The 90,847-nt window shown below is 68.2% G+C and carries 80 protein-coding genes and 11 pseudogenes (1 of these 91 running past the window's edge); 34 read left to right on the top strand and 57 right to left on the bottom strand.

Annotated features, from left to right (window positions below; translation table 11 throughout):
• Window positions 1-876 (bottom strand): nuclear transport factor 2 family protein (locus tag BLW82_RS42635; RefSeq protein ID WP_177233248.1); only part of this gene is annotated, 876 nt, incomplete at its 3' end.
• A gap of 454 nt (window positions 877-1,330) precedes the next feature.
• Here BLW82_RS42635 and BLW82_RS42630 point away from each other — a divergent pair.
• Window positions 1,331-1,712: pseudogene (locus BLW82_RS42630) on the top strand (MFS transporter); the annotation flags it as partial.
• Window positions 1,713-2,241: 529 nt separating this feature from the next.
• Here BLW82_RS42630 and BLW82_RS46465 read toward each other — a convergent pair.
• The 3 genes and pseudogenes from BLW82_RS46465 to BLW82_RS46460 all read right to left on the bottom strand — a co-directional run.
• Window positions 2,242-2,322, bottom strand: a pseudogene (locus BLW82_RS46465) (ATPase); the annotation flags it as partial.
• A gap of 370 nt (window positions 2,323-2,692) precedes the next feature.
• Window positions 2,693-3,274, bottom strand: coding sequence for a TetR/AcrR family transcriptional regulator (locus tag BLW82_RS42625; protein WP_093507750.1), 582 nt, complete (start codon window positions 3,272-3,274; stop codon window positions 2,693-2,695).
• Window positions 3,275-3,906: 632 nt separating this feature from the next.
• On the bottom strand, window positions 3,907-4,089 hold the full coding sequence (locus tag BLW82_RS46460) for a hypothetical protein (RefSeq protein WP_371131465.1): 183 nt from the start codon (window positions 4,087-4,089) through the stop codon (window positions 3,907-3,909).
• Between the two features lie 190 nt (window positions 4,090-4,279).
• On the opposite strand from BLW82_RS46460, the gene BLW82_RS46455 reads away from it, so the two are divergent.
• The 3 genes from BLW82_RS46455 (at window position 4,280) to BLW82_RS42610 (ending at window position 5,938) form a co-directional block, all read left to right on the top strand.
• Window positions 4,280-4,645 (top strand): DinB/UmuC family translesion DNA polymerase, encoded by a 366-nt coding sequence (locus tag BLW82_RS46455; RefSeq protein WP_371131464.1) that lies wholly within the window; start codon window positions 4,280-4,282, stop codon window positions 4,643-4,645.
• A 410-nt stretch (window positions 4,646-5,055) separates the two neighbouring features.
• Window positions 5,056-5,526, top strand: coding sequence for a hypothetical protein (locus tag BLW82_RS42615; RefSeq protein WP_093507752.1), 471 nt, complete (start codon window positions 5,056-5,058; stop codon window positions 5,524-5,526).
• A 157-nt stretch (window positions 5,527-5,683) separates the two neighbouring features.
• A complete protein-coding gene (locus tag BLW82_RS42610) occupies window positions 5,684-5,938 on the top strand; it encodes a hypothetical protein (RefSeq protein WP_093496885.1) in 255 nt (84 codons plus the stop codon).
• 363 nt (window positions 5,939-6,301) lie between these two features.
• Here BLW82_RS42610 and BLW82_RS42600 read toward each other — a convergent pair whose 3' ends face one another.
• Window positions 6,302-6,772, bottom strand: coding sequence for a VOC family protein (locus BLW82_RS42600; protein WP_093496886.1), 471 nt, complete (start codon window positions 6,770-6,772; stop codon window positions 6,302-6,304).
• A gap of 572 nt (window positions 6,773-7,344) precedes the next feature.
• Here BLW82_RS42600 and BLW82_RS44115 point away from each other — a divergent pair.
• Window positions 7,345-7,629 (top strand): DUF6233 domain-containing protein, encoded by a 285-nt coding sequence (locus BLW82_RS44115; protein ID WP_143063611.1) that lies wholly within the window; start codon window positions 7,345-7,347, stop codon window positions 7,627-7,629.
• A gap of 364 nt (window positions 7,630-7,993) precedes the next feature.
• Window positions 7,994-8,308: a hypothetical protein gene (locus BLW82_RS44110; protein ID WP_143063612.1), complete on the top strand. Its 315-nt coding sequence runs from the start codon at window positions 7,994-7,996 to the stop codon at window positions 8,306-8,308.
• Here the strand turns inward: BLW82_RS44110 and BLW82_RS42590 are convergent.
• Window positions 8,302-8,955: an SDR family NAD(P)-dependent oxidoreductase gene (locus tag BLW82_RS42590; RefSeq protein WP_093496888.1), complete on the bottom strand. Its 654-nt coding sequence runs from the start codon at window positions 8,953-8,955 to the stop codon at window positions 8,302-8,304. The two genes, BLW82_RS44110 and BLW82_RS42590, sit on opposite strands and share 7 nt — an antisense overlap.
• A gap of 251 nt (window positions 8,956-9,206) precedes the next feature.
• On the opposite strand from BLW82_RS42590, the gene BLW82_RS42585 reads away from it, so the two are divergent.
• Window positions 9,207-10,124, top strand: a complete 918-nt coding sequence (locus BLW82_RS42585) for a helix-turn-helix domain-containing protein (RefSeq protein ID WP_093496889.1) — start codon at window positions 9,207-9,209, stop codon at window positions 10,122-10,124.
• A gap of 307 nt (window positions 10,125-10,431) precedes the next feature.
• Here BLW82_RS42585 and BLW82_RS42580 read toward each other — a convergent pair whose 3' ends face one another.
• Both BLW82_RS42580 and BLW82_RS42575 read right to left on the bottom strand, forming a co-directional pair.
• On the bottom strand, window positions 10,432-11,613 hold the full coding sequence (locus BLW82_RS42580; protein WP_093507746.1) for an IS110 family RNA-guided transposase: 1,182 nt from the start codon (window positions 11,611-11,613) through the stop codon (window positions 10,432-10,434).
• On the bottom strand, window positions 11,610-12,461 hold the full coding sequence (locus BLW82_RS42575) for an IS5 family transposase (protein ID WP_093507745.1): 852 nt from the start codon (window positions 12,459-12,461) through the stop codon (window positions 11,610-11,612). The genes BLW82_RS42580 and BLW82_RS42575 overlap by 4 nt, the downstream gene beginning before the upstream one ends.
• A gap of 189 nt (window positions 12,462-12,650) precedes the next feature.
• Between BLW82_RS42575 and BLW82_RS42570 the strand changes: the two genes are divergently transcribed.
• Window positions 12,651-13,402, top strand: a protein-coding gene (locus tag BLW82_RS42570) for an IS5 family transposase (protein ID WP_371131269.1) whose coding sequence is annotated in 2 segments (ribosomal slippage) — window positions 12,651-12,939 and window positions 12,939-13,402 — 753 coding nt in all. Because the reading frame shifts where the segments join, the coding sequence is not laid out codon by codon here.
• Here BLW82_RS42570 and BLW82_RS44105 read toward each other — a convergent pair.
• Window positions 13,399-13,923 (bottom strand): hypothetical protein, encoded by a 525-nt coding sequence (locus tag BLW82_RS44105; protein WP_143063620.1) that lies wholly within the window; start codon window positions 13,921-13,923, stop codon window positions 13,399-13,401. The two genes, BLW82_RS42570 and BLW82_RS44105, sit on opposite strands and share 4 nt — an antisense overlap.
• Before the next feature lie 181 nt (window positions 13,924-14,104).
• Between BLW82_RS44105 and BLW82_RS42560 the strand changes: the two genes are divergently transcribed.
• Together BLW82_RS42560 and BLW82_RS44100 are read left to right on the top strand one after the other, a co-directional pair.
• Complete coding sequence (locus tag BLW82_RS42560; protein WP_256215588.1) at window positions 14,105-15,277, top strand: IS4 family transposase; 1,173 nt, start codon at window positions 14,105-14,107, stop codon at window positions 15,275-15,277.
• A 341-nt stretch (window positions 15,278-15,618) separates the two neighbouring features.
• The gene (locus BLW82_RS44100) at window positions 15,619-16,143 is read left to right on the top strand and encodes a hypothetical protein (protein WP_143063620.1); all 525 of its coding nucleotides are present in this window, start codon (window positions 15,619-15,621) and stop codon (window positions 16,141-16,143) included.
• Here BLW82_RS44100 and BLW82_RS42550 read toward each other — a convergent pair.
• From BLW82_RS42550 to BLW82_RS42500, 12 genes and pseudogenes are all read right to left on the bottom strand, one after another.
• Window positions 16,140-16,891, bottom strand: a protein-coding gene (locus tag BLW82_RS42550; RefSeq protein WP_371131269.1) for an IS5 family transposase whose coding sequence is annotated in 2 segments (ribosomal slippage) — window positions 16,140-16,603 and window positions 16,603-16,891 — 753 coding nt in all. Because the reading frame shifts where the segments join, the coding sequence is not laid out codon by codon here. The genes BLW82_RS44100 and BLW82_RS42550 overlap by 4 nt on opposite strands.
• Window positions 16,892-17,077: 186 nt before the next feature.
• On the bottom strand, window positions 17,078-19,060 hold the full coding sequence (locus tag BLW82_RS42545) for an alpha-L-fucosidase (RefSeq protein ID WP_093507744.1): 1,983 nt from the start codon (window positions 19,058-19,060) through the stop codon (window positions 17,078-17,080).
• 52 nt (window positions 19,061-19,112) lie between these two features.
• Window positions 19,113-21,521 carry a ricin-type beta-trefoil lectin domain protein gene (locus tag BLW82_RS42540; protein WP_093507743.1) on the bottom strand — a complete coding sequence of 803 codons (2,409 nt, stop codon included), beginning with the start codon at window positions 21,519-21,521 and terminating at the stop codon, window positions 19,113-19,115.
• Window positions 21,522-21,567: 46 nt separating this feature from the next.
• On the bottom strand, window positions 21,568-23,400 hold the full coding sequence (locus BLW82_RS42535; RefSeq protein ID WP_093507742.1) for an RICIN domain-containing protein: 1,833 nt from the start codon (window positions 23,398-23,400) through the stop codon (window positions 21,568-21,570).
• A 69-nt stretch (window positions 23,401-23,469) separates the two neighbouring features.
• A complete protein-coding gene (locus BLW82_RS42530) occupies window positions 23,470-25,050 on the bottom strand; it encodes an arabinofuranosidase catalytic domain-containing protein (RefSeq protein WP_256216162.1) in 1,581 nt (526 codons plus the stop codon).
• Between the two features lie 38 nt (window positions 25,051-25,088).
• On the bottom strand, window positions 25,089-26,720 hold the full coding sequence (locus tag BLW82_RS42525; RefSeq protein WP_177233247.1) for a glycoside hydrolase family 27 protein: 1,632 nt from the start codon (window positions 26,718-26,720) through the stop codon (window positions 25,089-25,091).
• A 43-nt stretch (window positions 26,721-26,763) separates the two neighbouring features.
• A pseudogene (locus BLW82_RS42520) lies at window positions 26,764-27,741 on the bottom strand (arabinofuranosidase catalytic domain-containing protein); the annotation flags it as partial.
• Between the two features lie 467 nt (window positions 27,742-28,208).
• A complete protein-coding gene (locus BLW82_RS42515) occupies window positions 28,209-29,447 on the bottom strand; it encodes a glycoside hydrolase family 10 protein (RefSeq protein WP_371131462.1) in 1,239 nt (412 codons plus the stop codon).
• Window positions 29,444-29,677, bottom strand: coding sequence for a hypothetical protein (locus BLW82_RS46450; protein ID WP_371131461.1), 234 nt, complete (start codon window positions 29,675-29,677; stop codon window positions 29,444-29,446). Before BLW82_RS46450 ends, BLW82_RS42515 begins: the two co-directional genes overlap by 4 nt.
• Before the next feature lie 67 nt (window positions 29,678-29,744).
• On the bottom strand, window positions 29,745-30,893 hold the full coding sequence (locus BLW82_RS42510; protein WP_093507740.1) for an SGNH/GDSL hydrolase family protein: 1,149 nt from the start codon (window positions 30,891-30,893) through the stop codon (window positions 29,745-29,747).
• Between the two features lie 420 nt (window positions 30,894-31,313).
• Entirely contained in the window at window positions 31,314-32,912 is a 1,599-nt protein-coding gene (locus BLW82_RS42505; protein ID WP_371131460.1) for an arabinofuranosidase catalytic domain-containing protein, read from the bottom strand.
• Between the two features lie 667 nt (window positions 32,913-33,579).
• A complete protein-coding gene (locus tag BLW82_RS42500; protein WP_371131528.1) occupies window positions 33,580-33,828 on the bottom strand; it encodes a L,D-transpeptidase family protein in 249 nt (82 codons plus the stop codon).
• Here BLW82_RS42500 and BLW82_RS45985 point away from each other — a divergent pair.
• Window positions 33,793-33,969: a hypothetical protein gene (locus tag BLW82_RS45985; protein WP_256216161.1), complete on the top strand. Its 177-nt coding sequence runs from the start codon at window positions 33,793-33,795 to the stop codon at window positions 33,967-33,969. The genes BLW82_RS42500 and BLW82_RS45985 overlap by 36 nt on opposite strands.
• 379 nt (window positions 33,970-34,348) lie before the next feature.
• On the opposite strand, the pseudogene BLW82_RS42495 reads toward BLW82_RS45985, so the two are convergent.
• The 6 genes and pseudogenes from BLW82_RS42495 to BLW82_RS42470 form a co-directional block, all read right to left on the bottom strand.
• Window positions 34,349-34,759 (bottom strand): annotated as a pseudogene (locus BLW82_RS42495) (hypothetical protein); the annotation flags it as partial.
• A 155-nt stretch (window positions 34,760-34,914) separates the two neighbouring features.
• On the bottom strand, window positions 34,915-35,202 hold the full coding sequence (locus BLW82_RS42490; RefSeq protein WP_371131459.1) for an RraA family protein: 288 nt from the start codon (window positions 35,200-35,202) through the stop codon (window positions 34,915-34,917).
• A 529-nt stretch (window positions 35,203-35,731) separates the two neighbouring features.
• Complete coding sequence (locus BLW82_RS46445) at window positions 35,732-36,040, bottom strand: molybdenum cofactor biosysynthesis protein (RefSeq protein ID WP_371131527.1); 309 nt, start codon at window positions 36,038-36,040, stop codon at window positions 35,732-35,734.
• 680 nt (window positions 36,041-36,720) lie between these two features.
• Window positions 36,721-36,959 (bottom strand): annotated as a pseudogene (locus BLW82_RS45980) (hypothetical protein); the annotation flags it as partial.
• Window positions 36,960-37,179: 220 nt separating this feature from the next.
• Entirely contained in the window at window positions 37,180-38,064 is an 885-nt protein-coding gene (locus BLW82_RS42475; RefSeq protein WP_093507737.1) for an MBL fold metallo-hydrolase, read from the bottom strand.
• 395 nt (window positions 38,065-38,459) lie between these two features.
• The gene (locus BLW82_RS42470) at window positions 38,460-39,002 is read right to left on the bottom strand and encodes a carboxymuconolactone decarboxylase family protein (RefSeq protein WP_093507736.1); all 543 of its coding nucleotides are present in this window, start codon (window positions 39,000-39,002) and stop codon (window positions 38,460-38,462) included.
• 453 nt (window positions 39,003-39,455) lie between these two features.
• Here BLW82_RS42470 and BLW82_RS42465 point away from each other — a divergent pair, with 453 nt between their 5' ends.
• Window positions 39,456-40,400 (top strand): AraC family transcriptional regulator, encoded by a 945-nt coding sequence (locus BLW82_RS42465; protein ID WP_093507735.1) that lies wholly within the window; start codon window positions 39,456-39,458, stop codon window positions 40,398-40,400.
• A 538-nt stretch (window positions 40,401-40,938) separates the two neighbouring features.
• Here BLW82_RS42465 and BLW82_RS42460 read toward each other — a convergent pair.
• Complete coding sequence (locus BLW82_RS42460; RefSeq protein WP_218162401.1) at window positions 40,939-41,256, bottom strand: EthD family reductase; 318 nt, start codon at window positions 41,254-41,256, stop codon at window positions 40,939-40,941.
• Complete coding sequence (locus BLW82_RS42455) at window positions 41,253-41,816, bottom strand: dihydrofolate reductase family protein (RefSeq protein WP_093507734.1); 564 nt, start codon at window positions 41,814-41,816, stop codon at window positions 41,253-41,255. The genes BLW82_RS42460 and BLW82_RS42455 overlap by 4 nt, the downstream gene beginning before the upstream one ends.
• Before the next feature lie 1,473 nt (window positions 41,817-43,289).
• Between BLW82_RS42455 and BLW82_RS42440 the strand changes: the two are divergent.
• Window positions 43,290-44,050 (top strand): annotated as a pseudogene (locus BLW82_RS42440) (IS110 family transposase); the annotation flags it as partial.
• A gap of 701 nt (window positions 44,051-44,751) precedes the next feature.
• On the opposite strand, the gene BLW82_RS42435 reads toward BLW82_RS42440, so the two are convergent.
• Together BLW82_RS42435 and BLW82_RS42430 are read right to left on the bottom strand one after the other, a co-directional pair.
• Complete coding sequence (locus tag BLW82_RS42435; RefSeq protein WP_093507732.1) at window positions 44,752-45,243, bottom strand: hypothetical protein; 492 nt, start codon at window positions 45,241-45,243, stop codon at window positions 44,752-44,754.
• A complete protein-coding gene (locus BLW82_RS42430) occupies window positions 45,213-45,779 on the bottom strand; it encodes a hypothetical protein (protein WP_093507731.1) in 567 nt (188 codons plus the stop codon). Before BLW82_RS42430 ends, BLW82_RS42435 begins: the two co-directional genes overlap by 31 nt.
• On the opposite strand from BLW82_RS42430, the gene BLW82_RS46440 reads away from it, so the two are divergent.
• Complete coding sequence (locus BLW82_RS46440) at window positions 45,754-46,374, top strand: 8-oxoguanine DNA glycosylase OGG fold protein (protein ID WP_371131458.1); 621 nt, start codon at window positions 45,754-45,756, stop codon at window positions 46,372-46,374. The two genes, BLW82_RS42430 and BLW82_RS46440, sit on opposite strands and share 26 nt — an antisense overlap.
• A 1,798-nt stretch (window positions 46,375-48,172) precedes the next feature.
• The gene (locus BLW82_RS42420; RefSeq protein WP_093507730.1) at window positions 48,173-48,472 is read left to right on the top strand and encodes a muconolactone Delta-isomerase family protein; all 300 of its coding nucleotides are present in this window, start codon (window positions 48,173-48,175) and stop codon (window positions 48,470-48,472) included.
• Window positions 48,473-48,947: 475 nt separating this feature from the next.
• Here the strand turns inward: BLW82_RS42420 and BLW82_RS42415 are convergent, their stop codons facing one another.
• Window positions 48,948-49,409: a transposase gene (locus BLW82_RS42415; protein WP_371131457.1), complete on the bottom strand. Its 462-nt coding sequence runs from the start codon at window positions 49,407-49,409 to the stop codon at window positions 48,948-48,950.
• Between the two features lie 101 nt (window positions 49,410-49,510).
• Here BLW82_RS42415 and BLW82_RS42410 point away from each other — a divergent pair, with 101 nt between their 5' ends.
• Complete coding sequence (locus BLW82_RS42410) at window positions 49,511-49,831, top strand: hypothetical protein (protein WP_093507729.1); 321 nt, start codon at window positions 49,511-49,513, stop codon at window positions 49,829-49,831.
• A 315-nt stretch (window positions 49,832-50,146) separates the two neighbouring features.
• Here BLW82_RS42410 and BLW82_RS42405 read toward each other — a convergent pair whose 3' ends face one another.
• The 5 genes from BLW82_RS42405 to BLW82_RS42385 all read right to left on the bottom strand — a co-directional run bounded on the left by BLW82_RS42405 (window position 50,147) and on the right by BLW82_RS42385 (window position 55,826).
• Window positions 50,147-51,094 (bottom strand): DUF6924 domain-containing protein, encoded by a 948-nt coding sequence (locus tag BLW82_RS42405; protein ID WP_093507728.1) that lies wholly within the window; start codon window positions 51,092-51,094, stop codon window positions 50,147-50,149.
• An 18-nt stretch (window positions 51,095-51,112) separates the two neighbouring features.
• Window positions 51,113-53,200 (bottom strand): NAD-dependent DNA ligase LigA, encoded by a 2,088-nt coding sequence (gene ligA / locus BLW82_RS42400; RefSeq protein ID WP_177233245.1) that lies wholly within the window; start codon window positions 53,198-53,200, stop codon window positions 51,113-51,115.
• Window positions 53,201-53,547: 347 nt separating this feature from the next.
• Window positions 53,548-53,742 (bottom strand): hypothetical protein, encoded by a 195-nt coding sequence (locus tag BLW82_RS45975; RefSeq protein WP_256216160.1) that lies wholly within the window; start codon window positions 53,740-53,742, stop codon window positions 53,548-53,550.
• A 687-nt stretch (window positions 53,743-54,429) separates the two neighbouring features.
• On the bottom strand, window positions 54,430-54,831 hold the full coding sequence (locus BLW82_RS42390) for a nuclear transport factor 2 family protein (protein ID WP_093507726.1): 402 nt from the start codon (window positions 54,829-54,831) through the stop codon (window positions 54,430-54,432).
• Window positions 54,828-55,826 (bottom strand): NADP-dependent oxidoreductase, encoded by a 999-nt coding sequence (locus BLW82_RS42385; RefSeq protein WP_093507725.1) that lies wholly within the window; start codon window positions 55,824-55,826, stop codon window positions 54,828-54,830. The genes BLW82_RS42390 and BLW82_RS42385 overlap by 4 nt, the downstream gene beginning before the upstream one ends.
• A 121-nt stretch (window positions 55,827-55,947) precedes the next feature.
• Between BLW82_RS42385 and BLW82_RS42380 the strand changes: the two genes are divergently transcribed.
• Complete coding sequence (locus BLW82_RS42380) at window positions 55,948-56,823, top strand: LysR family transcriptional regulator (protein WP_093507724.1); 876 nt, start codon at window positions 55,948-55,950, stop codon at window positions 56,821-56,823.
• 500 nt (window positions 56,824-57,323) lie between these two features.
• Here the strand turns inward: BLW82_RS42380 and BLW82_RS42375 are convergent, their stop codons facing one another.
• Window positions 57,324-57,725, bottom strand: coding sequence for an alpha/beta hydrolase (locus tag BLW82_RS42375; protein WP_177233244.1), 402 nt, complete (start codon window positions 57,723-57,725; stop codon window positions 57,324-57,326).
• Window positions 57,726-57,934: 209 nt separating this feature from the next.
• Here BLW82_RS42375 and BLW82_RS42370 point away from each other — a divergent pair, with 209 nt between their 5' ends.
• Window positions 57,935-58,486, top strand: coding sequence for a GNAT family N-acetyltransferase (locus tag BLW82_RS42370; protein ID WP_093507722.1), 552 nt, complete (start codon window positions 57,935-57,937; stop codon window positions 58,484-58,486).
• A 173-nt stretch (window positions 58,487-58,659) separates the two neighbouring features.
• On the opposite strand, the gene BLW82_RS42365 is transcribed toward BLW82_RS42370, so the two are convergent.
• The 4 genes from BLW82_RS42365 to BLW82_RS42350 all read right to left on the bottom strand — a co-directional run bounded on the left by BLW82_RS42365 (window position 58,660) and on the right by BLW82_RS42350 (window position 62,641).
• The gene (locus BLW82_RS42365; RefSeq protein ID WP_093507720.1) at window positions 58,660-59,277 is read right to left on the bottom strand and encodes an NADPH-dependent F420 reductase; all 618 of its coding nucleotides are present in this window, start codon (window positions 59,275-59,277) and stop codon (window positions 58,660-58,662) included.
• A 100-nt stretch (window positions 59,278-59,377) separates the two neighbouring features.
• Window positions 59,378-60,232 carry an LLM class flavin-dependent oxidoreductase gene (locus BLW82_RS42360; RefSeq protein ID WP_256216159.1) on the bottom strand — a complete coding sequence of 285 codons (855 nt, stop codon included), beginning with the start codon at window positions 60,230-60,232 and terminating at the stop codon, window positions 59,378-59,380.
• 63 nt (window positions 60,233-60,295) lie between these two features.
• The gene (locus BLW82_RS42355; RefSeq protein WP_093507716.1) at window positions 60,296-61,837 is read right to left on the bottom strand and encodes an MFS transporter; all 1,542 of its coding nucleotides are present in this window, start codon (window positions 61,835-61,837) and stop codon (window positions 60,296-60,298) included.
• A gap of 69 nt (window positions 61,838-61,906) precedes the next feature.
• Window positions 61,907-62,641 (bottom strand): SDR family oxidoreductase, encoded by a 735-nt coding sequence (locus BLW82_RS42350; protein WP_093507714.1) that lies wholly within the window; start codon window positions 62,639-62,641, stop codon window positions 61,907-61,909.
• A gap of 202 nt (window positions 62,642-62,843) precedes the next feature.
• Between BLW82_RS42350 and BLW82_RS42345 the strand changes: the two genes are divergently transcribed.
• The gene (locus tag BLW82_RS42345; RefSeq protein WP_256216158.1) at window positions 62,844-63,311 is read left to right on the top strand and encodes a MarR family winged helix-turn-helix transcriptional regulator; all 468 of its coding nucleotides are present in this window, start codon (window positions 62,844-62,846) and stop codon (window positions 63,309-63,311) included.
• Window positions 63,312-63,602: 291 nt separating this feature from the next.
• On the opposite strand, the pseudogene BLW82_RS42340 reads toward BLW82_RS42345, so the two are convergent.
• Window positions 63,603-64,662: pseudogene (locus tag BLW82_RS42340) on the bottom strand (IS3 family transposase).
• Window positions 64,663-64,741: 79 nt separating this feature from the next.
• Here BLW82_RS42340 and BLW82_RS43730 point away from each other — a divergent pair.
• Window positions 64,742-64,909, top strand: a pseudogene (locus tag BLW82_RS43730) (IS5/IS1182 family transposase); the annotation flags it as partial.
• A 613-nt stretch (window positions 64,910-65,522) separates the two neighbouring features.
• Here the strand turns inward: BLW82_RS43730 and BLW82_RS42335 are convergent.
• Window positions 65,523-67,703 (bottom strand): right-handed parallel beta-helix repeat-containing protein, encoded by a 2,181-nt coding sequence (locus BLW82_RS42335; protein WP_218162400.1) that lies wholly within the window; start codon window positions 67,701-67,703, stop codon window positions 65,523-65,525.
• Between the two features lie 150 nt (window positions 67,704-67,853).
• On the opposite strand from BLW82_RS42335, the gene BLW82_RS44885 reads away from it, so the two are divergent.
• Complete coding sequence (locus BLW82_RS44885) at window positions 67,854-67,997, top strand: hypothetical protein (RefSeq protein ID WP_218162399.1); 144 nt, start codon at window positions 67,854-67,856, stop codon at window positions 67,995-67,997.
• Between the two features lie 292 nt (window positions 67,998-68,289).
• Here BLW82_RS44885 and BLW82_RS42330 read toward each other — a convergent pair whose 3' ends face one another.
• Window positions 68,290-69,273, bottom strand: coding sequence for an aldo/keto reductase (locus BLW82_RS42330; protein ID WP_256216266.1), 984 nt, complete (start codon window positions 69,271-69,273; stop codon window positions 68,290-68,292).
• 154 nt (window positions 69,274-69,427) lie between these two features.
• Here BLW82_RS42330 and BLW82_RS42325 point away from each other — a divergent pair.
• The 8 genes and pseudogenes from BLW82_RS42325 (at window position 69,428) to BLW82_RS42285 (ending at window position 78,033) form a co-directional block, all read left to right on the top strand.
• A pseudogene (locus BLW82_RS42325) lies at window positions 69,428-70,446 on the top strand (zinc-binding dehydrogenase).
• Window positions 70,443-71,204 (top strand): SDR family oxidoreductase, encoded by a 762-nt coding sequence (locus BLW82_RS42320; RefSeq protein ID WP_093507706.1) that lies wholly within the window; start codon window positions 70,443-70,445, stop codon window positions 71,202-71,204. The pseudogene BLW82_RS42325 and the gene BLW82_RS42320 overlap by 4 nt, the downstream one beginning before the upstream one ends.
• A gap of 1,217 nt (window positions 71,205-72,421) precedes the next feature.
• Complete coding sequence (locus tag BLW82_RS42310; protein WP_093507702.1) at window positions 72,422-73,792, top strand: ABC transporter substrate-binding protein; 1,371 nt, start codon at window positions 72,422-72,424, stop codon at window positions 73,790-73,792.
• Window position 73,793: 1 nt separating this feature from the next.
• Entirely contained in the window at window positions 73,794-74,747 is a 954-nt protein-coding gene (locus BLW82_RS42305) for a carbohydrate ABC transporter permease (RefSeq protein ID WP_093507700.1), read from the top strand.
• A 2-nt stretch (window positions 74,748-74,749) separates the two neighbouring features.
• Window positions 74,750-75,652, top strand: coding sequence for a carbohydrate ABC transporter permease (locus BLW82_RS42300; RefSeq protein WP_218162398.1), 903 nt, complete (start codon window positions 74,750-74,752; stop codon window positions 75,650-75,652).
• Between the two features lie 31 nt (window positions 75,653-75,683).
• Window positions 75,684-76,865 carry a mandelate racemase/muconate lactonizing enzyme family protein gene (locus tag BLW82_RS42295; RefSeq protein ID WP_093507696.1) on the top strand — a complete coding sequence of 394 codons (1,182 nt, stop codon included), beginning with the start codon at window positions 75,684-75,686 and terminating at the stop codon, window positions 76,863-76,865.
• Window positions 76,862-77,200 carry an L-rhamnose mutarotase gene (locus tag BLW82_RS42290; RefSeq protein ID WP_093507694.1) on the top strand — a complete coding sequence of 113 codons (339 nt, stop codon included), beginning with the start codon at window positions 76,862-76,864 and terminating at the stop codon, window positions 77,198-77,200. Before BLW82_RS42295 ends, BLW82_RS42290 begins: the two co-directional genes overlap by 4 nt.
• Complete coding sequence (locus tag BLW82_RS42285) at window positions 77,197-78,033, top strand: amidohydrolase family protein (RefSeq protein ID WP_177233243.1); 837 nt, start codon at window positions 77,197-77,199, stop codon at window positions 78,031-78,033. The genes BLW82_RS42290 and BLW82_RS42285 overlap by 4 nt, the downstream gene beginning before the upstream one ends.
• Here BLW82_RS42285 and BLW82_RS42280 read toward each other — a convergent pair.
• Window positions 78,018-78,800: a FadR/GntR family transcriptional regulator gene (locus BLW82_RS42280; RefSeq protein ID WP_093508582.1), complete on the bottom strand. Its 783-nt coding sequence runs from the start codon at window positions 78,798-78,800 to the stop codon at window positions 78,018-78,020. The two genes, BLW82_RS42285 and BLW82_RS42280, sit on opposite strands and share 16 nt — an antisense overlap.
• A 10-nt stretch (window positions 78,801-78,810) precedes the next feature.
• Complete coding sequence (locus tag BLW82_RS44785) at window positions 78,811-78,963, bottom strand: hypothetical protein (protein ID WP_177233242.1); 153 nt, start codon at window positions 78,961-78,963, stop codon at window positions 78,811-78,813.
• Window positions 78,964-79,954: 991 nt separating this feature from the next.
• On the opposite strand from BLW82_RS44785, the gene BLW82_RS42275 reads away from it, so the two are divergent.
• Entirely contained in the window at window positions 79,955-81,367 is a 1,413-nt protein-coding gene (locus BLW82_RS42275) for a S8/S53 family peptidase (RefSeq protein WP_143063756.1), read from the top strand.
• Window positions 81,368-81,428: 61 nt separating this feature from the next.
• Complete coding sequence (locus BLW82_RS42270; protein WP_093507688.1) at window positions 81,429-81,953, top strand: hypothetical protein; 525 nt, start codon at window positions 81,429-81,431, stop codon at window positions 81,951-81,953.
• Between the two features lie 258 nt (window positions 81,954-82,211).
• On the opposite strand, the pseudogene BLW82_RS42265 reads toward BLW82_RS42270, so the two are convergent.
• Both BLW82_RS42265 and BLW82_RS42260 read right to left on the bottom strand, forming a co-directional pair.
• Window positions 82,212-82,487 (bottom strand): annotated as a pseudogene (locus tag BLW82_RS42265) (leucine zipper domain-containing protein); the annotation flags it as partial.
• A gap of 128 nt (window positions 82,488-82,615) precedes the next feature.
• Complete coding sequence (locus tag BLW82_RS42260; protein WP_093507686.1) at window positions 82,616-83,098, bottom strand: SRPBCC family protein; 483 nt, start codon at window positions 83,096-83,098, stop codon at window positions 82,616-82,618.
• Between the two features lie 100 nt (window positions 83,099-83,198).
• On the opposite strand from BLW82_RS42260, the gene BLW82_RS42255 reads away from it, so the two are divergent.
• Both BLW82_RS42255 and BLW82_RS42250 read left to right on the top strand, forming a co-directional pair.
• Window positions 83,199-83,942 carry a TetR family transcriptional regulator gene (locus tag BLW82_RS42255; RefSeq protein WP_256216157.1) on the top strand — a complete coding sequence of 248 codons (744 nt, stop codon included), beginning with the start codon at window positions 83,199-83,201 and terminating at the stop codon, window positions 83,940-83,942.
• Window positions 83,943-84,086: 144 nt separating this feature from the next.
• On the top strand, window positions 84,087-84,482 hold the full coding sequence (locus BLW82_RS42250) for a hypothetical protein (RefSeq protein WP_256216156.1): 396 nt from the start codon (window positions 84,087-84,089) through the stop codon (window positions 84,480-84,482).
• On the opposite strand, the pseudogene BLW82_RS42245 reads toward BLW82_RS42250, so the two are convergent.
• Together BLW82_RS42245 and BLW82_RS42240 are read right to left on the bottom strand one after the other, a co-directional pair.
• Window positions 84,439-84,774 (bottom strand): annotated as a pseudogene (locus tag BLW82_RS42245) (IS5/IS1182 family transposase); the annotation flags it as partial. The gene BLW82_RS42250 and the pseudogene BLW82_RS42245 overlap by 44 nt on opposite strands.
• A gap of 173 nt (window positions 84,775-84,947) precedes the next feature.
• The gene (locus tag BLW82_RS42240; protein WP_177233241.1) at window positions 84,948-86,213 is read right to left on the bottom strand and encodes an MFS transporter; all 1,266 of its coding nucleotides are present in this window, start codon (window positions 86,211-86,213) and stop codon (window positions 84,948-84,950) included.
• Between the two features lie 260 nt (window positions 86,214-86,473).
• Here BLW82_RS42240 and BLW82_RS44095 point away from each other — a divergent pair, with 260 nt between their 5' ends.
• Window positions 86,474-86,734 (top strand): hypothetical protein, encoded by a 261-nt coding sequence (locus tag BLW82_RS44095; protein WP_143063755.1) that lies wholly within the window; start codon window positions 86,474-86,476, stop codon window positions 86,732-86,734.
• Between the two features lie 250 nt (window positions 86,735-86,984).
• On the opposite strand, the gene BLW82_RS43725 is transcribed toward BLW82_RS44095, so the two are convergent.
• From BLW82_RS43725 to BLW82_RS42210, 6 genes are all read right to left on the bottom strand, one after another.
• Window positions 86,985-87,113, bottom strand: a complete 129-nt coding sequence (locus BLW82_RS43725; RefSeq protein ID WP_256216155.1) for a hypothetical protein — start codon at window positions 87,111-87,113, stop codon at window positions 86,985-86,987.
• An 8-nt stretch (window positions 87,114-87,121) separates the two neighbouring features.
• A complete protein-coding gene (locus tag BLW82_RS42230) occupies window positions 87,122-87,580 on the bottom strand; it encodes a carboxymuconolactone decarboxylase family protein (RefSeq protein WP_093507682.1) in 459 nt (152 codons plus the stop codon).
• 122 nt (window positions 87,581-87,702) lie between these two features.
• Window positions 87,703-88,176 carry a cupin domain-containing protein gene (locus tag BLW82_RS42225; protein WP_093507680.1) on the bottom strand — a complete coding sequence of 158 codons (474 nt, stop codon included), beginning with the start codon at window positions 88,174-88,176 and terminating at the stop codon, window positions 87,703-87,705.
• Between the two features lie 24 nt (window positions 88,177-88,200).
• On the bottom strand, window positions 88,201-89,121 hold the full coding sequence (locus tag BLW82_RS42220) for an NADP-dependent oxidoreductase (RefSeq protein ID WP_177232878.1): 921 nt from the start codon (window positions 89,119-89,121) through the stop codon (window positions 88,201-88,203).
• Between the two features lie 181 nt (window positions 89,122-89,302).
• Window positions 89,303-90,193: an RNA polymerase sigma factor SigJ gene (gene sigJ / locus BLW82_RS42215; protein ID WP_093507678.1), complete on the bottom strand. Its 891-nt coding sequence runs from the start codon at window positions 90,191-90,193 to the stop codon at window positions 89,303-89,305.
• A 165-nt stretch (window positions 90,194-90,358) separates the two neighbouring features.
• Window positions 90,359-90,847: the end of an MFS transporter gene (locus tag BLW82_RS42210; protein WP_256216154.1), read on the bottom strand. Its footprint extends 783 nt past the window's final position; 489 of the gene's 1,272 nt are visible here — the last part of the coding sequence; its start codon lies beyond the right edge, outside the window — the gene reads right to left on this strand; its stop codon occupies window positions 90,359-90,361.

Here is a 90,847-nt window from a genome sequence, read left to right as displayed (position 1 = left end):
GAGCGGCATGGTCATGACCGTCACCCGGTCACCGACGCGCAGGCCGGTCACCGACTCTGGACCGATCTCGTCCAGTACGCCGGCCGTCTCCATGCCGGGGATGTAAGGCGGTCCCGGCGCCAGGTGGCGACCGCTCCGTTGCGCAGGTAGCGGTCCCCCGGGTTGACGGTCGCGGCGTGGACCCGAATGCGGACCTGGCCGGGACCGGCGTGCGGCTCGGGAATCTCGAAGATCTCCAAGGCTTCCGGTCCTCCGAAGCGGGACACTCCGACGGCTTTCATGGTTCTCCTTCCCGGGGTGCGGCAGCGCCCCAGAGGTCTGGCAGCGGGTCAGTCGGTCTTCTGCGGGGCCTGGTAGGGGCCCGTGTCGGGGAGGGTGTCCATGCGGTACCGCTCCAGCACCGATCCAGTGATGTACCCAACGTCCGTCGATGCGCTGGTAGGTGTCGTGGTACTGGCCGTAGCCGTGGAACCCGCCGCCTGCCTTCAGGTTGACGTAGTCCTCCATGACCCAGGTGCCGGTTGCCGTGTCCCCCTTGACCGTGATGTTCGGAAGGAGGCCCTGGTGTGCGGTGGGGGCGTCGGCGATCAGGGTCTTGGTGGCCTTGACCAGTTCCGCCGGGCTGTTGAATTCCTGGCCGGTGTTGATGTGCGCGTCGGGCGTGAACAGCGCCTGGAGATCGGCCCACTGCTTGGTGTCGATGTCCTGGAAGTAGCGGGCCTTCAGCTTCTCGATGTCCTGGATGTCCGCGAGGGTGCGGACGGTCGAGGCGGTGGAAGCGCTGCTGGCCTTGTCGTCGTGCGAGTGGTGCGAACTGGCCGTCGCGGTACCGGTCGCCACTCCTCCGGCCAGGAGAAGGGCGGCGGCCGTCACCATGCCCGCCCGCTTGGAGAACCGTCGGCCGGAGGGAGTCTTGCTGCGGTCGGAAGTCATTGCTGTCCCTTTCTGGTGCGGCTTGCAAGTGCCGCGTTCGGGTAGCGCCCGTTCGGCGGCCCCCAAGGTCAATGCGATGTAGAGGTCCCGGCGTTCGCCGCTGACTCCGTCCCTGGACAGGGGGCCAGGTCGGCAGGTTCACAACGTGCCCGGTTGAACAGACTCTACAGATACTGGAACGTTCGGTCAACTTAAATGGAGTGGCGATCACCGATCGGCCGTCACACGTCACCGCGACAGCGACGACGCCCTCACCAGCGGAATGGCGCGTCCTTCGACACAGAAGTGGGCCTCGACGCAGACCGGGACATCGGACCGCATCCTCATTTTCTGGGACTCTCATTCCATAACTTCCGACGTTCCGGAGAGCGCCGATCTTCACGGCGTCGCGCAGGTGATGGTCTTCCTGGACGCGGCGATCATGAACATCGCCCTGCCGTCCGCGCCCTACGACCTGGGCTTCTCTGACGGCGGCCGGCAGAGGGTCATCACCGCCTACGGCCTCGCCCACGGCCTCGCCCTCGGCAACCTGCTCGTCCTCGGCGGACAACCGGCGGACCTGCGGGGCACAAGAAGATCTCCGTCGTCGGCCTTGTCGGGTCCGCGGCGGCCTCGGCCGCCAGCGGGCTGTCGCCCAACCTCCCCACGCTGCTGACGGCACACGCGCTCCGGGGCGTTTTCGGCGCGCTGCTCGCCCCGCCGCACTCGCGCTGATCTCACTGGGATTCACCGACGCGAAGGAACGGGCCAAGGCGCTCGGCATCTGCGGAGCCATCGCCACGGTGGCTATGACGACTTCTTTGGGAGTCGTTTGTCGAGGAGTTCGGGAGGCGTGTGACCCGGGCTGCAGTGATCGACATTCGACAAGTTTTGATGGCGATAGCGTGTGCGATCACAGGCTGCGTGGTCTGCTTCATAATCCAGCTGTGGACATATCCGATGAGGGACAGTCGCTCGATCCCGTCTGGCTTAAGATCAACAACAACGTGTGTGGTGGCCTGGCAGGAGCCCCGGGTGCATCGTGGGTGGCCGAGCGGTTCATCGGAGCCGGCTGGAGTTCCAGATCAGGCTCGTCGTGGGAGTCGTATGAGGTCGAGACCAGCTGGTGCCGCATCGAGGTCGACCCGACCGACGGGAACACGCTCCTGAACGGTGTTGTCGATCCTCAACGGTTCGAGGATCTGGCTGCGCTGCTGACCCGGTTCGGTCTGCGGTTCGGTCTTGAGCTCTATGACGATGACGGAAAACTGCTGCGGGAGATCGAAGCTGGAACCCCGTCAGCGTCTCATGACGCGGCTCCGCGGTCTCTCAGCCGGCTGCTCGCTCCGCTTGGGCTCGGGGCGACGCGAGCCGGTAGGAGTCGGTGCCGGTCTCGATGATGGTGCCGTTGGCCTGCCTTCGGCTTGGGCGTCCACGGCGTCGAAACCCGCGACGCCGGCGTCGCCTCCGCCGTGACCGGCGGCCCAGCAGACCGACGGCTCCATGAGCACCGCGCTGCGCAACACCATCGCCGCCCGAGCGACGGCCGACTACCTCGCCACCCGCCACAGCGACGGTTCCGTGGACCAGGCTGCACCGGTCGCCGCAGCCGCGTTCATCGCCTTCTTCGCGGTCAACGCAGGCAAACCCTCCACTCAGAAAGCAGTGGCGGCCGACGACCCCGCCGCGCTTGGCCTGCGCCCCGCCCACCAGACACCGGACAGGCGTGGCACCCCGCGGCTGAGCCGCGGGGTGCCACGCCTGTCCGGTACGGGCAATGTCAGCCGAGAGCGTCGAGGGCGACCTCGGCGACCGCGGCAAGCGCGGCCCGGTCGGGGTTGATGGCACCCAGCACCCGCAGCCCATGGAGCGTCGCGACGAGATACCGCGCGAGGTCGCGGGGGCTGCGACCAGCGGGCAGTTCGCCCTTCGACCGGGCCTCCACGATGACCTCGTACAGCGCGTCCTCGATTGAGGTGGTCGTGACGCGCACATGGGCGGCGACCCTGGGATCATGGGCGATGCGCTCCATCGCGGCACCCACGATGAGGCAGGCCCTGCGGTTGCCGTCCTCCACGATCGTGTCGACGGTGCCGAGCAGGACCTCACGGATCAGCTCGCGCGCCGGGGCACCGGCGCGCAGGACGTCGACCAGGGGCACGGCGTACATCTCGCGGTAGCGATCCATGGCGGCGAGATACAGCCCCTCCTTGCTGCCGAAGGCGGCATAGAGCGACCCCCGCCCCACTCCGGTGGCCGCCACCAGGTCCTGCACGGACGTGCCCTCGTAGCCCCTGGCGCGAAAGGCGTCCATCGCCGCCTCCACCGCCAAGTCGGTGTCGAACTCTCTGATCCTGGCCATGTTGACCATGATATCCCAATCAGGAATGATCAGTCAATTAATACTGCGAACCGCCTACCACCGCCTCGCACATCAGGCGATCAGCCACCCACTCGGCCCCGACTGCATCTTTATTGACTCTTCATTCCAGATAATATCCACTGGGGAACCGCGGCCAAGGAGACAGCAGCAGTCCGGTCACCGGCCGCCCCCTTACCCAGGGCACTCGCCCGCCCGGACGTCGGTGAGCGGTCTGGAGCCGGTCCAGGTCGTCCGGAGATCCCGCGAGTTACGAACACATTTTCATTCTAGGCACGCCAGCACACCTTCACCTCGCGTGTTCGATTATTTGTTCGATAGCGTGGTGGGGAGGTGAGCGCCGGGTGGGTGCGGAGTCGATGGAGCGTCGGCCGGGTGTGGTGATGCATGTGCGCTGCCCGGACCGGCTGCCGGAGGAGACCTACCGGCAGGTCCTGGAGCAGCTGCATGAGCTGTCGCCGGTGGTGGAGGCCCGGCCGCCCACGGCGGCTCTGGTCGATCTGCGGGGCGCGCTGCGCTACCACGGGGCTGCCGCGCGCATCTCGGGGAGGTCCTGCGGTTGCGGACGGTCTCCCGGTACGGCGTCGACATCCGTGTCGGTATCGGCCCGACCGTCACCGTTGCCCGCGACCGCCTCGGCGCAGGTAGAGCGGCCGGGCGGTGTGCTGGCCGTCGAGGCCGCCGACGCTGCCGACTGGCTCGCCCTGCTCCCCGTGGAGGATCTGCACGGCATCGGTCCCCGCCAGGCCGCCGTCCTGAAGCGCTACGGCGTCGGACCGGGTCGGCCTGCTCGCCACGCTGCCGGCCGCGACCGTGCAGCGCCTGCTCGGCAAAGCGGGCCGGACGGCCCGTCGACCGGGCCCCGCGGCATCGACCCCCGCACCGTCACCCCGCGCCGCCTGCCGACTTCCGTCGGCGTCCGGCACCGCCTCCCCCACGACGTGCTTGACGGCGCCGCCGTACGTTCGGCCCTCCTGGGCCTGGGTCGTGCAACTCGGTGCGGAGCTGCGCCGCCGCGGGCAGGCCGCGCACGCTCTCACGCTCACGCTGACGTTCGCCGGCGGACCGGCATGGGAGAAGACCCGCCGCCTGCCCGAACCGTCCGGGCACGAGGACGACCTGCGCCGGCTCACCTACCAGCTCATGGACTCCGCAGGCCTCCAGCGCGGCCGTCTGACCGCACTCGCGCTGCGCGCCGAGGACCTCGCCGACGCCGACCAGGCCGCCGAGCAGCTCAGCCTCGATGCCGCCCGCCAGGCCCGCCTCACCGCCGAGCAGGCGGCCGACCGAATCCGGGAGAAGTTCGGGCCCGGCGCGATCGGCCCGGCCGCCACCTACCGGCCCGCCTCCTGACCACCACGCTCACACCCGCTCGAGACACCCCGGCCGGCACCTCCCCCCGGACACGAACCGAAGCGACGCTGAGTTCATGACTGAACTGCCCCAGCCGACGGAAGCCACCCTGGAGATCGGCGAGACCCGGTTACCCGGGCGGAAGAACGTGGCGTCGGTGCAGGGATGGACGACCGTCCATGTCCCGCCGCCTGCACCTACGACGACGCCAACGACTCGGCGGCATCCTCCAGGAGCACCAGTGGTGCGTGACCTGGGTGGATGATCATTCCGGCAGAGGCAAGGTTGAATGACCAGCCCATCGGAACGTGTTCGCCGGTGACACAACGCAACTTACGGTGGCGGGCGAACTGGCTCTGGCGTTGACTGGCCCGAGGCGCACTGCACGCCAGAGGACCGAGGGATACACGATGACCAGACCCGTCACCGGACTGCTGTACGGCGCCGCTGCCGGTGCCGCCGGTACCACTGCTCTCAACACCGTCGGCTATCTGGACATGGCATGGCGGGCGCGGCCCGCGAGTGGCACTCCGCGAGCCACCGTCGAGAAGCTGTCGCAGGCGATGCACCTGACCATTCCCGGTGACGGCGCTGAGAAGGAAAATCGAATCGCGGGCCTCGCGCCACTGACCGGCATCGCTGCGGGGATCGGTCTGGGTGCCCTTCTGGGCCTGGCGCGGGCCAAGGGCTGGCGTCCGACCAGGTTGATCGCTTACGCGACCACTGGATTCGGCGCCCGTCTGGGCACCGACGCCCCCATGACCGTGCTCAAAGTGACCGACCCGCGCACGTGGTCCGCCAAGGACCGGATTGCCGACATCGTGCCCCATCTGGCTTACGGGGTGGTGACCGCCGCAGTTTTGGAAAGACTCGACCCTTGAGTCGATGGGCCCGACCGGCACTCCGCGCGCCTTCGGCGGGCCTGAATGGCGGATGGCACTCGCGCGGCCGATGCCTGGCAGGAATATCTCCAGGGCATGAGCTAAATATGGTTTGCCCGTCACCTGGCCCAGAGACCACTAATCAAGAGGACGACTCATGGCGGAATCAACCGCGGCACCCGGATTCGCGCACGACATCCTCCCCCTGTTCCGGTCTATCGACATCGAGCACATGGCGAAGGGCGGTGTCCAGCTGGACCAGTATGTGTACATGTCGGTCCGGGAGAACGCCGAGCGCGTCTACAACACAGTTGCGACGAAGCGTATGCCGCCGCCGGATGAGAACGCGACGTGGTCCGAGGAGCAGGTCGCCCTGCTTCGCGCGTGGATCGACGGGGGAATGCTTCCGTGACGCGCGTGCGTGGGTGAGGCGCTCGCGGGAGCTGAGAGCCCGAGCGGGTGGGCTATGTGCGGGGCCGCGCAGCGCGAACGGGCGCGATCTCGAGCGCGAGCGCCACGGCGAACCGACGTAACGGGGCGCTGGCGGCAGAAGCGATGCCGAGGCCCGGGACGACGCGCCGCTCGGCGTCGCCCATGAACAGCAGCGTGCCACCCAGCCGTGTCGCCAGCCTGCCGTTTCCCCGCGTCCTCCAGATTGATCACCTAGGAGGACCGGCCCGCTCCGGCCGATCGAGACGGCGCAGAGTTCACCGCCCGCTCTGCGCCAGGCGCAAGGGTCTGTTGTCCAGTAGTGCTCTCGTGCGCCGAGCCAGGCTCACTCGGAATCACCGGTGCGGGAACTCGGGGGCCAGTGAGCCGGTGTCCAGTCTCCCTCCGGGTCGGTGGTCTGGCCGACTTCGATCAGATGGCCGTCAGGGTCGCGGATGTAGCAGCGGATCTCGTACTCGTGTTGTTTTGGCGGCGTCAGGAACTGGGCACCTCGGGCGCTCCACTCCTCGTACAAGGGGTAGATGTCCTTGACGCGGATATTGAGGAAACTGCTGACCCGGCTGGAATCGCGCGGCGCCTCCAGGGTGACCGAGGGCTTGTCGTCCGTCGGGCCTCCGCCGCCGTTGATGATGATCCAGCTGTTGGCCAGTGCGACATAGGTCAGGCCTCCAGGGCCGGAGTAGGCCAGCCGGCCGCCGAGCACTTCGGTGTAGAAGCGTCGAGAACGTTCGACATCGTCCGAGACGATGAAATGGGCCAGGACAATTCCCTCTGGCGGTGGCGGGAGATCGGCCATCTGGTGCCTCCACTTGTCAGTCTCATGCTCCGTTGATGAACTGCATTTGACGGTAGGTTCCCCCTTCGAAGTCGCCGGAAATTTCACCGGCTCGCCCTCCATGGAAGATTCGCGGGCAGCTGTACACGGATGGCTCGCCGCTTTAAGCCCATTGGAGTAACGCAGAGGTGTGCGCATAAGCACCGACAGGCACACCTCAGCGGCAGCGGCACGGATGTTCGTGCCCCCCCTGTCCTGACGTACAGCACACAGACGCTGTGCTGCGCCGTGCGAGGCGATAGACATGCAAATCGCGCCCAACGACATCAACGACACCCGCCTGCAACTCAGGCGGCTGGCCGAGCGCGGCATCCCGGTCGAGACCGTGCAGGGATTGTTCACCCAACCACGGCCGCAGCCGCCCCGCGGACCCCGACCAGCCCACCCATCCCAACTGACTGGGCAATAAGGACATCAACTCCCGAAGTCGGCGCCAGGCCGTCACCCGGAACAGCCGACCTGGGCACGCTGCGAGACGAGCCCGCACCCCTCGACTTCCGCGCACCGCGATCGAGGGCGAGGCGTACGACCAAGTGCCCACCGAGCGCGTCGGCGTCGCCCCGGCATGGAAGATCGAGGAATGGGTCTACTTCACCGACGACGTCGGCGCCGCCCGCTTCGTGCACCGCGTCCACTGCCACGCCAACCGCGACCACACCCGACCTGTCACCACCGAACAAGCCCGCGCCGTCCCCGAGCGCGCCGAGGCCGCGGCGTGCCAGGTGTGCGGCCGGACCGGCCGCTGCGCAGCGCGGCATAGCCTCGCCAGAGGTTGCTTCTGGGGTTGCTTCTCGGGTTGTCCCTGGGGTTGCCTCTGAGGTTGCCTCAGCACCTTCGTCGACGGGCGCGCACCCGTCGCCTGACCTGCGGCGGAGTCGGCTCGGCAAGGAGGGTGGCGAACGCCGACAACTCCTATATGGACCTACTCAGCCCATACGAAGACTCCTGACGGTCCCGAAGGCTGTCAGCAAGCTCGCGAACCCCGGCTCGCCGGGTTAGCGGCGCGGCCGGTCGCCGGGCCGGTGCGGCGGAGTGTTCGCGGTCCCGCTGCGGCGCTTCTTCGCTTTCGCCTTGGCTGCTCCGGATTCACCAGCTCTTGTCCGGCCAACCGGCCTGCGTGTTACGAGAGTTGTAGGCCATAAGGTGATCTCCCACCTTTCCCAGCTCAGCCTGGAGGAGCGCATGCCCACACGTCGTGGCCTGTCCGCCTGGCCCGGATCAGCCGGTGAGGCCACTGGCGCTCCCCACTTCCGCTCCGGCGAAGAAACGGGACGCATCAGGGCCTGGTACCGGCGGGTGCGCCTGGTCTCCGACACCACTCTGGAGATCGCCGATCGCGCCGCCGGGCGCGTGGCCACGGACGGACACCCGGAGTCGTTGCGCAAGGTCGGGTTGGAGCCAGGTACGCCGTTCCCGGTCTCGCCGGCGTTCGGGTGCGACATCATCCTGACCGGACAACTCGACCTCGCCGTCGCGGGGCTTGGGACGGCTCAGTAGACCAGTTCGTGCTGCCATTCGCTCTCGGGCTGCTTGGTCAGCGCGAGATAGGCCTGTGCCAGCGTCGCCGGCTCAAAGCGCGGTTCGCTGCCGATCGTCTTCGTGATCGTGATACTGGTTGCGTGCACGCCCGTCCCGGCCAGCTCCTCATGGAGCAACTGCACGTACGCGCGCAGCGCGGCCTTACCAACGGACAAGGACGAATACTTCTTCGAGGGATGCAGAGCGTACCCGCCGCCCGCGAACAGCAGGGTGCCGCGGCCGTCGCGCAGTTCCGGCAGCACGGCGTCGGCCGCGACCCTGGCGCCCAGGACATCGATGGCCATATTGGCGACCCACTTCTGGTCGTCACCGCCGAGGGGCGAGTCGCTGTCGAGCACCGCCACGCTGTAGATGAGCACGTCGGGCGCACCCAAGTCCGTGATCGCGGAGTGGATCGCGGAGCGCAGGTTGCCGGCGTCCGCGACATCCGTGGCGTAGCCGCGAACGTCCTGGCCGGTGGAGGCAAGCTCGGCAGCGTAGGTGTCCATCTTCGTCTTGTTGCGGGCGAGCATGGCGACCGGGTGTCCGGCATTGGCGAATGCCCGGGTCAGCTCAAGGCCGATGCCTGGACCTACGCCGACGATCACTGCGGTTCCGAGGGTCATGACAATCCTTTCCTAGGTGGGGTCGGAGGCCTGCCACCGCACTCAGCGGTCCTGGGCGTCGACTCTCTTTGACGCGTCGCGCGAGTTAGCTGCGAAATCGGTGCCCAGGAGCTCGATGTCGTCAGGGGCTGCGGTGGTCTGCCGATCACTGCTTCGAGGTTGCCGCCGCCGACGCCGTTGCGGGAGGACCTGCCATAGGGGGTACTGACAAACCCTCCCTATCCGCATTACTCGTACCTATTGTCGAGTGCATGGACCATCGCCGTGACATTCAGGAGTTCCTGGTCTCCCGCCGGGCACGGATCAGCCCCAGGTCAGTCGGCCTGCCCGTCACCGGAAGGAAGCGGCGGGTACCCGGGCTGCGCCGCGAGGAGGTCGCCGCCTTGGCCGGGCTCAGCATCGACTACTACATCCGCCTGGAGCGCGGCGCGCTCACCCGTGCCTCCGACAGCGTCCTACAGGCCATCGCCCGCGCGCTGCGTCTGGATGCCGCCGAGCAGGCCCATCTCATCGACCTGGCACGCGCCGGCCGGCCGTCCCCCGCACCCCGTTCCCGTCGCACCACGCCTGCAGCGATCGCCCCGCAGCTGCAGACCGTCCTCGACTCCCTCGTCGGCGTCGCAGCGCTGGTGCGCAGTCCCACCCTCGATGTGATCGCCACCAACCCCCTCGGCCGGGCTCTGTACAGCGTGCTCCACACCGACGCGCGCCAGGCGCCGAACATCGCCCGGTTCACGTTCCTCAACCCTCAGGCCCGCCAGTTCTGGCGCGACTGGGACGAGGTCGCCGACGACTTCATCGCCCACTTGCGCGCCGCCGCCGGCCCCACTCCGCATGAACAGCCGCTCACCCATCTCGTGGGCGAGCTGTCCACCCGCAGCGACGCCTTCCGCCAGCTGTGGGCCCGACACGACGTGCGTGCCTGCGTCAGAGGCACGAAAAGGTTCCAGCACCCGGTCGTGGGCATGCTCGACCTGCGCTACGACCTCCTCCAACCGAACGCCGAACCCGGCCTCACCATGATCACCTACACCGCCGAGCCGGGAACGGTCTCCCACGACAACCTGACCCTGCTCGCCTCCTGGGCCGCCAGCCAGGACAACGACACCGAGCACGATCCGGCTGCCCCGACGACCCGGACCACAAGGCCGCCCTCACGGCGCGACTGATGCCTGATTGCCTGGACAGCACCGGTGCCGACCGGCCCGGCTTGCCGCGACCGGGCAACACCGACGCCCACACCGACACCGACACATCGCGTCCTCGGCCACGCCCCGCCGCCGGTCTGGGAGCCCGACCCCTCCGTACTGGTCTGCCCGGCGACCGCGTCGGTTTGTGCGCCGGATGCCGGCGCAGGACGCACTGTTACGGAAGCGGCGGCAGTCCGCTGTGTCAGTGTTACATGGCAGGCGTAGAGCCAGGATGGGGCCCGGCCGTCCGATACATCCGCACCCGCCCGTGACCGCCGCGCAGCACCTACGCGCTGCGGCGTGGTTTGCGGGCGGCCGCCTTCTTGGCGGTCGTCTTCTTCGCGACCGTCTTCTTCGCCGGGGCCTTCGCCGCGGGTTTCTTCGCGGGAATCTCGTGGACCTGCGCCTCGGTGTCCGTGTCCTCGCCGCGCGAGGCCTTCGCCTTCTCCACGGACTCCTGCAAGGCCGCCATCAAGTCGAGAACCTTGCCCGGCGGCTTCTCCGGCTCCGGCGCCTCCGGCAGCTCGCGGTCCTCCCGCTTGGCCTCGATCACTTTCTCCAGCGCCTCGGTGTAGTGGTCGACGAAATCCGGGCCCTCCAGACGATCGACGGCCATCCGCTCGATCAGCTCTACGGCCTCGTCGACTTCCGCGTCCGAGACGTCCGTCGCCGGCGGGTACAGCTCTGACGGGTCGCGGACTTCGTCCGGCCAGCGCATCGCGTGCAGGACGATCACGCTCTCTCGCACGCGCAGCAGCCCGGCAGCAGCATCTCCAAGGGCACCCTTCAGCCAGACGTTGCCGTGCGTCGTGGCGCCTGAGTAACTCCGCCCCGCTGACCGGTTGTTTCCAGGAGCCACGCCACTCCAGCTCGCCAGAGCGGCCGCAGTGGAGAAGCGTGTCATGTCGGCGCCCGTCTCGGCGATCACTACCTGTGCGAGGCGGGTTGAGACGCCGGGGATGGTGACCAGGAGATCGCGCTGTCGGCGCAGAGGCGCGGTCTCGGCATCGATGCGCTGATCGAACGCGGCGATCTGCGCATCGATGGCGTCGATGTGGGCCAGGGCCTGGGACGTCAAGAAGGCGTGGTGGTCTTCGAAGCGGCCGGTCAGGGCCTCGCGGAGATCCGTCATCTTCGACCGGGCCTTCCCGACGGCCAGATCGGCCAGCACCACCGGGTCACGCTCACCGGCAATGAGTGCTTCGAACATGGCGCGGGACGACATACTCAGCGTCTTGGTCAGCACGAGCGAGGTCTTGATGCCGGCGTCCTCGAGCACTTTCTCCAGCCGATTCAGCGCGCGAGAACGCTCTCGGACCAGGCTGGTGCGCTGCCGGGTGAGGTCACGAAGACGGCGAATGCGCGGTGGCGGCACGAACGACGGCGAGACCAGCCCGTGTTGGGCCACCTGCGCGATCCAACGGGCGTCGGAGACGTCGGTCTTAGAGGGCATCTGATCAATGTTCACGACGTTGTGAGTGTGATGTCCGTTTCGATTCGCCAGGTTGGTGCGGATTCTCCGGTCAGCTCGCGCGACATTTTGTTAGCCATCGCCCAGTGGATCATTGTTCGGGACCTCTGCGGTAGGGCTTCGTAGTCCCGGGCAAGGCGGCGGTGCTGCATCAGCCAGCCAAACGTCCTCTCGATCACCCACCGCTTCGGCAGCGGCTCGAAACCCTTGGCCCGTGGCCGCTGCACAACCTCCACGTCGATACCGAGTCCGGCACCGTGATTGAAGATGCTGCTCTGGTAGCCGCCGTCCGCCCAGACTTTGGAGACACTGGGATGTGCCACGGCCAGGTCGTCGAGGAGCAACTTGCCGCCGGTGGTGTCGTGCACGGAGGCGGCGGTGACGAGTACGGCGAGGACCAGGCCGAGTGTGTCTGTGATGAGGTGCCGCTTGCGCCCTTTGATCTTCTTGCCGGCGTCGATGCCCTGGCTGGTCTCGGCGACGTTTGCCGAGGTCTTCACGCTTTGAGCGTCGACAACGGCCGCGGTCGGCTGTGGGCTGCGGCCGTGGGCTCGGCGGGTCTTGTCGCGTAACAGGTCGTGGACCTGTTGCGTGGTGCCGTCGGCTTCCCACTTGGCGTAGTAGTCGTAGACGGTCTTGTAGGGCGGGAAGTCGTGAGGCAGGTATTCCCACGGGATGCCGGTGCGGTTGACATAGAGGATCGCGTTGACGATCTCCCGCAGGTCGTGCACCCGGGCTGCCGTTCCGGGCCCAGTCCGTCTCGCCCGCCAGGCGGTGAAGACTGGCTCGATCAGGGCCCAGCGGGCATCGGACACATCACTGCGGTACGGACGACGATCACTCACACACCGTGCAACGACCACCAATGCCAGCAGTCACAAAAACATCCGTAACTACCAAGTACCTAGATCAGATGCCCTCTAAGACACCGTTTCCTTTGGTGCTGCTGGGTCGTTGGGTGATTTGTGACAGACCTGGTTGAGCGGCTGGTTCCGGATGACTTGTGGGTGCTGTTCCGGCGAGTGGTGCCACCCATGGAGATCAAGCGTCCGCAGGGCGGTGGACGGCGTCGGGCGGGTGACCGCGAAACGCTGGCCGCCATCATCTTCGTAGCCAATTCAGGCTGTACGTGGCGGCAACTGCCGCCGGTCTTCGGCCCTGCATGGCCTACCGTCTACCGTCGCTTTGCCCAATGGAGTCGGGGGCGCGTCTGGGCCCGACTGCATCGCGTCCTCCTCGACGAGCTCGGTGCCCGAGGCGACCTGGACTGGTCGCGGTGCGCGATCGACTCCGTCAGCCTGAGGGCGTCAAAAGGGGGCTACTGACTGGACCGAATCCGACCGACCGTGGCAAGAGCGGATCGAAAATCCACCTGATCACCGACCGCAACGGCCTGCCCCTGTCGCTGGGCATCTCCGCCGCCAACACCCACGACAGCCTTGGACTCAAGCCGCTCGTGTGTGGCATCCCGCCGATTCGCTCCCGGCGCGGACCACGTCGACGACGGCCGGCGAAACTGCATGCCGACAAGGGATACGACTACGACCACCTGCGCAAATGGCTCCGACAGCGGGGCATTCGTCACCGCATCGCCCGCAAAGGGATTGAGTCCTCACACAGGCTCGGTCGACACCGCTGGGTGGTCGAGCGCACGGTGTCCTGGCTGGCCGGATGCCGCCGCCTACACCGTCGCTACGAGCGCAAGGCCGAGCACTTCCTGGCCTTCGTAGGCATCGCCGCTGCCTTGATCAGCCACCGCAGGCTGGCACGCTCGCCGGCCGCCTAGGCGAGGGCTCTGGCCAGACGGCGATAGCCCAGCTCCTGCGCGCCCAGAACCTGACGAAGCCTATCAAGGCCGCCAGCCTCCAACTCTCGCTGAGCGTCGATCTGACAGGCCCGTTCGTAGGACATCAGGCTGCCGCCAGGGTCAATCTCAAGGCCGATCGAACCCGGCCACAGGGCTGCGGTGCTTCGAGCAAGGGAGTGGATCTCTGGCAAACCGTAATGCTCATCAGGTTGCTCAAGCGCCTGCAAGATTCGCCCCATCAGCATGAAGCCGGCCTGGGTGAATGGTGCGGCACGGTCCACCGAGTAGCTGCTCTGAGCAGCATCCAGGCCGGACCGAGCATGTTGCAGTACATCCTGATCGAGCGTCCGACCTGGTGCGCCCCGCAGACCGGCCCGTAGACCTGCATCGGCAAGGTAGTACGGGTCAGCGAGTCCAGCCCGCTCAGCGAGGATGTACAGGGCCCCTCCGATCCGCAGTCCAGTCGAGCATGCCAGCGCCCGCGCCGACGTGCTGTCCAAGTCTCCGTGCATGATCGGACCAACCTCGCAGACATAGTGGATCAGGGCGGCCCCACCGTACTGCCACCATGAACCCGCACCCTGGCGTGACTACGGCCAAAGGAAACGGTGTCTAAGAGCAATGCCGTTGCGTTAGCTCGTGGGCGTACGCTGTTGTGCAGTGTTCCCGGGGGTGGTTCGGGTGTCTGCGGATGTCGGCGAGTTATCAGGCTTGGGTTTGCTGACCTGGGTGTACCCGTCCGGTCTGGTGGATCGTGCAGTGGCCGCGTGCGGTCGTGCGGAACAGCGCAGGCGCCTGCTGCCGGCCCGGCTGATGGTGTATTTCGTGCTCGGGCTGGCCCTGTTCTCGCCGGCGCCGTATCTGGACGTGATGAGGCATCTGGTCGAGGGCCTGCGTGGCCAGGGCCTGCTGGGTGACTGGCGCATTCCGGCGAAATCGTCACTGTTCCGGGCCCGTCAGCGGCTGGGTCCCGAGCCGCTGCGGGTCCTGTTCACCACGACCGCGAAACCGATGGGCACCGAGGGAACTCCGGGGGCGTTCTGGCGGGGGCTGCGGCTACTGGCAGTGGACGGGACCTGCTGGGACGTTGCCGACAGCGCGGCCAACGAGGCTGCCTTCGGCCGCCCCGGAAACAGCCGCGGCCACGACAAGAGTTCCTTTCCCCAAGTACGGATGGCCTGCTTGATCGAGGTGGGCACGCACCTCGTGCTGGACGCCGAGCTGGCCGGCTGCCGCACTGGGGAAGTCACCCTCGTAAGCCGCCTGCCCCGCTCCTGCGGGCCGGGACAACTCGTGCTGGCCGACAGGGAGTTCCTCGGTGTGCCGTTGTGGCGGGCCTTCACCGCTACCGGCGCCGACCTGTTATGGAGGGTGCCGGCCAACCGGGTCCTGCCCGTTGACCGGATCCTGCGGGACGGATCCTGGCTCTCCCGCATCCACGCTCACACCGATCCCGCGCACACCGACCCGGTCACGGTGCGGGTGCTGGCCTACCAGCTGAACGGCACCGGCCACGCGGGCGAGGACTACCGGCTGGTGACCAGCCTGCTCGATGCCCGCCGCCATCCCGCCCGCCAGCTGGCCGCGCTGTATCAGGAGCGCTGGGAGGCGGAAGCCGTTTTCGCCGAGCTCAAGACGCATCAACGCGGAGCCCGCGTGGTGATCAGCAGCAAAACACCAGAAGGTGTCCTGCAGCAGATCTGGGCACATCTGCTGGTCCACCACGCGCTACGCGAGCTGATGGTGAGAACCGCCGCCACCCGGAGTCTGGATCCCGACCAGGTCTCCTTCACTGAGACCTTGCGCTCTGCCCGGCGCAGCGTGACCGTCACGCCGGGCAGTTTTTCCCCCTGACCTGCTGGTGAGAGCGCTCGTCCTGCTCCAGCATGACCTGCTGGAACGACTCCTGCCGCACAGACGCCTGCGCAGCCAGCCTCGCGTCGTCAAACGCAAGATGTCCAACTACCGCCTCAAACGGGCCGAACACCACACCTGGCCCCAGCCCACCCGCACCGGAACCCGAGCAGTGCGCATCAAACGACCCAAACCCGCCGACCCATAAAGCAACGGCATTGCCTCTAAGACACCGTTTCCTTTGGCCGTAGTCACGCCAGGGTGCGGGTTCATGGTGGCAGTACGGTGGGGCCGCCCTGATCCACTATGTCTGCGAGGTTGGTCCGATCATGCACGGAGACTTGGACAGCACGTCGGCGCGGGCGCTGGCATGCTCGACTGGACTGCGGATCGGAGGGGCCCTGTACATCCTCGCTGAGCGGGCTGGACTCGCTGACCCGTACTACCTTGCCGATGCAGGTCTACGGGCCGGTCTGCGGGGCGCACCAGGTCGGACGCTCGATCAGGATGTACTGCAACATGCTCGGTCCGGCCTGGATGCTGCTCAGAGCAGCTACTCGGTGGACCGTGCCGCACCATTCACCCAGGCCGGCTTCATGCTGATGGGGCGAATCTTGCAGGCGCTTGAGCAACCTGATGAGCATTACGGTTTGCCAGAGATCCACTCCCTTGCTCGAAGCACCGCAGCCCTGTGGCCGGGTTCGATCGGCCTTGAGATTGACCCTGGCGGCAGCCTGATGTCCTACGAACGGGCCTGTCAGATCGACGCTCAGCGAGAGTTGGAGGCTGGCGGCCTTGATAGGCTTCGTCAGGTTCTGGGCGCGCAGGAGCTGGGCTATCGCCGTCTGGCCAGAGCCCTCGCCTAGGCGGCCGGCGAGCGTGCCAGCCTGCGGTGGCTGATCAAGGCAGCGGCGATGCCTACGAAGGCCAGGAAGTGCTCGGCCTTGCGCTCGTAGCGACGGTGTAGGCGGCGGCATCCGGCCAGCCAGGACACCGTGCGCTCGACCACCCAGCGGTGTCGACCGAGCCTGTGTGAGGACTCAATCCCTTTGCGGGCGATGCGGTGACGAATGCCCCGCTGTCGGAGCCATTTGCGCAGGTGGTCGTAGTCGTATCCCTTGTCGGCATGCAGTTTCGCCGGCCGTCGTCGACGTGGTCCGCGCCGGGAGCGAATCGGCGGGATGCCACACACGAGCGGCTTGAGTCCAAGGCTGTCGTGGGTGTTGGCGGCGGAGATGCCCAGCGACAGGGGCAGGCCGTTGCGGTCGGTGATCAGGTGGATTTTCGATCCGCTCTTGCCACGGTCGGTCGGATTCGGTCCAGTCAGTAGCCCCCTTTTGACGCCCTCAGGCTGACGGAGTCGATCGCGCACCGCGACCAGTCCAGGTCGCCTCGGGCACCGAGCTCGTCGAGGAGGACGCGATGCAGTCGGGCCCAGACGCGCCCCCGACTCCATTGGGCAAAGCGACGGTAGACGGTAGGCCATGCAGGGCCGAAGACCGGCGGCAGTTGCCGCCACGTACAGCCTGAATTGGCTACGAAGATGATGGCGGCCAGCGTTTCGCGGTCACCCGCCCGACGCCGTCCACCGCCCTGCGGACGCTTGATCTCCATGGGTGGCACCACTCGCCGGAACAGCACCCACAAGTCATCCGGAACCAGCCGCTCAACCAGGTCTGTCACAAATCACCCAACGACCCAGCAGCACCAAAGGAAACGGTGTCTAAGAGCGGTTTGTGTTTCATGCACTCCTTCTTCCGGTCTCGAGGGATGACTGTGCGCGTGGGTTCTCGGCGTGGTTCACACGCCGGTGACCGTCCACTGGTTGTTGGTGCTGGAGTTCGGCGCCCACAGCACCGTGGTGGACCCCACCGCGGTGCTGCCGCTGCCGTCCAGGGCGGTGCCGGTGCCACGGTTGATGATCTGGTAGCGGCTGCCGCCGAGGCTGTTCAGCGACCACTGCTGGTTGTTGCCGCCGTTCCACGCCTCCTGCCGGGCGGGTGCACCGTTGGCGGCGTTGCCCCAGCTGTCGGCGGCCAGGCCGTTGGCGCGGTTCATGATCCGGCAGTAGCCGTTCCCGAGGTCGATCAGCTGCCACTGCAGATTGGCGCTTCCGTCGTAGTCCCACTGCTTGAGGCCGGAGCCTGAGGCGACGTTGCCCCCGCTGTCGAGCACCAGTCCGCTGGTCACGTTGGCGATCTTCACCCAGGTCGTGGAACCGCCCGGTGCGCCGAGGACGGGGATGTCACCGGAGAAGGTGAGCTTGACCGTGTACGCCAGGGCGGTGAACGGCGGGTTCGTCGAGGGCATGGTCAGGTGCAGGCCGGAGGCGTCCTGGGTCGGTGCGGGCAGGTTGACGTAGGTGCCGGCGGAGTTGTTCAGCAGCTGCGCGCCGGTCAGGGTGCTGAGGTTGATCTGGTTGGAGTTCAGCGTGGCGACGGTCATGGTGGCGCCCTGCCAGCCCAGCGCGGTGGCGTAGAGGACCTTGTTGTCCTGACTGCGGGTGAAGCGGACGTCCTGCGGTTTGCCTGCCACCGGTCCGCTGAAGGAGCCTCCGCCCATCTTGGTGGGGCCCTCGCCGTAGGCGGACCAGGAGCGGGTGCCGTAGACCGCCTCTCCGAAGCGGCCGAGCCAGTCCCCCATGGCGAGCAGGATCGACTGCTGTGCGGAGGGGACGGTGCCGTCGGCCGTCGGAGCGATGTTCAGCAGCATGGTGCCGCCCTTGCTGACCCGGTCGATCAGCGAGTGCAGCAGCGCCTGCGTCGTGTAGTAGCCGATGCCCACCGTGTAGCACCAACTGGACGAGGAAATACTGTCGTCGGTCAGCCAGTAGGGCGTGAGGAGATCTGCCGGGCCGCCGCGCTCGAAGTCGAAGACCTCGCCCTTGTTGTCGAGGCCGTCCTTGTAGGTCGCGACCACGTCCTTGTTCCAGGCGACAGCCTGGTTGTAGTAGTGCGCGAGGAACTGCAGCCGGTAGGACTCCTGCACCAGGTTCAGATCGAAGTCCTGCCAGAGCAGGTCGGGCTGGTAACCGTCGATGACCTCGACCAGCTTGTCGTACCAGAGCTTGTTCTCGGCCGCCGTTCCCTGTTGGCCGTAGAGGATGCGCAGGGCCGGGTCGGACTGGGACGGCACGTGGTCGTAGTAGCCGTTGAAGTGGTAGGCGTGGTGGAGGGAGGCCATGAATTTCAGGCCCTGGGCGCGGATGGCCTGGGCGTGCAGGGCGACCAGGTCGAGCCGGGGGCCGTGCTGGACGGAGTTCCACGGGTTGGCCCGGCTGTTCCACATCGAGAAGCCGTCGTGGTGTTCGGCGACCGGGCCGGCGAACCTGGCGCCCGCGGACTTGAACAGCCGGGCCCAGGCGTCCGGGTCCCAACTGCCGCCCTGGGAGGCCAGTCTGGGCGCGAACTGCACGTAGTTGCCGGCCTTGTCGCGGGCGCCGTCGATGAAGTTGTGGTACGGCCACACTTGGGGGTCGCCGTAGGTGGCGATGTGGTGCTGGTTCTCGCTCGAGCCGCCGACGTACATGTTGCGCGGATACCACTCGTTGCCGTACGCGGGGACGCTGAAGGCGCCCCAGTGGTAGTGGATACCGAACTTGGCGTCCTTGAACCAGGCAGGTGCCGGGGGGTGCTGGTCCACGGAGGACCAGGTCGCGGTGTAGCTCGCGGGGCCGTCGGTCGCGGCGGCCTGAGGTGCGAAACGCAGCAGTCCGACGGCCGCGGCCGCGCCGCTCGCCGCGAGCAGGCGGCGTCGGCTGATCGGGCGGGGGGAGGCGGTCATGAGGGGGTCCTTCAGGGTCAGGTGACGAGGTGGGCGGTCTCGGCCGGCACCGTCACTCGCGTGTCCACTTCTGATTGCCGGCGCCGGTGCAGGTCCACAGCTCCAGGAGGGTGCCGTTGGCCGTGGCCGCGCCGGTGGCGTCCAGGCACAGGCCGGACTGGGCGCCCGTGATGGTGCCGTCGGCGTTGAGCGTCCACTTCTGGTTGCTGCCGCCGGTGCAGCCCGAGATGTCGACCTTGGTGCCGGGGCTGGTGCCACTGCCCGCCGAGTCCAGGCAGGCGTTGCCGTAGACCCGCAGTTCACCGGCCGGTGTGCTGGTCCACTGCTGGTTGCTGCCGCCGTTGCAGTCCCACAGCTCCACCTGGGTTCCGGAGGTCTGCGACTGGTTGGGCACGTCCACGCACCGGCCGGAGGCGGACCCGACGATGGCGCCGGTCGTGCCGCCTCCTCCGCCGCCGCTTCCGGGGGTGAGGGAGAGGTTGTCGAACTGTGCCGTCTCGCCCTGGCTGGTCGCGTAGCCGACCTGTCCGCCGGCCCAGGTGCGGTCGGCGGCGGAGCCGACCGTGGAACCGTCGATGACGGCGCTGATGGTGGTCCCGGAGAAGGTGAGCGCGAGAGTGTGCCACCGGTTGGTGCCCAGTGCCGTGGTCGTGCCGTGGGCGAGGGTGGAGACGGTGCCGCTGGTGCTGGAGTTCAGGATCGACCAGGCACCGGTGTCGCTCACCCGCAGGTGGTAGCCGTTGAGTCCGCCGGTGCTGCTGTAGTCCTGGCCGTTCGCGCGGCCGATCAGCTCCGCGTATCCCGGCTGTTCGAGCAGCACGTCGGAGGAGACGGTGTAGTTGCTCCAGCCCACGTCGCCGAGCAGGGCGTGCGGATCGGACAGCGCGTCCCAGGTGATCGGTTTCTGGGGACTCATCTGGCGCACGCACTTGCCGCCGCGGCCGCCGCCGCAGGCCGTCACCTCGAAGGCGCCCTGCCAGTCCATGAGGTACTTCGCCTCGGTGCCGGTGGTGTAGCCGTCGAAGGTGTCTTGGTACGGCAGGCTCATGGCGCCCTGGGCGGGGCCGGTGGCGGTGCCCTTGCCCTGCCCGGTCGTGGTGGTCAGGGTGTAGACGCGATGGGGTTGCACGGTCAGGCTGAAGCCTCCGCCGGAGGGGGTGACGTCGGCGGTGTGCACGAAGTAGTCGGCCGGGTTGGAGGAGTTGACGTCGGTCGACCAGACGTGGACGGTTCCGCCGGACAGGCCACCGGTGACGTCGAAGTTCAGGGTCTGGGCGCTGCCCGCGTCCATCGTCTCGATGACGGTGGAGTAGTCGGCGCCGTTCGGGGATTTCAGCGAGACGTAGCTGCCGTTGTTCCGGTTGCCGCCGATGTAGCCGCTGGAGGAGTCGAGGTACTTCCAGCCCGGGGCGGTGAACTGGCTGGTGTGCGCCATGACCCAGGTGTTCTTGCCGATCGCGTAGTGGCCGGACCAGGGCTGGGAGGCCAGGGCGAGGCCCATGGTGGGGTACGGCAGGTTCGGCGTGATCGCTGCGACCACCGGCCAGTTGAGGTACGCGGTCATCCGGCCGTCGATGTATCCGCGGTTGATGCCGCGGGCCATGGCGGGTGCTCCCCCGTTGTAGTCGTCCGAGCCGTTCTCGCTGGCCCACAGGGGCTTGCCGGAGGACGTGGCGGCCGACGGCACGGAGCAGTTGGCCTGGGAGGAGCGGTAACCGCAGGGGTAGTGCGTGCCGATGACGCTCACCGCCGCGGCGAAGGCCGCGTTGGAGTTGACGTCGTTGGCGACGGTCCAGTCCGAGTCGGCCGCGACGATCTTGACGCTGCCGTAGCCGTCGGAGTTGAGCGCGGTGCGCAGTTGCTCGTACCAGGAGACGTTGTAGCCTCGCTCGTTCCAGCCGCCGAGGTAGTCGATGGCGAGGCCGTGCTGTCTGGCGCAGCCCAGCCACGAGACCAGGTAGTCGACCATGTCGGTGGACCAGAAGTTCCCGCCGCCGATCCAGCCCGGCGCGCCCCAGGCGAGGCCGTAGAGCTTGATGTCCGGATTGCGGGCCTTGGCCTGCTCCATGAGCCACCATTCGTAGCCCCGGTCGCAGTTCAGGTCGGAACGGGTGTGCTGGTGGCTCGGCTCGGCACCGGAGGTGGAGTTGGTGTCCCCGCCGATCTCGGTCTTGAGAATCTGCAGGGAGGCCCCGTAGCCGGGCTTGAAGAGGTAGTCGAGGATCTGGCCGCGCTGGGGTTCGGGGTAGTCGGTCAGGAGTCTGCTGTTGCCGCCGCCCCCGCTGATCGCGCCGACTCCGTCGAAGGTCCGTCCGCCGGACGCTCCGTCGACGGTGATCGAGGTGGCGGCGTGCGCCGGGGCGGCGACGGCGCCGACAAGGCCGCCGACGGCCAGGAGGAGGCCCGTGAGCACGGCGGTCGAGGCGCGCAGGCGCCGCAGTAGCCGTCTGATTGCTGACACGGTGAGTTCCTTTCGCAGGTCGGTGGGGTCCGCGTCGGGTGCGGTCTCAGCGGACGACGAAGTCCTGGTTGGTGCCCGGTGCGTTCTTGCACTGCCACTGGTCCAGCTGCTGTCCCGGAGTGCTGCCGGCGCCGTAGACGTCCAGGCACAGGCCGCTGTTGCGGTTCTGGAAGGCGTAGGACCCGTCGGACTGGCGCACGGGCAGCCAGAGGGCGTTGGCGGCGGGGCCGGGAGCCTGCTGCACGATGTCCGGTGTGCCGGCCGTCGTGGAACTGCCCGCGACCGCCACGTCCTGGCCGGAGTGCTGGGGGCGCAGTTCGCCGTAGCCGTCGGCGGCCGGCACGAACAGGAACCGCTGGTTGTCCTGCCCGTTGCAGGTCCACTGGTCGATCACGGCGTCCGCGGCGGTGGAGTGGCCGTAGACGTCCAAGCACAGGTTGTCGTCGGCGACGACGAGTTGGTGGTGGCCGTCCGGGAAGCCCGTGCCGCCGGAGGAAGCCGGGGTCAGATAGACGGCGAACGCGTCGTGCGAGCCCTGGAAGGTGAACGGCACGGTGATCGAGCCGCCGGAGGCACTCACAGTCTGGTCGTACACGGTCTGCGGCGCACTCAGCGGGGCCTGGTCCGGGATGCGGTGCACGGTGACGTGGACGTTGCCCGCGTTCGCCAGCCAGGGCACCGAGGACAGTCCGTCGAAGGTCACGGACGCGGCGCCGGTGTACCCGTTGGCGTCGCCGATGAGCGCCACGGCGCGTTCGGCGGCGGAGTCCTCGGAGGCGGCTACGGCCGTGGAGCCGGTCTGGCCGGAGGTGTCGACCAGGGTTCCCGTCATGTCGGCGTAGTCCCGAAGGGCCCACCAGTTGCCGGTCGGCTGCCAGGTGCCTCCGCTCTGGGTGAGCACTCCCGTCAGGTTCGGCGTGGTGCAGCACACCCAGTTGCCGCGCATGGCGTTGGTGTATCCGGACTGCGCGAACCGGGCCAGGTACCAGGCCGTCACACCGGCGGTCTGCCGGTCGGCGGGCTGGTACTCGTTCGAGGACAGAGGCAGCGGGCCGATGCCGGCCGAGCTCAGGGCGTTGCGCAGACTCTGGGCGACGGTGACGGGGTCGTCGACGTCACCCTCGTTGTGGTTGCTGATCATGTCGGGGACGGTGCCGGCTGCCTTCACGTGTGCGAGCCAGGTCTGCCACTCCCCCGGGTTGCGCTGCGGGGTGAAGGCGAGGGACGGCCCGACGATCCGCGCCCCGGGGGCGATGCGGCGGATCTCCCGGTAGGCGGTGTCCCACATCTGGAAGTACTGGGCGCTGTTGACACCCCGGGTCCAGAACACGGAGATGTCCGGCTCGTTCCAGATGTCGTAGGCGAACGTGAGCCCCGACGCCTGCAGGGCCCCCACCGTGGCGTCGATGAAGCCGATCCAGTTCGAGCAGTCGCCGTTGTCGCACGGATATTTGGTGTCCGAGGGCTGGCCGCCGTTGGCGCCGTAGATGTCGCTGACCAGCACCTGGTACTGGGCGTGGTAGGGCGGCCGGGTGAGCCGCCGGGCCTGCGCGGTGATCGAGTCGAGGTCGGCCCGGGTCGCCGACCCGTACTGGTAGCCGTCCCTGATCCAACCGCCGGAGAACCATCCGCCGCCGCGGAACGCGTTGATCCCGAGCGGCTGCAGGAACTGGTCGGCGGGCTGGGTGCCGTCCTGGCTGATGCCGTAGAGGAACCCCTCCCCCACGCCGGTCGACGGTCCCCGGGTCGAGGCCAGGTGGACGCTCAGCGACGTGCCCGAGGCGGCCTGGCTCGGGGCGGTCGTGACCAGCGCCAGCAACAGTGTCATGACGATGCCGGTCACCAGGGCCGCGATGCCGGGTCTCGCTGTCATCCTCATCCGATCCTCCTGAGTCGGGGCGGAGGCGGGATGCCCCCGCCCCGGAGTCGGGCGCGTTCGCTCACCGGGTCAGCTCAGCGTCCATTTCTGGTTGGACTGGCCGTTGCAGGTCCACAGCTGTACGAGGGTTCCGTTGGCGGTGGCGGCGCCCGACACGTCCAGGCAGAGCCCGGACTGGGCGCTGGTGACGGTGCCGTTGGTGTTGAGCGTCCATTGCTGGTTGCTCTGGCCGTTGCAGGTCCAGGTGATGACCTTCGTGCCGGGGCTGGTGCCCTGCCCGGAGGCGTCCAGGCACAGGCGGCTGCCTGCCAGTGAGACGCTCAGCTCACCGGAGGCGGTCTGCGACCAGGTCTGGTTGGCCCCGCCGGAGCAGTCCCGGATCTGCGTCTGGGTGCCCGGTGTCGTCGAACTGCCCGGTACCTCCAGGCACTTGCCCGCGCCCACCGCGCGCAGCGCACCGGTGGTGCCGCCCCCGCCGCCCGACGTCCCGTACCCGGCGGCGGTGATGCCGGCCTGGACGGCGTTCTCGGTGGCGTCGGAGGGGTAACCCGCCGTCATCGCGCCCTCGAAGAACTCGCCCTGTCCCGAGACGCTGTTGTCGCCGCCGGTGCCGAGGAGGACGGAGTTGTCGACCTTCATCGGTGAGTAGCCGTTGGGGAGGGGGCCGGAGAAGGTGGTGGTCAGTCCACCGCCTGCACCGTCGCCGTACTTGAGGGTGAAGTTGCTGGTGCCGTTGTTCTTCAGCCACGCGCTGACGAACGGGTGGTGCACGCCCTGGTTGTTCGGGTCCTTGTTGGAGCCGGTGCTGGTGTGGAACATGCCGTTCTCCAGGTCGGCCTCCACCCACGGGCCGCTTCCGGTGCAGCCGCCGAACCAGCAGGCGTTGCCCCAGTAGACGGCGTTCATGGTGGCGTTGCCGGTGTCGGTGTGGGAGTTCTCGCCGCTGCCGTAGTCGAAGCAGCACCACTGGTTGGTGAAGTTCGACGAGGTCACCATGTAGATGCCTTCGGGCTGGGAGCCGGTGGCGACGCCGCTGGCGTGGTCGATGCGGTATCCGACACCGGGGGTGACCTTGACGCCGAAGACCTGGTGGCCGCCCGCGGTCACCGGCAGGGCCATGGCGTCGGCTCCCACGTCCGATCCGCTCGGACCGGGCCCTTTCCAGTAGCCACCCCAGGAGATCGGCAGGTCGTTGTGGCGGGTGGTCTGGTCGTAGATCTTCGTGATCGTGCACGACGTGCCGGCGCAGAAGGACACCTGGGAGGCGGCGTCGGCGTACCCGCCCGGGGCGAGCAGCCCGATGTCGCGGTAGGCGTGGTCGGAGGACCGCTGGATCTGGTAGAGCGGTCCGTCGTACGCCGTGAAGAGCGCCCTGGTCGTGGAGTGGGCTGTCACGCACGGCGTTCCGCCGGCGGCATAGATGTCGCACGGCAGCGACGCGGCGGCCGCGGGGCCGGGGGCCGAGTCGTGGACGGCGATGGTGGTGCCGGTCTGCGGGGACGTGGCGAAGGCCGGAGTGCCCCACGCGGCCAGGGCCATCGCCAGGGCGATCAGGAACGAGGTGATCGGGAGCCGGGCGATCGGGAGCCGGGCGATCGGTAACGGGGCCGGAAAGCGCCTTCGCCGGTGGTCGGCTGTTGATCCGGGCAAGGAGTCCTCCTCCGTGGCGGTGCGAGGGGCAGGGGGAGTCAGCCCAGCGTCCACTGCTGGCCGCTGCTCCCGTTGCAGGTCCACAGCTCGGCGAGGGTTCCGTCGGCCGTGGCCCCACCGGTGACGTCCAGGCACAGGCCGGACTGGAGGCCGGTGATGGTGCCGTCGGAGTTCAGCGTCCACTGCTGGTTGCTCTGGCCGTTGCACTGCCAGATCTCCACCTTCGTGCCCGGCGTGGTCTGGTTGTTGTAGGCGTCCAGGCACATCTGCCCGGTGCCGGAGTAGACGGTGAGCAGGTCGGATGCGGTGTGTGTCCAGGTCTGGTTGGCGCCGCCGTTGCAGGTCCAGATCTCCACCTGGGTACCTGCGGTGGTGGTGGAGTTGGGCACGTCCAGGCACTTGCCCGCGCCGACCGCGTGCAGTTCCCCTGTCACGCCGGTGCCTCCGCCGCTGCTGGTGCCGCCCGCGACCCGGTACATGACCGTGCCGTGGGCCGGTACCGAGGCGCTGATGGTGCCTGAGGTGGTCGAGGACCCGCCCGACCACAGATCGGTGAGGGTGTAGGCGGACGCTCCGGTCTTCCCGATCGCGGCCGCGGTGGTGGTGATGGTCGCCGTGGAGCCCGTCTCGTTGAACAGCGCGACCGACACGTCCCCGTTCGCGAGCGGCTTGGCCAGCACGTCCAGGCCGCCGGCGGACGACACCATGGTGCCCTGCTTGCCGAGGGTGTCCTGGTCGACCGCGATCACCCGGGAGTTGGTCAGCGTGGACAGGGTGGAGGCGCTCGCCTGGGGGATGTTGGTGCCGGCGATGAGCGGCGCGGCCATCTCCGCCCAGAGGCTGAACTCGCTGCGGTTCTCGGTGGCCGTCATCGAGCCGTTGCCGACCTCCAGCATGTCCGGGTCGTTCCAGTGGCCGGGTCCGGCGTAGGAGGCCAGCGCCACGTTGCTGTGGAAGATCGACAGCATGCTGGAGAAGGTCGAGGTGATGTCTCCCGTGGTGCGCCAGCTGTTGCCCACGTCGGCGCCCCAGGTCCACACGTTCTCCTGGCCCCAGTTGCACAGGCTGTACAGGATCGGTCGGCCGGTGGCCGCGAGCGCGTCCCGCATCGCGGTGTACCGGGTCCGGGCCGGCACGCCGGTGTTGTTGCAGTTGTCGTACTTCAGGTAGTCCACGCCCCACGACGCGAACGACTGCGCGTCCGTGCTCTCGTGGCCGAGGCTGCCCGGGTATCCCGCGCAGGTGGCGGTGCCCGCGTCCTCGTAGATACCCAGCTTCAGGCCCAGCGAGTGGACGTAGTCGGCGGTGCCCTTGATGCCGTCGGGGAACTTCGCCGGATCCGGCACCAGGCGACCGCCCGAGTCGCGGCTGTGGGTCATCCAGCAGTCGTCGATGTTGACGTACGAATAGCCCGCCGCCTGCATGCCGTTGGTGTGCATCGCCTGGGCAGTGGACTTGATCAGCGCCTCGGAGACGTCGCAGCCGTAGGCGTTCCAGTCGTTGAAGCCCATCTGCGGAGTCGGCGCGAGTCCATTGCCGAGAGCGACGGCGGGTGGTGCGGTGGCGAGGGCGATCAGGGGTGCGGCCACGGCGAGCAGCACGGCCGAGAGGATGAGCGCCAGGGTTCTGCGCAGGGACAGCAGTGAGGGCAGCGGAGTGGTCGTGGGCATGGGGCATCTGCTCCTGAACCGGGTCGGGGAAACTGACGGGCGTTCAGCGATAGTTGGCGGCGGTGACGTTGGCCTGCACCGCGTTGTCGGTCGCGTCGGAGGGATAGCCTGCGACGACGGCTCCCTCGTAGAAGGTGCCGGCGCTCAGGTTGGCGCCGCCGCCGGGCTTGCAGCAGTCGCCGCCGCTGCCCAGGACGATGGCCCCTTGTTTCCTCATGGGGCTGTATCCGCCGGGCAGCGCGCCGTCCCACAGGGTGGTCAGGCCGCCCGACTGGGCGTTGCCGCCCTTGAGGGCGAACCTGGACGTGCCGTTGTTCTTCAGCATCGCCGTGACGAACTTGGAGGCGAACGCCCGCTGGTTGGGGTTCCAGGACGTGCTGCCGCCTGGGTACAGCCCCCATTCGAGATCGGCCTGCACCCAGGGACCGCTTCCAGAACAGCCGCCGAACCAGCACTCGGTGCCGAAGTTGATCGCGTCCATCGCTCCGGCCGCGTCGGCCTTCCTGCTCGTCTCGCTGTTGCCGTAGTCGAAGCAGCAGCCGCCGTTGACGTGGGTGCCGCTGGTCACCATGTACGCCCCCTCGGGGGCCGCACCGGTCGGCACGCCCGTCAGGTGGCCGTCCCGCCAGTAGCTGTTCCCGGGGTTGATGTACAGCGAGTACGCCTTGGTGCCCCCGGCGGTCAGCGACTCGGACGTCGCCTTCGCGGGGCTGCTCTGGCTCGATCCCGGGACCTGGGCCGAGCCCTGGTACCACAGGTCGTTGCCGTGTCCTGACTGGTCGCGGACGACCGTGATCACGCAACTGGTGCCCGCGCAGAAGGCGTCCTGGGCCGCGGCGTCGGCGAAGCCGCCCGGCGCCAGCACGCCGATGTCCCGGGTCGCACTGTCCGAGGCGCGCCTGACTTGGTACAGCGGGCCGTTGTACGAGCCGTAGAGGGCGCGCACCGTGCTGTGCGCGGCGACGCACGGGGTACCGCCCGCGGCGTAGATGTCGCACGGGCCGGACCCCCTGGGCGCCGGACTCACCGCAGGTGCCGCCGACGCCGGCGCGGACCATGTCGGCCCGGTCGCCGGCAGCACGGCCGGCAGTCCCATCACGATTACGGCGGCCGCCGCGGACAAGCGCGACGCACGAGCGGTGGGGCGACAGGGCGGAGCGGATGGAGGCTGCATTCTGTGTCCTCGCGTGGGCGGGGGGAAGGGACGGAGAGTGCCGTGCCTGTCCGAGAAGGAGCGCGCGGGGTGTCGACCGCTCCCGTCAGCGTGCCCGAGAGCACTCACAGGGAACGCTCATACATCCCATGTCGCATAGTGATCCCACAGGCCCAACACCCTGTCAATAGAAGCCTCTTGGCAATTCAGCGCTTGATACATCCCATGTATGGGTCATGATGAGGCCGTGTGAGGGCATGGCTGAACCGCGCCCGGCGACCGCTGCGGTACCGAGCGCGGGTTGTCGCTTTCCGGCCTACCTCGCGCCGATCACCTCACCCGAGATTCCAGTGCTGATGGGCGCCGCCGTCGGAGTCCCACACCTGGACGGGACTTCCGTCGGCGGTCTGCCCTGCGGGCACTTCCAGCGCCCTGCCGGAGGCGACGTCGGTCAGGGTGTACGAACCGTCGCCGTTCCGGCTCGCCCGCCAGTGCTGGTTGGCACCGCCGTTGGCGTCCCAGATCTCCATCCGCGTGCCGTTGCCCGTCCGGCCACCCGGCTCGTCGAGAACCCGCCCGCTGCCGACATTCGTCAGCGTGTACGAACCATCGCTGTTCTGGCTCGCCCGCCACTGCTGGTTCGCGGCGCTGTTGGCGTCCCAGACCTGCAGGGACGTGCCGTTGGCCGTCTGCCCGCCCGGCACGTCCAGCGCCCGGCCCGCGGCGACGTCTGTCAAGGAGTACACCGTCCCCGGGACGATGCCGCCCGGGTTGCCGCCCCCACCGCCGCCCAGGGCGCTCAGGACCGAGCCGTAGGCGGGCTTCTTGTTGCCTCCGCCGTCGAACAGCAGGGGGTTGTCCCCGCTCCGCCAGGAGTCGCTGTCCCGGATGCCCCAGACGGTGATGCCGGCCCAGCGGGCCACGTTCATACAGGCTTTGACGGTGTTCGCGTACGCCGTGGCCGGTGCCTGCGCGATGTCCAGTTCGGTGATCTGTACGTCCACGCCGAGCGCGGCGAAGTTCGACAGGGTGGTCTGGAAGCTCGACGGCGGGCCGCCGGTGCCGAAGTGGGACTGGAAGCCGACGCAGCCGGTGGGCACGCCACGGGACTTGAAGTCGCGCACCATGGCGTAGACGCCCTGGGTCTTGGCGTCCGACCAGTTCTCGATGTTGTAGTCGTTGTAGCAGAGCCTGGCCGACGGGTCGGCGGCCCGGGCGGTGCGGAAGGCCTCTTCGATGAACCCGTTGCCCAGCACGTTCTGGAACACCGAGCTGCGGTGCTGGCTGCTGCCGTCCGCGAACGCCTCGTTGACCACGTCCCAGGCGTAGATCTTGTTCTTGAAGTGGGTCATCTCGGTGGTGATGTGGTTGTCCATCACACTGCGCAGGGTGTTCGCGTCGGTGATGGAACTGACCCAGTTGGGCAGTTGAGAGTGCCAAACGAGCGTATGCCCGCGCATCCTCTGCCCGTGTGCGGTGGCGTGGCTGACGATCTGGTCGCCGGGCCCGAAGTTGAAGGTGCCGCGAGAGGGTTCGGTGGTGTCCCACTTCATCTCGTTCTCGGGCGTGATCATGTTGAACTCGCGGTCCAGGATCCCCGAGTAGGTCGCGTCACCGAGCTTCCCGGCGCCACGGCCGTGCCGAAGTAGCGGCCGGTGTCGGCCGCTGCCGCGCCCAGTGTGCCGGCGGCCGCGTGGGCGGCGGGGTTGGCAGGGCCGGTCAGAGCCAGTGCCGTGGCGGCTGTCAGTACGGCTGCCAGGGCCAGGATCTTGCGCGGACGGGGCTCTTCGTTGAGCCAGGACATGAGGGATCGGTCTCCTTGTGTGGGGGGATGGCTCCGGCCGGGAGTCGGGCCCCGGGCCCGGGCGGGGTCACTGGGCCTGGATGACCGGCAGCTCGGTCCACTTCTGGTTGGCGCCGCCGTTGCAGTCCCACGGGACCAGTTGCGTTCCGTCGGCGGTGGACGAGCCGGAGTCGTCGAGGCAGCGGCCGGAGGCAGGGTTGCGGTAGCCGCCGTTGTACGCCTGCCATTGCTGGTTGCCGCCGCCGTTGCAGTCCCAGATCTCGATCCTCGCGCCGTTGGCGGTACCGCGGCCCGTTGCGTCGAGGCACTTGCCGAGCGCCCGCAGGGTGCCGTCGGAGAGGGCGGACCGCTGCTGTCCGACGGAGCCGTTGCATGGCGCGATGTCCGCGGCGGTTCCGTTGACGGTGCTGCCGTTGTTGACGTCGAGGCACTTCCCCGCGATTCCGGCGCGCACCTCACCACCCGCCGATGCCGGCGGCTTGATCCAGCCGGCCGCGTCCGCGGCCTGGACCCCGGCGTTGAAGGCGTCCGCCATCTTGCGGAAGCCGTTGTCGTTGGGGTGCAGGGCGTCGGAGAGATCCGCACTGGTCAGAGCGCTCATGTCCACCAGCCGTACATGTTTGCCGGCGGCCTGCTCGGCTTGCACGATTCCGGGGAGCCTGGCGTTGAACTCGGGACGGACGGCCTCCTCGGTGCCGCTGGTGGAGACGATCACGGTGCCGACGAGGACGGTCGCGTCGGGGGCATCGCGGGTGATCTGGTCGATGAGCGCGCGGAGCCGGTCGGGGGCGGTCGGGACCTGGTAATTGCCGTTCAGGTCATTGGTGCCGATCTCCAGAGTGACCACGTTGGGGCGGTAACCAGCCAGCACGGAGTCGGCGATGCCGGCGGTCTGGTCGATCCGCCAGCCGGAGTGGCCTTCGTTGTCCGGGTCGGACATGGTGCCGTTGCGGCCCGAGCCGACGAAGTCCAGAGCATGCCCCTCGGCCGACAGCTGGTTCCCCAGGAAACCGCGGTAGCTGTTCCCGGACGGGCTGCCGACGCCCCAGGTGATCGAGTCACCCAGCGGCATCAGCCGCAGGGGGGCGGGCGCGGTGGCGGCACCTTCGGCGGAGTGCAACGCCCCGGTGGCGGTGGCGGACGCCGCGGGTGGTGCCGCGCCGATGGCGAGTGCGGCCGTCAGCGCGGCGGCAAGGGACACCGAGCACTTCTTCATGAGCGTTCCTCACTGGTGCGGGACAGTGGGTGGGGAGAACGAGCACACGAATCGAACGGTCGGGTGGGGCTGACGTCCTGGTGAGTGCCGGCTGCGTTCTCGCAGGGCCCTCGGTGCGGTTTCCGGCCGGGGCTGCGGGCACCGCCGTGGACGTCCAGGCGCAGGCCGCCGTGCTGTTCCCGGAAGGAGGCCGAGCCCTCTGCCTGCCACACCGGCGGCCACAGACAGCCGGCCGCTCCGCCCGGGGCCTGCTGCACGATGCGGGCGTACCAACGGCCGTCGAACCACCGGACATACCGGAGAACGGCTGCTCCGCGGTGACGTTCCCGCGAGGTGCCGCGTCCGGGGGCCGGCGTCAGCAGCCGGTGACGAGTGGCCCGGGGCCGGTGGTGGGCCGGCCCCGGACCGGAGCCCTTCAGGTCAGGTGAGGCTCCATCGCTGGTTGGATCCACCGTTGCACGGCCAGAGTTCCGCCAAGGCGCCGTTGGCCGTGGAAGCGCCGGTGACGTCGAGGCACAGCCCGGACTGGAGGCCGGTGACGGTGCCGTCCGCGTTCACCTGCCACTGCTGGTTGGCACCCCCGTTGCACGGCCAGGTCACCACCTTCGTGCCGGCGGACGTCTGGTTGTCGTACGCGTCCAGGCACATCTGGCTGCTGCCGCTGTAGACGGTCAGCTGGCCCGAGGAGGTGTGGGTCCACGTCTGGTTGGCGCCGCCGCTGCAGTCCCAGATCTGCAGTTGTGTGCCGGCCGTGGTGGAGGAGTTCGGCACGTCCAGGCACTTGCCCGCGCCCACCGCGTGCAGCGCGCCGGTACTCGTCCCGCCCCCCGCGGAGTTGCCGTACCCGACTGCGGTGATGTTGGCCTGGACGGCGTTCTCCGTGGCGTCCGACGGGTAGCCGGAGGTCATCACGCCCTCGTAGAAGGTGCCTTGGGCACCCTTGCTGTTGTCGCCGCCGGTGCCCAGGATGATGGCGCCCTGCTTGCGCATCGGGTTGTATCCGGAGACGTTGGGGCGTACTCCGTCGTAGAACGTGGCCAGGCCGCCGGACTGCGCGTTGCCACCACGGATCGCCCAGTGATTCGGGCCACCCTTGATGATGGCGGTCGTGTAGCGGTAGTTGATGGTCGGGTCGTTGGCGTTGTAATGCTGGTTCACGCCGGAGAAGAGGCCGTTCTCCAGGTCGGCCATGATCCACGGACCGTTGCCCGAACCGTACCCCCACACCTTGATGTTGCCGAAGTAAATGGCCTCCATCGTGCCGTTCCCGTCGTCGTTGCTGTCCGTCTCGGCGTTGCCGTAGTCGAAGCAGCAGCCGCCGTTGTAGTGCGTGCCGTCGAAGATCGCGTACATGCCCTCGGCGTTGTCCCCGGTGGCGATGCCGTTCGTGTGGTTGTTCCGGTAGCCCGTACCGGGCGCCACGAATACGCCGTAAGCCTTGTGTCCGCCCACCGTGGTGGGCGCGGCGGTCGCGTTCGCGAGGTTGTCGGGTCCCCCCGCGGCACCGCCGCCGGGTGCCTGGGTGAGGTTGTTGTTCCGGCCGGACTGGTCGTAGATGACCGTGATCAGGCAGGACGTCCCCGAGCAGAACGAGTCCTGGGCGGCGGCGTCGGCATACCCGCCCGCGCTCAGGACCCCGATGTCGCGGGTGGAGTTGTCGGAGGCGCGCCGGACCTGGTACAGCGGCCCGTTGTACGAGGCGTACAGCGCTCGGGTGGTGCTGTGCGCCGCCACGCAGGGCGTGCCCCCTGCCGCGTAGATGTCACAGGGCCCGGACGTGGCGGCCTGAGCTGTGCCGGCCGTGGCCGTGGCGCCGGCCAGAGCACCGGCGACGAGCGCGGCTGCGGCCCCCGCCCGGGCGACCGTCTTCCACCGGGAACGGGCCGTGCCCGCCGACGGAGGGAGATGTGTCCGAGGCGATGCGCTTCGGGTCACGCCACGGTGCTGTACCGCCGCGAGTAACCGCTCGACGCTGTCGCGCCTGGGCAGCAGACGGCGCCTTGTACGTGTGGTTCCCATCTGGACTCCCTACCGTGCCGGTGCAACCCGGTCGGGTCGCGGTGGTGGCGGTGACACATGCCGAAGCACCTGAACGTGCCGTGGTGCAGTGGGATTGCCGAGAGACATCGGGGATGGCGGTGCTACCGGTCCCACAAAGGGTGCCAAGGGCCGGGAGACCCTTCCTGCGGTGCTTGCTGCGGAATCGATTCGACTGCTGATTGCCACGGTTCGCAAGCTCTTGGGAAGCACGAAAAGTTGCGATGGAACGGGCCCGGGCCGCGGCCCGGCCTACTGCCGCGACGGTGCCGGGGCCGCGCGAGTGTCGCCGACGGCCGGCCACCGAACCTACGGATGCCCCTTCATCAGGCCACTGAACAGGAAGGACTCCGAGCAGAACCAGATCACGGAGCACCGGGGCGAAAGCCACTCGCCGAAGCAGGCGCCCGCGCACGGGGATTGAAGCCGTTTGCGCTTCGCACTACGCGACTGGCCTGCGCAACGCCGGACGTGAAATCCCGTCGAATCTCTTGCGTCGAATCGGTTCGCCCTGACCTCGTAGCGTCGTGAGATGTGAAACGGGTTCGCAGCCCCACCCCGATGAAGAGGAGATTCCGCTTCCTGTCGCTGTCCGAAACCGTGCCACCCAGGACCGTGACTTCTTCAGGCCTGCCGTAGCGCATCCTGATTACCGCGCAACGATGGCGTGATCGCGGGAGTGCTCCACGCCGCCGATGAGCGAGTTGTCGTAGAACCAGGCGGCGTCGTGGGTGGGCTCGCCGCCGCCGCGGACATCGTCCAGGCCCACACAGCCGTGGCTCACGCCGACGTGCCCGAAGACGGAGTCAGGAGCCCAGTAGTCGCCATGGATGAAGGTGCCGGAGGTGGATGGGCGCATGGCATGCGGGACACGGTCGCGCCGTCCATCCGCGTGGATCTGAGCTTCTCGGAGATCACCATTTGCCCGTTGCAGGTGGTGCGGCCCGGCGCGCCGGAGGTGATCGGGACGGTACGGACCGTCCGGCCGTCACGGACGACGCGTATCGTGTGCAAGGCGGCGGCGATGGTGGAGACCTGATGGCGGCCGATGGGGAAACGGACGGTCTTTTCCTGGGTGCCGTACGCGTCCGTGGCGCCCTTCACACCGTTCAGGTGGAGGCTCAGGGTGACGCGGGTGTGCGCCTTCCAGTACGTCTGCGGGCGCAGGTGCAGGCGCCGGTCGCCGAAACCAGCGGCCGACGATCCACCGGCCGCTGTCGTCGGTGACGCGTATGCCGCGTTCGACCGCCTCCTTTTCGGCGACCGGTTTGCTGAAAGTCACCGACCCGCGCGGAGGACGTGGCACCGCAGTCGGGGCCCGCACAGGCGTTGAGGACCGACACACCGGCTGCCGCAGAGACGATCACGGTGAGGCGGGAGAGAAGGGGACACGATTGCTCCTGCGGACCTGGGGATCGTCATCGTGCGAGGGTGGCCGCGTCGCCCATGACCACGACGGGGTGGTCGGCGGGATCCAGCGTGCGCAGCAGCTGCTTCATGTGCGCCTTGGAGATGCTGACCCAGGCGGGCGTGGGACCGCCGTGGTCGACGTGGATCCATATGCCCCCGCACCGGCTCTCGCCCAAGGGCTCGGTGCCGTCCATCGGTGACGTACCGGGCAGGCGGTTGTAGCTGATGGCGATGACGTAGTCCAAGACTCCCCGGAGTGACTCGCCCTCCAGACCGACGTCGTCGGTGTAGAAGGCGCCCGACCGGTGATACGGCAGTTTGCCGCCGGGGTCGGCGAGGCGGCCTCCGGCATCGTGAGACCGAACACCCCTACGGGGCTGTGCAGGTCACCCCGCGTAGTGTTCGTCGGTCCAGCCCTTCTAGTACTCCAGCAGCGAGGCGTCGTCCGGAGTGTAGTTCGCTGATGGTGTGTCAGGGGTGGTCTTGCCGGACTGCCCCTCCAACGAGTGGACTCGTCGCCGGAAGTGGCAGCTGCGGGCGACGGCTTGGCGTCTGCGCCGCCAGTGCGACCGGCTCACTGCGTGAATGCGAAGCGGCCGGCGGGGCCGGGACGCGGAGCGAGTTGCCAGGCGCCGGAGATCTCGACGGCTTCGCCGAAGGCGTGGGGCATCACCGTGTCGCCACCCCAGCGGACTGCTTCCCCCTTGCACCACATGGCGAAGTCGTAGTCGCGGAGCTGGCCGAAGTCCCGCAGCCTCCCATCAGTCAGGATGCCGGCGAGTCCCGCACCGTCAGCCCTGGCGAGTTTGGTGCCGCCTCCGTGGGACACGTCGGGGTAGCCGCCGCTGGAGAGGACGAGCACCTGGTCGGCCGGGGACCCGGTTCCAAGCGCCCCGTAGAAGTAGTGCCTGAAGTCGCGGTCGGCTGCTACCTGGTCCTCACGGTAGGGCAGGTAGGAGATGGTGGCCGCAGGTACGAACAGGGGGCGAGGGGGGTCGGGACTCGACTCGCCATGGCAGGGACGTGGGCTCGGCCCATGGCGTCGACGAGTGTGGCGCAGCCCAGGCGGGCGGCTCTCGTGGCCCAGGTGTCGTTTCCCATGGGCTTCCTTTCCGGCGGCGCCGACCCGCGGCCGAGGTAGGCCGATCGCCGCGCGGCGCGGGACGCGTGCGGTTGTGGTGGTGGTGCCTGGCCAGTTTCACGGTGCCTGGCGCCGTTCGCGCTCCGTGCCACGCTCGAGCGGGTGAGCGCGTCTTGGTACGGCGGGTCCTCCAGAGCCGGGTGAAGCGCGGTTGTAGGGTCAGCGCCCACTCGGGGCACGTTCTTACCGCTGTCTTCTGGACGAGCTGGCGCGGGGCGTTGTGGTGGGGTGCCACCGGGCTCGGTGTCTGTCAGCTGGGGCTGACGGCGTGGAAGTCCGCGCGGCCGGTGCGGAGCACGCCGTCCGACAGCGGTGTGCACCGTACGCCGCCCTTGCCCCGCATGGCGCGCTGCGCGCCGGGGCCTATGACGGCGTCCATCCACGCGCAAGGGCGTGCAGCGCGGTTGACGGCGAAGACAACGGGGCCGGCGCCGGTGTCCAGGCAGACCGTCCACCCTACGTAGGCGTCGATGTCGACGCCTCGGAGCAGGATGTTCCGCCGGGTCTGCTGAAGGCCGGCGGCCGGGTCGATGCCGGTGGGCAGGTTCTCCTCGGACATGATGGTCACGGATGCGTCCCGGTGGGCTGGTTGGGCGAAGTACCGGTCGCCCACGATCCCGAGCCGGCTGCGGACGTGGATTTCCGGCACCAGTCCGCCGGCCGGGTCTGGGGATGGTCCTTGCGCCGGCCGTCCGGAGAAACGGTGCACCGGCGACACGAGGAGCTGCGCCACGTGCACCTCGTTCGGGGGCGTGCTGCGTGGGCTCAATCTGAGTGCATCCTCCTTGGACCGCTACTGCGGACGGCGCCGGCCGCCGTTCTGGCTGACCGCAGAGAACGGCTCGGACGCGTGGCTGTACGCCTCGCGTTACCCCGGTCGGCCCGCCGACAGCTCCAGGGACGTGCGGGACGGCCACGGCCCCCACCGCACCACGCAGTGATTCCTGATAGTAGGTGCGCCGTCCATGCCCGGCCAAACGCGCGGCGCGCACGTAGGCGTGCCGTACAGGCACGGTAGATCGCCCGTGCACCTGTGCGGGCGGGAGGGCTCCGTTTGTGTGACTCCCGAGTGACAAGCGGTTTGTGCTTGCAGAGGCTGGCGCCTGTGTCTGCACGGGTCGGGCCCTGCAGGTCTAGCTGCCCGTGGGGATTGACAGCGCGGTGACGCCGCGCATGTCGAGCCAGCTCGTTCCCTCCGTGCTCACCAGGGGTGGCCGCGGTGAACTGGGAGCTGCGGACCCGCCGGGCATCCAGCCCATCGGCTCCCGCCTCCAGGGCGGCGGCCATCAATGCCCGGTAGTCCACCGACAGCACCTCAGCCCCGGCCGCGAGTCCCGGTGAGTCACCGCCCGGCGTGGTCCCACCGGCTTCCGCTGCGACACGACGGGCACGGCGGGTGCATCCTCCTCGGCGAGCGCCTCCAGGGCGATCACACGGCGCCTGAGCGACTCTTCTGCCTCCGCCAAAGCCGCACGCACGCGCTCCAGCTCGGCTTCGAGGTCCTCCACTCGCACCGCCGCGGCTGCTCCGCTGCTCCTTGTGGCCGGGCGCGGTCGGTGCTGTCGAGAGCGAAGTAGCGCAGGGCCGTGAACTGAGCCTCGACGGTTGCGAGGGCCTGCCCCGCCTGTTTCAGAGGAATCCACTGAACTTCCGGCACGCCCTGCCTCTGGAGTGGAAGCGGCGCGTCGTTTCGGTAGGTCATTCCGCCAAGGCCGCGGGAATGTTGACGTTGAAGTGAATGAAGTCATACATGCTGTAGCCGCTGTAATCTTTCATTGCTAGCGCCTCTCGGATCTGCTCCTGCGACATGCCCTGTTCCTTCGCGTCTCGTGCCAGGCTCGTCAGACGTTCGATGTACGAGATCGAGTGCAGAATATCCGAGCGGTGCATGGTCGCACCGTGGCCTGGCACGATCAGGGTGTCGTCGTCGAGTATCTCGTACAGGCGCCGATAAGTGGCGAGCGAGTCGGCTACTCGGCCGTCGAGCAACCAGGGGAATGCGGGCGGCGGAGCCTGGAGGGCGTTGCCGACGAAAATGATGTTGTCTTCACGGATGCGTACGATGAGATCGCCCTCGGTCTGACAGAAGCCGATATAGGCGATGTCTACATGCTTACCGCCCAGGTCGACGGAGCATGATTCGGTCACCGTGATGTCCGCCGAGCGGGGCACCACCTCTTCGATGCCCTCATTCGCGCCGAGCAACCCGATCATGAATTCGCGGTCCTGTTCAAAACGCTCCTCGATGGTGCGTTTCGTCGCTTCGTGATGGATGATGACCGTCTGGGAAGGGAAGGCGAAGTTCCCGAAGCAGTGATCGCCGTGGAAGCTGGTGTTCACCAGAAACCGGATGGGCTTGGGGGTGATCTTGCGAACCTCGCCGATCACCTGTGAAGCCAGACGGCCGTTGCTCAGCGATTCGATCACCAGAACACCCGATTCGCCGACTACGAAGCCGGCATTCGTCGCCGTGTGGTCGGCTTCGTCGACGTCCGCGGCCATGACGGCGTACACATTGTCACCTATTGACCGTGCGCGCATGGTGACGTCGGCCAGTTCGAACGGCTTGCTCTTCTGCTGCATTGTTCCTCCTCTGACATGGTGGCTGATCGAAAAAGATTTGTGCCGCACCGACAGGTTTTTCATAACTGCGGGGGCGGGGGCGGGCGTAGCGATCGCGGATACGGATGGCTACCGCAATAACCGGGCTGCTTCGACTGCGAGCCGCGCTCGGCTCCGGACATTACCGCGATAGGTGCTGTATCGCCGGTTGAGGTGGTCCGCGAAGAGTCACGCGAGGTACGTGTGGTGTGCGGGGGCGGGGTTCTTCGCCGCATCACGCTGCACTGGGCGATGGACGAAGGGCCCCCTACTGACTCCCCGGGGCCACCCGCTCGGCCCGGGCGTACGCGACCTCTAGTGAGAAGCGGCCCGCCGTGTGCAATCCACCGGCACGCCCGCGGGGGTGAGGCGGTTTCCTACCGAGGCGTGACGAGGTCGGGGTACTCGTTGGGGGTGTCATTGAACCGGTTGAAGTAATTGGTCAGGGTATTGAGCGCGATGTTGCCGATCACCTCGGCTATCTGCGCGTCCGTGACCCCGGCGTGCCGGGCCTTTCGGACGTCTTCGTCGGCGACCGAACCGCGGCCCCGGGAGATGGCGTCGGAGAGTTTGAGGATGGCGTCCGTGTGAGGGTCGCTGGAGGCGGCGTCCCGGGCCATCGAGATCTCGGCTTCGTCCACCTTGGTGACGTTCTTCGCGAGGAAGTTGTGGGCCGACAGGCAGTAGGTGCACCGGTTGTACTCGGCACTGCTCAGAGCCAGCCGCTCACGGACCGCTGGCGGCAGGACGCCCTCCTTCAGGGCTCCGGCCAGTGCGAGCCATGCCTTGAGAACGGCCGGGCTGCTGGCCATGTACTGGGCCATGTTCGGGATGGCGCCGAAGGTCTTCCGCATCTGGGTATAGAGGTCCGCGACCTCGTCGGCTGCCTCGTCCGGTGTGACCGGCATGAGCATGGTCATTGTTGCTCCTTCTCTCGGGGCGGCATCGCCTTGCTGACTCGAGTTTGCGCAGACCGGGATGCGACAGACAGGCTGCTCAGGATCATTTTTCGGCTCGAATGTCTCAAGATGGCGGGGCGCGTGGAAGGCTCGCCGGCTCACCGGACGTGGCCCGGACGGAGAACCTCCGGGAGCCGGCGCTTGCGACACTAGGAATGTCAGCGGTAGATGCCACCCTGCGCACTCGTTCTCAGTACCTGCACGAGGGTCGTGAACACGGTGCGCTCGTCGACCGGCGCGAGTTCTGTCTGCCCGGGGTGCGGAAGGACAGCTGCACCGGTCGACCACCGCTCCAACTCGGACGGCCGGGCCGGCCCTACCGTCCGCCGGCCCCGACGCTCCGAGGGTCCGTGGCTCCACTGCGGGCAAGATCGCCACTCGGGACACCGTCTCAACCTCCGAAAGACACACACGATGGATCCGGTAAGTCATCTCCTTCGCCTGGCAAAAGTCACTGCGACGCTCGACAAACGTTGCCTGCTGGGCGCAGCCACCAGGATGGACGTGGGCAAGCGGCAAATCCTTGAAGCGCAGTTCCATGTACTCCTGGAAGGGGAATGCCAGCTGCAAGTTTCCAATATGCTGCTGGATATGAAGCCGGGTGATTTCGTGTTGATTCCCAGTGGGGCGGCACACCGGGTTATTACTCCAGGTAGATATCCTGAGGTTCCGACGGCCGAGGTAGAGGAAGAGCCGTTCATCACCACGCGTAGTGCGGATGGCGGACATCCCGTGATCGACTTGTTCTGTGGGCACTATGCATTCGATCCCGGAGCCGGCGCCGTCTTGTTCCGCACGCTCCCGGATCCCGTCCATGTGTCATTCGGTGCTTCCGCTGAAACTGACACAATGCTGCGAACCCTCAGTGAACTCATGCGCAGCGAGGCCGGACACAAGGGGCCGGGTACGTCGGTGATCCTCTCCGCCTTTTCCACTGTGCTTCTTGCCATGGTTCTTCGATCTGACCGAGGACCCGCGACCGGAGAAACCTTGTGGACCGCGACATCGGACCCTCATATTGCAGAAGTTGTGCAGGCAGTCCTGGAAAGTCCGGGAAATGATTGGTCCATCACGCGGCTCGCGCAGCTAGCAGCTATGTCGCGAGCGACTTTCCTGCGACGCTTCACGAGGGAGACTGGAATGACAGTCGGTGTCTTTCTCGCACGGTCGCGCGTGATGGCAGCGGCGGAGATTCTGTCATCTACGGGAGACACGGTTGCCACCGTCGCGGGCCTTGTCGGATACGGATCCGAGTCCGCCTTTTCTCGCGTCTTCCGATCCGAAGTCGGGATGTCTCCCGCAGAGTTCCGGCGCGACCAGGTTCGACGAGAGAGGCATCTCCGTGGAATCAGGACGTGATGAAGCGGCGGTGCTTGCTTGACAACAGGTCTCCATGATCGGGATGGCGTCATAGAGGCGGGCAGGTTCGTGACCCCAGCAACCGCAGCCGTCCTGGCTCTCTTCCTCGCACACGAGCCCCGCTGGCGGGACCGACGCGCTCCTCTGGCCCGTCGTGTGGCACCTCGCAACGCATCAAGTGAGCAGGGTGGGCCCGGCGGCCAAGCGCCGGCCCACCTCCCTCTAACTCTAGTCGTGCTGGGTGAGCACGCCGGGCTTGTTCTGTGGCCGTACCGCCTGGGGCGAACGGGGCCGTGCCACACGTCGAGGTGTCGTGCATGGACGCCGACCGCGAACGTCGGCCTGAATTGCGAGACGGCCATGTTCGAGGACACGGCTCCGGTAGGGCCACGACGGGCCGTCCCCCGTTGATGGTCTGCTGTCGCTCGCCCGAGGTCGGTAGCCGGTCCACTCGCGACACTCGGGCAAACAGACGTCTTCGAAAGGGTAGACACGGACCATCCAGTGGGCCGCGCTCCCCAATTGCGCGTTCGCGCCCCTACAGCACGCTCTCGTCGACCGTGTAGATCATGCTCCGGACCGGGGTGAGCTCTTGGAGTCGGGCCGAATCGGCTGCGTTAGCGCGCCCTGCGGAGGAGGCAAAGGCTGCACGTAGTTCCTCCATCGTGTCCCATTCCAATTCGGCGACCAGGTAGTACGGTTCGCCGCCGCGGACGGCGACCGCGTCGCGCCCGAGCGTGTAGCAGCGCAGCCCCGGGAGTCGGCGTACGAGCGGGAGGTGGACGTCGCGGTAGTGGCGGTCGAATGCTGCGGGGTCGGCCGGTGTCTCGTACAAGACGATGAAGCGGGCGGTCAACGGGTGGCCCTGCGGTAGCGGGTGAGGACGGCGGGACCGACCTGCTGCGCCGACAGGAACTCCAGCTCCGCGCGAGGGCCGCCCGCGGGGAAGAGCCGGTCGCCGGTGCCGAGGACGGTGGGGAAGGTCAGCAGCCGGTACTCGTCGATCAGGTCCTCGGCCATCAGTTGGTGCACGATGCTGAGGCTGCCGATGACGACCACATCGCGCGGTTCGTGCTTGACGGCGTCGATGACGTCGCCTTCCAGGATCCGCGAGTTCGCCCACGCCGCGGTGTCCGTGCCGCTCGGCGCGCGGGAGGCGACCAGTTTTGGGGCGGCGTTCATGCGTGCGGCGAACGGGTCCTCACGTCCGGGCCACAGGCGGGAAAAGATCTGCCAGGTCGTGCGCCCGAACAGCAGCACGCCGTCGTCCAGCGTGCGGCCGAGTCGGAACTTGTCCCCGTCGATGACTTCACGGCCGTGCCGCAGCGCCCAACCGCCCAGCGGCGTCCTCTCCGCACCGGTGGGGTCGGACATGATCCCGTCTACGGTGACGAACCCGATCACGATAATGCTCACAGCGATGTCCCTCTCGCTCAGGTCGAGTGCTCACCGGTACATACCGGCGCCGCCCACCCGACTCATCGCTCCGGCGCGAAATCCCCGGCAGGAATGTGCCGCGGCAGCTCGAAGACGTCGAAGACGCCCGGATCGGCGAAGACGACGTTGTGCGCCACCAGGCCGCCGGTGACGGTGGACACCTGCAGGATGTGAGCCGGTGCCCGCCGCCGGGTTCTGGCGCGTATGCCGCCAGCGCAGGCTGCCCGTTCGCCGAGAGCTCCCGCGCGGCCCGGCCGGTGCCGCGCGTCCGGGAGACGCGCTCCAGGAACCGGCCGTAGTCTCAAGAGCGCGTGATGCGGCGGTCGATCTTGCTCTGCACCGTGTCGCACGGCGTGGCTGAAGCTGGCCCGCCGCTGCTCCGCACCGCTGGACGCAGTGGAGCCCCGCCGACGGTCCGCGGCACTGCAACTGCAGCTCCTGGACGTCGTCAACGCAGCTGAGACACTCCATCGTGCTCTGCACGAGGAACCGACGGAGCATCCATTCGCGGACAGCGTGCGCAAGGCGCTCGAGGACGCGCGAGGATTCAACGGTGCCCAGCGCCGCGACGTACGTGCCGCAGTCAAGGTGTTCATGGACATCACGCTGGAGAAGCGCCTCCTGGTCCTGGCCGAAGAGCTCGGGCCCAAGAGGTGTGCCAGTGGCTCTTCAACGGCACGGTGAGACCGTGGACCTATGTGACGGCCCGCATCCGCAATGTACTGAGCCACGGCCTCACTGTCTCCGACGGAGTCCACGAAAGATCCCGGGGCGCTCGCGGGCGCGCTGCACCTGACCGAGGCCGTCATCACGCTCCGGCTCCTCACCCAGGCCGGCCCGCCCTCAGGCACGGCCCTGACCACACAGCTCGGCAGGCGTCCCGGGATGCGCTCCCTGGCAAACCAGAGCGTCGCCAACCGGCCCGCCCTTGCCCACCACATCAACCGGAACCAGTGGCCACAGCCCCAGCCCGAACCCTTCGAAGGCGAGAACCGCTCCGGTTCTCGCCGCTGACGGCTTGATGCCATCTCCGCTCGCATCGCGTCATCAAGACCACCCCTGCCCTCGTGGCTATCCGTACTCATCCAAGGTGAGTACAGGGCCAGTTGGTGCCGCAGCACCCCTACGGCCCCGGCCGGGCGGCTTGTCCGTCCGGCGGCGCGCGGCCCCGCCGTCGCGCCCGATCCCCCGTTATGTTTTGCGCGGTTCCGCAACGGGGCCGCTGGCCTCCGGGCCCGGCACGGCTGTTCCCCCCTGTCGAACGGATGACCTGGGGGGTGGTGTCACCGGGCTCGGGAGGCGCCGTTGGAGACGCTGATGAGAGGTCCGACCACCGCCTGGCCTGACGCAATGCCAGGCCGCTCGCGGGCGGCAGGTCTGCATAAGGTGGATGCGCGCAAACGACGCCGACGCCCTGGCCAGCACCGCACGAACCCCGTTCGGGAGGATGGGTTGGACGACATCGACGACGTGGGCGTCTTCCTTGGTCTGGACGTCGGCGAGAGCGCTCATCACGGGCACGGGCTGACCCCGGCCGCGAAGAAGGTCTTCGACAAGCAGCTGCCCAACAGCGAGCCGAAACTGCGGGCCGTCTTCGACAAGCTGGCCGCGAAGTTCGCCACCGTGCTGGTGATCGTGGACCAGCCCGCCTCGATCGGAGCCCTGCCTCTGACGGTCGCCCGGGACGCCGGCTGCAAGGTTGCCTACCTGCCCGGACTCTCGATGCGGCGGATCGCCGATCTCTACCCGGGCGAGGCGAAGACCGACGCCCGCGACGCGGCCGTGATCGCCGACGCCGCGAGGACGATGCCGCACACCCTGCGCTCGCTGGAACTGACCGACGAGATCACCGCAGAGCTGACCGTGCTGGTGGGCTTCGACCAGGACCTGGCGGCCGAAGCCACCCGCACCTCCAACCGGATACGCGGCCTGCTCACCCAGTTCCACCCCAGCCTGGAACGCGTCCTCGGCCCGCGCCTGGACCACCCGGCCGTGACCTGGCTGCTGGAACGCCACGGATCTCCGGCCGCCCTGCAGAAGCGGGTCGTCGCAGGCTCGTTGAAGTCATCCGGCCCAAGGCCCCGCGCATGGCTCAGCGACTGATCGACGAGATCTTCGACGCCCTCGACGAGCAGACCGTCGTCGTCCCCGGGACCGGCACGCTCGACGTCGTGATCCCGTCGCTGGCCCGCTCGCTCGCGGCCGTCCACGAACTGGGCGTCGGCCAGTGCGGACGCGACCGCGTCGACTAGGGCCCGTAGCGCGGTCGGATCGTGCTGCAGTTCGGGCTGGAGTCGTTCGGCGGTGCTCTGGGCCATCGGCATGACGAACCACTCAGCCCGGGGGGGGCTGAAGTCGAGGACTGGCATCACGTGACGGTTGGTGCCGAGTCTCTGCGCTACCTCGATCTCGCGGGGCATCCTTGCGGTCAGGTTCTCGCGCAGCGAGCGCGGCTTCTTGAAGGCGACGACGGTCTTGGTCGCCTTGTGCACGGCCTCGTGGACGATGCCCATGACGCCTTTGCCGTCCGGCAGCGGGAACTTCTCCAGGGCGTAGTCCTTCTTCACCCCGCGGGCCAGGCGGCGCACCTCGACGTAGACGTCGTCGGACCGCGGCTCGGGTTCCGCGGCGGCCGACGAGACGGCGGCCGCGTGACCGGTGACCTTCACCAGCACAGGGTGGACTGCGTCGATGTCGTTCGTCGGCCGCACCCCCAGCAGGTACGCGGGGCCGCCTGCCGGATCCTGGACGAGTCTGAGGACGTCGCCGAGCTGTACCTCGGCAACCGGGTCGCTGGTGCGGCCGGCGATGTCAAGAGCGTGCAGTTCCACGCCGACGCCCGAACCGGCCCGCCCCGCCACCAGGACGGTGTCGCCGCCGCTGCGCGCGAAATGCCCCGGGTAGGACACCGGAGTCAGCATCCAGTCCTCGAGCGTTCCGGCGCTGGTGCTGACGGCGAGGTCGACGACGGCGCTGTGTCCGCCGGCGGCGAGGAGGAAACGCCGCTCGCGAGCCAGGCGGCTGAGCGGACCGCCGCGTCGAAGTCGATGGCGAAGCGCTGCTGGTTGCCCACCTGCTCGTCGAGCCGCGTGAGCGCCATGGTCGAGCCGGCCCCCGTGCCGAGTGTCGCCCCGGACCCGGACAGGACCCACACGCTGGAGTCGGGGCCGAGCAGCAGGCTGGCGTTCGCCTCGAATCCGCCGCCGACCGCCCGCGGCACGCCGTCGCGCCACTGCACCACCGCCGGCCCGCACAGCACCCACACCGAGCCGTCCTCCAGCACCGCCGCATCGCCGTGTACGCCGGGCAGGGGCAGCCGCCACCTGGTCCCGCCCCGCCGCAGGCCCACTTCCGCGACACCCGCCTCGGTAGTGATCAGCGCGCGCTCCGCGGACTCCCAGGCCATCCCGGGGGTTCGGGGGCGGTGACGGCCGGGGCGGCGCCGAGGAGGCCGAGGAGGGTCTCGCGGTGGAGGTCCGCGATCGGGCCGAGGAAGTCCGGGTGGCGCAGCAGGGGGGCCGCGCGGTGGTCGCGTGGGCTGGGGATGGTCAGCCGGCGCGCGTCGCCCACGCCGTCGGGGCCGTGGTGGGTGGCGGCCAGGCAGGCGGCGGCCAGGGCGGCGAGGTCGGCGTCGGCCAGCAGGCAGGCCGCCCAGCTGACGACGGTCTCGTCGACCTGGGTGCGCCAGGCGTGGGTGGCGTCCGTCAGCGGGGGTGCGTCGGCGCCGGTGACGAAGTCCAGCCGGCCGGAGCCGCCGGGGCCGAGCAGGTCCAGCAGTTCGGCGTCCAGCGCGGTGGGGTAGCGCAGGGCGGCGGCGATGGTGGCCGCATGGCCTGCCTGGGCTTCGGCCAGGGCCTGGTTCAGTGGGCCGGTGGCCGGGGGGAAGGCCGCCAGCAGCCAGCGTGCGGAGGCGGCGATGACGGGCGAGAGCGCGGTGGGCATGGTGGACCGTCCTGTGCGTATGCCCGCCTGTCCTGGGTGTTCCGGTGTGGGTGATCCGGTCGCGGGCACTGCGCGCCCGGGCGGGGAGGTGCGGACAACGGTACGGCGGCCTCCCCCGGGGGCGACAGGAGCTGCGTCACAGCCGGGGATCACCCCCTGGCCTTCGGCACTGGCTCCCCACTCCTTCACCGGGGACGCCCGGGTCAGCCGGGCGCAGGTGACGTCGATGGTCGCCAACACGCTGGCGCGCGAGACGCTCCGAGAGGCATTGGTCGCCACCTACGTGTGGGGGAAGGGAAAGAGCGGCTCCCCCGGCGGCAGCGGACCAACCACCCTCCACAAGATCCTGGCCGCCGAGGACCTCCCGGCCCGGTGGCTGCGCTCCCTGGCCCAGGCGGTCGGCCGGGAGACGGGCCATGACCCCGACGGCGCGGTCGCCGCCTGGGTCTGGAAGACCAGGACTGGTCGCCCCACCGCTACAAGATCTACCTGTCCTTCATGCACGCCGCCGCCCACCAGGCGGCAGCGACAGACGGCTGGCCCTCCGATGCCTCCCCCGACCTGCTCGACACCGCAGAGAGCACCCTCCGGTTGAGCGCCCTGCCACCTGCGAACACTATGTGTACGGAAAATGTACGCACGTACGCCATACGTACGGTCCATGGGTAGGGGTAGGAGCGGCCCCACAATCGGGGAGCCGACCCCGGTGGTGCTGACCTGCCGCACCGCCCACCTCCACGCACTGGCTTTCAGCGTCCCGGGGAGCCCGGTCCGGGCCTGGGTATTTCGTCCGGGAGTTGCGGGTGCAGTGGCGAGGTGGGCGGCAGTAGGCCGGCGCGTTCGGCTGTGGTGCGGGCCCGAATCTGTTCCAGGCGGCGTCGGACGCGGGCGTGGGTGTACAGGTCCATGGCGTCGGTGAGGTGGTTCCATTCCTCGCCGTCCAGGCCCACCGGACGCGGGCCGAGCACGTCGGGGCCGGCACGGTGGTGGCGGTGGCGGTAGTCGCCGATGGCGGTCAGCAGCCGGGTGAAGGCGCGCTGTCCTCGTCGTCCTCGCCGGGGGCGGTGATCTCCTCCATCCAGGGCTCGGGCAGGGGCTCGCCGGCGAGTACGGCAGCCAGGGCGCGCCGGGGAGGCGGGCCTCGGGTGTGCCGTAGGACTGCGGGGCGATGCCGAGGGGGTCGCGCAGGGCCGGGTGGTCGGGCAGCGAGCCGGCGGGTGGCGGCGCGTCGAGGTGGCTGAGAGCGGCTTCGATCATGACGGAGGCGGGGGCGTCGGGTGGCGGGAGGTGCACGGGGCGGCGGCGTGCGGTCAGGGCGCGGACCCAGGCGTCGAGGTCGTCCCAGGCCGCTGCGTCGTTCGGGTCGGCGGGGGCGCGGGCCCAGTCCGGGTGTGCCGGTGATGGCGTGGCGGGTGCGCCACAGTTCCACGAGGGCTGCGGTGGTGGCCCAGGCGTGGCGGCGGCGCGGGGCGCTGGTCGGCGGCGGATTGCCGAGCGGGCGTGCCCCGGCGGGCATGGAGTTGGCCAGGGTGTGGCCGCGGTCGGCGAGCGAGCGGGCCAGGATGCGGTGGCGCTCGGCGAGGTGGGTGGCCCAGTGCTCGGGGGTGCCAGGGTGGACCAGGGCGTGGGAGTCGGCGACCCAGTCGGGTATCTGTGCGCGGTGGTTGGCGCGGTGCGGGGGGGGTTGTCAGGCAGGCGTTCACGGCCCCAGGCCATGGCCGCCCCCGTGCCCTGGGAAACCAGCAAGACCCTCGCGATCACCACCCACCAATCCCCTCCACAGCGGTCAGCGACAGCCGCACCGTCACCGTGCTGTGCGCGCCGCCCTGCTACCAGAGGCCGCCATCACAGGGGTCTCCAAGGGGGGAGGGCCTGAGGACGTCGCGTTCCCCGGGCCCGTCCCCCGGGGCGACCGACCCAAGCAGGCACGCAGCCAGCAGCCGCTGGAAGGAGTGCGTGACTCCCGAAGTCACGTACATCAGCAAAATCACGTGCGCGTGCGACTCCCCATCTCGTGCCGAAACGATGCCACCTCTCCTGACGTGAGGTGAGCCCGCCCGGGAGGGCGGGGCTCACCTCAGTGGTGTGCTAATTAATCACCACGATGATCACCAAGCCCGTGTCTGTTTGCTGCGCACCCCAACCGGTCACAACCCGGCCAGCCGGACGACCCCGGAACTTGCAACCACCCTGACTCCCGGACTCGCTACGGCTCCCAAGTCGCTGCCCGCGCGCACGCGCTTCCAAGATGCCGGTTGCGATGGAGAGGAATAGCGTCGAGTTACCCAGTCGGCTCGTGACGTGACGACGGAAAAAGGTGCGTCGCATCTTCAACACGAGTGTGACGGACTTTACGGAAAGGCCGATGCGGACGACGACTCGGGGTGTGCGGCATGCTTTTCTACGTCCAGATGCGCTGGAACATCGAGGGTCGCATGAGCTTCGATGAAATGTGGGATTATCAAGTAAGAGAGCAAGAGGAGGTCGGCGGTAAGGTAAATGTCGTCCACATGTACAAAGTGGCTGGCCAGCGGCGGGTCATCGCCGTGATCGATGCGGAATCCGCAGATGAGCTGGATCGAATCTTCATGGCAACGCTCCCGCTGAGAGAATATCTCGACATCGAGATCATCTGGGCGCTACGCGAGTTCTCCGGCTTCGTCGAGGACTGCAAACGACACTTCCGGGAATAGACACCCTACCTGCGGCTGTTTCCTGCCCACCCAGGGTGGTTGTAAGTTCCGGAGTCGTCCGGCTGGTCGGGTTGTGACCCCGGTTGGGGTGCGCAGCAGACAGGCACGGGCCTGGTGATCATCGTGGTGACTAGTAGTGCTTCGTTAGGTCTTGGATCTGGTTGTGCCTGTGGTGAAGGGGCGTCCGCAGGTGGTGCAGGTGCCGGTCCAGCAGCGCAGTAGGTCTTGTAGCGCGTCGAGGACTTGGTAGAGGCTCGGGCTTTCGTGCGGGCTTTTGGGTCGTAGCGTCGCAGGGTGAGGAAGGCCTGGGCGGCGGTGACGAGGGTGACGTGGTGGTGCCAGCCGCGCCAGGTGCGGCCTTCGAAGTGGTCCAGGCCCAAGCCGTGCTTGAGTTCTCGGTAGTCGTGCTCGATGCGCCAGCGCATCTTTGCCCAGCGCACCAGGTCGGCGATCGGTGTGGTGGCGGACAGGTTGGTCATCCAGTAGCCGCGGTCGGCTCGGTCGCCGTCTCGGGCTGTTCGACCAGCAGAGTCCGCAGCGGCAGCACGCCGTCCCACCGACTGCGTCCACCACCGTGTTCCTGCGCTGCGCGGGTGGCTTCCTTGCCCGACGGCCGCACCTCGATCACCGCGAAACGGGAGGTCATCGGTGCCTTGCTGCCCTGGCGCCAGGTCACGCTCTCAAAGCGGGTGGACGCATCGGCCAGCTGACGCAGGGGGCGGGCCGGCTCGCGATAGCGCGGCAGGGTGGGCGGCCCCAGCCCCTGGTAGGGCGGCAGACACGGGACGGCACCGGCCGGGCGGGCGACCTCCTTGGGCTCAACCGCCATGACGTAGGACCAGCCGCGTTCTTCCAGCGCCAGGCGGAAGGCGACGCTGCGACCTAGATCAGACGCCCTCTTACAGCGGCATCGCGATCGGGAGGCCTGCCAGTTCATCTACGAGACCACTCGCCGCGCGGATCGCGCCGCCCGGGGTACGGCCGCACTCTTCGCGGTGATCTGGGGTAGGCGGTGTGGCATCTGATGGGAGGATCATCATGACCACCTACGTGATCACTGTGCCCGGCACCTTTACCGCAGGCGTCGACGAGACGGCACGGCAGCGGCTGGGGCGGGCTCTGCGGCCCGCGGATCCGCACGGCACCAGGATGGGCAACGCCGAGGACCTGGACGTGCTCGCCGTCAACGACGACAACACCTTCGCCCTCCGGCTTACCGTGGAGGCGGACAGCAATGCCGACGCGGAGCGCGAGGCGCGGCGGCTTGCGGAGACCGCGCTGCGGGACGCCGGGCTCGACGCGGACCGCGTGCCGCTCGGCCCCGCACTGATCACCGGCATCGACTCCGAGATCGCCTGACCTGCCGGAGACTGTCCGACCCGCCGCGCGTCCTCACGGTCGACGGCAGGGCGTGCCCACGGCCGCCGCGCAGGCCGATCGGGGTGTGGGCAGGAGTCATCCATCTCTTCGGCGATCCGATCTGGGGTACTAGAGCTTGGCCGTTGCTACGCCGGCGGGAATCGAGTCCCAGACCCTGGTGGCCGTCTAGGACATCGTGCGGGAGGTGATCCTCTGATCAACGACCTGCGACCGGTGGTGCTCTCGCCAGGCCTCGCACAGCACACCGAACTCCTCCAGGCGCTCGCGCCCCATCAAGGAGGGACAGAACGTGTCTCAGGCGCCCTCCCACCACGGCTTTGTGCCCTCCTCGGTGACGAAGTCGTGGAAGTCCATGTTGGCGATCTCCAGGTTGCACGCCATCGATCCGACTTCGCGGCATGGGAGGACGGCCTGCTGCCCTGGGCTGTCGTACAGGTCGACGACGGTCAGCGGTCGTCCGGGCTCGGCAAAGGTCCGGGCGTCGGCGAGTGCGACCAACGTGGTGTGCTCCTTGCACGGGACGAGCGCTGGGACCTGGCCCGGTTGGAGGCCTTCGAAGGCAGGGTCGTCGACGACGAGCGCTGTCAACGGGTAGTGCTCCACGTCGATCTCGTCCGGGTCCAGGTCCGCGCCGACCCAGCCGTCTGCGTCGGTCCCGCCCAGTTCGCCGAGCAGGGCTTGCCAGCCCGCCTCGTCGTCGAAGCAGGTGCGGACCAGCAGGGCCGCAGCGGTGGAGGGAAGTGACGGGAAGGACCGGTGCGGCGGCGAGGGCGTGGGCGTGGGGAAAGCCGGGCGGCCGCCGTCACCCTGGTACATCCCGCACCGGTCCATGTCGCGCACCAGGTCGTCGAAGACGAGTACGCCGCTCAGCAGGTCGGCGAGGATCTCGCCGAGCCGGGTCGACGGGACCCGGACGCCCCGCCCGGGTGTCGCCGCCAGGTCCACCAGCAGCGGCCCGCCCCCGCCGTACGCCACGGGGATGTCCGCCAGGACGACGACCGGCGGCACAGGACTGCTGTCGGGAACAAGCGCCGGGATGTTTCCCCCATGCAGGAAGTCCCATCGGCCGTCCTCAACCGTACGCAGCCGCACGCCCTTGCGTCCGAGGACGAGACCGTCGTCTTCCCGGCGAGCACCGATCTCGTCGAGGAGCCCGCCCCACAGGGCCCTGCCGTCCTCGTAGCACGTGCAGACCAACAGCACCTCACCGGGCGCAGGCTGAGGAAGCTCGGCACAGGACATGTCTCTCCTACGGCGGTGTCAGTTGAGGTAGTCGGCGACGAGGACGGCGAACTCGTCGGGTGTGGCGAGGCGGATGCCGAGGTCTTCGGCCTTGGCGCGCTTGGACCCGGCGTTGTCACCTGCGACGACCAGGGTGGTCTTCTTGGACACGCTGGAGGAGGAGCGGCCGCCGGCCCGCTCGATGAGTTCGTTCATCTGGTTGCGGCTGAGTTGTTCCAGAGGTCCGGTCATCGCACCGGTGACCGCGACCGTCATCCCGGTGAGTGGGCCGACGGCCGTGGTGGAAGCTGCGGTTGTGTCCTCGGTGCCGATCTCTGCGGCGGGCGCGAACGTGGCGCCGGGTTCGGTCATGTTCACCCCGGCCGCGGTGAGTTTGTCGATCAGCGGTGCGAGATCGGCGATTTCAGCGGCGATGGACGGCGCTTTCTCTGGGCCGATGCCCTCGACCTGTTGGAGAGCTTCGACGTCCGCAGCCCGGATGTTGTCCATGGTCGCGAAATGCCGGGCGATCCGCCGGGACATGGACCGGCCAGTGCCGCGGACGCCGAGTGCGCACAGCACTCGCGACAACGGCTGTGTCCTGGCCGCGGCCAGGGCTGCGAGTAGGTTGTCGGTGCTGGTGTCGCCCATCCGCTCCAGGGCGAGGAGCTGTTCGCGGGTGAGGGTGAACAGGTCGGCGAGATCGGTGACCAGGCCGGCCTCGACGAGCTGGATGACGCGGGTGGTGCCCAGGCCTTCGATGTCGAGCTGGTCGCGGCCGGCGGCGTAGGACAGGGAGGCGACCAGGTGGCAGTTGCGGCCTTGCTCACAGCGCCAGCGTTCCTGGCTGGTGTCGATGCCGGACCCGCACTGGGGGCACAGCTGCGGGAACACGATCGGCTGCTCGGTGCCGGTGCGCAGGTGGGCGACGGGCGCCTCGATGCGCGGGATGACATCGCCGGCCCGGTGCACCATGACGTGGTCGCCCAGGCGCAGGTCGCGGCGGGTGATGTCGGCCGGGTTGTGGAGGGTGGCGTAGGTGATGGTGGAGCCGTCGATCTCGACCGGTTCCAGGACGGCGCGTGGGGCGATGATCCCGGTGCGGCCCACATTCCACTCCACCTCGAGCAGCCGGGTGATCTTCTCCACGGCTGGCAGCTTGTAGGCGATCGCCCAGCGCGGGGCCCGCGATCCGGATCCGGCGGCCTGCCGGTCAGCGGCAAGATCGGCCTTGATGACGATGCCGTCGATCCCGAACGGCAGATCGGCACGCAGCGCGGCGATCTCCTTGACACGGGTGAGCACTTCGTCCGTGGTCGTGGCAGTGATGCCGGGCACCGGCGTGGCAGCGGTCGTGTTCACACCCAGCTCGGCGGCCAGGGCCATCAGCTCGCTGTGCGCGAGAGCGGTAAGCCGCTCGGCCAGGACATCGTCGGTATCAGGCAGCGCCAGCAGGCCGTAGCCGAAAAACGTCATCGGTACCGTGTAGGAGCGGTCCCTGGCACGCAGCGTGCCCGCCGCGGCGTTGCGCGGGTTGGCGAACGGCTGGCCGCCGTGTACGGTGCGCACCTCGTTGGCATGCTCGAACTGGGCTGTGGTCATCAGCACTTCGCCGCGTACCTCCACTGTGACCGCCTCGGCCAGCTCATCCGGGAGACCCTCTACGGTGCCGATCGCGTGCGAGACGTCCTCCCCGGCGATCCCGTCGCCCCGGGTGATCAGCCGGGTGAGCCGGCCGCGGTTGTAACGGGCGGCGACGGCCAGCCCGTCGAGCTTCGGCTCAGCGCTGAAGCGTTCCGCCTCATGACCGAGCCGACGGGCCAGTGAGGCCGCCCAGGCGGCGAACTGCTCCGGGGAGAACACGTTGTCCAGGCTCAGCATTGCGACCGTGTGGGGCACATCGCCTTCGGCCGCACCGCCGGCGACCTTCCCGGTCGGGGAGCCGGGCAGCACCTGGTCAGAGTGATCGGCCTCCCACGCAGCGATACCTCGCACGAGCCGGTCGTACCTGTCGTCATCCAGGGGCGAGGTGCCGCCCGCGTAGTAGGCGGCCGCGGCCTTCACCGCGTCATCGACCGCCTGCGCGTAGGCGGCAGCATCCACTATCTGCACAAAGGGCGTCGTCATGCCCGCCATCCTGCCTGCCACCACTGACAACGCCGTCCCCCCGGCTCGGTGCGCTCACCTCGCCATGACCGACCTGGTGGCCCGCCGCCTCACCGGCGGAGGCACCATCTCCTGGCGCGCTGCGACTGCGGCCGGAACGTCCCGAGTGTCTTCAGGGCCGAAGCCGTGATGTCGTGCTGCTCATGTCGTACCGAGGTGTCGAGCGCGTAGGCCACCAACTCGATTGCGGCCGGGTCATCGAACGCAGCGAGTGCGCATCGGCGTCCAATTCGTCGCTCCAGACGCCCCTCCAGCCACAACGGTGCGGCATCCGGGCGCTCGCAGACCACGATGCTTCGTGCGTGCGGCTACCTGACTTCGACGGAGTACGAGCCGCCGGGGAACTCCCGTCCGTCGGTGCCTTCGCCGATGTCCTCCACGATGACGTCGTCGATGAAGTGGTCCTCGAACTCGTCGTCGGTGAGTTCGCCGGTGAGCCAGAGTCCCTCGATCTCGTCCCAGTGGCCCCGGCTGCCGTCGATCCGCAGGGGCGCGGCGTCCACGGTGCCGCGCGTACGCTCGTCGTCGCCGGTTTTGACGACGCCGCTGATCTCGTACTGGCCCCGCTTGATGTGGTCGGGGATCGGGTCGGCGGGGACGATCGCCGTGTTCTCACATTGCGCTCCGCGTCGGACAGCCAGTTGATGAGGGTCTTGGTCGTGACGTTGAGGCCAGCGTCCATCTGTACAAGATCCGCTGGCGCGACCTTGACCCGCCACCCACGATAAATGGAACACTTCTTCGAGTTTCGGGTGAGGCGGGTGATGACCCGGGGGCGTCCCAGTGGGTGTGTCAAGACCTCTGGAGCCCCCACTTCAACCCGTTCGGGGCGCGGGTGATCACCGGCAGTTCGCGGAACACGATCCCGGAGCCGAGGGACCATAGGGCGAACACAGCAGTCGTCGGCACCTCGCGGACCGCGGGCACAGGTGGCGGAATTCCCCGCCTGCCTGCTCTCCACGTCGAAGGATCTGGCCCCGCGGCCGCCGGAAAGGCCATCACCACTCTGGCTGTCCCCGACCGCCTGCCCGATCTGCCAGGGGCAGCCGAGCCTGCTGGCGTTCCACAACGCATCGGCCAGCTGATCGTCTCCCTGGACAGGGGCCGTGCTGTTCGTCGTCGGCCCAATCGGTACCCGGGCGCCGTCGGCAGGCATCCGATGATCGCCGGGCGCACTGCCTGGCCTCGCCCTACAAGGCGTTGTCCAGCGTCAAGGTGAGCTCGGCGATCCGCCACATACCGTCGGACCGTCGCAAGCTCAACGTGTAGACCCCGGTCGAGATCATCTGGATGCTCTCGCCGGTGTTCCTCGTCTGCAGTGGATAGGCCTGCACCTCGGCGGTGGCGGCGTCCGTCGTCGTGACCACGACGTTACCCAGGTGGTGCCGCACCCTTCCGGTCTGGGACGTGTGCCCGTCACGGATGAAGTCGAGCACCGCCGCGCGTCCGGCGACCGGGCCGAGCACCCCCTGTCCGGGCATCGTGAAGGTCCAGGTGGTGTCCTCGGTCAGGACCGCTTCCAACTCGGCGACATTCAGCTCGTCCAGGGCATGGGCGTAGTGCGCCACCGCCTGCTGGAGGTCGGCGATCACGAGACCACCGTCAGCACGATCTTGCCCTGGATGTGGCCCTGCACGGCTCGCGCGTGTGCGCTGCCCGCTTCGGAAAGCGGGTAGGTGCTGTCCACCCCGACCTGGAGCTCGCCCTGGTCGAACAGGCGCCCGATCTCGGCGAGCTGGGGGCCGTTGGAACGCACCTGAATGTTCGAGACGGTGATGCCAAGACGCGCCGTCTCTTCCGGGTCGTACTGGGCGAAGAACACCGGAAGCATGGTGCCGCCGCCCTTGAGCACGGTCAGGAAACGTGAACTGTCCGGGCCACCGACGGTGTCGATCACCAGGTCGACGCCGCTGACCACGTCCGCGACCTCCGTCGTGGTGTAGTCGATGAACTCATCGGCGCCGAGCTTGCGCAGGAACTGCTCGTGCCGGCTTGAGGCCACCGCGATGACGTGTGCCCCCTTCCATTTCGCCAGCTGCACCGCGAAGTGACCCACTCCACCAGCGGCCCCGTTGACCAGCACGGTCATCCCTGGCGTGATCGGCACCGGCTGGTGCACCTGGCCGGTGAAGGGAGACGGCACGTCGTGGCCGAGATCAACCAGGTACTGCCAGGCCGTCAGCAGGGCCATCGGCGCCCCGGCCGCCTCAACGTGGTCGATACCGGCCGGCTTGTGAGCCAGGTCAGAAGCCGGCGCGGCCACGTACTCGGCGTACGTCCGGCCGTCGAATCCCGGGAACCGCAGCATGCCGAAGACCTCGTCACCGACGGCGAACCCGGACACGTCCGGAGCGACCGCCTCGACCACGCCCGACATGTCCGTTCCGGGGATGAGGGGGAACTCCAGCACCGGCCTCATCTCGGCCGGCATGACCTTCATCCCCTCACGCAGGTACCAGTCCGGCGGATTGATGCCCACCGCGTGCACCCGCACGAGCACCTCGCCCGGACCGATCTCGGGAACCGGCACCTCGTCGTACCGCAGAACTTCCGGCCCGCCCGCCTCGTGGAACTGGATCGCCTTCATCGCGCCTGTCGCTTTCTCAGGGAAACGTTGCTCCTTCAGTCAAGGCCCTGGACGGCATGGCCGTCCAAGACCCTTTCGGCAACCGGTCATTCCGAAACAGCATGACGCGTACTCTGCAACGGTGAACGATCTCGGACAGGACCTGGAACTGCGGCTGGTGCGCTACTTCACCGTGGTGGCGGCGCACCAGCATTTCGGCCGGGCTGCCGCCGACCTGCGCGTAGCCCAGCCGGCGCTGAGCCGCCAGATCCAACGGCTCGAGAAATATCTCGGCACACGACTGCTGGACCGCACACCCCAGGGCACCCGGCTCACTCCGGCCGGCCAGACATTCCTCCCGCAGGCCCAAGCCCTGCTGCAGGCCGCCCGCCAGGCCGAACTGGCCGTCCGTGAACAAGCCCGGACCGAACGGATCACCATCGGCTATGTCGAGGACCTGGTGATCACCGCCGCCGTACGGGAACTGCGCCGCCGTCACCCAGACGCCGCGGTCGCCACCCGGCATCTGAGCTGCCGCGACGTCGGCGCACTGTCCGACAAGCGCGTCGACGCCCTGATCGCGCGGACCCCGTTGCCGCTCGCCGCCGACAACGTGTCCACGACCCCCCTGTACGAGGAGCCCCGGATGCTCGTGGTCCCCCGCGGCCATCCCTGGGCCGACCGCGCGTCGGTGACCGCGGAAGAACTGGCCGACGAAGAGGCGGCCCCGTGCGCGTTCGAGACCCCGGACTGGACGTCCTACCGGATCCTCGGGGCCGGCGTGCCACCGATTGAGAGCTACGAGGACAAGCTCGAACTCGTCGCGAGCGGCGGGGCGATCGCCGTCCTACCGGTCGGCGATCGGCGCAGCTCACTGCGTCCCGACCTCGTCACCGTCCCGATCGAGGGTGCTCCCCCCAGCCAGGTCGTCCTGGTCAGCCGCAAGGGCGACCCGAATACAATGATCAGGGATCTCCGGCTGGCTGCCAAGGCCGTCCTGGCCGCCCCGCCATGCTGACCGGAACCAGGCCGGGCGATGACCATGGGCGGCAGGTCTACCACGGCCTCCGAGTAGAGACCCGCCAGCTCACCGCAGGCTGAACACCGCTCGACGCAGGAACTGCCCGTCTTGTCGCCGACTGCTCTCGGGAAACGACAATGGCCTGTGCTCGCCTCGTAGAGGGCACAGCATCCTGAGGAGTCCGGGGCGCTGGAGTGAGAGGCATGACTGGCTTTGTTCGTGACGACGGGCATCACTTGGTCACAGATTCAGAAGCAGCCGACGTTGGGAAACCATTCGAAATGGTCGTGGGTTTCGACAGCACCGGTGCCTCCTGCCTTGGTACGGATACCTGGGTTGTCGGCTGAGTCAATGCTCGACATCCGTAGTCGTGAAGGCCGGTCGGCGGGATGCCGGGGGAAGGAGGACCTTTGGCCGGGATGGTTCGGCGGGAAGACCGGAGCACGGTGCGCCGCCGCCGGCGAGGTCGGCAGCGGCGGTGTCGCGATTGGGGTTCTTCAGCTGTGGAGGTGGCGGCACAGATAGTCGTGCCAGGTCTGTTCGAAGGTTTTGGCGGGGGCTGACTGCGGGGCGAACACGTCCCAGGCGTGGAAGGCGTGGGCGTAGACGTGCAGGTCGACCGGGACGCCGGCGGCGATCAAACGCTGCGCGAAGTCGAGGTTCTCGTCGCGGAAGACGTCCAACTGGGCAACGGCGATGAAGGTGTCCCGCAGGCTCGTCGACGAACTGGGCAATCTGCCCACCGTCCTTGTCAGATGACGGGTCTGGTGCACGACCGCCTGCAAGTCGGTGCCATCGAAGTCATAGTCGGCGTAACGCGCCAAGAGCGCCAAGAAGGGCCTGACGTTCTCGTTCCAGATCCAGCCCTCTACCGGGCACTCCCGGTCGCTCTCTGCCATCCGGTCAGAGTGCCACATGCGGCACGTTCGCTCCCTCCCATATGTCCGTTCACGGAACTGCGGACAGAGCCGAATTCAAGGAGCCCCATCGGGAGCGGGCGTTCGGTTCGGATACTGGTCCGGTGTGCAAATGAGCCGTCACTGGTGGGGGGTCCTTCCGGTTCCAAAACCGTGTGCGAGCCGCCCGGAGGGACCTTTACCCTCCGGGCATGGATCTTCGCGAAGAACTTCCGAGCGACAGGCAGGCCGTGCGGGATGTTCACCTGCAGGCATTCGGTGACCATGGCCTTGTCGTGGCCGACCTGGTCGATACCCTGCGGGACACCATCACACCCCAGGACGGTCTCTCGCTGGTCGCCGAGCATGACAGGCAGGTCGTCGGGCATGTCATGTTCACCCGCAGTCTTCTCGACGCGCCTCGCCGGCTGGTTGACGTGCAAGTCCTCAGCCCTTTGGCCGTGATGCCCGAGCTCCATCAGCGGGGTATCGGCTCGGCCCTGGTTCGACACGGACTGGAGGTCCTCGCCGAGCGGGCTGTTCCGCTCGTCTTCCTGGAGGGTGATCCGGGCTATTACTCGCGTTTCGGCTTCGTGCCCGGTGGTGGCCTGGGCTTCCGAAAGCCATCCCTGCGCATCCCGGACGGTGCCTTTCAGGTCATCAGGTTCCCGGAGCATGAGCCATGGATGACGGGGACGCTGGTCTATGCAGAGCCGTTCTGGCGGCATGACGCAGTTGGCCTGCGTGACCCCAACGCCCAGTGACGCGAGTCGCCGATCCCCGGGCTTGGGCAAGCGACCAGAAGATGTTGATGTTCAGGTGGCCTAGCAACGGCGTCCCTGGTCACGGTTGCCCTCAATCACTCAGGTCGTATCGTACTTACCTCTCTCGGTCAGCACGGCAAAGCCGAAACGGCCAGCCCAAACCGAAAGGGTGTTCAGCGGACTTCAGCGCCGAGGGCGATGTCGAAGCCGGCGCCGTTGCGGGCCAGCCCCATCAGCAGGATGCCGGTCCATTCGAGGACCGAAGCCATCTCGAGCCCTCCCGTGTCGAGGGGCCGCAAGTCGATGCTCTCCAGAAACGCCGCGACTTGGGCCTTCGCTGCGGCGTCGTCGCCGGCAACAAAAACGTCCAGGGGCGTGTCGTGAGCGAGGACGTGGCCGAAGACCGAGTTCAGCGCCTTCACGACGGGTGTGCCCTCGGGGGCGGCAGCGGCGATCTCCTGGGCCGCCGAGCTGTCTGGGGTGGTCGCGAGTCCGCTGGCGTCGGCGTTGAAGGGATTGGAGATGTCGACGAGGATCTTGCCGGCAAGCGCGTCGCCGTAGTGAGTGACCGTGTCGACTGCGCCGGTGTACGGGACGGCCACGATGACGATGTCACCTCCCGGCGTTGCGCCGAACGCGCCGAGGGTGGCTCCGTGGCCGATTTGGTCGGCCAGTACCTGAGCCTTGGTGGTGTTGCGGCTCATGAGCTCGACGGTGTGGCCGCGCCTGGCTGCCCGGGTGCCGATGACGGTGGCCATGTTGCCCGAGCCGATAATGCTGATGGTGGTCATGACGTGTTCCTCTGCTGTGTATGGAGCTGCCGGTAAGGAGTGTGTTACTGGTCTGGTGGGCTGCATCAAGCGCTTCGGCCATGCAGCATTGGCTCGCGGCCTAGTTGCGCTCGCGGGCGACGTGTTCGCGTACCGCGGGGATGGTTTCAGCGGCGAAGCGCTCGATTACGTCCGGGTCGTCGCTGGCCAGGATGAAGATGCTGACACCGTCCTCGACGGCCAGCTGGGTCAGTGTCTCCTGAGTCTGCTGGCCCGGGAAAATGTTGAGTAGACGGGTGATCTCGCGGGGATCGCGGCCGGCGGCCCCCGCGGCATCGTCGATGATCGCGTTTCCCTTTGACAGGCCGCCCGGCTCCATCATCGGCAGCGACGGCAGCCAACCATCGGCCTTGCGTCCCACCAAGGCCTGCATCTTCGGCTTGTGGGCGCCGAGCCAGATCGGGATCTCGTGGGCGGGCGCGGGTCCACGCTCGGCGCCGTGGACCGAATAGAATTCGCCGTCAACATCCACGTCGCCGGGCCCGTCGGCATTCCAGACCCCGCGGATGATGTCGATTGCCTCGTCGAGTGCCGCAACGCCCTGTAGCGGGGTCAGCCGTCGTCCGCCGATCGCCTGCACGGCATCCCAGTAGAAGCCGGCTCCGAGTCCGAGGCTGGTCCGTCCACCGGAGAGCAGGTCGAGGCTGGCCGCCGCGCGGGCGAGTACGGCGGGGGGCTGACGCAGCGGCAGGTTCAGCACGTTGCCGGACACTCCGATGCGCTCGGTCCGCGCGGCCACCCAGCTCAGCAGAGTCCAGGTATCGAGAAAGCTCGACCGGTAGGGATGGTCCTGGAAGGTGACGAAGTCGAAGCCGAGCCGCTCACTTAGCTGCGCCAACTCGACCGGACGGCTCGGCGGGGAGTTGGTGGGACCGATGAATGTTGCGAAACGCAGGGGATGACCGTAGTCAGGCATCGATGTCTCCTTCAGTCGTTCGTTCGTGGTCAGCCGCGACGCGAGGTCGCGCACAGCGTGTCGTCAGATCAGGGCGCTGACGATTTCGTCGAGAGGCTCGGGCTGGCCGGCCTCGTGGTGAAGGCTGGTGCCACCGCGGATCAGAGCACCGCAGATGACAGCGGCGGCCCAGAACAGGCCGGCGGCCCACCAGAAGCCGACAGTGAACCCGTGCACGGTGGCACCAACAAGGGCCGTGCTGCCATGGTGGGTCAGGTAATGGTGGGTTGCGGTAGCGACGAAGGTGCTGATCAAGGCGACGCCGAGCGCCGAGCCGAGTTGCTGGGAGACGTTGTTGAGCGCCCCGGCGGTGCCGGCGTCGCGCGGTTCGACACCCAACTGCCCGACCGCGACGGCCACGACGGCGGCCGAGCCGATACCGGTTCCGATCAGGATCAGCCCGGGCAACACCCAGGCCGCGTACAGGCTGCCCGCATCGGCCTGGGCCAGCAAGGCCGCCCCGGCACCGGAGGCGATCAACCCAGCAGCGACGATGACCCGCATAGTCAGGCGCTGCAGCAGCACGCCCTGGGTCAGCGTCGCGACCACCCCGATCGTGACCATCAGCGGCAGGAACGCGACACCGGTCATGATCGGCGAGTAGCTCAGCACACCCTGGAAGTAGTACGTCAGGAACAGGAAGACTGCGAACACCGCCGCGTTCGCCAGGAAGAGCGTCAGATAGGCAGCACTGCGGTTGCGGTCGGCGAGCACGCGCAGCGGGATGAGCGGGTAACGGTCGACCTTCTGCAGCACGACGAAGCCGACCAGCAGGAGACCACCGACGACGAGCGGGGTCAGCGTGACCGTCGAGCCCCAGCCGTCGGTCTGGGCCTTGGCCGATCCGAAGACCAACCCGAAGATTGCCGCCGAGCCGACGACAGTGCTCGACACGGAAAGCTTGGGCTTGTCGGGATCGGTGGAGGTGTGAAGCAATGTGAGTCCACCGATTATCCCCACGACCGCGAGAACGATGTTCACGTACATGCACCAGCGCCAGCTGACGTAGTCGGTCAGCAACCCACCCAGCAGAAGGCCGATGGCGCCGGCGCTGCCGGACACCGCTCCGAAGATCCCGAACGCCTTGTTCAGCTCCCGGAGGTCGATGAAGATCACGGTGATCAGCGACAACGCCGCCGGCGCGAGAATCGCGGCGAACCCGCCCTGAACGGCCCGGGCAGTGATCAACGTGCCGATGTTCGGGGCCGCGCCACCGACGGCGGAGGCAATCGCGAAGCCCAGCAGTCCCACGATGAACATGGTCTTGCGGCCGTACGCGTCGGCGAGTCGGCCGCCAAGCGGTAGCAAACTACCGAAGGCCAGCACGTAAGCAGTGATGACCCACTGCCGGTTGGCGTCAGAGAAGCCCAGGTCGGCCTGCGCCGAAGGCAGGGCCACGTTCACGACAGTCGCATCCAGCAGGATCATGATCTGGGCGATGACGACGACGCCCAGAGCCATCCACCGTCGCTCGTAGTAGGGATTGTGTGGAACTGTCGATTGCGCTGCGTCGGCTTTCGCGACGACGGAGACGCCGGGGGCCCTGGAGAGCTCGTTACTGCCCATTTTCTCTGCTCCTCGTGCGGTCAGGTCGGAGCGCCGACATGGGAGCACTCCTCTGGTCGGCGTTCGCCGTTAGATCTGGCTGAACCCGCCGTCGACGACTAGGTTTGCGCCGGTGATGAAGCTGGAGTCCGAGGAGGCCAGGAACAGCGCAGCAGTCCCGATTTCCTCGCTGCTGCCCAGCCGTCCCAGCGGGATGGCGGCGGTGATCTGCTCCCGAAACTCGGGGGATACGGTGCTGAAGAGCGCGGTGTCGATCGAACCGGGACTGACGACATTTACCCGGATACCGCGGACCTTCAGCTCCGCGGCCCAGGTGCGCGCGAGTGAACGAACGGCGGCCTTGCTCGCCGAGTAGACACCGGCACCGGGGATGCCCTTGGTCGCGCTGGTCGTGCCGTTCAGGATGATCGACGCACCGTCGCTCATCAACGGCAGCAGGTACTGAACGGTGAACACAGTGCCGCGGAAGTTCACGCCCACCATCGCATCGAACGTATCCGGGGTGATGCTTCCCAACGGGTCGGACACCGACCCGAGGCCAGCGCTCGCAAATAGGACGTCGACTCGTCCGTGGTACTCCCGCACGGTCTCAGCCAAGCGAGCTAGGTCGTTCAGATTTCCCGAGTCCGCCTGTACGCCTGTCACGTTGTGGCCGATGGCGGCGACCGCCTCGTCCAGTCTGTCCCTGTCTCGTCCGGTGATGAACACGTAGGCGCCTTCGGCGACGAACAACTTGGCCGTTGCCAACGCCATCCCAGAGGTCGCTCCAGTGATCACGGCGACCTTGCCATCAAGTTTGGGCATGTTGTCCTTTACCTTTCTGTCGGCCGATCGGCCGATCGATGTGTGGACCTGCGAGCTACGTGGGGCCGGCGGGGTGACGCCGGTTGTGAGTAGCGCTCCGCAAGCGGGATCGGTTCCCGTTCATAGCTGCATGCCTACCGTAACAGATGCGTGCGCGCGCATGTAAACGGGCGAGCATCAAATTTCGGGTACACTGGCGAGCGTGAGGGCACCCGTGTCGCAACCGCGAATCATTTCCCCGGACCAGGTCAACGGCTGGTTTGCGCTGCTGTTCACCCACGCCACGGTCACCGGGCGGATCGACGCCGTGCTGATGGACCAGCACAAGATCTCGTTCAGCACCGTCGAGATCCTGTGCTGGCTCCTGGAGGCCGAGCCTCAGTCGGTTCGAGGTCTGTCTGGCAAACTCGTCAGCGTCAGCCCCACCAGAGCATCACGGTTGGTTCAGGGACTGATCGATGCCGGGCACCTACAACGTGGAGCCGACCAAGGCGACGGTCGAGTGTCGCTCATCAGCTTCACCAAAAGCGGACGGGACTTCGCCGAGACGGTCAGACGAACATTCGAAGATTCGGTCAAGAAATATTTCGTCGATCCCCTCAACGACGATGACATCGCTGCCCTCACCCGGATCTGGGCCAAGCTCGAAAACGCAGAAGGTCCTAGCTGAGGGAATCCGATTCGCCCTGATCGCTGCCCCTCTCCCGGCGACACGAGACCGATCAGCGGCTGTCGTCCGCTGTCTGGACTTCGGGCTACAGGACCGCGCGGTGCTGGGATGGATCGCTGCGACGCCCACACTGAGCCGCTGCCATCCGCGAGCAATCGCGACATTCGCACCTTACGTCGCCGAAGAAGACCGAACCCCACACCAACAGGACGCGGTCGCTCGCCCGGGCGATGAGCTGATAGCGGCCGATTGGCCGGACCCGAGAACTGATCCACGGTAGGTGGAAGTCGTTCATCGGCGGGTGCAAGCGGCAGCGTAGACCGCTGGGGCTTGGAAGCCGAGCGAGGAATGTCGTCGGCGCTGGTTGTAGTCCTCCTTCCAGTCGCTGATCACGACTCGGCCCTGGGCCAGCGACCAGAAGATGTTGACGTTCAGGCATTCGTCACGGACCCGGCTGTTGAACGACTCGACGTATCCGTTGCGCCAAGGCTCGCCGGGCGGGATGAAGGCGAGCCCGACCCGTTCGCCGGCCCAGTCGGCCATCGCCTCGCAGGCAAGCTCGGGGCCGTTGTCACAACGCAGCACGGCCGGGTAGCCACGCATCGGTGCGAGGCGGTCGAGTTCGTCGATCAGGTTTTCTCCGGTGATGTTCGCTCGACCAGGCCGCCGAGACACTCGCGGGTGTGCTCGTCGACGATGGAGGCGATCTTGATCGGGCGGCCGTCGGTGGTGGCGTCGAACTGGAAGTCAACCGCCCAGACCTTGTACGGCGACGATGTTGCGGAACGCGTAGGCCTTCCTCACGCCACAGCCGCTGCAGCTTCTTGTGATTCACCGCCCAGCCCTCGGCGTGGGCGTCGTGGAAGGCTGGGCGGAACCCGCCCCGCGGGTGGTCCTTCGCCCACGCCCGCAGCCAGGTCCGCGGCCCGGCATCCAGATCAGCCACGGTGGTTGCTGCCGGTTCTCGTCGCTGCGTCGTTCTGTTCTGCCCGGTCACCCGGCAAGCGAACCGTTCGCACGCCCATCACGCGGATGAGGTGCGCAACGGCCGCCGGCCGACGTTCCGGGCTCAGAAGTTTCCCCGCGCGACCTCCTTCAACGCGGCCTTCTCCAACTCGGCATCGGCAAGCAGCCGCTTCAGGGTCGAGTTCTCCTTCTCCAGGTCCTTCAACCGCTTGGCATCGTTGGCCTTCAGTCCGCCGAACTGGTTTCGCCAGCGGTAATACGCCTGCTCGGACACCCCGAGCCCACGGTACACGTCGGCGACATCCCTACCCTCGCCCAGCATCCGATCGGCCTGCGCCAGCTTGCGCACGACCTGTTCCGGACTGTGACGCTTCCTCGTCGTCATCGTCATCGAGCCTTCCTGCCCACGTCGTGGGCGGCAGGACTCCCACTCGACCTGGATCAACCAACCGGGGTCAGGCCACCACGGCTTCGGCCTGGGCATCTTCCGGTACGTCGTCGAGAGAACGATCGCCTGGCTGCACGGCTTTCGTCGCCTGCACATCCGGCGGGAGCGACGCGACGACATCCTCGAAGCCTTCCTCGGACTCACCACGTGCCTCATCACCTACAGACATGTCCGACGCCTTTGATAGGACCTCTTGGGCCTGCCAGCAGCCAACCACCCCTCATCCACAAGTCTTGACAATTCCTCGCTGTTGGGTGAGCGGAGTGCCAAGCATGGTCCTGTGGCAAAAGGTTCGGTGTCCTTGGCCGGAGGGATGCCGTATGCGACTGGACAGAATCTGCACCCCAGAGGACCTCCCTGCCGACTCCCACGGGTTTCTCATGGACACATCGACCTGGTATCGGCGGCCACCGTCGGTTGTGCCGCTGATCGGCGCCTGTTCCGGTACTCAGCCGACTTGGCCCCACAGGACGTGCGGCCGCTGCCAGCTCGTCCGATGCCGAGGCGGGACGTGCGCTTCTTCTCGTCCTGGACGGCGTTGACGAGTGCCAGGCCACCAGCAAAGGAATTGCCTGCTATGGCACTCCAGCAACCGGACCCTCCGCCCGCGCCGGGTCAGAACGCCGTGCGGGGCGAACGTATGCTCGCCCCGCACGGCCGGACGGTCGACGACAGGTCACCTTGGCAGTCTGGGGCTCATGGGCCCGCCGTCAGAGTCCGTGAGCCTGAATCGTCACTCTGCCGGCGCGTTCCGGAACACATCGCCGCGCCTGCCGTCGACCCCCCGTGAGCGGCATCTACGGCGTCGTTGCGGCCGTGACGGTGCCGGAGTCGAACTGGTTGATCGCTGACTGCGTGACGTCGTGGGACGTGGAGAAGATGCCCGCATCCTGCTTCGCTGCCGCCGAGGCCAACGTCACGGGCTGACCGATCGGGACATAGTTGGCGCCGTCGTAGGAGTACGAGGCGCTGAACGAGGTGCCCGATCGGGTTAGCTTCACCCAGATGGGGCGGTAGATGTCGACGCCGGCGCGGGCGTCGGTGTCCAGGTACCCGTCGCCGTCGGCGTCCCACTCGAACACGACGCCGTTGCGGGCGGTGACCGCGACGACGGCGTACCCGGCCGAACTGCCCGCCTTGGTCATGTCGTTGCGGACCATGACCCCGGACTTGGCCCAGGCGTTGGCGTCGTTGACCGACACGACCCGGGTGGACACGCTCGAGTCGGCCGCGAACGAGCCGGACCGGTAGATCGAGCCGAACTGGTCGTCGTGCTGACCGCCGGCGCCCCATACGTCGGCGCCCGCCGCCGCGATCCCGAAGTCACCGAAGCTCTGGCCGAAGTACGAGCTGACGGCCGAGGCTCCGGCAGTACGGAGGCCGGGTGCGACCGGTCCACCGGACGGGCACCCGGTGAAGCCGAACTGGTTCGCGTTGAGCGACGTCCGGTACTGCGGTGCGACACCCGCCTGGCAGATCACGTCCCGTGCGCCCGCGGGCCAGTTGGCGCCGGCTACCTTCACGTTGTTGATCAGCTGGTTGTTGTGCGCCGCGGCGTTCGGCGTCGAGGCTCCGCCCGAGTTGTACCAGTTGTTCTGGATGAGGTTGTCGCTGGTGTTGTTGCGGAGGCTGGACGCGTTGGTGAAGAGGAAGGAACCGCCCTGGACCACGTTGTTCTCGTACGTCATCGAGCGCGAGCCCTCGTCGAGGTAGAGGCCGACGCCTGAGATGTTGAACAGGTAGTTCTTGTCGACCACGGTTCCCGGGCTTGCGGAGAGGTTGTAGACCGATCCGCCGTCGGCGAAGCGCGCCTTCGTGTTGTGCACGAGGTTGCCCTCGACGCGGTTGTCCTTGAGCGTGGTCGGCGTCGTGTAAAGCGGGTTCCACTTGTAGTAGCCGCGGTCCACGTAGTCGTTCGACCCTCCGGCGTCGTTGATGCCCCAGCCGTAGCCGGTGTCGATGCCGTCATAGGGGACGTTGGAGACCTCGTTGTGCAGGATGCGGGCGTTGGTGACGTAGGTGCTGAGGATGCCGCTGTTGTCCTTGTAGTCCACCCCCACGCGATTGATCGTGTTGTTGGCGATCAGGATGTTCTGGTTGGTCATCCTCGGGTCGCTGGGGTGGTGCGCGTCAGGCAGCACACCGCCGACCGCGACGCCGTGCCCACTGTCCTCCATGAACCGGTTGCCGACCACGTCGATGTCGCTGGCGCCCAGCCCGACGCCGGTCGTCGTGGCATTGGCGTCGTTTCCGACGCCCAGCGCCGACTGGCCGAGGTTGGTGAACGTGTTGCCGGTGAACGAGATGCGGCTGGCGGCGGAGACCTGCACGGCGGCGGGCTCCTGGTACCAGCTGGTGCGCGCTCGTTCGAACATCTCGCAGCCGCGCGAGCAGCTGGTGAAGGCGTCGGCGGGGCGGTAGTCGTAGGCGCCCTTGATGAAGAGGCCGTTCTGCTGGTCCGCGTACCCGTCGGTCGAGGGGCCGAGCCAGGAGGTTCCGGAGAACTGGATGCCCTCGAAGGCAAGACCGGTCACGGGCTTGTCGTACGTCCCGCCGATGCTGATCAGTGTCTCCAGACGGGGCAGCTCGATGTCGAGCTGGTTGGGATCGACCCCGTTCGCCGGCTTGTAGTAGAGCTTCCCGGCGTCCGGATCGACATACCACTGGCCGACCTGGGTGAGGAAGCTCAGCGAGTTGTCGAGGTACCAGGTCGGACCGGCCAGGAATGAGTTCTGGACGGTGTCCCAGCCCCACGTGTTGTTGTTCCACGCCGGCTGCGCCATCGTGATCTCGGTGGCACTGATGCTCTGAACCGGCGAGTAGCGGTTCGTGAAGTCGCCGAGGGACTCGAACTCGATGCGCCGCTGGTCGGGGAGCGTGGCGAGGTAGCTCAGGGCCGGGTTCTTGATGGTGAGACCCGTTGCGGTGGGAGTGACGTCCGCGTTGGCCAGGCGGATGGAGGCGCGAGGGGCGATCACGCCGTTCACGTAGAGCTGGCGGGTGTCGAAGCCGCTGGGTGTATGCGCTTCCCAGATGCCTGACCCTGCCTCGGACTTGGACCAGCCGGTGACCTTCGAGGCGCCTGTGATGACGGGGTGAGCGCCCGGGGCGGCGGTCCAGTGGATGGTGTGGTCGCCACCGTCATCGCCGGGTCCGAACCGGAGGGGCTTGGAAAGGCGATAGGTGCCGTCGGCAAGCTGAACGCTTACGTCACCCTGCTTGGCAGCCGGGCCGACAACATGCTGAGCCCGCTCGAGCGAGCACGGCTGTGACTGGCTGCAGTGTCCGGAGTCCTTCCCGTCCGGCGCCGCGAAGTACACCGTCCGAGGCGCGGCTTGCGCCTGGAGGGGAACGAGCGCTGATGCGATGACGGCGCAGACGCCGAGGGCCGCAAGGGTGCCCGCCCTGCGCCTCCACCGTCTGCTCACCGAGCGTGTCGAGTCTGACGTCGATGTCATGTTCGATCGCTTCCTGTGACTGGGGCGTTGATGCCCGCCACAGGGTTAGCATACGTATGATGTTTGCCACAAGATTCGTACGATGTTTACTTGGGGCCCGGGAGAACTAACGTGTGCGGGCGGGGTCCGGGACCAGTCCTGTGCCGTGCAGCTCCTCCCACAGCGCCTCCGGGATCACCGCCCGATACCGCGCGACATTGCTGCGCACATGCTCCTCGGTGCGCATTCCGGTCACCACGGAGGTGACCGCGGGGTGGCGCAGCGGGTACTGGATGGCGGCGGCGGGAAGCTCCACGCCGTGTCGCTCACAGACGGCCGCGATGCCGGCAGCGCGTTCGACGACGGACCGCGGCGCTGCCCCGTAGTCGTAGTACGCCGAGCCGTTCACGGCCGCATTGCTCAACAGCCCGGAGTTGTAGACCGCCGCGGCGACGACGCCCACGCCGCGGGCGCCGGCGACAGGCAGCAGGTCGTCCAGTGCCGATTGGTCGAGAAGAGTGAACCGTCCGGCGACCATCACCACGTCGACGTCGGTCCGCCTCACGAACTCGGCCAGCATCGCCGCCTGGTTCATGCCGGCGCCGATGGCACCGACGACGCCCTGGTCCCGAAGCTCGGCCAGAGCGGCGATCCCGCTCGACGATGCCGCCCGCCAGTGGTCGTCCGGATCGTGCAGATAGGCGATATCGACCCGGTCCGTCCCGAGCCGCCCCAGCGACTCCTCCACGGAACGAAGGATCCCGTCGCGGCTGAAGTCCCAGACCCGCCTCTTCGTCGCCGGGACGACGAACCCGTCGTCGTCGAGCCGGTGAGCCGTGTCCGGGCTGTCCACGAGCAGACGCCCGACCTTCGAGGAGATGACCACGCCTTGCCGGGCGGTCGCACGCAGGGCGTCCCCCAGGCGACGTTCTGACAGCCCGAGGCCGTAGTGCGGCGCGGTGTCGAGGTAGCGGATCCCTTCCTCGGCCGCAGCTCCGACGGCGCGAGACGACTCCTCGTCGGTCGTCTCGGTGAACAGATTGCCGAACTGGGCTGCGCCCAGGCCCAATTCCGTGAGCTGATGCCCGGTACGCAGGCTCCGGACGGGCAGCGTCTCTTCCGTGGATGGGTGGTCGCGTGGCGGTTGCTTGCTGGTCACGAGGTCGAGTTCTACCACGACAGCATACGTATTATGTTTCATGCTAGGCTGCGCAACCCCTGGGGGCCGGCGCGGCCTGCGACATGGCGAGGAGGAGCCGATCGGTATGTTGGCGGCAAGCTACGTGGGTGCCCGCACGATGACCGTCGAGGAGCAGGAACCGGCTGAGCTGCGTGCGGGGAGGTCCGAATCGCCGTGGCGTACGTCGGAATCTGCGGCACGGACCTCCATGTGTTCCACGGGGACATGGAGGGCCGGGTCAGCAAGCCGGCGACGATCGGACACGAGATGTCGGGCACGGTCGTCACCCTCGGCGCCGGCGTGGAGGGCTGGTCGGTGGGCGATGCGGTGACCGTCATGCCGCTGGCCTGGGACGACACCTGTCCTGCCTGCCGTGCGGGGAACGAGCACATCTGCCAGAACCTGGACTTCATAGGCATCGACAGCCCCGGAGCCCTTCAGGAGTACTGGAACGTACCGGCGTCGACACTCGTGCGGCTGCCCTCGGGGATCTCGCTGCGAGACGCCGCGCTCGTGGAGCCCGTCGCGGTGGCCGTTCACGACGTACGACGGTCCGAACTCGCCGCGGGCGACAAGGCGGTCGTCATCGGTGCGGGCCCGATCGGCGTTCTGATCGCGATCGTCGCCGCCGCGTTCGGTGCCGAGGTCGTGATCGCCGAGATCGACCCGACCCGCCGGGCCGCCGCCGAGGAGATGGGGCTGACGACGCTGGACCCCCTGTCGGTCGACCAGGTCGCCTGGGTGGAGGAGTGGACGAACGGCGCCGGAGCGGACGTCGTGTTCGAAGTCTCCGGCTCGGCCGCCGCCGTGCTCGGCGCCACCAGCCTGGCGAAGGTCCGCGGCACGCTCGTGGTGGTGGCCATCCATGCGCAGCCGCGGCCCGTCGACCTGCACCGCGTGTTCTGGCGGGAACTGAGGTTGCTCGGTGCACGGGTCTACCAACGCCGCGACTTCGAGCGTGCCATCGAGCTCTTGGCCGAGGGTGCCGTCCCGGCCGGGAAGCTCATCACGGGTACCGTCCCCCTGCGAGAGGTGGAATCGGCCTTCGGCCTCCTTGAGACCGGGCAGGCGATGAAGCTGCTCGTCGAGGTGAGCGCGTCATGAACCTGTTCGACCTGACCGGGCGCCTGGCCGTCGTGACGGGGGCCAAGCGGGGAATCGGATTCGCCGTCGCCGAGGCTCTGGCCGCCGCGGGCGCCGACATCGTCGGACTCTCCGCCACCCTCGATCCGGCCTCATCGGCTATCGGAGACCGCGTGCGCGAGCTCGGCCGTGAGTTCTCGGGACACCGTGTGGATTTCGCGGACCGGCGGCAGGTGACCCGGCTCGGCGAGGAACTCGCCGCAGGCGAGCGCCCGGTGGACATCTTGGTCAACAACGCCGGGACCATCCGCCGCGCTCCCGCAGCCGAGCATCCCCTCGAATGGTTCGACGAGGTGCTCGAAGTCGATCTCACGAGCACCTTCGTGCTCAGCCAGATTCTCGGACGGCGGATGCTGGAGGCGCAGCACGGGCGCATCGTCTTCACCGCCTCCCTGCTCTCGTTCCAGGGCGGTATCAATGTGCCGGGGTATGCGGCGGCCAAGTCCGGCGTGGCGGGACTGATCCGGGCGCTTTCGAACGAGTGGGCCGGACGTGGTGTGACCGTCAACGGCATCGCCCCGGGCTACATCGCGACCGACAACACCCAAGCGCTTCAGGACGACCCCGACCGGTCCCGCGCGATCCTCGAGCGGATCCCGGCAGGGCGGTGGGGAACAGCGGAGGACATCGCGGGCGCTGCTGTCTTCTTGGCGTCGGACGCCGCGCGCTACGTCTCCGGAACGATCCTGCCGGTCGACGGTGGCTGGCTCGGCCGATAAGGCTCTCCCCTTGCCCTAGTCCTCAGCCGACTCGGCACCGCGGCGGTCTCGGCGGGACGAGTCGGAGCCGACGCCTTCGGCCGGCGGGTCGTTCGCGACATGCGAGAGCAAAGTGTCGGCGCAACGGTCATCGTCGGTCTTGACGCGCCGACCGGCCCGCTCTTCAGGGAGAGGCGCACCTCCAGCCACAAGGGTGCGGTCCCACCGGTGTGCCGGATCGGCGCGAGCCGACGACGGCCTGGCCGCCACCCTCATCCCCCGCTCCCGCGGATCACCACCGCCGCTGCTGCCTCAGTGGTTCGGCATTCCCGGGAGCGGCAAGGCAGGCGTCGGCATAGTCCCGCGCCGCGTTCGGGTCACGGCGGCCGGCTCGCGCAGGGCGTCGGCGCTCAGTCGATGCCGGCGCTCGATATCCATCACCGTATACGGGGACGCCCCGAGCGAGGTGAGCCGGGCACCGAGCTCCGACGGGTGGGAGGGCGCGGGGAGACGGACGGCTGTGACCACGCCGGTGCACAGGGCGTGCGGCACGCGTTCCAGGCTGTGGCCAGGGCACCGGCAGGCGCGGCGTCCACTTCGTGGCGTGCTTCAGGCAGTTGGGTGCCTCGGATGTGTGCCAGGCACCCGTTCTGGCACGGGGGGACTTCGCAGGACGGGGGCCGAACGGTGGGGGCTGCGGGGTCGAGACGGGCTGCGGCGGAGGTCTGCGGGAAAGCGGCCGTGGCGCTGCTGTCCGTCACGGTCTCGGACTGCCGGAGTACCTCCCGTGCGGCGGCTGCGCTGCGAATTCGACGGCTCCGACCGGTGATTCCCGCCGGGACATCCGCTCGAGCGAGGCGGCGGGTCATGCGCCAGGGCATCGGCTGACAGGACGCATCCGGATGTACACCCCGGCCCTGCAGTCGGCGCCGTCGGCAGCGACCGGACACGGCCACTCCGCGTCCGTCAAGAGCGACTCAATCGCGCGTCGGCGGGGCCGAGTTGAGCGTCTCCTGATCGCGGTCGGCTTCAGCAGGCCCGAGTTGCCGAGAGAACCTGCCTGCAGACCCGAAGCCCAGGGCAATCACCAGGCCACCGTTCGCTGCGGACCCCACAAGATCTCACCGACAGCAGCTGCTCAAAGTGATACGTATCGAGCTCGTGACAAACATAATACGTATGCTCTACAGTCCTCGGCGCGGAGTCGTCAACGAAGTCGACAGGACAAAGGACATCTCATGGTCGGAATCCACACAGGGGTGCGTTCGCGCCGTAGAGCGTCGACCGTCGCCGTGGCGTGCGTCGCGACGGCGCTCCTCGCCCTCGCCGGTTGCGGGGGCGGAGGAAGCTCGGTGAACGGGGCGTATGGCTTTCCCGAGGTCAAGCAGGAGGCCTCCTCGACGATCACCGTCTGGGTGGACGCGGACCGACAGGCTGCCGCGAAGGCGTTCCAGAAGGCGAACCCGGACATCAAGATCAAGGTCGTCACCTACGACGGGTCGGCCAACGGGTCCAACTCCTTCCGGACGAAGATGCAGCTCTTCGACCGCGCCGGCAGCGGCTGGCCCGACGTCGTCTTCTCCAGCCAGAACAACGACGCCGCGTGGGCCAGTCAGAAGAGCGGCGGCAAGCAGGCGTTCGCGGCCGTGCTGGACAAGGGCCTGGTCCCGAAGGACACGCTCGGCAACTTCACCGAAGGCTCGCTCAACCCCTGCACTGTGGACGGCCGCCTGTACTGCCTGCGCAACGACCTCGCCCAGGCGGTGCTCTGGTACAACAAGTCCCTGCTGGACAAGTTCGGATACGCCGTCCCCACCACGTGGGAGGAGTACCAGGCGCTCGGCGAGAAGGTCGCCAAGGAGCACCCCGGCTACATCGTCGGAACGGCCGGCGACGCCTGGACGCCCGAGGTGTTCATGTGGGGAAGCAAGTGCCAGGCCAATGACGTGCCCGGCCCCGAGTCCCTCACCGTGAAGACCGACTCGACCGAGTGCAGGCGGGCGGCCTCGCTGCTCGACACCCTCCGTGACAACGGAACCGTGCCGGCGGTCAGCGTGTTCACCCCCGAGTTCCTGAAGAAGTACACGGGCAAGGTGCTGATGATGCCGGGTCCGGCCTGGTACGCCGGCGCGATCTTCAACAACCCCCAGTCGCTCAACGTGCCGGCCGGCCAGCTCGGCGTCGCCGCGCCGCTGCCGTGGAAGGGCGAGAGCGGGGCGGTGACGGGCAACGTGGGTGGCGGAACCTGGTTCGTCTCCAGCCATTCGAAGAACCTCAAGGCCGCCGAGAAGTTCGTCCAGTTCGTCACCACCGCCGACGAGTACCAGGTTGATGTCGCACCGGGCTACCCGGCCTACGCGCCCGCCGCGCAGAAGTGGGTCGCCAAGCAGGAGGCGAGCAAGTACTACGCCACCCCGCTGCAGCCGGTCGTGACCGCGGCGTCGCAGGTCTGGGACGGCTGGGGTTACCCCATGTTCAGCCAGGAGGCGATCTGGGCGAAGACGATCACCCCGGGGATCACCGGCGGCAAGTCGATCGTGGACCTGCTGCCGACCTGGCAGACGGCCATCGAGAACCAGGCCAAGGTCAACGGATACAAGGTGAACTGAAATGACCCTGGCTCCTCCGGGTGACCGGCCGGCCGTTGACGCCTCCGGGCGTCGGCGGCCGGGCCGGGGCAGCGGCCGGGCGGCCGGCCGCGCCTCCGCTCGCAGTCCGATCGGCTATCTCTTCGTCTCGCCCTACGCCTTGCTCACCGTCGTCTTCGGGATCGCGCCGTCGCTCTACGCCGTGGTCCTCGCCTTCACGAACGCCGACGGCGGATTCGCGGGCATCGACAACTTCACCATGGTCGTCGAAGACTTCCGGTTCTGGCCGGCCGTGTTCCACGTGACCGCCTATCTCGTCATCTGGCTCCTCGGCCTGGTCGTGTTCGTCGTCGGCCTGGCGCTGGTGGTCCACGCCATCGGCGTGCGGTGGGTGAGCACGACGCTGCGCTTCGTCTACTACCTGCCCGGCGCGCTCGCGGGCGCGTCCAGCGTCCTGTTGTGGCTCTTCGTCCTCGACCCGACCGCGAGCCCGGTCAGCGGTCTGCTCAAGGCGATGGGGTTCGAGAGCTTCGTGCAGGTGATCCAGCCCGGCCACCTTCCGGCGATCTTCGCGATCATCGCCTTCTGGACCGGAGCAGGCGGATGGATCCTCATCATGTACGGCGCCCTCAACAACATCAGCACCGAGGTGATCGAGGCCGCCCGCATCGACGGTGCGAACGCCGTCCAGATCGCGCTGCGGATCCAGCTTCCGATGCTGCGCAAGTGGGTCGCGTACATGGGCGTCATGTCGCTCGCGGCAGGCACCCAGCTGTTCGTCGAGCCGCAGTTGCTCAGCCAGGCCAGCAACGCGGTGGTGCCCAACGACTACTCGCTCAACCAGCTGGCCTACCAGTACGCCTTCCAGCAGAACGACTTCAACGGCGCGGCCGCGATCTCGCTGATCCTGCTGGTCGTAGCACTCCTGCTGTCCTGGGTGTTCGTGACCCGCGGCGGCCTGTTCGAGAAGGAATGACCATGGCAGCACTCTCCGCCGCACGCCGCCGGCCGAGCCTGAGCGGGTGGAGCGGCCGGTCCCTCGTAGGCGTCGTCCTCGTCGTCTTCCTCCTGTTCTTCGCCATCCCGATCGTCTGGCTGCTGCTCGCGGTCACGAAGTCCTCGAAGTCCCTCGTCGTCTCGGACCCGTTCTCGCTCGGGTCGTGGTCGGACCTCGTCGCCAACTGGCACCAGTTGTTCGACTTCCAGGACGGTGCCGTGACCACCTGGATCGGGAACTCCGCGCTGTACGCGATCGGCGCTCTGGTGATCACGCTCGTCGTGAGCATCCCCGCCGGCTACGCCCTCGCGCTCACGGAGTTCAGGCTTCGGCAGGCGCTGCTGGTGCTGACGCTCGTCGTCATGCTGATCCCCAACACCGCGCTGGTGCTGCCCATCTTCCTCGAACTGAACAGCGTCAACCTGATCGGGAGCCCGCTGTCGGTGATCCTGCCCATGTCGTTCTTCCCGTTCGGCGTCTATCTCACCTACATCTACTTCTCGACCAGCATCCCCCGTGACATCCTCGCCGCCGCGCGCATCGACGGCTGCAGCGGATTCCAGGTCTTCACCCGGGTCGCCCTTCCGCTGGCCGCCCCGGTCGTCGCCCTGGTGGCGTTCTTCAGCTTCGTACAGAACTGGAACAACTTCTTCCTCCCGTTCGTGATGCTGCCTTCGAGCGACGGCTATCCGATCCAGGTCGGGCTCACCTCGCTCCTGGCGTCAACCCCGGCTTTCAATCCCAGCTCCGCGGGATCCGACTCCGTCCAGCTGCCCACCTTGGCACTGGGGACGATCGTGTCGATCCTGCCCGTCCTGGTCGTCTTCCTGTTTTCCCAGCGCTTCCTGGTCGCAGGCATGACAGCTGGAGGAACCAAGGAATGACCACTCCCCTCTGCAAGGAGACCCACCGCCGATGAAGATCACCGGGTACCGCAGTCTGAACACCGTTCACGACTGGGGCAGAATCACCGGGGACGTCAACGGTGTCCAGCCGGGCCACGCCACGCCGGTCCCCGTCCTCATCATCGAGACCGACAGCGGAATCGAGGGAGTGGGCCTCGGGGCCCATGCCGACATCGCCCGTGTCTTCCCCGCGATCGAGGGCGACGACCCGCGCTCGGTCACGGCGCTCTACGACAGCATGCTCGACTGGGTGTTCAAGGCCGGTCACTCGGGATCCACCTTCGGCACCGTCGGCGCCGTCGACATGGCCCTGTGGGACATCAAGGCCAAGGCCGCCGACGAGCCGCTCTGGCGGACCCTCGGAGCCCGCGAGCGCTTCGTCCCCGGATACGCGTCCGGTCTCGAGTACGGCCTGACCGACGAGGACCTCGCGGTCCTCTACGGCCGGTTCGCGGACCGCGGGTTCAAGGCCGGCAAGCTGAAGGGCGGCCGCGACCTCGACCGCGACCTGCCCCGGCTGGAGATCATGCGCGACGTCCTGAGCCGCAACTCCCGCCGGCCGGCGCTCATGTTCGACGCCAACGAGTCGTGGAACCACGCCCAGGCGGCCCGGTATGTCGCGGCCATCGAGGAGCGCATGGACCTCACCTGGGTGGAGGAACCGCTGCGCCGATGGGATGCGGCCGGCATGGCCTCGCTGCGCGGAAAGGTGCGCGCGGCGATCGCCAGCGGCGAGAACCTGACCGGACTGGAGCAGTACCGCCCTCTGCTCGACGCCAACGCGGTGGACATCGTGCAGGTCGGCAACGTATGGGGGATCACTCACTTCCTCCGCGTCGCGACGCTCGCCCACGCCCACGACCTGCCGGTGAGCCCCGTGGCGTACAACGCGAACCCGGTGGCGCACGCCGCCGCCGCCGTACCGAACCTGCTGACCTTCGAAGTCCAGGACCTTCACTTCCCCCTCGGTCTCGACGTCGACCAGCAGTTCGACGACGGAGGCATCGTCCTGGGCGATCGCCCGGGCATCGGGATCGTCGTCAACGAGTCCCGGATGTCACCGGCCGACGCCGCTCCACCCCGGCCCGCGGCGACCGGCCCGCACATCCGGCCCGAACGCGCCGGCCTGCGGCTGGTGGCCGAACCCGACGTGATCGACGACCCGACGCACCGCGGAGGCCGAACCCGATGACCCGTCGACCCGAGCGAAGGGCCTTCGTCGTAGGTGTGCGGCCCGACAAGCGCGAGGAGTACCTGGCGCTGCACCGCGCCGTCTGGCCGAGCGTCGAACGCAAGCTCACCGAGTGCAACGTGCGCAACTACAGCATCTTCATCTTCGGCGACATCCTGTTCGCCTACTACGAGTACGTCGGCGACGACCACGAGGCGGACATGCGGCGGATCGCCGACGACCCCACTTCGCAGGAATGGTGGACGCACACCGACCCGTGCCAGGTGAGGATCGCGGAGGAGCGTGATCCCGGGGCGCTGTGGCAGCCTGTCGAGGAAGTGTGGCACCTCGCATGAGTGCGGGCATCGACGCCCATGTGCACCTGTGGAACCGGGCCGTGGACCCGCAGGACTGGATCGACCCGGAGACCATGGGGCCGATCGCCCGCGACTTCGGAGCCCCCGATCTGAGCGGGATGCTGGACTCGACCGGTCTCGACGGTGCCGTGGTGGTGCAGTCGAGCAACAGCCTCGCCGAGAGCATCCGGCTCGCCGGGCTGGACTCGCCGGCCGTCGCCGGCCTGGTCGCGTGGGTCGACCTCGCGGCGGAGGTCGGACCCCAGCTCGACCGGATCCGCGAGAACGCCGCTGTCCCCGTCGTCGGGGTGCGGCATCTGGTCCACATCGACCCGGACCCGGAGTGGATGACGCGCGAGGAGATCGGTGCGGGCCTCACCGTCCTCGAGCAAGAGGGCCTCTGCTTCGACCTCGTCGTGCGTGAGTGGCAGCTCCCGCAGGCGACCCGCCTGGCCGCGCGCCACGGCGGACTCCGCTTCGTGCTCGATCACCTGGGCGGTCCGCCCGAGCCCGGGCAGGACAGGAGCACGTGGGCGTCCCGGCTGCGGGAGCTCGCGCGGCAGCCGAACGTCGTCGCGAAGGTCTCGGGACTCACCTCGGGCCTCTCCCCCGGTTCATGGCGTGCGAACGATCTCGCCGCACCGGTGACGATCGCCCTCGAATCCTTCGGCCCCGGGCGTCTGCTCTACGGCTCCGACTGGCCGCTGGCCGAACTGGGCGGCGGAGCGGGGGCCTGGAAGTCCGCTCTGGAGACGCTGCTGGAGGGGCTCTCCCCCGCGGAACGGGCGCGGGTGTTCGGCGGCAATGCCGCCGACGTCTACTCGCTCTCCTGATCGATCGCCCGACCACGTTCCCTTGGCGCGTGGTCGGGCAGCCGACGACGCTCCCACGAGACGTGGATGTGATCGTGCATCGCCTTCTGGGCCGCGGCGACGTCCTTCCTCGAGATGGCATCGACGATCGCCGCGTGTTCCTCCAGCGTCAGTGCGACCGCATCAGGCGGATCGATGCCCTGGTAGCGGCTGGACTCCACGGCGCGCTTGTACAGATGCTTGGCGATGTTCTCCGCCAGCCGGTTGCCGGAGATCTCCATGAGTGCGTAGTGGAACACCACATCCGCCTGCCGGAAGGAGTCCGTCTCGGACTCGCTTTCACGCATCGTGGTCAACGCGTTCTCCAGCCTCCTCAACCCGTCTGCGCTGCGAGAAGCGGCCACCGCGCCCGCCATCGCCGACTCGAGGCTCGCCCGCACGATCGTCAGCTCGTCGAGGACACCGAGCGTCGCGTCGTTGTCGATCAACGCGGACAGCACCACCGGGTCGAGCATGTTCCAGTACCCCGGCGCCCGTACCTGGGTGCCGCGCCCCTGGGAAACGATCACCAGGCCCTTCTCCTCGAGCCGCTTCACCGATTCACGCAGCACCGTACGACTCACGCCGAAGTGTTCGCTCAGCGGACCCTCCGGGGGCAGCAACTCGCCTTCCTTCAGCTGACCCGTCACGATGAGGTCGACGAGCTCGGAAACGACTGCCACACCCAAGCGGCTGGCGGGCAGGCGTCGCGGGAACAGACCGGTTGCGGGCTGCGACTCGGATGGCATAGGCATGACCTTATCGCTCAATCAATTTGCGGTCGAAGAGGTTCCTGGTCCACGACACGTCGTCGACGTTCAACGTCCGGATCGCGGAGGCGTTCACGAGTACGGCCTCGAAGTCATCGGCAGTGGCGCGCAGGCGCGGGAGATCCGGCGGCAACTCGTTCACGCGTTTGATCCCAGACCGGCCCGGCCCGAGCGCGTCAGACCAGCACTCCCGCCACCGCGGCCGTCACCGTGAATGACGCGACCAGCAGCACGACCACAGGCGGCCAGCCGACCCGGTCGCCGCGATCAGGACCCCCGCCGGCAGGTCCCCGCCGCTCACCCGCCGCCGCGCCGAACAGCTCACGGCACCCGGTGCAGTCTCTTTCGGTATCAGCCGGCCAGATGGAAGCCACCCGTCGCCTGCTGGCTTCGCCACGCGGTCGCCCGGTGCCGTGTGGCCGTGCCCATGGCCGGCGCCGGCCGTGGCGGCGTCGGAACCGAAGGCGATGCCCGCTCCGGTCACGGAGCCGACGAACCGCCGGGGTCACTGCGGCCACCGCCGTGCGGCGCGGGGCCGGGCGGCGGGCCCGGGTCTCTTCTCGCGAAGTGTCATGTGGGTTCTGTCCTCGCAGTCGTGCGCGACGGTGCTCCCGGCGCGCAACGACCACCGCACACCTGCCCGGCAGACCGCGGATATCGGTCCAGAGTGTGCCAAATGAGCATCCCGGTGGGGATTGCTCCCGTTTCGCTAACATCTCGCCAACTCTCGGTTCCGTCCGAACTCTCCGCCGGTCGCGGCCGTCGAAGCCCCGGCACCGCCCCGGCCCGGCCCGCTCCCGGTTCCCGACGGGCGTCCGGCGCCGTGGAGCCGTGGGAGTGTCTGCTCGTTCGCTCGTGTCCGCCGCACCCGGCGGCCGTGGACCGACGCCGGTGATGCCCGCGCGGCGAACGAGTCCTTCATGAAGCGCAGTTGGTCTCCAGTGCCGTGGCGCTGACGGCCGGACCGACTCCCGGCGCCCTTGACGCGTCCTGTGGAGCGCACGCATGACGCTCTGTCAGAAAAAAGGTTGCCCGTCCGGCGAACTCTTCCGCGTCGGTGTGGATCACACGTGCGTGACGCGTCGTCTCGCGTCGCACCCCATCAGGGGAACACAGAAGGGATTCGTGGATCCGTGGATCGTAGAAGAGGAAGAACCGGCCTGCGTACGGGCGTACGCGCGATCGTCGGCGGCCGTCGGGCGACCGGCGGAGCGGCCGCCCTGATCGTGGTCTCCGCCCTGCTGGCCGGAGCGCCGTCCTCCGCGCAGGCCGTGGCCGCGGCACCCGCGGGCGCCGGCACCGTACGGACGGCCGCTGCCACCGCCGGCGGCGGCGATCCGGTCGCACGGCTGCGGCAGGAGGTGCGGACCGGGTCCCTGTTGGACGCGCACGGCACGCGCAGCGTCTGCCCCCGGTGCGCGGGCCAGATCGTCACGGAGAAGAAGGGCGGCGCCACTCCGCTACGCGCGTCCGCGCCCGTCGGTTACGGGCCGCAGGACCTCGCCAAGGCCTACGGCCTGCCCGCCAAGTCGAAGAGCACCGCGACCATCGCGATCATCGACGCGGGCGTCGACGCCACCCTGGCCTCCGACCTGGCCACCTACCGCGCCGCCTTCGGGCTGCCCGCCTGCGGCACGGCGTCCGGCTGCCTGACGCTCAAGAACTACACCGGCGGCAAGCAGCCCGCACCGCAGAAGAGCGGCCCCGGGGCGGCGCTGGAGGAGGACGTCGCCGTCGAGACCTCGCTCGACCTCGACGCCGCCTCCGCGGCCTGCCCCACCTGCCACCTCCTGGAGATCTCCGTGCCCTGGCAGGACGGCGAGGACGACAACGACGTCTCCACCGGCGACTTCGCCAAGGCGGTCGACACGGCCGTGGCCGCCGGCGCCTCGGCGATCAGCATCAGTTACGGCTACACCGCGGACGTGACCAACACCAGCGGCGCCTCTCTCAAGGCGTTCAGGCACAAGGGCGTCGCGATCACCGCCTCCACCGGCGACTCCGGCTTCAACGGCGGTATCCACCAGGCATGGCCGTCCAACCTGCCCTCGGTGACCGCCGTCGGCGGCGTCACCCTGCCCGCCGACGCCCCCGCGACGGGCTGGTGGGCCGCCGGCAGCGGGTGCGAGACGAACTTCACCGCGGCCACCGGCCAGCCCGCCGCGGTCACCGCCGCCTGCGGCCACCACCGCGCGGCCGCCGACGTCTCCGCGGACGCCGACCCGGCGACCGGCCTTGCCGTCTACGACACCTACGCGCCGAGCAGCGGCGAACCCTACGACTGGACCGTCGTCGGCGGCACCAGCGCCTCCGCGCCCTACATAGCGGGTCTGTACGCCCGCGCCGGGCACCTCTCCGCCGTCCAGGGACCCAACACCCTGTACCAGGCCCCGGCGTCCGGCTTCACCGACGTCACCGGCGGCACCAACGAGGACTACCACCAGTGCGCCGACTACCCCGGGACCCGCACCTCGCTGTGCACCGCAGGCCCCGGCTGGGACGGGCTGACCGGAATCGGCATGCCCCACGGTCTCGGCGCGTTCTGACCCACCTCGTCCGGCACCCCTGATCCGGCTTCCCCCGACGAAAACGAGAGGACCCCTCCCCATGCGCAGAAGAACCCGGGCCACGGCCGTAGCGGCGGCCCTGTCCGTCATGCTCCTGACCGGCTCCGCGATGGCGAGCGCCAGCCCCGCCAAGCCCGCCGTGCGTCCCTGCACCACCGGCAACGTCTCGTTCTACTTCGGCGGCTACTCCTACGGCCTCAGCCACCGCAGCTTCGACCTGACCCTGCTCGCGCACGACGGCATCACCTGCAGCCTCAGCGACACCCCGCTGATCACCTTGAGCTCTCCGCCGGACCAGACCGACAAGATCCCGGTGACCGTCAACGGCCGCGGCGGCACCCTCGTCCTGCGCCCGGACTCGCCGCTGCACACGACCATCGCCTACTCGGTCCCCGACGCACCCGAGAACAAGGCACAGGTCAACGGGCTCCAGCTGGCCATGCCCGACGGCAGCAGCCGTGCGACGAGCTTCCTCTTCCCCGGCACCACCGACATCTACAAGGGCGGGGTGTACATCACGTCCTGGACGACCGGCATCGGCCTGGGCCAGGAAGAGCAGCACTGACCGCAGCCCGCGGGTGTCCATGACGCCACGGCCCCGGGCGGTGTGATCCAGCGTGATCGTGTGGCCGGCGGCAAACCGCCGGCCACACGACCGGTACGCGCGTGATGACGCGCCCGGGCGGGCACAGTGCAGCAGGACGCCGAACACCAGCTGAAAGAACGCGCCGACGGGGGGTGTGCGTGACGTCCACCCACACAGGTGCCGGTTGCCTCGAACGCGCGGCGCAGTTCGCGGATCTCGCCATTGGCGAGAGTGTCTTCGTGCTGGACTACGGCGGAGATCCCTTCGCGCACACTCCTCCCGGGCCCTTGTGCGACGGGGGCTGGAGTGAGGGCGGCTGGAGTGAGGGCGGCTGGAGCGGTCCGCCATCCAGCCGAGGCCACTCCCCCAGTATCGGTCCGCCCACCGATTCGCTGTGCTGGGCGAGACTTGGAAGCGTTCAGCGGCGCTACGGAGTGGCCATTGACCGTCGACCACACACTGGGCCAGGCGCAGGCCGCCAGTCTCAGTCAGGGGTGCGTTGCGGTGGACCATGTGGCTCTCTCTGGTTCGAGGATGACGATGGCCGGGGCACGGGTGATGTCCCGAGGCCCCGGCCGTCTCGCGGGCGCTGACGAACGGTGAGGTGCCGAAGTGGTCGATGTTCAGCGGTTCACGCCTGCTCAGGGCCGCTTGGGATCCAAGGGGATTTGCCGGCGCAGGTTGCCTTGGTCGTCGAGGTCGTTCAGCACCGCAGGCAGTCCCTTGGTGAGCATCTTCGTGCGGACGGCGCCAAGGATCCTGGCCATGAAGTAGCCTCCGGCGCCGGTGAAGCCGGTGTGGTCGTACGCGAAGCGCGTTCCGCTGCCGTGCGGTGTGAGTCGGTAAGCGACCTCAGTGACCTCGCCACCGCTTTCGTCCTGCCACGAGTAGCGCAGCAGCGAAGGCTCGCGTACCTCCAGCACCTCGCACAGTACGACGCCGCTCCAGCCCGGCTTGGGGTTCGCGATGAACTTGAATGTGGTGCCGACCGTGGTGGCGAAGCCCGCTGGCCGAGCGCCGGCGCCGGTGGCCGTCCACCGCGGAATCAGCTCCGGATCGGTGACCGCGCGCCAGACCTTCTCCGGTGGATGCGGGTAGTCGCGGACGATGTGGATGGCGCTCATTGAGGGCTCCTCTCGCATGCAGGCGTCAAGCCGCATATATTTTCAGCGACTGAAAACTTACAGTAGCAGAAATTATCTGGTGACTGGATATGCTTCGGTGATGACCATGCGCACCGTGGATTGGACGGCCCTGCGCCCGCATGACGAGATGCCCGCCGCCGAGGGGCTACGGGAGCGCAAGAAACGGCTTCTTCGACGGCAGTTGTCCGACACAGCCACCGAGATGTTCATGGAGAGGGGCTTCGACGCGGTACGGGTCGCCGAGATCGCAGAAGCCTGCGGGGTCTCGGAGAAGACGGTGTTCAACTACTTCCCGACCAAGGAATCCCTCGTCCTCGATCTGGGCGAGGTCACCATGGCCTCGCTGAGAGCCATCCTGGCCGACCCGGACCTGTCGCCGGTCGACGCGACGTTGAAGATCCTCTCCAGCGAGCTGGCCAACATCACGTCATGGCTGAGCTCTCAGAACGACCCGGCCGAGGCCAAGGCCATGCTTCTGCGCTTCGGCACGCTGATGGGATCCACACCGTCTCTGCGGGCCTATCAGCGCGACACCGCCGACAAGCAAGTCGCCGTAGCTGCCGAAGTCTTGGCCCAGCGAACCGGGATGAGCCCGGACGACCCCGAATCGCAGATCGCCGCAACCGCCCTGCTCGCTCTGTGGCCCATCCAGTTCCGGGCGCTGCGCAAGCACCTGAACCGCACCCAGACCTTCGAAGAACTGCACGACGCCGTGAGTGCCGACGTCCAACGCGCAGCCCGACTCATCGACATCGGACTCAACTCGCTGGAGACCCGGCCGGCGCAGTCAGAGATCCAGACGTCAGGCCCCGGGGCGCCGTAAGCGACAGCACCGCGACCGCGGCTTCCCGTGCTCGACCCCACCCTGTCACCAACCTCTGCGGGGAGAACAGCCGGGGCCTGTCCGATGGGTCGTATGGGCTGATCAGAGACGTGGCCTAGTGTTCGCTGGAACGAAGGGGGCCGTATGGCACGCGACACAGCTGAAGCAGAGACGGGGATGAAGGGGATCACGTTTCCTGCCTGGCAGGGACAGCACTACGTGACGTTGGCTGAGCTACTGGTTCGCCTCGGCAGCTTCGGCCTGGACCTGACCTGGCGCATCGAGTTCGACGAGATCGTCGATCCTCGCTGTGTCGAGATGCAGAGACGCTCCGCCGACGCCGGCATGGACACGTTGACCTTGTTGTCGCTGACGACCCCCTTCCTCCAGTTGGTCGACGCCGAAGCACGTGGGTTCGCCGAGGACAAACTGGTGATTGTTCTGACCGAGTTCGACAGTTCCTCCTGGGACGTCAGGGCTGTCGACGAGCGCGTACTCAGCGAACTTCGCCACCACTTCCCGGGTACCGAGGATCTCTGAACGGGGCGCTGCACTCCGGACGCAGCCGTAGGCTGATCGCCGCCACGGTGACTGTTCCGTGGGACGTAAGCCCTCTTGTCGTAGCGCGTGGCGATGGCTCGGAAGGTCTTGAGCCGGTTGGTGGCCGCCCGACTTCGTTGCGGCGGCGGTGGATCGTCTCGTCGAACCTGGTGGGCCGACCGCCTTGGCTGCCGCGGCGCCGGCGGTTGGTCCGCTGGTCTCTCGGCTCGGGGATCGTGTGCTTGATCTGGCCTCTGCGCAGGTGACGCCGGTTGCTGTGTGACGAGTAGGAAGAAGACCACGACCGAGGCTTGCAGGCAGAACGCCTGCCAGGGAGCAAGCTGCCGGGTCCGCGGGCGAGCCGCCCGGCCCTCGTCCGTCGTCATCGGGACTCCTGTTGCGCGGGACGACGTACGTGGAAAGGACGGGGAACGGCCGTGGCCCGCGGACTCGGGGTGTGCGATCTCAGTCCCGCAGCGTGCGGGCTGCGATGGCCGAGGCGCTGATGGCTGCCGGGAAGTCGGCGTAGAACGCGATGTGGGTGATGAGCGCCGCCAGTTCGGCCTGTGTCACGCCATTGTCGACGGCCCGCCGCAGTTGCGCGGGCAGCTCGTCGGGGCGGTAGAGCGCCACGACCGCGGCCACGGTGGCGATGCTCCGGTCCCGGGGACTGAGCGCGGGATCCGCCCACACCTGGCTGTACAGCGGGTCCTCCAACAACTCGGTCAGGGCCGGGGTGAAAGCACGGGCCAGTGCCCCTGCCGCGGAACCTAGCGACCCGGCCGCGAAGTACGCCGTCATGTAGAGAGTGTTGAGGCGGGCCCGTGCCTCGGGATGCTGTGTGAGGGCGTGGGTTTGATTGGCGACGTTGCTCACGCGGGCACCGGAGTCCAGCAGCAGTGCCCCGACGATGAGCGCGCCGGCCGACAGACGCCACAGACCGGCGATGAGGAGGCCGAGAGCCATCGTCCCCGCGGCTCCCACCGCCAGGCGTCGCCGCATACGGCCGTCGAGGAACCGGCCGATGGCCAAAACCGTGGCGGTGCCGACGACACCGACCAAGCCCAGCAGTCCGGCACTGGTGGTCGACCAGCGGTGCGCCGGGCCGGTCACGTACAGCGTCACCGCGGTCCAGAAGACGTTGAAGCCGGCGAATCCGGCAGCCGCGGTCAGCGCCGCCCAGCGCAGGCCACGCTGACCTCGCAGGAGCGGAAGAAGCGAAGCCAGCAGGGCCCGGTAACCCAGCCCGTGGCGCACGGCCGGTTCGGGCAACCCTCGCAGCGCAAGGTGCACGACCAGCGTCATCAGCGCTGACAGCACATACACCGACCGCCAGCCGAGGAGACCGTCGAGCGCCCCGGCGATGACTCGGGCACCCACGATGCCGCCGAAGAGGCCGGCCGTGATGCGTGCCGTGGTACGCCCCACGGCCTCCCGCGGCGCCAGCGACGCTGCGGCCGGCATGAGAATCTGCGCCAGCACGCTCGTTGCTCCCAGCAGCACCGATGCCGCCGCGAACATCGGGTAATCGGTGGCGGAGGCCGCGAGCGCGAGGGCGATCAACCTGCTCGCGTTCAACCAGCTCATCAGCCGGTGCAGCCCGGTCCTTTCCAGAGCGGGCACCACCAGCAGCAGCCCGGCTGCGTAGCCGACCATGGTGATCATCGGCAGCAGTCCGGCGAGCGCATCGGAAACAGCGAAGGAGGCGGCCAGTGGCCGCAGGAGCGGCATCCCCCGGCCCACCCGGCCACTCCAAGCCCTCCTCGCCCTTCGCCCGACAGCACCCTGACAACGTGCCCCACCGACGCGGAGGCTCGTCTCAACCGCTGCCGCGCCCGGCCCGACCTGTGGCGCCAGGAAACATAGGCAGTGGCGAGCTCTGGACTCCGATCGAGGGAGGTGGTTTCCTGCTGCGGACCACCGGCCTCGTAGCGTCGCAATGGTGCTGGACGCCCGCAGGGTCGTGTGTCAGGAGGTCAGTGCTCCATCGGGTGGCGAGCACCGTCGGCCAGGGCGAACGCCCGCTGAAGACCTCCCAGAAGAGCAAGCTCGATGTGGTGGTCGGCGTGAGAATGACATACCCGCCCGCGGCAGCGACTGCCTCGATCCATGAATTACGACGCGGTGATGGCGTCAGCGATGACGGGATGCCGATCCTCCTCTTTCGCACCTGCCTCCTGGAGACAGAGGATCTCGGCGGCGTAGATGGGCGGGATCGCCGTGGTCATGAACCGTTCGAGGCCGTCGTCTGAGCTGCCGGCGGCCTCGAACCCACAGCAGGCCGCGCACACCTTGACCTGGATGCCCCCGGATGTGGCCGCGCGTTCCCTTGCCTGCGCCTGACCTGGGGTCGCCACTCCGATGCCGTCTCCTCCACCAGTGTCTTCAGGAGCCGCTTCTGAGCAGTGTGCATCGTGAAGTTGCAGGTCACGAGTCTGGTGTGCGCGGGGTTCGCGATGCTCGGGCTGGTCGCGGGCGGATGACTTCGGCGTAGATCGCCGGTCAGCAGGCGACTTCGCGGTTCGTCAGGACCATCAGGGCCCTGAGCAGGGCCGTCGCCCACTCCGGGTCGCTGCGGTCCTTGCCGAGGACCCGCCAGTTCTCGATTACCGCTGCGGCAGCCCGTATCACCGCCGGTGTCAGCTGCCGACGGGGTACCGGCTGGTGATTGCGACGCGGTTGAAAGCGTTCATCACGGTTGCCAGCCAGGCGATCGCAGAGACCTGGTCCGCTGTGAGTACGGCTGCGGCGGCGTTGAAGTCCTCGTCGCTGACGTGTCCGTCAGCGACGCGGGTGATCGCCTCGGTCAGGCGGAGGGCGGCACGGTCCGTCTCGGAGAAGTAGCCGGTCTCTGCCCAGGCGGGCAGCACGGCGATCCGGTCAGGGTTTTCGCCCTTCTTGAGGGCGTCACGGGTGTGCATGCGCAGGCAGAACGAGCAACCGTTGATCTGGGAGGTGCGGATCCTCAGCAGTTCGACCAGGAGCGGGTCGAGACCCGCCGCGGCGGCGGCCTCTTCCACCTGTGACGACAGGGCGATGAGGGTCTGGTAGGCGGCCGGGTGCTGCTTGCCGATGTTGACGCGCTGGGGGTCGGTCATGATTCCTTCGATCCGATCGGGTGGCCCGTGCCGCGCAACTGGCGTGCGCGGGTGGCCGGTCGAGTGGGTGTGGCAGGGGCTGGGTGGGGGGCGGTGCGGTGTCGCCCGTTGCGTGCCCCGGGCTACGACGCCGGGTCGTCGATCTTGAGCTCGTCTCCGGTGTTGGATACGAAGACGACCAGGAGCTTGGCGGGTTCGGTCCGGCTGGTGTTCTCGGTGAGGACATGGTGGGCGCCCGGCGGCTCGACCCAGTTCTCGCCCTGGTGGTAGGTAGTCGGCGGCTTGCCGTCGAGCTGGCTGCGCACGGTGCCTTCGAGGACGTAGGCGTAGACGAACGCCTGGCCGTGCCGGTGCGGCAGCGCGCTTGCGTTGGGCGGGAAGGCGACGATCGCCGAGGTGAACGTCTTACCCTTCACATTCGGAAGGGCCTGCTGGAGCAGCGGCTTGAGGGTTTCGGTGGGGCGTGTCGATGCCATGGTCGCAGGTGATGCCATGGCCGCGGTCGTGCCCGTGGTGTGGGTGGGCTGGTCGGAGGTCGAGCAGGCCGTGGCGGCCGTCAGCGTGGCGAGGGCCAGGAAGCCGGTGGCGATTCGCATTCCGATCACGATGGGTCTCCTTATTCAGTCTTCCGTGACGCGGATGATCGTCTTGCCGGGGGTGCGCTTGCCGGGGGCGAACGCGTCGGCTGCCTCGGCGAGGGGCCGCACCGCACCGACGACCGGTTTGAGCCGGCCGTCCCTCAGTCGCGTGGCCAGGTCGGCGAGCCGGGCGCGGTCGGGTTCGACGACGAAGAAGATTGCACGCCCGTCCTTGGGCTGGACCTTGGGCGGCATGACGATGGAGACGAGCGTGCCACCGGCCCGGACGAGGGCGGCCGAGCGGTCGAGGATGTCGCCGCCGATCACGTCGAACACGACGTCGGCCTCGCCGGCGTCCTCCAGCTTCTCGGCCTGAAGGTCGATGAAGGTGTCGACGCCGAGTGCGAGTGCCCTGTCCCTGCCTGAGGCGCGGCCGGTGCCGATGACGCGGGCGCCGGCTTCGCGGGCGAGCTGTACCGCGATCGATCCGACGCCGCCCGTGGCGCCGTGGATCAGGACGGTCTGGCCTGTGGTGAGGCGGCCGTGGTCGAACAGGCCCTGCCAGGCGGTCAGCCCCGAGATGGGCAGTGCGACGGCCATGGTGTGGTCGACGTCCGCCGGCAGCGGGGCGAGGTTGCGGGCCTCCACCGCGGTGTACTCGGCGAGGGTGCCGTCGCGGGTCCAGTCGGCCAGGCCGAACACCCGCTGTCCGACGCTCAGGCCGGTGGTGCCGTACCCCAGTTCCACGACGACACCGGACAGCTCGTGCCCGGGCACGCTCGGCGTCCGGTCGCGGCCGGCGCGATCGGTCCACGTGGCGGGCCAGTCCAGCTCGCCAGGGGTGAAGCCGGCGGCGTGCACCCTCACGATGACGTCGTTCTCGGCCGCGTGAGGGTAGGGAATGTCCGTCAAGGACATCCCGGCAAGACCTGCGTCACGGTCTCGCACAGTGATGGCTTGCATACAGATCCTTACTGGGAGGGGCGACCCGAGTGCACAGCGCACCCGCGCGCGGGGCTCACGGCGGCTGCAGGTGGATGTATGCCGTTCTGCATGATCGATCTCACCTGCTCGCGCGTATTCCTTCGTCGCCCGTTATGCGTTCTCGGCAGGGAGACGAGACAGCCCCTCCGTGTGTGACAGCTCAGACGCGCACCAGTTTGTCGGGGTTTATGACCCTGCGGTACGCGGTGATCAGACCATCTGTGATCTGCACCGTGTCGACGGAGTAGACCCGTCCTTCCCGGTGGAACACGAGGGCCAGCTCGCCGCCGACCTCCGCGAAGCCGATGCGGTCCGGTCGCCACCGACGCCCCGTACGCACCATGACCTCGGCGACGCGCTCGCCGCCGTGGATGAGCTTGCGTGCCGCCGAGATCTTGCCGCCGCCGTCGGTGACGTAGACCGCGTCCGGGTGCAGGAGCCTGACCAAGCCGGCCAGGTCCCCGGCCTCGTAGGCGGCGCGAAACACCTTGAGGACCCGTTCGCGCTCTGCCTTCGACGCCTGCGGCGTGGACTGCTTCGCCTTGGCCACCCGCCGTCGTGCCCGCGAGGCGAGCTGCCGGGCGCCCGGCACGGAGACGTTCAGCACTTCGGCGATCCGGCCGAACTCAAGGCCGAAGACATCGTGCAGGACGAAGGCCACCCGCTCCGGCGGGCTCAGCTCTTCCATGATCAGGAGCATCGCCGAGCTGACGGACTCGTCGACGAGTACCGGCTGCGACGCGTCCGGTCCTGTCAGCAGCGGCTCCGGCAGCCACGGCCCGACATAGGTCTCCCGGCGGAAGCGGGCGCTCTTGACGATGTCGTACGACCGTCGGGCGGCCACCGTCACCAGCCAGGCCCGCAGATCATCGATTTCCCGCAGTTCCGCTCCGGCCGCCCGCAGCCACACGTCCTGGGTGACATCCTCGGCATCGGCCACAGTCCCCAGCAGCCGGTAGGCCACCCCGAAGACCGCGGGCCGGTGCCTCTCCCATTCGGCTCCGAGCAGGTCCTCCTGCTCAGACCGTCCGGGCCCGTGCGCATCACCCATACGGATCGCAACCTCCTCCAACCTGCGGCTGTGCAGCCTAGCTATTTCGCTCTCGGGACCCGCGAAGACAGCTCCGCGGGAGCGCGCCGACCCGCTCCGACACGGCGGCCGTAGGTCCTGACCAAGCTGCTTCGGGGATGGTGTCGGCGTCAGCCTGCGGCGCGCTCAGCAGCGGGACGGTTCGTTGCCAGGTCCGCTTTCCCGGCCCGCGCGCACCGGATCGCCGGTGGGGCTGTGAGCGCGTGCTCGTCCGGCGTGGAGGGCCGCACCCAAGGACAGCGCCCCGACGAAGCCGACGTAAAGACAGCCCGTGGTCTCCAGCCCCCATGCGGGTGCCGCGAGCCCGGCCGCGAGGGCCGGAAGACTCACCGCCGCATAGCTGATCACGTACACGGCCGAGAAGACCTCCGACCGCGACCTCACGGTGGTGACCGCGCTGATGGCGCGGAGGTTGCCGTTGAACGTCAGGCCGACGCCCAGCCCCGCTACGACCGATCCGCCCACGTATACGACCAGCGACGCGTCGGCGATGGCCACCGCCAGTCCGGACGCGCCCAGGGTCAGGAGAACCGCGCCCAGCAAGGTGGCGAGCCGTGCCGTATGCCGAACTGACCACACCCCGCCCACGCTGTTGGCCAGAAAAAGCGCCGCGAT

The sequence above is a fragment of the Streptomyces sp. Ag109_O5-10 genome (assembly GCF_900105755.1).
GTDB lineage: Bacteria > Actinomycetota > Actinomycetes > Streptomycetales > Streptomycetaceae > Streptomyces.
Note: the sequence above shows the minus strand (reverse complement) of the source record. Positions and strands in the feature narration are given on the sequence as shown.

Excerpts from the sequence above, each read along its gene's own strand:
- BLW82_RS42615 (WP_093507752.1), top strand. The coding sequence starts at position 5,056 with ATGACCAGACCCGTCACCGGACTGCTGTACGGCGCCGCTGCCGGTGCC.
- BLW82_RS42300 (WP_218162398.1), top strand. The coding sequence starts at position 74,750 with ATGGCAGCACTCTCCGCCGCACGCCGCCGGCCGAGCCTGAGCGGGTGG.
- BLW82_RS42510 (WP_093507740.1), bottom strand. The coding sequence starts at position 30,893 with ATGAAGAAGTGCTCGGTGTCCCTTGCCGCCGCGCTGACGGCCGCACTC.
- BLW82_RS42270 (WP_093507688.1), top strand. The coding sequence starts at position 81,429 with ATGCGCAGAAGAACCCGGGCCACGGCCGTAGCGGCGGCCCTGTCCGTC.
- BLW82_RS42290 (WP_093507694.1), top strand. The coding sequence starts at position 76,862 with ATGACCCGTCGACCCGAGCGAAGGGCCTTCGTCGTAGGTGTGCGGCCC.
- BLW82_RS42420 (WP_093507730.1), top strand. The coding sequence starts at position 48,173 with ATGCTTTTCTACGTCCAGATGCGCTGGAACATCGAGGGTCGCATGAGC.
- BLW82_RS42305 (WP_093507700.1), top strand. The coding sequence starts at position 73,794 with ATGACCCTGGCTCCTCCGGGTGACCGGCCGGCCGTTGACGCCTCCGGG.
- BLW82_RS42365 (WP_093507720.1), bottom strand. The coding sequence starts at position 59,277 with ATGACCACCATCAGCATTATCGGCTCGGGCAACATGGCCACCGTCATC.
- BLW82_RS42535 (WP_093507742.1), bottom strand. The coding sequence starts at position 23,400 with ATGAGGATGACAGCGAGACCCGGCATCGCGGCCCTGGTGACCGGCATC.
- BLW82_RS42625 (WP_093507750.1), bottom strand. The coding sequence starts at position 3,274 with ATGGCCAGGATCAGAGAGTTCGACACCGACTTGGCGGTGGAGGCGGCG.
- BLW82_RS42310 (WP_093507702.1), top strand. The coding sequence starts at position 72,422 with ATGGTCGGAATCCACACAGGGGTGCGTTCGCGCCGTAGAGCGTCGACC.
- BLW82_RS42375 (WP_177233244.1), bottom strand. The coding sequence starts at position 57,725 with ATGGCAGAGAGCGACCGGGAGTGCCCGGTAGAGGGCTGGATCTGGAAC.
- BLW82_RS46445 (WP_371131527.1), bottom strand. The coding sequence starts at position 36,040 with ATGTCCGAGGAGAACCTGCCCACCGGCATCGACCCGGCCGCCGGCCTT.
- BLW82_RS42435 (WP_093507732.1), bottom strand. The coding sequence starts at position 45,243 with ATGGCCTGGGAGTCCGCGGAGCGCGCGCTGATCACTACCGAGGCGGGT.
- BLW82_RS42405 (WP_093507728.1), bottom strand. The coding sequence starts at position 51,094 with ATGTCCTGTGCCGAGCTTCCTCAGCCTGCGCCCGGTGAGGTGCTGTTG.
- BLW82_RS42295 (WP_093507696.1), top strand. The coding sequence starts at position 75,684 with ATGAAGATCACCGGGTACCGCAGTCTGAACACCGTTCACGACTGGGGC.
- BLW82_RS42230 (WP_093507682.1), bottom strand. The coding sequence starts at position 87,580 with ATGACCGACCCCCAGCGCGTCAACATCGGCAAGCAGCACCCGGCCGCC.
- ligA (WP_177233245.1), bottom strand. The coding sequence starts at position 53,200 with ATGACGACGCCCTTTGTGCAGATAGTGGATGCTGCCGCCTACGCGCAG.
- BLW82_RS42545 (WP_093507744.1), bottom strand. The coding sequence starts at position 19,060 with ATGACCGCCTCCCCCCGCCCGATCAGCCGACGCCGCCTGCTCGCGGCG.
- BLW82_RS42240 (WP_177233241.1), bottom strand. The coding sequence starts at position 86,213 with ATGCCGCTCCTGCGGCCACTGGCCGCCTCCTTCGCTGTTTCCGATGCG.
- BLW82_RS42515 (WP_371131462.1), bottom strand. The coding sequence starts at position 29,447 with ATGATCACGCCCGAGAACGAGATGAAGTGGGACACCACCGAACCCTCT.
- BLW82_RS42250 (WP_256216156.1), top strand. The coding sequence starts at position 84,087 with ATGGCACGCGACACAGCTGAAGCAGAGACGGGGATGAAGGGGATCACG.
- BLW82_RS42415 (WP_371131457.1), bottom strand. The coding sequence starts at position 49,409 with ATGAACTGGCAGGCCTCCCGATCGCGATGCCGCTGTAAGAGGGCGTCT.
- BLW82_RS42600 (WP_093496886.1), bottom strand. The coding sequence starts at position 6,772 with ATGGCCGATCTCCCGCCACCGCCAGAGGGAATTGTCCTGGCCCATTTC.
- BLW82_RS42350 (WP_093507714.1), bottom strand. The coding sequence starts at position 62,641 with ATGCCCAAACTTGATGGCAAGGTCGCCGTGATCACTGGAGCGACCTCT.
- BLW82_RS42410 (WP_093507729.1), top strand. The coding sequence starts at position 49,511 with ATGACCACCTACGTGATCACTGTGCCCGGCACCTTTACCGCAGGCGTC.
- BLW82_RS42590 (WP_093496888.1), bottom strand. The coding sequence starts at position 8,955 with ATGACCCTCGGAACCGCAGTGATCGTCGGCGTAGGTCCAGGCATCGGC.
- BLW82_RS42320 (WP_093507706.1), top strand. The coding sequence starts at position 70,443 with ATGAACCTGTTCGACCTGACCGGGCGCCTGGCCGTCGTGACGGGGGCC.
- BLW82_RS42430 (WP_093507731.1), bottom strand. The coding sequence starts at position 45,779 with ATGCCCACCGCGCTCTCGCCCGTCATCGCCGCCTCCGCACGCTGGCTG.
- BLW82_RS42220 (WP_177232878.1), bottom strand. The coding sequence starts at position 89,121 with ATGCAAGCCATCACTGTGCGAGACCGTGACGCAGGTCTTGCCGGGATG.
- BLW82_RS46450 (WP_371131461.1), bottom strand. The coding sequence starts at position 29,677 with ATGTCCTGGCTCAACGAAGAGCCCCGTCCGCGCAAGATCCTGGCCCTG.
- BLW82_RS45985 (WP_256216161.1), top strand. The coding sequence starts at position 33,793 with ATGCGGGACACGGTCGCGCCGTCCATCCGCGTGGATCTGAGCTTCTCG.
- BLW82_RS42225 (WP_093507680.1), bottom strand. The coding sequence starts at position 88,176 with ATGCGAATCGCCACCGGCTTCCTGGCCCTCGCCACGCTGACGGCCGCC.
- BLW82_RS42585 (WP_093496889.1), top strand. The coding sequence starts at position 9,207 with ATGGACCATCGCCGTGACATTCAGGAGTTCCTGGTCTCCCGCCGGGCA.
- BLW82_RS42355 (WP_093507716.1), bottom strand. The coding sequence starts at position 61,837 with ATGGGCAGTAACGAGCTCTCCAGGGCCCCCGGCGTCTCCGTCGTCGCG.
- BLW82_RS42465 (WP_093507735.1), top strand. The coding sequence starts at position 39,456 with ATGGATCCGGTAAGTCATCTCCTTCGCCTGGCAAAAGTCACTGCGACG.
- BLW82_RS42280 (WP_093508582.1), bottom strand. The coding sequence starts at position 78,800 with ATGCCATCCGAGTCGCAGCCCGCAACCGGTCTGTTCCCGCGACGCCTG.
- BLW82_RS42360 (WP_256216159.1), bottom strand. The coding sequence starts at position 60,232 with ATGCCTGACTACGGTCATCCCCTGCGTTTCGCAACATTCATCGGTCCC.
- BLW82_RS42255 (WP_256216157.1), top strand. The coding sequence starts at position 83,199 with ATGACCATGCGCACCGTGGATTGGACGGCCCTGCGCCCGCATGACGAG.
- BLW82_RS42470 (WP_093507736.1), bottom strand. The coding sequence starts at position 39,002 with ATGACCATGCTCATGCCGGTCACACCGGACGAGGCAGCCGACGAGGTC.
- BLW82_RS44110 (WP_143063612.1), top strand. The coding sequence starts at position 7,994 with ATGCCCACACGTCGTGGCCTGTCCGCCTGGCCCGGATCAGCCGGTGAG.
- BLW82_RS42610 (WP_093496885.1), top strand. The coding sequence starts at position 5,684 with ATGGCGGAATCAACCGCGGCACCCGGATTCGCGCACGACATCCTCCCC.
- BLW82_RS42475 (WP_093507737.1), bottom strand. The coding sequence starts at position 38,064 with ATGCAGCAGAAGAGCAAGCCGTTCGAACTGGCCGACGTCACCATGCGC.
- sigJ (WP_093507678.1), bottom strand. The coding sequence starts at position 90,193 with ATGGGTGATGCGCACGGGCCCGGACGGTCTGAGCAGGAGGACCTGCTC.
- BLW82_RS42370 (WP_093507722.1), top strand. The coding sequence starts at position 57,935 with ATGGATCTTCGCGAAGAACTTCCGAGCGACAGGCAGGCCGTGCGGGAT.
- BLW82_RS42505 (WP_371131460.1), bottom strand. The coding sequence starts at position 32,912 with ATGGGAACCACACGTACAAGGCGCCGTCTGCTGCCCAGGCGCGACAGC.
- BLW82_RS42525 (WP_177233247.1), bottom strand. The coding sequence starts at position 26,720 with ATGCCCACGACCACTCCGCTGCCCTCACTGCTGTCCCTGCGCAGAACC.
- BLW82_RS42260 (WP_093507686.1), bottom strand. The coding sequence starts at position 83,098 with ATGAGCGCCATCCACATCGTCCGCGACTACCCGCATCCACCGGAGAAG.
- BLW82_RS46440 (WP_371131458.1), top strand. The coding sequence starts at position 45,754 with ATGACGGGCGAGAGCGCGGTGGGCATGGTGGACCGTCCTGTGCGTATG.
- BLW82_RS42385 (WP_093507725.1), bottom strand. The coding sequence starts at position 55,826 with ATGAAGGCGATCCAGTTCCACGAGGCGGGCGGGCCGGAAGTTCTGCGG.
- BLW82_RS42285 (WP_177233243.1), top strand. The coding sequence starts at position 77,197 with ATGAGTGCGGGCATCGACGCCCATGTGCACCTGTGGAACCGGGCCGTG.